We start from the raw sequence: 113,174 nt of genomic DNA, 5'->3' as shown, positions 1-113,174 counted from the left end.
GTGCCCGCATCGCTCTCGAGGTCGCCGGATTTCGGTACCTAATTACAGGAGACGGCCGAACGACCCGACGATGAGCGTCGCCGCCGAGCGAATCGACCGCCTCCACGCCCTCGCTCGAGCGGCCGCCGCCGACGGCGACGACGAGCGAGCGAGCGCCTACGTCAGGCTCGCTCGCCGAATCGCCGAACGCAATCGGCTCGAACTTCCGCGACAGTTCAAGCGATTCACCTGCGACGCCTGTGACGCCTACCTTCGCCCGGGGAAGAACGCCCGGGTTCGTCTGCGCGACGGCCACGTCGTCGTCACCTGCGACTGCGGGAGCCAGGCGCGCTATCCGTACGAGTGACGGGGGAGTCGAGGCGTTTTTCGAATCGCGAACATTGAAACCGCCCGCCCTCATAGAGCGGTCCATGAACGATCACGAGCAGGAACTCAAACGTCGCGCACACGACCTCGACGTCACTGTCTGGGTCGGGAAGAGCGGCGTCGACGCGGTGGTCGACGAACTCAACGACCAGCTTGCGAACGAGAACCTCGTCAAAGTCAAGTTCCTCCGGGCGGCTCGAGCGGGCAGTTCCACGGAGGAGAAGGCGGCCGACCTCGCCGAGCGGGTCAACGCCCAGTTGATCGACACGCGAGGACACACGGCAGTGATCCATCGATGATCGGCGGCGAGGTCGGGGCGAGAACGCTCCTACAGGACGGCCTCGGGCCAATCGGCCAGCAACTCGACCGGCTCTCCGGGGTCGACGAGACGCTCGCGGCGACCCTCGAGAGCGGCCTGGTCTTCCTGGTGACGCTGCTCCTCGTCTGGTTCGTCGGCCGGGCGGTCGTCGTTCCGCTGGTCGAGCGGGCGATGGATCGCCGCGGCCTCGACCGGCACGCCCAGAAGCCGTTGCTGGTGGTCACCAGGTTCGCGGTCCTCTTCCTCGGCGTCGCCATCGCGTTTGGCGCCGCCGACTACGGAAACTTCCTCGTGTCGATGGCCGGAATCGCCGCCGCGGGGGCGCTCGCAGTCGGTCTCGCGCTCCAGAACGTCATCTCGAACTTCGTCGCTGGGATCTTCATCTACACCGACAAACCGTTCCGCATCGGGGACTGGATCGAGTGGGAGGACGGCACCTATTCGGGCGTCGTCGAAGACATCAGCCTGCGCGTCACCCGGATTCGCACATTCGACAACGAACTGCTGACGGTGCCGAACAGCCTTCTCACCGAGGGCGTCCTGAAAAATCCCGTCGAGGCGGACAAACTCCGCCTGAAGTTCGTCTTCGGAATCGGCTACGGCGACGACATCCAGGAGGCGACGGACATCATCGTCGAGGAAGCCGAGAACCACCCCGACATCATGGACAACCCCGCCCCCTCGGTGCGACTCACCGAACTCGGGGACTCCGACGTCGGCCTCCAGTCGCGGTTCTGGATCGCGAACCCCTCGCGGGCCGACTTCGTCCGTACCCGTGCAGAGTACGTCACCAGCGTCAAGGAGCGATTCGACGAGGCGGGTATCGACATCCCCTACCCCATCCGAACGCTCGAGGGAGGCCTGCAGGTCAGTAATCCGGCGATACTCGAGACGGCCGACGACTGACTCGACGAGGTTTCGATCGCCTCGACTGCTTCGGCAGCTCTCCTGCTCGAGACTCGAGTTCCCCGTTGACTCTCGAGCTGTGCCCACGGTATGTGGCCGGGAGCGTCCCGCGAGTTCCTCGAGCGGGGCGCGACCCGGGGGAGGGCAGGCGGTCACCAGTTTGCTACCGCGAGTGAACGCAGTGAGCGAGCGGGCCGACGAGTGACCCGAATGTAGTGAGGGGAACGAGGAGTGCTTTTGGTCGAACTTTTGCCGAGTAACAGCGAGACGCAGAGTGATCGCTCTGCGTCTCGCTTCAACGCAGCACAAAAGGTCGTTATGAGTGTTGGACCCCGCGGTTGCCCGGCGTTCCGGCCGGGGGAATCCTGGTTGCCTCCTCCACCCCGCAACCCGTCGAGCGACAGGTGTCCGGCGGTCCACTGCTCGCTTCCGCGCCTGATGGGCTGTCGCCGGCTAACGACGATGAGTCGTCCCTGCGGACGGTCATGGTCGACCGCTGTCCCCGACGGACGAGGCTTCCACGTTGGCTCCCGGGGCCCCGGGCGGTCTGACCGGACGCCCGCGGGCTTCGGTCCCCACTGAAGGCCATACCGTGGGTTGTGAGCAGGGCCTAACTGCCCGACCTAGTCCACATCTGGATAGTCGACCGTGACTTAAGGCCCTTTCGTCTCTCGTTCTCGTTTTTTTGTTCTCATCCTCACCCTTACCCTCACCCGCACTGCCGTTCTGGTTCTTGCTCTCGTTCTTGCCTCCGCCATCGAGTCCGCGAGTACCCAGTCGCTCGAGTTGGTGGCGTTCTCGAATTCGAGATCTGGAATCTGGCATCGGGCGTCTGGCAACCGAAAACCGAACCTCCACTCAGACCGCCCTACGACCGATGTAACGGCCTATCGATCTCGACGAGGAACCTCCTCGAGCCGCCGACCTCGAGTGACCTCTCGGAGAGGCAACGTTTTAATGGTGGACTGAGATAGTCGACCAGACAATGGCTCCGGAGTTACCCGACAGACTCCTCGGGATCAGCATCGAGGACCCGAGCGAGCGACAGTCGACCGACGAGACGACGGCCAGGGAAGAAGAGCACGTCCGATTCATCTTCGTCCGACTGGGCGAGCACCGCCTGGCGATTCCCGTCGACGAAGTGAAGACGGTCACGGATCCGCCGGCAGACGCGGACCTCACGCGGGTGCCGCGGTCGCCGGCGGCCGTCGAGGGGCTGGTCGACCTCCGCGGGGAGATCACGGCGGTCGTCGACACTCGCGTCCATTTCCCCGTCGGGCCGGCGCCGGCCGCACAGCGACTCGTCGTGCTCGACCGACCCACCGACCAGCAGCCAGCGGCGCTTCGTGTCGACGAAGTGCTCGGCGTCCACAACGTCGCCGAGGACGACGTCCTGGAACCCGACGAGGTCGAGGACCCCGGGGTCGCCGGCGGCGCCATCGACCACCCGCTCGTCTGCGGGCTCGTCGAACGCGTGCGCCGCCCGCGCCAGGAGTCTCGAGCGCGGCGCGGGAACCGGTCGTCGCGGTTCTCGAGGAGTCGGTCGAAGCCGGGCTCGGGGTCGGCTTCGTCCGCCGCGGTGGGGGGAATTTCGCGCCGTCGTTCGGCGGCTGCGGAAACGGACGCTGGCGCGGATTCAGACGAATCCGTCGTAAGCGACGAGTTCGTCCTCGAGGACGAGGACGACGAGGCGTCCAGGACGCCGTCTCGAACGGAGGGGACGGTCGTGATCGAGGCGACCGGAATCCTCGACGTGCCGGCGCTTTTGTTAGCAGCCGGAACCGAAGCGTAAGAAACACGATACCGAACGGCCGGTAGACCTATTCGTATTCGCCCGAAAACCCGGAGGATTCGGCCGATGGCGTCGGTTATCACGTCTGATAATCGAGAGACAGCATTTATGGTAGTTGTATCTCTATCGGAATTTGGTGTACAATTAAATGTCGACAGGGGTGCTCATCGTAGACGACTCCCATTTTATGCGTAATCTACTGCGACAGATTCTCGAGCAGGATTACCATATCGTTGGAGAGGCGTCGAACGGCGCTGAGGCGGTAAAACTTTACAAGGAACAGAACCCCGACATCGTCATGATGGACATCGTGATGCCGAAGTGTAACGGCATCAAGGCGACCGCGGCGATCAAGAAACTCGATCCCCGGTCGCGGGTCATCATGTGTACGAGTGTCGGGCAACGAGAGAAGATGAAACTCGCCGTAAAGGCTGGTGCTGACGGCTACGTCACGAAGCCGTTCGAGGAACCAAGCGTACGGAAGGCACTGGCTGACGTCGTTGCGGCATGACGGGCGTACTCGTTGTCGACGACTCGCAGTTCATGCGAACAGTCGTCGGTAACGCGCTCGACAACGCCGGGTACGACGTACGGACCGCCGACACTGGCGAGGCGGCCATCGAAGCCGTCGCGTCGGACGATGCAATCGACGTGATCACGATGGACGTCGAAATGCCGGGCATGGGCGGCATCGAAGCCGTCGAGCGCATCATGACGCACGATCCCACGCCGATTCTCGTGCTCAGTGCACACACAGAGGCCGGGGCAGATGCGACCCTCGAAGCACTCGATTGCGGAGCGCTCGACGTCCTCCAGAAACCCGACGGTACGGGGACGCAGAACCTCGGTCACCTCACGGATGCCGTCGTCGCGAAGGTCGACGAGCTCTCGGCGGCCCCGGTGTCGGCGCTGGCGCTCGCGCGCGCGACGGCCGCGGTCACGGCGACCGAACGCCGGCAGGTGAACGCGACGCAGTCGGCGAGCGGCGTTCGCGCCAGTGCCGGGACCGGGACCGGGACCACCGAGGTCCTCGAATCTGGAAACGCGGGCACGCTAACTGCTCGTGGTCCGTCTACCCCGCCGACGATGGACGCGCCGGCCCCTGTCGACGGCACGTCCCTCGACCACCCGACCGTCGTGATCGGTGCGTCGACCGGCGGACCAAAGATCATCGAGCAACTGCTAGCGCACCTGCCGGCCGACCTCGAGGCAAAGGTGCTGATCGTCCAGCACATGCCGGCGGATTTCACCCGGCGACTCGCCACTCGGTTAGATGCGATCTGTGCCTACGACGTGTTCGAGGCGAGCGACGGCGACCGGATCGACGCCGGCGACGTCGCCATCGCCAGAGGCGGCCAGCATCTCCGGGTCGTGAACAACGTCAACGGATCGCTCCGCGTTCGCCTCGACGACGGCGAGCGCGTTCACGGGGTCCGCCCGGCGATCGACGTAACGATGGAGACCGCCGCACAGCGCGTGGTCGACCCGCTCTGTGGCGTCGTCCTGACCGGAATGGGCCGGGACGGTGCCGCGGGCATCGAGGCCATCGCCGACGCCGGCGGCCACACGATCGCCCAGGACGAGGCGACGAGCCCCGTCTTCGGTATCCCCCAGCAGGCGATACGGACGGGTCGCGTCGACGAGGTCGTTCCCGCGTCGGCGCTCGTCGATCGGATCGTCGGCGCATTCGTCACGGACGGTGAGACCGATGAGTGAGTACTGGACGGACTTCGCCCAGGAGAGCGACGAACAGATCACGGAACTGAACAACTCCCTGCTCACGCTCGAGCGAGACCCGGACGACGACGACGCGATGGAGGCCATCTTCCGGACCGCTCACACCCTCAAGGGGAACTGCGGCGCGATGGGTCTCGCCCGTGCGAGCGACCTCGCACACGCCATCGAGGAGGTCCTCGATGCCGTCCGACGGGACGACCTCGAGATTACGCCCGAGGTCATGGACGCCATCTTCGACGGCGTCGACGAACTCGAGGCGATGCTCGAGGAAGCACCCCCGAACGGCGAAATCGATCGCGATCCGGCGGCGGAGATCGAGACGCTCCGGAGCTTTCTGGACGGTTCGACGACGAGGACGAGCGAGGACGTTTCGACGCCGACGGATGCCGAAATCGACGACATCCTGGCCCGGTTCGATCCCCCGCAGGACGCCGACCACGACGCGTTTCTCGTTCGGCTCGCGATCACCGACGACCCACGGGTCAACAACGGCCAACTCGTCGTCGAGGCGCTCGTCGACGCGTTCGACCTCGTCGGAACTGCCCCTTCTCGCGAGGCGATCGAAAACGGCGAGTACGGCACGGCCTTCGACGCCGTATTCGGAAGCGCCGTTGGCAAGGACGCGATCAGTGCGGCCCTCGAGCCGGTCGTTGCGGTCGACGCGTTCGAGATCGTCGAAGTGACGGACCGGCTCGTGTCGAGCAGTGACACGCCCGGTCTCGGGGCCAACGCAGTCGACGCGGTCGACGAGTCGCTCACCGCAGACGACGTCGAGGGCCTTTCCTCGACCGACGCGCAGAACCTCTCGGTCGACGAACTGCTCGAGGAGTTCGACGAGTTCGACGATCTCGACGCGATGGTCGAGGAGGTCGAGGGCGAGGACCTCGATGCGTTCGACGAGATGGGCGATGCGGGGTCGTTCGACGACCTGCTCGGCGAATCGGCATCGGCGGACGCCCCACCGGAAGGCGACGCCGACGATTCGGAGGCGGAATCGGGCCCCACCGACAGGGCTATCGCCGCCGAGTCAGCGGATGCGGAGTCCGCGAGCGGTGGCGGTGTGGACGATCGCGAAGAGGTAGCCGACGCTGACGATGCTGACGACGCCGACGACGCCAGTGCGGTGTTCGCCGAACTCAAAAACGAGGTCGAGATGGTCGGCTTCGACGAACTCCAGGACGAACTCGAGGAACTCGAGTTCGACGAGTTCGACAGCGACGACGAGGTCGACATGGACGAATTGCTCGGCGACGACGTCGACGTCGACGACAATAGTTTCCTCGAGGTCGAAGACGAGTTCGGGGCCGAATTTGACGAAGAGTTCGACGACGTGGACCTCGGGAGCGACGCCGAGGAGACCAGTGATGAGGGCGTCGAACGGACGGACGCCGATAGCGAGGTGGCGGCCGCCAAGTCGTCCGACCTGGACGACGCTCCGGTGGAGCTGTCGTCGGATGTGGGTGTGGAATCGGATGCGGAAGCACAGTCAGATGAGGAGACGGAGACGGGAACGGAGACGGGTTCGACACCGGCTGGCGCCGACGACTCGATCGTCCCAACTGACGACGACTTCGAGGCGTTCGCGTTCGACGATGCGGACCTCGACCTGGACGCGGACGACAGCGCCGCAGAACAACCCGTCGAGGCGTCCGACACCGATTCGCTCGAGCCGCGAGCGACGGACGCCGAGGGAGCCGACGAACTCGAGGAGGCCGACGTTGCCGCCCTCGACGGCGTCGACTTCGGTGAAACGGACGACGGGACGGACGATTCCGAATCGAGTTTCGGCGACGATTCCGCAGTTGACGATTCTGGAACGGATCGGGATGTCGAGGGTGTTGCTCTCGAGGATGAGGATCTGGACCTCGAAGACGAGGAAATGAGCCTCGAAGATGATGCTCTGGGCTTGGAGGATGAGGATCTGGACCTCGAGAACGACCTGGGACTCGAGTCGATCGATCGAGACGAAGTCGAGGACGACTTCGCGGTCGACTTCGGATTCGATCCGGTCGACGATTCGGCACTCGAGGACGAACAGGACGTCTCGTTGGACGACTCGGCGCTCGAGGCCGACGTCGACGTCGATGAGGACCACGACCACGACCTGGACGGAGACCTCGAGACGCCGGACGATACCGCGTTCGTGGGCGACCAGCCGGCACCGACGGCGTTCGACGTCGACGCGGATGCGGACGACGCGTACGCGTTCGAGGACGACGGTGGACTCGAGGCGTCTGCGATGGACGCCGACGACCTCGAGGACTTCGACGATTTCGATACTCTCGATGACCTTGGCGACGCCGACGACCTTGGCGATCCCGACGATCTCGACGTCGAAGCCGTCGACTCCGCTCCGGGGGATGGCATCGCGGCCGGTGCGGACGCGTCGAGTACCGCTGCGTTCGGCGCTGCAGAGAACAGAGACGGTGGGGACGCGACCGCCGCGGAATCAAACCGCGTCTACGAGGACGTTCCGACGATGCCGATTCCGGACGTCGGCGTGCCCGAAACGGACGAGGAGGCGGATTCGGAATCGAACGCCGAGCAGGCGCAGTCGATCCGCGTCGACATCGATCAGGTCGACACGCTCCTCAACCTCGTCGAGGGACTCGTCACCGCCCGTGTTCGCCTCCGTCACACCATCGAGCAGGACGACGACCCGAAGACGCTGCGTCGAGAGCTCGACGACCTGGACGACATCACCGCCGAACTCCAGGACACGGTGATGGACGTCCGACTGGTCCCTCTCGAGACGGTCGCCAACCGATTGCCCCGGACGGTTCGGGACATCGCGCGCGACCAGGACAAGGCAGTCACTTTCGAGACCGAGGGCGAGTCGGTCGAACTCGACCGCAGTATCCTCGACCGGATCGGCGACCCGCTCATCCACCTGGTTCGGAACGCGGTCGATCACGGTATCGAGGCGCCGTCGGTCCGTGAGGAGGTCGGAAAACCCCGTGAGGGGACGGTCCGACTCACGGCCGAGCGGGCCCGCGACCGCGTGCAGATTCGGATTCACGACGACGGTCGCGGCCTCGACGCCGAGGAGTTGCGAGAGGCGGCCGTCGACGCCGACGTCCTCGCGGCCGACGAGGCCGCGGACCTGGACGACGACGAGGTCTACGACCTGGTGTTCCACCCCGGTCTCTCGACGGCGACGGAGGTGACGGACGTGAGCGGCCGTGGCGTCGGGATGGACGTCGTCAAGCGGACGATCGAGGACCTCGACGGCACCGTCTCGGTCGACAGCGACCCCGGCGAGGGGACGACGATCACGATGGAACTCCCCGTGACGGTCGCCATCGCCGACGTCCTGTTCTTCGAGATCGGCGGCGAGGAGTTCGGCGTCCCGATCAAGGCCGTCCAGGACATCGACGACGCGCGGACCGTCGAGACCGTCGATGGCAATCCGGTGATTCCCTCGAGCGACTCGCCCGTTCCCGTCGTGGAACTCGCGGAGCGACTCGAGACGCCGGAGTCGTCCGACCCCGACGACGGAATGGTGATCCGAATCCGGGACGACGTCCGGTCGGTCGCCCTTCACTGCGACGTCGTCCATGGACAACAGGAGGTCGTCATCAAGCCGTTCGAGGGGTTCATGGGTGGGCTTCCAGGTTTGAGCGGGGCGACGGTTCGTGGCCGGGGGGAAGTGGTTACGATCCTCGACGTCAATACACTATGAGCATGAGCATACACACCTACACCGAGAGTGACGGACGGTCGGGCGCGAACCCCCTCTCGAAAGAGACACCGGCTACGGACACGACGAACGAACTCGACAACGCACACGGAGGTACCTAATCTATGACGATGATGGTCGACATTCGGAAGCTGAGCTTTATCAACGAAATGGCGAAGGTCGGAACGAACGGCGTCGCCGACAACATGAGCAAACTAACTGGCGAAGACGCCCAGATGGAGGTCACGAAGACGAACTTCATCGACGTCGATGACATCCAGAGCCAGCTCGAGCCAGGCAAGCGCGTCGGCGTCCGGGTTCGGTTGCTCGACCCGCCCCACGGACACATCCTCATCCTCTTTCCCGAGGCGAGTGCGAAGAAGATCACCGCGATCATGCTTCGCGACGTCGTCGACGACATGTCGAACGTCTCCGGGAAGATGGCCCGAAGCGCCGTCGAGGAGATGGGCAACATGATGGCCAGCGGGTTCATCGACGGCTGGGCCGACGTGCTCGGGCGCGCGATCGACATCGCCGCCCCACAACTCGTCTACGCGCCGGCCGGCGACATCGTCGTTCGAACGGCCGGGCTCGGCGGGGACGACCTCGCGCTCTTCTTCGACTCCGATCTCTCGGTGCCGAGCTATCAGATCGAGGCGGAAATCTACGCCTTCCCGGAGCTCGAGGAGTTCGTCGAGATGGTCAACGGCATTGACGTGCACCCCGCATGAAACTCGACGTCAACGCTCTCGGCACGTTCTACCGGATGGCCCGAGAAGGCGCCGGGCTGGCGGCCGGTCGGCTGACGAAGATGACCGGCGTCGAGACGCAAGTCGGCGTCACGAAGCTCAACTTCATGCGCGGCGAGGAGATTCGCCACGACTTCGAGGACGGCACCGAGAAGGTCGGGATTCGCGTCAGACTCAGCGGCGGCCTCGACGGCCACTCGGTCGTCGTCTTCGATCGCAACAGCGCGCTCCGCATCGTCGAGATGCTGATCGCCGAGGCCGACGTCGAGGAGTTCGACGAGATGAGCGTGAGCGCCGCCACCGAGGTCGGGCAGGTGATGAACAGCGGGTTCATCGACGGCTGGGCCGACGTCCTCGAGACCGTGATCGACGTCTCGACGCCGCAGTTCATCGAGGGGGCGACCGCCGAGCCCTTCTTCGGCGACATCGACGAGGCTCCTGGCAAGGGTGACATGGCCCTGCTCTTCCAGAGTCACATCAACGCCGTCGGCACCGAACTCAGTTTCAGCCACTACCTGTTCCCCGCTCGCGACTCCATGGCGAGCCTGCTCGAGCGACTGCGCACCAGCGACGGGATCGAGTACGACAAGCTCGACGGCTTCGACCGGATGGCCGAGCAGGGCGCCGAGGAGGTGGCGAAGACGGCGACGACGCTCACCGGCATCGAGACGAGCGTCGAGATTCGACGCCTGAACTTCGTCTCGCTCGAGGCTATTCCCGCGTCCGTCCCGAACGAGCGCCTCGTCGGGGTTGCCTTCGAGTTCGACGGTACGCCGAGTGGGTACCTCCTGTTCCTGTTCGACGAGGAGTCCGCACACGAGATCGTCGACGCGATGGTGCCGATGGAGACCGACGACGAGGAGGGATTCGGCGAGATGGAACGAAGCGCCATCACGGAACTCGGGAACATCATGGCCAGTGGCTTCCTCGACGGCTGGGCGAACGTCCTCGACACGACGATCGATCACTCGCCGCCGGAGTTCATCCACGACATCGGCGCCGCCGCCGTCGACCCTGTCATCATCCAGCTGGGCGAGAACCAGGAGTTCGCGTTCGTCTTCGATACCCAGGTGATGGCCGACGGGCGCGAGTTCGACTGTGACATCTACGCCATCCCCGACGAGCGAGACCTGGAACGTGCACTGAACGACCTCGACGTCGACCGCATCGAGGAGACGCCGACGACGGCCGAATTCGGAGACGTAGAATGAAGACGTACGGAACCGAACCGGGGGTCCCCGAACCGGTGCAGGTCGGTATCTCTGAACTCGTCGTCAGCGAGGGCGAGGACACGCTGAAATCCTACGGACTGGGTTCGTGTCTCGCCGTCGCGCTGTACGATCCGGACTCCGACATCGGCGGTCTCGCGCACGTTATGCTCCCGGACGGTGACACCGCCGACAATAGCGACGTCAAGCCCGGTAAGTACGCTGACACGGCCATCCGAGCCCTCCTGCGGCGGATGGTCGAACGCGGTGCCAGCTACACCTCCGTCGAGGCCAAGATCGCCGGCGGGAGCGACATGTTCCAGTTCGAGAGCTTCGGCGACGGCGTCGGCCAGCGAAACGTCTACGCCGCGAAGATCGAACTCGAGAAACTCGGCGTCCCCTTGATCGCCGAAGATGTCGGCGGAAAACACGGTCGGACGGTTGAATTCACTCCCGGAACCGGTGCACTTATCGTTCGGACGGCCAACGGTGAGCACGGAGTGACCGAGTTGTGAGCACCGACCCGGCGTTCGAACGCCTCCTCGAGTACGTCGAGGCGGAGCTGGCTTTCGCGACGAGCCACTACAACACGAGTTACCTCGACCGGCGGGTCTCCTCGCGGATGCGCCGAACCGGCAGTGACAGCTACGAGGAGTACTTCGAATTGCTGCGGTCGGAGGCGGACGAGCAACGGGCGCTGCTCGACTCGCTGAGCATCAATGTCACCGGCTTCTTTCGTAACCCTGACGTCTGGGAGGGGATCCGCGACGTGCTCCGGACGCTGACCGAGCGCCACGAGAGCGTCCACATCTGGAGCGCCGCGTGTGCCGACGGCCGCGAACCGTACTCGCTGTCGATGCTCGCCCACGACGACGACCAGATCGACGAATCGTCGATCCACATCCTTGCGACCGACATCAGCGAGCCGGCCCTCGAGACCGCGCGCGAACGGACGTACACCGAATCCAGGACGGTCGACCTTGGCGACCAGCTCGAGTTTTTGAACGACTACCATCGGTACGTCGACCACGACCCGTCGAACGAGACCTACCGGGTGCGCGAGTCCGTCGCCCGGCCGATCACGTTCGATCGACACGACCTCATCAACGGCGAGGCGAAGTCAGGATTCGACCTCGTAATCTGCCGGAATCTGTTTATCTACATCGACAACGCGTACAAGCAGTCGATGCTCGAGACCATCGCCCGATCGCTTCGGGCCGACGGCTACCTCGTCATCGGCAAGGCAGAGACGATCCCGCCGACGCTCAAGTCCGCGTTCGCGATTACCGACGGCAGACTTCGGATCTACCAGCGAGAGGGCCCGGTGGGGATCTCGATGAACTCCGAGTCGACCAACTGACCTCTTCCGGTGTCGAGCTGGCTACCGAAGCAACGTCCGGACTGACGTGTTCGTCTCGACGAACGCCTCGACGTCGTCGATGACGAGGGAGGCCGATCTGGCGGTCGTTCTGGTATCGCTCCCAGACACACGGCCACCAGGCTCCTGTTCACTGAACAATTCCAAACACTACAATAGCTCTATCAATGGTCCGACCGCATCGCCGCGGTGTTCGAGCGTATCGCCACGGCACTGGAGCGGGGCCTCGAACGTGACGTTCCGCTAGTTCTCCCCGCCAAAGGTGAAGACGTCCGACGGGTCGTCATCGCCCTGGCCCTCGCCCGACGCAGTGTCGTCCGCTCGTTCGACGTCGTCAGTTTCGTCGGCGTCGACTCGCTGGTCTTCGAGGGACTCGGACGCATCGTCGACCGGTTCAGATGTCGATTCGTCCTCGAGCGATGGTTCCGATCCGGTCTCGGGAAGCGGTGTCGGGTCGTCAGTCCCCGCGACAGGGACCGCCGTCTCGGCGTCGACCACCTGGCCCGGTCCAATCTCGGTGTCGAACCGGTCGAGCGCCTCCGAGAGCTGTGCCGCCTGGTTCGCAAGGTCGCTCGCGCTGCGAGAGACCTCGGTCAGGGCCGTGGTCTGCTCTTCGGCCGCAGCAGCGACGTTCTCGCTCTCGGCGGTTGTCTCCTCGGAGATGGTCGCCGCCTCGTCGACCATCGAGACAACTTCCTGGGTCGACGCCGCCTGTTCTTCACTCGCCGCCGAAATCTCTTGGACGCCCACGTTGGTCTCGCCGGCGTAGTCGGCGATCTCGTCCAGCGCAGTGGCCGCCCGCTGTACCGAGTCGGTGTGTTCGGCCACCCGGTCGCTGGTCAACTGCACCTCGGTCGCCGTCTGCTCGGTCTGGTTCTGGATCGCCTCGAGTCGCTCCTCGATGTCTTCGGCCGCGGTCTTCGTCTCCTCGGCCAGTTCTTTGACCTCGCCAGCGACCACGGAGAATCCCTCGCCGGAGTCGCCCGAGCGAGCGGCCTCGATGTTGGCGTTCAGCGCCAGCATGTTGGTCTGCTCGGCGACCTCGGTGATGAACTCGATGAGTTCGTCGATCTGTTCCATCTCCGCCTCGAGTCGTTCGATCTCCTCGACTGCGGACTGGGACTCAGATTCGATCTCGGCCATCCCCTCGATAGCGTCCTGGGCGGCATCGCGCCCACGTTTGCCCGTCTGGGCGGTACGTTCGGCGATGTCGGCCACCTGGTTCGAGGAGGCCGCGATCTGTTCGATCGTCGTCGAGAGGCCGTTCATCTCGTGGTTGACCGACTGGAGGCTCTGGTTCTGGCGCTCGGCGCCGTCGGAAATCTCCTGGACGGATTCGGTGACCTGTTCGCTGGCGGAGCGAACTTCCTCGCTCGAGGCGGTGACCTGCTCGCTGGCGGTCGCGACGTCCGTCGCGAAGGCTTTGACGCCGGCGGTGGTCTCTTCGAGTTCGGCGACCATCGCGTTGAACTCGAGGGCGATGTCTTCCATCGCCTCGTTGTCTGTGTCGGCGTCCATCCGGGCAGTGAGGTCACCTTCGGCGGTCTCTTGCATGACCGCGCGGTACTCGTCGGCTTTCGCCTCGAGGTGGCGGTTGATCGCCTCGGTCTCCGCGCGGGCCTGTTCGGCTTCCTCGCGGGCATTCTGAGCGTTCTGGATCTGGTTTTTCAGCGAGTCGCGCATGTTGGCGAATCCGGCGTAGAGCCGACCGATGCTGTCGACGCGCTGGGTCTCGAACTCGACGTCGAGGTCGCCTTCTTCCATCCGCTCGGCTTTCGTCGTGAGTCGGTCGATCGAGCGCGAGGTGTTGCGCCCGATGACGCCGCCGATGAGCATCACGAACAGGATGCCACCGATGGAGGCGTAGATACCGTACTGCTGAACGTCCTGCACGAAGCCGAACGCCTCGGATTCGGGCGTGTGGACGACGACGAGGAACGGACTGCCCTCAGTGACACGAGCCGTCGCGCCGATGTACGGTTCGTTTCCGTAATCGCCGCCAACGGCGGACGCCAGTGCGTCGTTTGGCTCCTCGGTCGAGAAGTGCTCGCCCTCGGTTCCGACTGCACTGAAGTTGATATCTTTCGTCGAGTAGTCCTCGAAGTAGGCGTTTTCGCTCGGGTCCATGACGACCTGGGCGCCGTCGCCAGTCTCCCTGACGATGAACGAGATTCGACCCTCGTTTTCGGTGTGGATCATCTCCTCTGCGTACGCGCTCATCTCGAGCGACACTACCAGGAACTCGTTTTTCCCGTCAACGCTCGAAACGTAGCTCAACACCGGCGTCCCGTCGGTCGAAACGTGTGGCACGACCGCGACGTTGGTGTCGAAGTTCGAAACCGGCTCTCCGAATACCTGTCCGCCTGATTGCAGCGTATCGCGGTTGCTCTCGTAGTTGGGTTCGATTCTGCCCAGCTCTGCTGCCCAGGCAATCCCACCGTCCTCGGTCTTGTGCTCCTGGGCAATCTCTGCCGGTGCCTTTCCGTGAAGCGCATCAACCGTACTGTTCGTCACGTTGTCGTTTAGGTTGACGTAGTGGACGCTATGGCCGCCTGAGATGGAATTCCGGGCGGCGACCAGCCGTACCTGTTCGCCCGTTCCCACCGAGGACTCCAGTGACTGGTGTTCCTGTATGTTCAGTTGATTCCACTTGTCGACGTTCCGAGCCTCTTGCTGTGCCAACTCTGCGGAATCGTTCTGCACCTGCGACTGTACTTCACTCGCGATTTGATTCGTCCCTAGATACCCCATTGCACCCACAGACAGACCGATGACGAGAAGCACTATAGCGAACTTGAGTGCGTATCGGCGTCTGATGAATTTGGGAATGACTTTTCGGACCGGACCTAACATACGGTCATAGACAGCTATCACCCACAATAAATCCTCTCCCGTGATTATCACGACTGAGAACAGGTCTTCGACGAACAGTGTCGTTTAAGTTGTCAGCCCGGGATATCTACCCGAGTATTCCCCACTGAGCGCACATGCCTCCCCATTCTCTCGAGACGTTCGTTACCCGGACACGGCTCCTGTGTGAAGCCGCGCCGCCGGAGACACTGACCGAAACGACGCCGATCGTCGACATGCTGTTGAGCGCCCTCGGCTGGGACACCATCCAGGACTGCCGGCGGAACGTCTCGGTGGCGGGAACCACACTCGAGTACGTCTGTTCGATCGAGGCGACCCCCGCACTGTTCGTGGCCGTCGACTCGGCGAGCGCGTTTCCCTCGAGCGATCGCCTCTCAGCGCTCGGGACGTGCCTCGCCGAAACCGGGGTCGATCGAGCGATCTACACTAACGGCCGCGAGGCGGTGTTGCTCGCCGGAACGAACTCGATCGACACCCACCGCTGCGACCTTCGCCGCCGGGAGACGCTCGAGCCGCTGCTCGAGCACTACCAGCGACGGGCGCTCGAGCGGCGTCTTGGGCGCCACTCCAGAGCGCCCGTCGCTCGTCGGCTGGCCGTCGAGCGCACGGCGGTGCGAGAGACGCTCGTCGACGACCTCGAGGCGGTCACCGGGTCGGCCTACACCGACGAACTCGAGGCGGCCGTCGATCGACTGCTCGAACACCTGGTCGGTTCGTTCTCGGGGACCGCCACTGCGTCCGCGTCAGGGAACGCCGACGACGGGGTGCCGACGTTCGAAGGCGAGGGCAATAGCGAGGACGAGAGCAAGTCCGCCGAGGAGTCGACTCGAGAACGCGTTCAGTACCGCGACCGGTTCCTGGCCGCTTCCGACGAGCGAGGTGACTCGCAGTCGCGCTCTTCGTCGCACGGTGAGTCGACGGATTCGACCCACGATCGGCCGACCGATTCACCCTCCGATCAGCCGACCGACTCATCGGCTCGAGTCGACGCTGGCACCTCGAGTGACTCCGACGAGGCCTCCAGCGTCGTCGATGGTGACGATGATGGTGAAGACGGCGATAGTGACGCCAGCGACGGTGGCAGCGGGGACGGCGACGCCAGCGACAGTGAGGACGGCGAGTACGTCGCGCGATTCTTCGCCGACCACGGCTCGATCGGCGCTATCGGCCACGGTTCGTCGACGGGAGCGCTCGTCCACGCCGCCGAGTTCCTCCTCGAGCGGGGGCTCTCGGGCGTCCGCGTTCCGTGGCCCGAATCGGAACCAGAGACCCCTGACACCGACGGCACCCTTGACCGCCCGGTTCTCGTCGGCCAGGACGGTGCAACACGTCTCCCGCGGAGTCGGCAACTCTCGAACGGCTACCACCTCAATACCGCGGGTTCCCCGACCGACCACGCCGACCGAGTCGAAGCACTCGGCGCTCGAGCGGGGTATCGGGTGATGTTGACCGGCGACTGGGAGTGAGCAGTACTCGAGGTGGCGTGACGATCAGTACTCGAGGTCCGCGTAGACGACGTGAATCGTGACGCGGCCGTCACCGCCGCTGAACGTGCATTCTCCGTCGAACCCACGCTCCTCAAGCGTTCGTTCCCAAGCCATCTTATATTCGGAGTTGCCGACGTCGACCGTCACCTCGTCGACTCCGGTGTAGGTCCGTCGGGTCGTCTTCGACGTGTTCTCTGTGAGCCGAAGTTGGTTGATCTCGCTGCTCTGGAGGGTCCGTGGTTCGGCGTCGATGACGAGCAGGGAGATGACGGCGGTGTCGTCCCGACAGCGGAGCATGGGTTCCTCGAGGGCGACGTTCCCGGTGTGGTCGCCGCGGAAGATGGCGCTGCCCTCGTAGGCGATGGTGTCGGTGCCGCTGCCGGCTTCGTAGACGAGGCCACCGGTCGTCACGTCTGTCCGATTAATGACGTTGGTACTGTCGTTGACGAAAACCGTCAACTCCGTCCCCTTGTGCGCCGTCGACACCGATCCACCGCGAAGGTTGAGTTCGCCCGCTCGAGCCGTCACGCCGTCGTATCGGACCACGTCGTTGAAGTTGTCGCTCAGGGCGTCCATCGCCCGTTCGGCGTTGCGCAACTGCTCGCCCTCTTGGTAGCTCGTCAGCGATTGCATCCCGAAGACCGACACCATCGTCACCGAGCCGATGATGATGGTGAACACGAGGATGAACGCCAGGACCTCGGAGACGGCGCGGTCCTCGCAATCGTGAGTTATGGTACGATCGAACATCAGCGATCACGCTCGAGTGTGACTTTGTCGCCGTCGTGGACAATCCGGATGGTGCCACCCGATATCGAACTCCCATCGTCGACGGGGGCGGTCACTGGCACGTAGACGTCTACGTCCGCGCTCTGTGCGCTCAGTCGCATGCAGTTCGTCGCGTCTGTGAGTAACGGTTCCTCCGCACACGTTTCGTTATCCAGTAACGTGATCGTGTAGCGATTCGAGGCGACCATCGACGGGTGGTCGACGGTCAACTCGGTCGTCCCGTCCTCCGTTGCCAGCCGGTCGACCTTCGAGATTTCGCCCGCGAGTCGTTCGCCAATCGTCTCGAGCGATTGCTGGGCGCTGCGGTCGGTCTGGGACTCGAGAAGCGTCCCGGCGGAGATGAGGAGTCCGGCGACCAGCACGGTGGTGATGCCGAGGGTGAGGACGTGGGTGATGGCGATGGAGACGCCGCGGTCGTTCGACTCGGGTCCAATCACGAGTCGGACACCCCCAGTGGCATCGACACCTCGAGCGTTCGAGAATGCGTGAGGTCGTTCGTGGCGTACTCGAGGCCGACCTCGATAGCGACGACGGCGCTTTCTTCGTGCTCCGACCCCTCCAGCGAACTCTCGTCGTCTATAAGCACTTCAAGCTGAACGCCTTCCGTATTCTCGGACGTGACGACGAGTTCGCCGTCCATGGTCGGCGGGAGTTTGCTCGCCGAACACGTCGTCCGTTCTGCGCCGTGGACCGTTCCCGTGACGAAGTCGATCGTCGCCGGCTCTTCGTCGAATTCGATCGCACAGCGGTCGTCTCCCTGCTCGATCTCGAGGGTGCCGTCGTTCTCCGATATCGTGACCTCTGTGCTTTCGGACAGTTTGACGGTGACGTCGTCGTCGAGGTCGCCTCTCTCGAGCGTGAGCGCCACCCCGTAGATGTCGGCGTCCGACACGGTTCGCCCGGCAGAAAGATTCGCGATCGCGTACGTTCCACTCACTGGCGACGGATCGCTCGAGACGACCACCGGCCGATTCGTCGTCGCCTGGTTTTGATACTGGACCAGGAATGTATCGATGCCGTCGATGAACGGGCCGCTGTCGTCTTCGTCCGGATCGACGGCCACCTCGTCTCGCTGCTCGGCGATCGTCTGTACACCCTGGATCACCTCTACCGCCGTCCGCTCGGCGTCCGACACGGTCTGACCCGACGCACTCGAGGAGAGCGTCTGCGTGTAGAGGACGCCGTTGAACACGACGACGACGCCGAGGAGGATGAACGCGATGGTGACCGCGGAGATGAGGACGAGCTGGCCGCGGTCTAGGTCGCTCGTCTCGGGCGCCATTACCATACGATCACCCGGACTTCGACAACGTTGTAGAGGCCGCTGTCTTTCTCGAGGTCCGATATATAGCCGTCAGCCTCACCGATGTCACCGAGTGTCCCATCTTCGTCGGACGTGATCGGCTGATTCGCGTGCAAGACGACCGTGTAACTCGCCGTCACGGCCGTGCTCGAGGGCGGGCCCTGGTTGACGAGCATGATAGGGTTCTGATTCTGATCTTCGGCTTCGTCCCCGCGCTCTTGGTAGTGTACCTCGACGTTGTAACTCTGGCCGGCGTCGAGGTGCTGATTCAGGATCGCTCCCAGGGTCGACTCGTTGGCGAACGTTGCCGTCGAATAGACGCCCTGGACGCCACTCGACTGGTTGTGGAACTCTTCGAAGTCGTCCCCGTCGAGTTCGACGTTCCGGAGCATCCTCGAGAGGTCGTTCTCCTGCTGGGCGACGATCAGCGCGTCCTGGACTTGCTGCTGTTGCTGTGCCTGGGCCGTTCGGTCGACCGCTCCGCCCGAAGACGGGGTGATGACCACCGACTGCACTGCGAACAGCACCGCGATCAGCAAGATGAACGCCGCGATGAACCCCTCGAGCGTGTACGCCTGGCCGCGATCGGTCGTCCTCGAGTTTGGTGTATTCCGTATCATATTACCACACCCTCACGACGAGTCGACAGGCGGGGTCACAGTTGATGTCGTCTTCGTCATATCCTGCTGGAGGATTGGTCACCGACACGATTCGTGTCGCACTACCCGCCGACTGGCCCCGGTACTCGTCCCCGACCCCAAACTGGGAATCTCGAGTGGCGTTCACGATTGTCACGTTGATCCGGTCGATCCGAACCGATCCGGTGTTTCGGAGCCCCAGTTTCTCGAGGTCGTCGGAATCGGCGTCCTCGAGCGCCGCCAGATCGAGGTCGTTCGGTTCTCCGCTCGAGTACTCTGTGACAATCTCGCCGGCGATCCGGTCGGCCTGGGCCGACTCCGGCGCCGTCGACGCCGAAAACGGCGTAATCAGCGACGGGACGAACGAGAACACGAACGCGACCGCGAGCAGGAACACCCCGATGCCGACCGCGAAGTCCTGGGTGGTCTGGCCTCTCGAGTCGCGTGGAATCGAGACCGAGACGGTGCGGGGGCGTCGGCGCGTCATCTCAGGCCACCAGCGCCCAGGCGACCAGGGCGATCGTCGAGAGGATGATCACGTACTTCAACCCGCTCAGCAGGTCGGCGTCGCGGATGTAGCCGCTGATGAACCCCGAGAGGACGGCTTGTAAGGTTACCGCGTGGAAGAACAGCAGCGACAGCTGATCGATGTCGACGTTCTCGCTGAAGTTGGCGTCCGCGAGCTGGCTGTTCGCCCCGGCGTCGACGTCGCTGCCGCCCGTCTCGAGGCCCGCCATCGTCCCGATGAACTGGGTCTGGAGGATGGCGATCACCGCGAGTAGCGTCATGAACGTCATGATGATGATGACGACCTGCATCCGCGTCCGGGACTTTCGCTCCCGTTCGATGTCGTCGTGATTCTCGCTCGAGCGGGCGGCCGTTCGCAACACCGCCGAAATCTGGTTCGACGCCTCCTGGGACTTCGTGATAAGCTTGACCGTCCGGGCCAGCCGCGGAATGTGGTACTTGTTGTTGAACTCGACGAGCGCCTCCGAGAGGCTCATCCCGTAGTTGACCTTGGTGTGCATCAATTCGAGTTCGCGAGCCAGCCGCCCCGAGGTCGTTTCGGAGACGGACTTGAGCGACTCGAGGAGCGTGAGGCCGGTGTCGTTCGCGCTCGCGAGTTTGCGTAAGTCTTCCGAGAGCGTCTTGACGACGGCGTTTCGCGAGATGACGTTCCACTCCCGGAAGACCGAGAGCGGGACCATCGTGATGTAAAGCGGCGCGTAGAGGTAGATGAACGTACCCCAGACGGGCCGTGCTTTCATCCCTTCCCACGAGGTCGGTGCGCTCCCGTTGACCATCGCCGTCGTCACGACGACGAGGGCGGCCGGCACGGTCAGTGCGAGCGTGAACAGTGGGTTGTCCCGGAAGAAGAGGTGCGGTGCCTGCAGAACCTTGACGGTCTCGTGGGTACCCTCACGGTTCTTGATCCGGTCGAAGACGCGGTGGGCGCCGGTGTACTGTTCGACGAGGCCCAGGTTGAGGAGGCCGCGGTCCTGCTCGTGCTTAATCCGGCTGTCTCCACTCGATGTTCCGAGGTAGCCGTCGCCGGGCTCGTCGTGTTTGACCGTCGAAACGAGGACGATGAAGGCCACGCCCGTGAGCGGAATCAGTCCGTACACAGACATGAACAGCAGGTTGGGATTGACGGCCGCGTCCGGCACCATCTGCATGATCACCAGGATGATGATCAACAGGAGCGGAAACAACGAGAGCGTCATGTACATCTCGCCGAACAGCTCGAGCGTCTCGAGGGTGAGTTCCTGCTCCTGTTTGGCAGTTCGCATGTGCTTTTCTTTCTTGTCCTCGAGGAAGCTCTCCATGTCGCCGCCGCTGTTGACGATCGAGAGCATGTCGGTGAGGAACTGCGAGAGGTCGTCGCTCGGGGTCTCGATCGCCTGCTTTCGGATGGCCGTCCGGTAATCGACGTCGAAGTACTCGGTTTCCTGGACGATGCTCTGGAACTCTTTCGAGACCTCGCCGTAGGTGTCGTCGGCCTCGGCCATCGCCTCGAGGATCTCGAGCTGGTTCAGTCCGCCGACCGAGAGGGCGTACATGTAGGAGACCGCGTCCGTCAGGAGCATGTTGATCTCGCGCTTGCGCGTCGACGCGCGCGAGTACGGAATCGCGACGAGTGTCCCGAAGCCGAAGGCGAACCCGAGGCTCCCGAAGAACAGGCCCGTCGTGACGATCAGTGCCGGAATCCGCAGCGTTTCGATGATCGAGAGGACCGTCTCGCTGCTGACGGGGAATCCGATGATCGTATCGACCTGGATCACTCCGGTCGCGAACAGGCCGTACCCCAGCATCAGCCCCATGAGCCAGAGCACGAGGCCGGCGATGAACCCGATGCCGAGCGACCGCGAGAGGTACATCTCGACGGTGTCGGTCATCCGGGCCTGGGCGAGTTTCGTCTCGAGGTCGGAGACGAACTGGCTGTCCTCACTGAACAGCCAGTCGTAGAGCGGGTAGAACATCTCGCCGAGAAGGTCGGAACTGCTCGCGATGCCGCCCGGTCCGTCGCTCGACTGGAGGCTCATGCGTCGTCTGCCTCCGCGTCGTCGTCAGCCGCCTCGTCGTCTCCGTCCTCGGAGAATATCGAGCCCGACACGCTTCCGTCGATCCCGTCGCTGGCGTCGTCGTCATCGTCCGAGAATATCGAATCGCCACCGTCGTCACCGAAGATCGAGCCGTTCCCATCGTTCGAGTCGACGGTATCCGTTCCGGTACTCGAGTCGGCGGGGCCGTCACCCGCGCCAGCGCCGGTGGTCTGATTCTCGTCGTCGAAGATCGACCCGTCGTCCTCGTCGAAGATCGACCCCTGGGGGGCTTCCGCCGGAGTGTCGTCGCTCGAGCCGTCAGCATCGGAACCAGCGTCGTTGCTCGAGCTGTCGACGTCGTCGGCCACCGGGCCGGACCCGAATATCGAGTCCAGATCCCGGTCCGGGAACATCGCGTCGAATCCCGACGTGTCGGGACCCGGCTTGGAGTGCGTTTCCGTCCGTGTCTCCGTGCTCGGCCCCTCCTCGAGGCGTTCGAGCGTCGACCCCATGTCGGAGAACAGTCCCTCGAGGGTGCCGTCTCCCTCGTCGGCCGTCTCCGGGGGAGTCGCCGTCGAAGTGCTGCTCGTGACGGACGTATCGGCTGTAGCTGACGAATCGGCCGTGGTTGACGTCTCAGCCGTGGCGGATGTGTCAGTCGTAGTGGACGTATCGGTCGCAGCTGACGCATCGGCTTCGGCGGACGTCCCGGCCGCGGAGCTCGGTTTTCCTGACGTATCGTGATCGGCAGCCGCGGCCGTCCCTGAGTCTGCCTGCTGAGCCGTCACTTCCTCGCCGTCCTCGGGACCGGAGTCGGGTGCCGGCTGACTCGCCTCGCTCGCCGTCTCGTCGGACCCGGTCGCCGGCTGAACCTCGTCGGTAGATCGGCTGGACGTCGATTCGTCCGGCACAGCCGTCGATGTCTCCGCCGGCCCGGCCTCGAGTTCCGGCGCGGACGCCGAAGCCGTCGGCGCCTCGCTCGTCGAATCGGCGGGTGTCGACGACGCTTCCGCCGCCGTTCCGTCGCTCGCGTCGGCAGTGGCGAAGTCCCCGTCGTCGTTCAGCCACGCGGGGCCATCGCCCGAGTCGAAGGCGAACTCGGTCGAGCCGTCGCCGAGGTCCCACTCGTCGTCCGAGACGTCCTCGTCGACCTCGCCGCCGAAGTCGAAGTCGTCGACGTCGGCCCGGTCGACCTCGATCGGGTCCGCCTGTTCGACGTCGCCGAGCGCGCTCGCGAGGCCGCTCGGGACCTGTCCCCGGTACTCCTCGAAGAGCGACTCCTCGGCCCGCTCGAGGATGTCCGTCGAGAGGTTGTACGTCTCGGTAGTCGAGTCCGGCCGGGGCACCAGTTCCTCCTTCTCGGGGTCGACGTCGATCAGGACGCTCTCCATCTCCTGGAGATCCTCGAGGCTGTTCTCGAGCTGGCTGTTGGCGATCAGCGTCAGGATGGTCTCTTGGTCGTTGATGAACGCCTGGACGGTCGCCGCCACTTCCGAGTACGTGTTGAGGCCGTTCTTGATCAGGTACGCGAGGATGACTTGCCGCTTGAACAGCTCTGTCCGGAGCTTCTCGTCGTTCCAGCCGCGGTCGAACTTGATCTCCTCTAAGGTGTTCGAGTCCCCCATCTTGAGGTACTCGTCGGTCTCGGCCTGCCACTGGTAGACGTCTTGAACGTTGATCTCGTCGTGTTCGGCCTCGTAGTGGTTGATCTCGGTGAGCGATTTGTTCCGACGTACCTTCTGGCCCTGCACCCGGGTCTGGGTCTGAATCGAGACCAGGTCCAGCGCCGTGAACATCGTCTTCGAGACGTTGATCGGGTCCGTCGTGAACCGCTTGAGCACCTCGTCGACGGAGTCGGCGTGGAACGTCGTGTACGTCGTGTGCCCCGTGGACATGACCTGGAACAGGGTTCGCCCCTCCTCGCCCCGGATCTCGCCCATCACGAGGTAATCGGGGCGCTGGCGCAGTGCGGCGCGCAGCAGGTCGAACTCGTCGACGTCGCCCTGGTCGTCGTCGGCGAACGACGGGCGGGTGACGGAGGCGATCCAGTTTCGCTGTGGGAGTTCGACCTCGCGGGTGTCCTCGATGGAGACGATCTTCGTATTGCTCGGGATGAACAGCGAGACCGCGTTCAGGCTGGTCGTCTTCCCGGATGCCGTCCCACCGGCGAAGATCAGGCTCTTGTGGTTCTCGATGGCTAGCCATAGGTAGGCCATCTCGTCGAGACTGAACGTGTTCCAGTTGATGAGGTCGACCGGGGTGAACGGGACGTCCTTGAACTGCCGGATCGTGTAGTTAGTCCCGTGGTCGGAGACCTCCTTGCCGAGGGTCAACTGGGCGCGCGAGCCGTCGGGGAGGGTGGTGTCGACTTGGGGCAGTCGCTTGCTGATCCCCTTGCCCGAGCGCTGGGCGAGTTTGACGACGAAGTCGTCGAGTTCGCTCTCGCCGTGGTAGATGTTCGAGATGACCTGTTCGTACCCCGAGTGGTAGACGAACACCGGCGAGTTGTAGCCGTCACAGGAGATGTCCTCGACGTTGATGTCGTGTTTGATCGGGTCGATCCGCTCGTAGCCGAGGAAGTTTCGCTTCAGGAGGTAGAGCAGTTTCTCGACCTGGTACTCGGTCAGCGTGTCCGGGTCGTCCTCGAGAATCGCCGGCTCCGGCCTTGCCGCCGTGCCCTCGAGGTAGAGGTCGGCCGTCGTCGGCGTCTCGTCCTCGTCCTCGAGCAGCGTTCGCAGGGATTCGATGATCCCCTTCGTGGTCTTCCCGCTCGACTTCTCGAACAGGTCGTAGCGTTTCAGCAGCCGACGGGTTTCCTCCTCGATGACCTCGCGGCGGCCGTCCAGGTCGGCGGTGTGTTTGATCCCGTCGTCGGAGTACTTGATCGCCGTCCGCAACTTCCCGCCGAGGAAGTCCCGTAGCTCCTCTTCGATCGGATTCAGGTGGGGCTCGACGGCGTAGTACTTCTTCTCGTTTTCCTTCTCGGAGTGGAAGATGATGACGAACGCGTAGGGTTTGTTCACCCAGTAGCGCTCGACCTCGCGGTAGTGGCGCTTCTTGGCGAACGGAACCGCCTTCTCGAGGTCGTACCGGTTGACGACCGTCGTGTCGCCGATCTCCGTCGAGAAGAACTTGTCTTCGTCGAGGTCCTCGCTGACGTTGACCGTCCGCTCCTCGATGACGTCGTCGAGTTCCATTGCGGCCTGCCCGCCCTGGTGGAGCTTCCGACGGATGTCGTCCGGATCGAACCCGAGTGCCTCCTCCTCGTCGAACGACTCGATTTCGCCCGACCCGTCGCGGGGGCGACTGCCGTCCTCGTCGTAGTAGTACTCCCACTTGTAGTGCTCCCAGGTGTAGAAGTCCTTCAGAACCGGGGTGGTTTCGGGGTCGACGTAGGTGAGAAAGATGTCCTGGAGACGGTCCCCGTTCGGCTGAAATACCTCGCCGATCAGGTCCGGCAGTTCGTCCGGATCGTAGCCCAGATGGGCCTCCGGATCGAACTCGATGCGCTCCCAGTCGGCGCCGTAGGGCGCAGTCGACTCCGTCGAGCCGTCGGTATCGAGCCCGAGCTGATCGTCGGGGCCGCTCACCCCGTGGGGATAGAGAATCGAGATTTCGTCCTCGTAGCCGTACTCCGTCATGAAATCGGCCCACGTGTACGCTCCGACCCGAACGTCGGCGCCTCGAGTCGGCTCGTGTGTCGTCTGCGTATCCGACCCCGACGCCGATCCCGAGTCACCACCCTCAGTGACCGCACCCGGATCGGTTTGGTCGACATCCTCAGTAGCCATTGACTCCCTCCAATCTCTCATCCATCAAAAGTTTCATCCAGAAATTACCACTTCTGATAATCTCGGGTGACGCCGTCCATGCCACTGTCTCGCGCCCCGCCGATTGCCTCGATCTCACACTCATGTCAGCACCTCCACTGTATCTACCGCTCGTTTCGACCCCGTTTATTTTTGTCTTGTGGTTAACGTTAAAAGACCATCATTTGCGATCGACAGTCGACGATTCGTCAGAGAGTGGGACCTACGGGTTCCGTTCGTCCAGTCTCACGGATTGTGTTCGTCGAACACGTTCACCGGCTGAACAAACCGCTCATTTTATTATTCGATGCGGCCGTCTCTCAGCAGAACAGGCATATGGCACTTCGCCGTCTCCACGACGAACTCAGTCCGCTCGCGTGGTGGATACTCGTCCTCTCGACGATCGCCGTCGGGATCGCGCTCGTCGGAACGATCATCCTTGGCGCCGAGTTCGGGGCCATCTTCTAACACCCATGCAGCACACTCCCCTCATCCCCTCGAAAACGGCCCTCTACCACGCCGCTGGGCTCTTCCTCCGCGTCTACATCACTATCGTGATCGTGACCACCGTCTACAGCCTCCTCTGGTTGCTCGAGATTGCGGGCTACCTCGACGAACAGATCATCGGCGTCATCTGGATCTCGATCGCGGCGATGGGATCGGTGTTTCTCGTCCTCCTGATCCCGCTCTACTGGTCGAGCCGGTCGAAAAGCAGGTAGTCGAACGATCCTCGTACACGAGTGATATGCGTCATGGGCTGGATGGTCGGACTCGACCCGGTCGGGTGATCGAACTCACGTTCGACGCAATCGACGCGAAGCAGCGATCGGTACGCGTGCCACTTCCTCGAGGCGACTGTCGTCCCCGGCAGGTTCCTGGACGCGGTATCCGACGAGGCTGCCGTTCTCCCCGACCGATTTTCGAATTCCTGATAAAGGGGTTTGAATATGCGCGGCCGAGTATGATAGGCTATGGCTCGAAGGGGAGACGGGTCGAACAGAGTGGTCGCGATCTGCGTCGAGTGTGGATCCTCCCACGCGGCGATCGTCTGTGAGGGCGGACGAATTCGCCCGATCGGTACAGACGCGTGTTCCTGCGGCAGTCGCGACTTCGAGATAATGGAATGATGGGTGCCGCTCGAGAGTCCCTGCCATCGTCTGGTTCTCCTGGTTCGTGTCCTGACGCTGGAATCGACCGATCACGTCACTGCTCGATTTACAGCACTCGTTCGAAGGGCCTGGATTCCTGGCCGTTCACAGTTCTGTATATACTGCCCGGCCCCCTTCGACCCGAATTTCGTACACCGGCCACGTTCCGTCTTTCTCCCCGCCCATCCCCGGCGACCCGGACGGCATTCCCGGTAATGCGATTCCAGCGATATCGGGTTCGTCCTCGAACAGCGTGGCGATGGTTTCGGCTGGAACGTGACCTTCGACGAGGTAGTCGTCCAATTCGAGGGTGTGACAGCTTCGAAGGCCGGGTTCGATTCCGCGATCATCCTTGAAGGCCTCGAGGTCGTCGGAAACGACCGTCTCCAGGTCGGCCGTGAGTGAGTCGTCGAGATACTCCGCGTAGACGTCACAACAGTTACAATTCGGCCCTTTGTACATCGTCGCGGCGGTCACTGGAATCGCTTCGTCCGTCTCCCACTCGTCCGTTCCATCGCTCAGGCACCCTGTCAGCGCAATGGCGAGTGCACTCCCGCCGGCCAGCAAAGCCGCGCGTCTCGACATCTCTCTCATTCGTACTCCATTGGTCTCTCTCGAGAGCCATTTCTGTGTCGATACTTCCAGACGAACGAGAATTGTCCGGTTGTCGATGGTTGCGCCACCCGCAAACGAGTGGGCGAATCGGGTAACCGAAACCGAGCGGCGATCGGATCGCTACTCGAGATAACCTAGCGACTCGAGTCGCGCTTCGACTTCCTCCTGAGCCGCCCCTTCGTAGTCGTCCGTCTCGGTTTCGGCTTCGACGGAAGTGAGCACTTCCCGCATGACGAACGCTACGTACTCGTCGGCCGAGTCGAAGTCGCTTCTGGGGAGTCGAGCTTCGATCCTGGAGACGAGTCCCGACGGAAGGGTTATCGACTCGCGTTCGTCGCGCTCTAGCGCGGCATGTTCCGAACTCATTAGCGTGAGTTGGACCGCGAAGCGTATTATTATCGGGTGTATAAGCCATCATAGCGACTTCGTAGAATACCAAACGTTGATTGGGGAGACCATAGACCGTAGCGACAGTAATGGGAGATCAACGGAACGTCATACTCGTCACGGTCGACAGTCTTCGACTCGACTACTGTAGCTACGCAGACGAGCTGTCGGACACGATGCCGACGTTGAAGCGCCTCGCGGACGACGGTCTCGCGTTCGAGAACGCGATCGCTACGGGGCCTGCGACCCACGAGTCGGCGACGACGTTCATGACCGGCGAACACGCGGTCGAGCGACCGGGTAGCACCGAGATTACCAAATCACAGATGCGAGAGCACATCCGAGCGCATCTCCGATCACAGCGAACGCTCGCCGAACGGATGTCGGCGGCCGGCTACGAGACCGCGGGATTCACCGCAAACCCGTGGACCTCGCGCCACTTCGGGTTCGATGCCGGATTCGACTACTTCGAGGACTTCATGGACGAAGACCTCTCAAAGGGGCTCGTCGAGGGCGGACGGCCGGAAAACTCCGCTCGCTACGCGCTCGTCCAGGCGCTCAACTGGTGGCAGGGACAGGACATGTTCATGTCCTGGGAGAACTACTACGACGAGATAACCACGTGGCTCGAGAGTGCGGACGACCCGTACTTCGCGTGGGCGTTTCTGGTAGACCCACACCTCCCGTACATTCCGGGTGACGAGTATCGATCGCGCTCGCGACTGATGACGTACCTGGCGAACATGTGGATGTACGCCGGGCGGCCGGACTGGTTCGACGAGCGGTTCCGCTCGGCGCTTCTGGACGCGTACGAGGACACCGTGCGACACACCGACGCGTTCCTCTCGCAGCTCTTAGCCGATCTCGAGGAGATGGACGACGATCCGTTGCTCATCGTTCACGCGGACCACGGCGAACTCTTCGGCGAACACGGACGATACGGCCACGGCGGGTATCCCCACGAGGAACTCGCTCGCGTCCCGCTGGTCGTTGGGAACGGGCCGAACGACACCGTGACGGAACCGTTCTCTCTGCGGCGCCTTCCGGAACTCGTCTCGACGCTGGCAGCGGGTGGGGACTACGAAGCGCTGACGGAGCCGTGGGTGGTCACGCGGAACCGAAACCCGACGACCTGCATCCGCGGGAAGAACTGGAAGTTCGGCAGAAGACACGACGGCGAGGAACTCCTCCACACACTGCCGGGCGACGAAGACGAGCAACTGGACAACGAGGAACTGCGCGCAATCGGTTGCCAGCTGGTTGACGACTGGGAGGAAGCCAAACGCGAGCGCGAACGAATAATCCGCGGCGTCGACGAGTTGCCGATCGGCAGCAAAGTCTGAGCGGACTGGCTCATCAGGTGGTTCCGGGGAATCTAGCGACGACTCGAGGGCCAATCGCTAGTTACGGTCACAGACGAGACACAAGCGCTGTCCCCTGTAGAGACGTTGGTTGGGAATCGTGTGGTCTCTGGATGGGCCCTGACGGATTCGAACCATCGACCACTCGGTTATGAGCCGAGCGCTCTAACCAGACTGAGCTAAGGGCCCCTTTCAATCGGGGGAAAACGGGCAGGCTAATTAACGCTTGTTGTCCGGGGTCGCCTCGAGCTTCGAGTACCGTCTCCTCACTCCCCGTCGAAATCCGCGAGCGTCTGCGTACCCGTCCCGGCGCGATGTTTCGTTGCCAGTCCCGCGAGATGGGGCGCCTCGGGGACGATCAACTGCTCGCAGGCCGTTCGGCAGGCGTTCGTACTCCCCGGGAGACAGAACACGGGCGTGTCCGCGGCGATTCCCGCCGTCGCTCGAGAGGCCATCGCCCGTGTCCCGACCTCGTCCCACGAGAGCGACCGGAACAGCTCGCCGAATCCGGGCAGGTCGCGTTCGAAGAGCGACGAGGCCGCGTCCGGGGAGACGTCGTCGACGGTGACGCCCGTCCCGCCGGTCGTGAGCACGACGTCGATTTCGGGCTGGACAACCAGACTCCTGACGGCCGTCCGGATCGCCGCGTAGTCGTCGCGAACGAGCTCGCGGGTTCGGACCTCGTGACCCTCGGCCTCGAAGCACTCCTGGATGGTGTCGCCGCCGGGGTCGTCTGGATCCGGCTCGTCGCTCGCGGCTCTCGAGGACGAGACGGTGACGATTCCCACGTGTAGCGGATCGATGACGTCGTGTCCGTCGTCGTCGGTCGTTCGTCTGTCGGCGGGTGTCGACATGGACGTCACTCCGGTGGGCGGGGACTAATAGCCATTCCTCGAGAACGGTGTTGCGATAGCCGTTCGCGAAGCGCAATCGCGTCCTCGAATCACGGCGTAGGTGCTCCTCGAGTGCGAGTATGAGTGCGAGAGAAGGCGCCGAAGCCAGGACTCGAACCTGGGACCGCCTCGTTAACAGCGAGGTGCTCTACCAACTGAGCTACTTCGGCTTGGGGCATCTGCTGGTTGTCGGGTCGATTTGATAGGGCTTTCGCTTTTCCCCGGGTCGTGCCCCGAGTTCACGTCGCACACGGGTTTACTTCCCTCTTGTCCTCGCACTCGAACTCGTCCTCGTCTTCGTCCCCGCGCTCCGCTGTCGCACGCGCGCTCGCCGTCACTTTCCAGCGAAGGCGCGTCGTCCTTCGATACCCTTTCGGCCGTCGCTCGAGTACGTCCCTCGTATGAGCGACGACACGGGGGAGGGCGAACCCGAAAGCGGGGCCGACGGGGCGCCCGAGGACGCGGACGCGAGGACCGCTGCACTCGAGGCCATCACCGAGCGCGTCCTGGAACGAATCAGCCCCGACGACGTCGAACGAGCCACCATGCACGCGGCCGCCGAGGAACTCCTCGCTCGAGCGACCGCCGCGGCTACCGACCGCTGTCCGGACGCCGACGTCGTCCAGGTCGGCTCCACGGCGCGCGACACCTGGATCAGCGGCGACCGCGACATCGACGTCTTCGTCCGCTTTCCACCGTCGCTCGACCGCGAAACTCTCGAGACTTACGGCCTCGAGGTCGGCCACGAGACGCTCCCGGAGGGCCACGAGGAGTACGCCGAACACCCCTACGTTACGGGCGAGTACGACGGGTTCGACGTGGACGTCGTCCCCTGTTTTCGACTCGAGGCCGCCACCGACATTCGCTCGGCGGTCGACCGGACGCCCTTTCACAACCGGTATCTCGAGGCCCGACTCGACGGCGAGACCGCCGACGACGTTCGTCTCGCCAAGCAATTTCTGAAGGCGATTGGCGCGTACGGGTCGAACCTCCGGACGGAGGGATTCAGCGGCTACTTGACCGAGTTGCTCGTCGTCGAGTACGGCGGCTTTCGGCCCCTGCTCGAGGCGGCGGCCGACTGGCACCCGCCCGTCGAACTCGATCCCGAAGATCACGGGCGGGCGCGCGAGACGTCGTCGTCTCGGAATGGAGCGGACGGCGACTACCCGTTCGACGACCCGCTCGTCGTCATCGACCCGACCGATCCCGAACGCAACGTCGCCGCGGTGTGCTCGGCGGCGAACGTCGCCCGATTCCAGCACTACGCGCGCGAGGTGCTCGAGTCGCCCCGAATCGATCTGTTCGAACCGGACGAACCGGAGCCACTCGGGCCCGACGAACTCGCGGCCCACCTCGACCGACGCGAGACGACACCCATCGCGATCCGATTCGATGCCCCTGCTCTCGTCGACGATCAGCTCTACCCCCAACTCCAGAAGTCCCTCGACGGCGTCGTAAGCGGTCTCGACCGTCGCGAGTTCGACGTCCTCAGAGCCGAGACGTTCGCCGACGCGAGCGCCGTTCTCTTCGTCGAACTCGCCGTCGCCGAGCGCCCGGCCGTCGAGCGCCACGAGGGGCCGCCGGTTCACGTCAGGGGACACGCGGAGGGGTTTCACGACGCCTACGCAGACGACGAGACGGTGTACGGCCCGTTCATCGACGGTGACCGGTACGTCGTCGAACGCGGCCGGGATTTCACCGACGCCATTTCGTTCCTCGAGAGCGACCGACTGCTGGACGTCGGGCTCGGCGCTCACGTCGAGACGGCGCTCGAGGACGAGTACGAGGTGCTGGTCGGGTCCGACGTGAGCGCGTTGCTCGAGGAGTTCGGGGCAGCGTTACGGGCGTATTTCGAACCGACGCCGTGATCGAATCAGTGCCGTCTCAGTCGTCGTCGTTTCAACCGGCGCCGTCTCACTCGGCGTCGCCTGCGTCCTCGATAACGCCCTCGACGAGCGAGAACACGTTCGGTTCTTCTCGCCCCTGGATCTGTTCCGGGTAGACGCCGATCGCCACGAGGTGATCCTCGCTGGTCTGGATCGCTTCGGTGACGTGAATGAACACGTCGAGGTCGGCACCGTCGAAGTTCGCGCTCGCGCTGAACCGCGACATCCTCGTCTCCTGGTCGAGCACCGCCACCGTCTCGTCGGCGTCGTGGGTAACGTTACTGAACCCGTCGTAGTTGTTCTTGACGAGCGCCATGACCTCCTCCGTCGACATCTCCTCGACCGGGTTGAGTTCCTGCCCGAGGACATCGACCTGCGGCGTCGTTAGCACGTTGAAGACGGCCGCGCGAAGACTCCCGAGGGGCCCGAGGTCGACGCTCTTGTCGTACTCCGTCAGGTAGTTCGTCACGGTCACCGTTTCGCTGTAGAGGAGCAAGTCGACGTTCTCTTCGACGCCCAACGGTTCGGTCCTGATCTCTTGGTAGCCAGCCTCCTCGAGCACCGACTGGTCGACGCCGGCCGGCGCCGATTCGTGTTCAGCAAGTCCCAGTACACCCAGACACCCCGAGAGACTCGCGAGGCCGACGGCGCCGGTCCCCGCGAGAACGTCTCTGCGATTCATCGTGTGCTATCTGGCGAGTCAGTTCTAATGAGTGTGTTGGCTTCTATCCAGTCGTTCGATTGGCACGACCTGATTCTCATCGGTGAATCGATTCGCGGCGACGCTACTCGAGGCCGTGTGCCTCGCGTACCTCCTCGAGCACCGCGGCGACGTCGTCGCTCACCGGGTCGTCCGGGCCGAGCGGGTCGCGCCCATCGAACGTCTCGTGGACCAGCGCGACGCTGTCGGCGAGCACCTCCAGGCCGTAGCCTCCCTCCAGGACGAACGCGAGGGCCGCGTCGACGTCTTCGGTCAGCGTCCGGAGCCGATCGGTCATGAGTGCGTACGCTTCGGTCGACAGGCGTACGCGCGAAATGGGGTCGTGGCGGTGGGCGTCGAAGCCGGCGCTTGCGAGGACGAGTCCGGGGTCGTACTCCTCGAGCACCGGGGCGATGACGCCGTCGAGCGCCTCGAGGTAGTCGCCGTCGTGTGCGCCGGCGGGCATCGGGACGTTCATGGACGTCCCCTCGCCCGTGTCGGTCCCGGTCTCGTCGACGTCCCCCGTCCCGGGATACAGCCCCTTCTCGTGGAGCGAAACGAAGAACACGTCGTCGCGCTCGTAGAACAGGTCCTGGGTTCCGTTGCCGTGGTGGACGTCCCAGTCGATGATCGCGACGCGGTCGACGTCGTACTCGTCGATGGCATACTGGGCCGCGACTGCGACGTTGTTGACGAAACAGAACCCCATCGCGTCGTCGTAGACGGCGTGGTGACCCGGCGGCCGACCCAGCGAGAACGGCGTCTTCCGACCGTCGTCGCCCTCGAGGGCGCGTTCGGCCGCCCAGCACGCGAGGCCGGCGCTGGCCCGGACCGCGTCCCACGTCTCTTCGACGGCGCTCGTGTCCGGGTCCCAGCTACCGCCGCCGTCGGCACAGAACTCGCGAACGTCCTCGAGATACGATCGGTCGTGAATCGCAGCGATGGTGTCTATTGACAGCGGATCGACGTCGACGTACTCGACGCCGTGTTTTCGCTTCAGTCCCTCGCGAATCGCCCGGAGGCGGTCCGGCGTCTCCGGGTGGCGCGGGCCGGGGTCGTGTTCGAGGCAGGTGGAGCTGTACCCAAAGCGCATGTGATTACTGGAAGAGTGCGAAGTACGTCTCGATGTCGTCGGCCGTGATCGTCCGTCGGTCGGCGTGATGGGCGAGCGTCGCCGCCGCGCGGGCGACGTTGTCGGCGTAGTCCTCGAGAATGTCCGCGAGCGCGATGCGGGCGTCCATGGAGACGCGATAGTGTTCGTCGATGTCGATGCGCGCGATCCGATCGACCGGGGCGACCGGTAACTCGAGGTCGTCCTTGTCGACGACGGTTTCGACCTCGAAGTCCTCGGCCATCAGCGTCTTCCGGCCGTCCGCGGTCGCTCGCTCGGCCGCGTCGATCGCTAGCCGGGCACCGTGAGCCTGAATCTCCCTGGCCAGTTCCTCCGCCGCACCGGCGCTCACCCGAAGGTCCCCCGCGTTCCGTCGAATTATCGTGTCCACCGGAGCGAACGGGAGTTCGACGTTCATACACAGATAGCCGAAGTTGACCTTCTTAACGCTTTTCGTACAGGCTACGGGCGTGCCCGCTCAGAAGACCTCGTCGGCCTCGAGTCGCCCGTCGCTGACTTGGCCACGTGCCGTCACTTCTTCCCCGAGGCCGACGTCGGCGCTCGTCTCGACGCTCATCGTCGTCTCGCCGTCGTCGAGGACAACCGGATCGCCGGCCTGGACGACGACGCCGGTGAACTCGATCTGTTCGCCGTCTTCGGGGTCGTTGGGGTCGTTGGCGTCGTTGGTGTCGTCGGCGTTGGCGGTATCGGCAGCATCACCTGTCCCGTCTGTATCGCCACCTTCACCGTCTTTAGCCGCGTTCGCCCCGCCGGCATCGCCGTCCGCGAACGCTGAGAGCCCGGCCGACTCGCTCCCGCCGTCGCTCGAGTCGGCGCTGGCACCACCGCCACCGCCCTCGCCGAGCACCGTCACGGTCGAGCGCCACCCGGCGGAGGCCTCGAGGTCGTCCTGCCAGCCGTCTTTAATCTCGACGTCCGCCAGCGCGACCTCGTCGCCGGGACCGATGTCGACGTCGGCCTTCTCACTCCACATGGCGACGCGGATGTCGCCCGTCGCGTCCTGGACGCGGATGTTTCGAACCTGTCCCTCCGAGCCGTCGTCCCTGTCGAACGTGCGTTTCGGGTCCGCGGATCGAACGACGCCCGCGATGTCGACCGTGTCCCCGATCTCGAGGGATTCGATCGGCGTACTCTCGGGGACGTACTCGACGTCTGCCTCAACTTCCTCGACGGCGCCGCGGTTGCCGACGTGGAGTTCGAGCGAGCCGTCACGGTCGCGCACGTAGCCGTCGACGACCTCGACCGTGTCCCCGGGAGCGAACTCCTCGGCGAGGTCGGCTCGCTCGTCCCAGAGGGTGACCCGGACGCGTCCGGTCGAGTCGCCGAGGGTGAGGTTGGCCACCTTCCCCTCCGAGCCGTCGTCCCGGTCGAACGTTCGGACGGCGTCGGTGTCGAGGACGACGCCAACGAGATTCACGTCCGAGAGGCCGAGCGAGAGCGCCTCGACGGTGTAGGTGTCGGAGATTTGGACGTCGATCTCGGTGTCGTCGTCCGGTTCGACGTCGTCGACGCTCACTTCGACGCCGCTGAACCCCTCCTTCGGGCGGCCCTTGATCTTCAAAACCTGTCCCTCCTCGAGTTCGTCGACGGCCGCTTGGGCGTGTTCGTCCCAAAACGCGGCCCGGACGCTCCCGGTTTCGTCGGCGACTTCGACGTTGACGACGCGCCCGTCCTCGTCCTCGCCGTCGCGTTCGAACGTGCGGATGTCGCCGATTTTCACGACCTTCGCCGTGAACTTCGCTTCCTCCATCCCCGGTTCGATGTCCGCGACGCCGGTGACCTCGCTCTCGCCGAGTTCGTGTGCGATGAGCATCGCTGCCGTTTCCTCGTCGGCGAGCCCACCCATCTGCTCGACTTTGGCCTCGACGGCCTCCTGGAACTCCTCGAGGGAGACGTCGGCCTCGAGGTCTTCGTAGATACCCTCGATCTCGCTCATTCTATGCTCGTGCATGGGTAGCCCGCGCATAAGCATTGTCCATTTGCGGTCGTCGCCGGATTCGGTCGTTCATACCGGGATCTGCCGCGGGATCGTATTTAAACCGTCGGCCGCCGACGGTCGGTGTCGAGCGTGCGCTGGTGCTCGAGGTCGTGACCTAGAACGTGGTTCGGAATCCTGACTCGTGAGTGACTCGCGAGCGATTCGTGACGGACTCGAGGTAGTGACTCGAGAGCTGTGCGCTGCGGTCACGTCCCACAGAATCGACAGCGACACCGCCTCCCTTTCGAAAGGGCTTTAACCGACTCCGGGTAACCATGAGATGAGTCCTGGTAGGGTAGTGGACTATCCTCTTGGCTTGCGGAGCCAGGGACCGGAGTTCAAATCTCCGTCAGGACGCTCACTTCTGGCGAGCGCTTCGCGTTGCTCAGCGCTCGCTGCGGGTTCGGTCCTGACGTGCCTTTCGCTCGCGAAAGACTCCGTCAGGACGTTCTTTGGACGTACCTCTGGACGGAGGCTCAGTCAGGACGCTCTCGTGAACGTAGTCTCAGCGGAGGTTCCGTTAGAACGCTCTCGTGGACGTAACCCTCCGGTGGAAGACTCCGTCACTCCCTTCGAGTGTGCTCCAAAAAACGCAGGCCAACAGCGGCCCGACTACCGTTACCGGGTGTCTTTCACGCCGCCGGGGAAGTCGTTGTTCTGAAGCGAGACGTTACTCGAACCGTCGAGGATGAGCAGGGAGGCCTCGCCCTCGTAGGACTCGCTGTAACTGTCTTCGATCACCACGTCGTCGGAACCGTTGACGACGATGGGAATATCATCCGTCGTGAACTCGCCGTCGGTAATGTGGTAGTTGTCACCGCGGAGCTCGAGTCCCCCGCGGCCATCACCGGGCTGGTCGATCGACAGGTCGTGGAACCGGCAGTTGCTTCGCTCACAGTAGATCGTGTGCCGGATCGGCGACCTGGTCGCGTCGCCGGTCACGTTCACATTTCGCAGACTAACGATGCCGGCGTCCTCGCCGAGGATGCGGAACGCGTAGCCACTGGCGTCGATGTCCACGTCGACGTTTTCGACCGTCGTTCGCCCCGACTCGGGATCGATCCGGATTCCCGAGTTGTTACCGTCACCGATCGAAATCGAGGTATTCCTGATCGTCGCCTCGTCGACGTCGTCCAACACTCGTATCGCGGCCCCGTTCGGTTCGGGAATCCTGATGTCGGCACCGTCGATCTCGAAAGAGGCCCCACGATCGAGTCGAATCGCGTGCTGGCCCGCTGCTCGCACGGCATTGTCGTCCACGATGATGGTCGGGTAGTTTACCGTAGCTTTGTTCCCGGAGAGTCGAATCGACGCGGTGCCGCTGTTTCTGAACAGACCACCCTGGACGACGAGTTCGCCGTCGTCCGACGATTCGTAGAGGCCGTTGTCAGGGAACGCGCCGAGGGTACAGTCACTCAGCGTGAGCGACCCGTGATGATTCGGGTTGACGCTGATCCCGGTGGGTCCGCGCCACATGTTCCCGCTGTTGGGCGTGTCGTCGACGTGGGCCCCGCCAGCTTTCGCACGAAAACACTCGACGAATCCCGATCCCCCCGGATCGGTAATGTTGAACAGACCCGGACCCCACGTGCCGCTGTCGTGCAGGCCGTAAATACCGATTCTGCCGACGTAGAGGCCGTCCTCGACCTCCGCGTTGATTACGCGGATCCCCGTGTCCTTGGCGCTCTGATCCACGGTAAAGTTCTCGAAGTGCAGGTCCCGTCCAGGACGATCGGCAGTGCCGAGCCTGAACAGACGGTACTGCGGTCCATCGAAATTGTGGTAGTTCGCGGGTACCAGCGTCGCGTTGTCCCCGACGAACCCGGCATTCTCGAAGTTGGTGAACCGGACCTGCTCGTCCATGTAGTAACGCCCCTCGGGGAACTTCAGCAGCGTGTCGTCGTTGACGAGCCGCTGTATAACGGGTGTCACCGATTCGTTCCCGGTGTTATCCGCCCCCTCCTCCGTGACGTCGATAACCGTCCGATACTGGTCCTCGAGTGTATCGTCAGACGCGGACGTCACGCCCGAAAGAGCGAGCGCAGAACCGGCGCCGACGAGACAACCTTTCAGATACGATCTCCGACCGAATCGAGCCGACTGTGGTTCGTTGGAACTCACGGAAGGCCCTGAGAACAGTGACTATTTGGCTATAGGCTCTGTAACGTTTCACTCTCGAATTTCAGGAATAAAACAATAGAGTTGCAATTATTCGAACCAATAACGCTCCCCCAGAAACGACATTCACGCACGCGAGGGGGTCGATGGGTTACTCGCCAGCTAACTCCGTTCGGATCAGTGAATTCGTCGATCGACCGCTCGAACGGGCGCTAAGTATGTGAACTGGGTTAGTTAATCCGGATTGATCACAGTTCGTGGGTTTCTCTCGACGGAATCGTGCGCCCTCACTCGCCCCGAGCTAGAGGGAGCACGTATTTGTTCCTGGAATGAAAGGAACGACGTATGCCAGGCAGTCGCCAATTCGCACTCACGACGGTACTCGTCGGCGTCATTGCCCTCACGCACGCGGCGTTCACGTGGCCAACGCGCGCGACCGTCGCGTTCTTCGTCGGCGGCGCGCTGATCGCGTTCGTCGCGGAAGCACTCGTCATCGGCCTCGGGTGGCTCGAGCACCACGTCGGCCCGAAGGTCGTGGGCGTGCCGCTCTACGTACTGTTCGGCTGGACCGGCGTGATTTACGTCGCGCTTCGGCTCGCGTTTCTCGCGGTCGACGGCTGGAATGTCGTCGTCCTCGCGGCCGCGCTCGCGACCGGGTACGATCTGTTAGTCGATCATCAGGGCGTCGAGGAGGGATACTGGACCTACACCGACAGTCTCCCCGGACCCCGTCGCCGCGGAGTTCCGTGGTGGAATTTCCTGGGGTGGTTCGTCATCAGCGGACTGACGGCGGCAATCGCCGTCTCGTTGCTCGAGTTCGGCCTCCCTTTCGCCGACTAGCGAGTCAGGACTCGAGAACCTCGAGGACGCCCGCCGTATCGGCGGGCACCGGCTCCGGATCGCGGCCGGCCGCGGCGGCCGCGTCGGGGTCCTTGAGCAAGTGTCCGGTGGTGAGGCAGGCGACGCGTTCGTCCGCGGCGACGACGCCCTGTGCTCGGAGTTTTCGAAGGCCAGCGACCGACGCGGCCGAGGCGGGTTCGACGCCGATCCCTTCCTCGGCCAGGTCGCGCTGGGCTGCGGTAATCGCCTCGTCACTGACAGCGACAGCGGTCCCGCCGGTCTCCCTGATCCCGGGCAGGGCCTTCGGCGCGTTCACGGGATTGCCGATCCGGATCGCCGTCGCGCGCGTCTCGACTTCGTCCCAGCGGCGCACCGCGTCCGCGTCGTTCTCGATCGCTTCGACCATCGGCGCGGCCCCCTCGGCCTGCACGCCCGTCAGTTTTGGCACGTCCTCGACCGCGAGTTCGCCCGTCTGGACCAGTTCGCGGAAGACCTTGTACAGCGCCGCAGTGTTCCCCGCGTTGCCGACGGGGAGGACGATCCGGTCGGGCCAGGTCCCGTAGTCGGCCTGGAACCCTTCGAGGATTTCGAGGCCGATCGTCTTCTGGCCCTCGAGGCGGAACGGGTTCAGCGAGTTGAGGAGGTAGGTTTCGCCACGGCTTGCCAGTTCCTGGACGATGTCGAGACATCGATCGAAGTTGCCGTCGACCTCGAGAATGCGCGCCCCGTGGAGGCTGGCCTGGGCGACCTTGCCGGCGGCGACCTTGCCCGCGGGGAGGAGGACGAGCGTTTCCATGCCGCCGCGAGAACCGTACGCCGCGAGGGCAGCGCTGGTGTTGCCCGTGGAGGCGCAGGCGAGGCGGTCGACGCCGAGTTCACGGGCGACGGCGACGCCGACGGTCATTCCCCGATCTTTGAAGCTCCCGGTCGGGTTCATCCCCTCGTGTTTGATCCGAAGGGTCTCGACGCCTACGTCGGCCTCGAGCCGAGGAACTCGGTAGAGCGGCGTGTTCCCCTCCTGGATCGTGACGCCCGAGTCGAGCGGGAGCGATTCGGCGTACCGCCAGACCCCGGTTCCCGAGAAGTCGTCGAACGTGGGAAGGTCGTCGGAGCGAACCTCGAGCAACCCGTCGCAGGCGTCGCAGGTGTAGCGGATGGTCTCGAACGGCGCGAACGTCTCGCCGCAGGCGACGCACTCGAGCCAGGTACCGTCGGCCGCGGTTTCGGCTGGTGACTCCCAGTCGGCCGTGAGAGAGAGGGTGTGCGATGGATCGTGGCTATCAGTCATTATCCGGCGGGAGGGAGCCAACGGGGAAAAGTGGGCGGGTTGCTGCGGATGCTGCCGTCGAGAGCTATCGGGCCACCACGGTGCCGGTGGCCATCGCGACGTCGGTGGTCATCACGACGTCTGCGCTCACGAGAAGTCGTCGATGACCTCGTGAACGCTCGCGGTCCAGGTGTCGAGCGCCTCGTGGAGCGCTTCTTTCGCCTCGGGCAGGGGAACGGCGGTGTACTGGTAGACGTATCCACCGCCGTCGAGTAGCCGCCGGTCTCGCTGCGCGAGTCCGCGTTCGACGAGCGTCGACAGCGATCGATTCACCGTGCTTCGGTCGCGGTCGAGCACCGACGCCAGCTCCGCGATCGTGCTCCCGGGGTGCTCGAGGAGCGCCAGATAGGTCCGCGTCTCGTGGGTTTCGATTCCGAAGACGCAACTCATCACGGTTCGAAATTGCGGATCCGACTGCTCCATCAACTCCTCGAGTCGATGGCGTGGATCGTTCGACATGCGTTCACGTGCGGTCGGTGGCGCCAAAAACTCTCGCTCGCTCTGCAGGAGTATCGATCGTACTCAGTCTCCGTCGCTGCTGTCCGAGTCCGCCGATTCCGTGTCGCCGCTCGAGTCGGCTGAATCCGTAGCATTCGATTTCGCGTATCCCATCTTTCGAATGCAGGCTCGCATCTCCTCGAGCGTCTCGTGCCGGTGAAGGCGAGTCGGCGTATCGCAGTAGTACGTGCCGTCGACGACGCGGAGCGTGACGTCGTGGCTCTCGCCGAGTGCCCTGGTCGTGATCACGACTCGGCGTCCGTCTCGAAGCGCCTCGAGAATCGTTTCGGACGGGTGCTCGCCGGCCGCGATCCGCAACGGCGTCGTCATTCGTTCTCCGTTCGAGGACCACGGGAAAAACGGTTTCTCTCCGTTACCCCGTCTGTTCCCGTCGCCACGCACGCGCGGTCGTGTATGGATGAGTCCACACCGAGATAGACGTAGTTCCTCGAGGACTGTACGTCCTCTCGCATGGCATCAGGTACCACATCACAGACTGCCGTCGCAAATCGAACATCGATCCAGCCCTGGCAAGCCGGGGCCGTCGGCGGACTACTCGGCTCCGTCGTCTTCGGCGCGCTCATGGTGACCATGATCCCGAACCCCGTCCTCGAGGTTGCGATTCCGAATATGTACGGCATCGAGGCCACGCCCGCGAACCCTGCGGAACTCGCGGGCTGGGTGATCCACCTCTCACACGGCGCCGTTATCGGCGTCGTCTTCGCCGCGCTGGTTCACCGTGGACCGATCGCTACCTGGACGAACTCGAGTATCAAGACCGCGCTGGTTGGACTGCTGTACGGCGTCGTCGTGTGGGCCGCCCTGGCGGTCCTCGTCATGCCGGTCTGGCTCGACGCAGTCGGCTTCCCGGGCGCTCCGCCGCTTCCGAACGTCAGCGAACTCAGCCTCGTCGGTCACGCCGTTTACGGCCTCGTTCTCGGCACGGTCTACGCCCTGATCCAGCCCTGACCGGGACGGCGGCTTCCCCGCTGGGTTTTGTGCCGCTTCGATACACACAAACCCCCGGGGCCCGTCGCCTCAGCCACGATGAACGCGATTGTCACTGCTCCCGACGAGGACGGTATCGCCGACGCGCTCGAGGCCGTCGGCGCCGACGTAAAACGGCTCGAGGGGCCCCTGACCCGGCCGGTACTCGAGGAAGCAGGCATCGTCGACGCTGAATTGTACGTCCTGACTGACGTCGGCGAGTCGACGACGATCCCGATCGTCTGTGATCTCACCGACGACGTTCGGACGGTCGTCTACGACCGAAATACGGTTCCAGAGTTCGTACGCGGCCAGCTCGATCTCGCGGTCGACCCGGCCCTGATCGCACCCGACGTGCTCGCGAGCGAACTCGTCCGGGAGCCATCGCCGTGACCACTCGTCGCTAGTTCCCGCGGGATTGGCACATTTTGCCTGCAACTGGAATAAATTCGTTGCAATTGATCGTGTGGATTTGGAATATACCGCTAATGAACTTTCTAACCCCTGAATTCGGCAGATTAAATCCGGGTAAAGTGTGGTAGAATCCGACCGAATCGGGTGGACCGACACCGCCGTTGAAGTAACTACCACTCGTTGTCGTTGATGGAGGTCGACGGGCGAATCCCACCACAAGAGGCACCCCAAGCCTTAGTCGATCCCGTGACTTCCAGCAACCCACCACAGCACCCTTCCCCACCATTGCCGCGCCGCGTTCGCGGACGGAGGCCTGCACCTCCTCCGGCCGGTTCGTGGCTGTTGACGACGGGGGCTCTGCACCGGCCTCCTTCGTCCCTGCAATTTCCCACCCTCGAGATCGATCTCTAGTCGATGTCGTCTCGAAGTGCCCGCAGTATCGGTATTTCGTCGAGCCGTTCGTCAGCGAGCGCGTTCCAGTCGATACCCGCCGGTCTGTCTGCCGAGTCCGGGCGGAGAACGCGTTCCGGTGTGACGATCAGGTCCATTGGGACGTCGTGAGCATCCGCCTCGAGACCCGAGACCAGCTGTCGTTCGTGGACGGTCGTCGCGACGACTGTCTCGTCGTCGACCAGGCGGAGTTCGCGAAGGATCGCGTACTCGAGGTCGCTGTAGCCCTCGCCTTTGCCGATCCGCGTTCCCGTTCCGGCGACGGCGACGCTTCCGGAAACGATCAGGTCGATGTCGGGGACGGATTCGGGTCGAACCGCGGTGCCGTGGGTCGACGATCCGGAGACCGTCGTCGCCGCGTCGTAGTCCTGGAGCGTCTCTGGATCGAGTTCCAGGAAGCACCGCTCGTCTCGAAGGCGCGGGACCGCCATGTACACCGTCTTTCCGTCTCGAAGCGCTCGCCGCCGCACGGGTAGCTGTGGCGCGTCCGGATTGGCCTTGATTGTCTCTGCGGCCCGCCACTCCGGTTGGTCGGCCAGCACCGCCGCGGCCTCGCTCGCCCCCTCGAAATTCGGAATGCGGCCGTGGGGTGGGTAGGGAAACCGGGCCGTTCCGGAGGACTCGAGGTCGTCCCAGGTTCGTTCGCGGATCACGTCTTTCTCCATACGAGTCGTGTACGTCTCACCGTCCCTTTGGGGATGGTGATTTCGACCGATCGTCGCGTCGCTCGCCCAAAGATTTCGGATGCGGCCGATCGTTCCCAGATCACTACGGCCGCTCGTATGGACCTCTTACACATCTAACACCCGGACTTCCGGCAAGCATACACAGGTGGGAAACCCTTATGCGCGGCGGGCGGAAAGATTCGATGAACGGCATGACTGTTACGCTCAAGGACTTCTACGCGGACTGGTGTGGCCCCTGTAAGACCCAGGATCCGATCCTCGAGGAACTCGAGGACGACTGGGACGGCCGATTCGAAGTGGAGAAGGTCAACGTCGACGAGGAACAGGACGTCGCAAACGAGTATCAGGTTCGCTCGCTGCCGACGCTCATCATCGAGAACGACGACGGCGTGGTCGAACGCTTCGTCGGCGTTACCCAGCGCGAGGACATCGAAGACGCTCTCGAATCGGCCGGCGCGTAAGGACCGCGACCGAGCGCTGAGGCCCGGGCGACCGAAAATCGGTTCGTCGCTCGGACGGACGATTCTCTCCGCGTTTTTCGCCGTGACGAACGAGTACGTTCCGATCGACGAGCGGGACGTCGACGTCGCTGATGCGCTCGAGGTAAGCCTGGAGGGCGGTGATCGTATCGTCCTCCGTCTCAGGCCAAATCGGTTTTTCGTCCTCCGTCTCAAGATCGATTCATCGACGCGTACGCGTCGGTGAGGGTCCTGGTGTCGGCGGTCGAGGACCGCTCGTCGAGAATCAGTACCGTGACGCCATCGTTCATCGGCGCCTCGAGAAGCGGTGCCAGTGCTCCTCTGTACAGGTCAGTGGAATCGAACACCAACGTCGCGCATATCTTCGTTGTACCGGGCGACGTTGATTACGAGCGGCGTCACGCTCTCGACTTCGGGTGCGTTGGCGATGGGGCCGGCATCGAGCGCCCGGAGGCCGTCGATCTCCGTCGCCAGTCGCCGCACCGTCTCTTTCGCCGAGGCGTCGTCGCCGACGACGAGGGTGTCGACGTCCAGGTCGGCCTCGAGGTTCGACAGTTTCGCGGCGGCGAGGTTGTGGAACGCGCCGACGATCGGCACGTCGTCGGGGGCGCGCTGGGCGACGAGCGCCGTGACGCTCCCGGTTCCGGGCGGGTGATAGTGCAGGCCGTCCTCGTCGCCCTTCATGCCGACCGCGGGGCTAACCAGAATCGAGTCCGCGTCGAGTTTTTCGGCGACCGCCTCGACCGTGTCGCCGACGTGGTACGGCGGCACCGCGAGGACGACGACGTCCGCGCGGTCGGCCGCCATTTCGTTGGCGAAGCCCTTGACCGTCGGCTCCCCGCCGGGGCAGTCGGATTCGATCGCCTGGACGTAAGCGTCGGCGGCGTCTCGAGCCTTCTCCGGGTCGCGAGAACCGATCAGAATCTCGTGGTCGGTGTCCCGAGCAAAGCGCAGCGCCAGTCCTTCGCCGATGTCGCCGGTCCCACCGAGGAGTGCGATTCGCATACCCGATTCTGGGGTCGGCAGGGTGATTAAACGCTAGGTGTTCGGCCGGCGCTGCCGGTTTCGGCTCGGGTTCACTCGAGAGCGGAAAAGGACTGAAGGCGGTTTGGCCATCCTACGGCTCAGGGTGCGTCGTCGTCGCCCGGGTTCATCGCCGACCCGAGGCCGCCGTCGTAGGCGTCGCGGTTCTTGATTTCGCGAATCCGCTGCTCGATTCGTGTTTCCAGGGCTTCCCGAGGCGATGTGTGGCCCTCGAGGTCGACGTCCAGGTCCGCCTCCTGGAGTTGCGAATCGTCGAGGTCCGCTAGCTTTCGGTGCGCGTCTTCGAGGACCGCGAGCGCCTCGTCGGTCTCGAGATCGGTCGCGCGCTCGAGTGCTGATTCGATGGTCGAGACGGAACGGTCGGACATACCGGCGTTACGAGGGGACTCGGTATCAATTCCGGGTCTGGTGTCCGTCCCAACCTGACCGTTTCGAGCGGATCGAACGGCGTGGAATCGAAGGGCTGTGCCGGGAGTTGAAGGGAGTGCTGTCGATACTCGAAGCTCGAGCGCTCAGAAAATCGAACGCGAGGTGAGCGGGTGACGCCCACGTGGCGCGCTCAATTCAGCTCGGGAACGGCGGGAAGGCTAGTCGGTTTCCGTCTCGTTCATGCCGGTTTCGTTAGCGTCGTCTTCCTCGAGCGCCTCCTCGAGTTCGCTGGTGTCGCCGAGGGTAACCGTTTCGGCGGCGGAGTTCTCGACGGTTACCTCGCTTGCGGAGACGTATTCGACCGTTTCACTGGTTCCGGTGCCGTCCATATCCTGGTCGGTTTCGTTGTCGTCGGTTTCAGTCTCGTCACCGCTCTCGAGCGACTGGATGGTCATCGATTCGAAGGTCAACTCATCGATGTCGAACGTTTCGATAGTGAGATCCTCGATCTCCTGCGTGTTCTGCTCTCCCGCCTGGCCGGCATCCGTCTCGTTGTCGTCGGTTTCGTTGCCGACGTCAGTCTCGTTTGTATCCGTCTCTTCCTCGCCGCCGCCTAACAGCCCCTCGAAGAAGCCGCCGATTCGATCGATGATGCCTTCACCGCTCTCCTCGACGGTGAGTTCTTCGATAGTAAACTGTCCGACGTTCATTTGCTCGATGGTCGCGTTTTGAACGACCAGTTCGTCGGTATCCGGTTCGACGACCTGCTGGTCGTCGGTCCCGATGTCGCTCTCGTTGCCGTCATCTGTGAGGTTGTCGTCAGTCGTGTTGTCGTCGGTGAGGTTGTCGTCAGTCGCGTTGTCGGTGTCAACGCCATCACCGCCGGCTACTCCATCCTCCTCGAAACTGAGATCGGTCATCGAGACGTTCTCGAGCTGGAGTGATTCGATCTCGATATCCGAAATGGTTGTCTCCTGGGTGCCGGTGTCCATCTCCGTATCAGTGTCGTTAGTCCCCGATTCGTTCGTCTCGTTCCCGTCGAGCGCTTGCTCGAGTTCGTCCCCCGTGACGTTCAGGTTCTCGACATTGAGCTCCTCGATCGTCACGTTCTCGAAGGTGACGTTCTCGAGTTCGAGGGTTCCGACCTGTACGTTCTCGATCGATACGTTCACGTGTTCTGTTGTCGCGTCATCCGCACTCACGCCCGTCGTCGCACCCGCCAATGCAGGGCCGCCACCGAACGCGACGGCGACCAGTACTGCGACGAAGATGACGCCCAGAGTGTGTGTTCGTAAAACCATGACACCTGTCTGTCACTGACGGCCGGCGTAAAACGAGGAGACTGTTACGAGATTTCTTCGAGGGAAATCGGTGCTGTCCCATCGATCTATCCGATAATGATGTTTTAGCAGCAACGACGTATCCGAGTGCGCTCACCCGAAACAGTGAGGAGAGCGACGACGGATTGGCTCGCTGTTTAGACGGGCCGACTTCGTCCTGACGATCCGGAACGGAACGTTTACCGGCGCGCTCGCCAACACTCGGTCGATGCGCGAGTGCTTCGAAATCCGGACGACGGACGCCGGCGGCCGCCTCGGCGAGTTGACGGTCCCGCGGGCCAACACCACGGTCGAGACGCCGGCGTTGCTCCCCGTCATCAACCCCCACCTGGACACCATCGAGCCGGGCCGCCTGGGCGAGGACTTCGGCGCGGAGATTCTGATCACCAACGCCTACATCATCCACAACAGCCAGGACGTCCGCGAGCAGGCGCTCGAGGACGGCCTCCACGACCTCCTGGATTTCGACGGTGCGATCATGACCGACTCCGGCTCCTTCCAGCTGTCCGAATACGGCGACATCTCCGTCACGACCGAGGAAATCCTCGAGTTCCAGCACGCGATCGGCTCTGACATCGGGACGCCCGTGGACATCCCGACCCCGCCGGACGTCTCCCGCGAGCGTGCCGAGACGGAACTCGAGACCACCCAGGAGCGCCTCGAGGCCGCCGAAGCCGTCGACACCGGCGATATGCTCGTCAACGCACCCGTCCAGGGCTCGACCTATCCCGACCTGCGCGAGCGGGCGGGCCGACACGCCGACGAAACCGACCTCGACGTGTTTCCCGTGGGCGCGGTCGTCCCGCTGATGAACGACTATCGATACGACGACATGGTCGATGTCGTGGCCGCCGCGAAGCGAGGACTGGGTGCCGACGCGCCGGTCCACCTCTTCGGAGCGGGCCACCCCATGATGTTCGCCCTCGCGACCGCCATCGGCTGCGACCTCTTCGACTCCGCCGCCTACGCACTCTACGCCCGCGACGACCGCTACCTCACCGTCTGGGGGACGCGCCACCTCGACGACCTGACGCACCTGCCCTGTCCCTGCCCCATCTGTACGAGCCACGACCCCGACAGCCTGTCCGCACTGGACGACGACGCCCGCGAGACCGCCCTCGCTGAACACAACCTCCACGTCAGCTTCGCCGAAATCCGCCGGATCAAGGACGCGATCCGCGCGGGTCGCCTCCTCGAGCTGGTCGAACAGCGCGCTCGTTCACATCCGACGATGCTCGACGGCTACCGCGCCCTGCTCGACCACGCCGAGCAACTCGAGCGGACCGACCCCATCTCGAAGGGGACGTTCTTCTACACCTCCCACGAGAGCGCCCGCCGCCCGGAAGTCCTGCGCCACCACCGCCGGCTCGAGCGCCTCGACGTGCCGGACTCCGTCTTCCTCACCGAGGGCGACGCCTCGAGCGAGGACCGGTACGACGCCTCCTGGCGCGTCCTGCCCCCCTTCGGTCCCTTCCCGCGGGCACTCTCGCGAACCTACCCGCTCGCGGCCGAGGTGCCCGACCGCCGGGATCGGGCGGCCCTCGAGGCGGCGGCCGCGGGGATCGCCCGACTAGCCGATGCCAACCCCGACAGCGCGTTCACGCTGGGCCACCGCCACTGGCCGGCGAGCGTCCTCGAGTCGGTGCCCGGGAACGTGCAGTGTCTCGACCTGACGACCGATCGTCCGCCGCGCTGATCCCGTCGGCGACGAGACGAGCCGTCGGAATACCGTTCGAGGAAAGAACAACACACATAAATCACTGCACCCAAATCCCACGCATATGGACTACAGCCAGATGGGGCTCATCATCGGGCTCACCCTGACCCTCGGGGCGACCGTGCTTCACCTCGCCCGCGGGACCCCGTGGCGCCCGACCGAGGACATCTCCCAGGACGTCCTCGAACACCGTGCGAAGAGCGTCCCCGAAACGGACTTCCCGGAGCCGATGAACCGGTCTATCGGCGGCGGTGGCGCCGTCGCAGCCGTCGGCGGCGAAGCAGGCGCCGAACTCGAGGGAGGTGAGGGCGAGAGCGAAGCCGCATCCGGACCCGGGGACATTCCCGAGGACGAAATCGAATACTACGAGGTCGAGTGGGTCAAGGAAGGCGAGACGATCGAAGTCGCGAACAACGAACCGCTACTCGACCAGGGCGAAGACCAGGGCTGGGACCTGCCCTACGCCTGCCGCGAGGGCAGTTGCGTCTCCTGTTCGGCCAAGATTTCGGGTGACGCGAACGAACTCATCGAACACGACAACCAGCAGATGCTCGACGAGAACGAGATGGGTGAGGGATACGTCCTCACGTGCGTCGGCTACCCGCGCGGGGAGTTCTCGATCGAGACGAACGAAGCCCCGTAGTTGGTTCGACTCCCGCTTCCCGACTCGCTTTGCGGTCGCTATTCTTTCACTCGTCGCGTGGCTTCGATGCCCTACTCGAGCGGGTCGAGTCGACTCGAGCTTTGATATAGAAACTATAGTCTGCTACGAACACTTCCGCTGTCTCAACCTGCTTCCTGGACGTATCGATGAGGAAACGCACACTCGCAGCCGAAATTACTATTCGTCTACCAAAACAGAAGACTGACCGTCTCAGGCGCGAGCACGAGCGCGATCGGGCGCGTCGGCCTTGTTGTTGGCGTACGCGTTGTACGCCGAGAGGAGGGCCACGAGCGCGCCGGAAATGGCGGTACCGGTCGCGAGTTGATCACTTCCCATCTCGATGAACGAGGGCGCGATCAACAGCCACAGGCCGAGCAGGACAGTCAGCGACGCGGCGCCGACGCTCGCCAGTCGATCCCTCGAGAGCCGGTAGAAGTTGTACCCGGCGAGCAGGAAAATCGCCGTGCCGACGAGCGTGTCGTTCCACGCCGCTGCGTCCGTGGCCTCGAAGATGAAGGGCGACGCGACGACGTATAGGCCGATCAGTGCGACTAGAGCACTCAGCCATTGCATGACGTCCGTGTTTATGGTATTTCGCGCGGCTTCGCGACGACCGGCCGGTTCGGTGTCTGTTGGTGTATCGCTCATGATGAACTCCGTCCGGACCTGTTGCCCAGTCGAGGATAACGGCGGTGCTTGCACCCGTCGGGAGGACGAAAACCGGGGCTGTAACCCTGAGTTACCACGGTTGTACACGTGGCAGGCAACCCGAACGACGGCCAACGTTTCTCCGCTTTACCGCGCGTTCATCGTCAGATTGGTGGACCAGCACGCGTCGCTCCACGACGAACTTACTTCGATACGTTTGGCTCGCTGTGTGTCTTCGAATCGGGCTCCGAAGCGACGACCTCGCCGTCCTCGGGTAGTTCCGCGAGGGAGGAGAACTCGCGACCGAAGCGGATTCTGCGTGTCCGGTCGCCAACTCGTGAACGGAACGACAAGGTGGAAAGCCGTACACGTGGCGACGCGGGGAGCGTATCGCCCCGCTCTGATTCACTCCTCGAGTTCGCCTTCGCCGTCGCCGCTCGAACTCTCGACGACGGCCTCGAACGCCTCGAGAATGACCTGTTTGGTGACCGCGCCACGGGTCGTCCAGTGGTGGGCGTAGTCGAGCATGTCGTCGTAGATGTCGGGCTTGCAGCCTGCGGCCTTCGGGTGGCCGCCACCGTTGACCCGTCCCGCAACCTCGTGACAGCGGTCGAATTCGTCGGTGCCGCGGATCGAGGCCGACCCGGCGGGTTTGACGACGACGGAGGCGTCGGCGCCTTCCTCGCGCATGGCCTCGGCGACCTCGTTCTGCGAACAGCGGCCGTAGGTGACGCCGACGGTGTAGCCGCCGACGTCGTGGAACTTCGCACGGCCGACTGCCTGCTCGATCAGGGCCTCCTTCTCGACGCGGCGCTCGGTGATGAACTCGTGCACCCACGCGGGGAAGTCGACGCCGTACTCCCTGACGACCTCGACGTACTCCGCGGGGTTCGTCCAGTAGGCGTAGTCGGCCAGGTCGTCGCTTCGCGGGTCCTCGCGGAGCCAGAGGTCGTGGTCGCGGGTGACCGCCGCGAGGGTTTCGTACTTGTCGTCGAAGTCGTAGGCGAGCGACCGGAGGGTCACGTCGGCGGTACACTCCTCCTCGGAGTCACCGACGACGAGGTCGACGCCGGCGTCCCTGACCGCCGCGGCGACGGCGTCGTCCCACTGGTGGTGGTCGAACCACGAGATGTCGCCGGAGACCTCGAGCAGCGCCGCGAGTTCGTCCTCGACGTACTCGTAGCGATCAGGGCAGAGGTCACAGACGTAGCAGTCGATTCCCGGTTCGGCGTAGGCGGCGACGCGCTCGAGGGCCTCCTCGACGTTGTGGGGGCTCGCGGGGAGCAAGGCGACGCGGTGAGGGGTCGGTTCGAGTTCATCGAGGGGGTCGGCATCGGGGTCGTCTTCACCAACCCCGTCACCTTCTTCCTCGTCCTGGTCGTCCGTCGGCGGCTCCGGAACCACCTGCACGTCGTCGTACGCCTCGCGAATCATGGCCACGCAGGCCAGTCCGTCGGCGTCCGGGTCCGCGACGACGGCGACTTCGGCGCCCTCGAGGGCGGCCCGCGCTTTCTGCTCCTCGAGGCCGTCCTCAACGTCGTCGGGCAGGAAGAAGCCGGTGCCCGGGAGTACGGATTTGCGACCCAGTGGGAGATCGGAACTCGAGATGAGATCGGCGTCCATACCCCTGCTGAGGGGGCGAGAGGGAAGTAACCGCCGGATGTCGCTCGAGTCCGTTCATGTCGTCGCCTGACTGCTCCCGGCAGCCGTCTCCTCGCCTTCCGCGTCGGGGAGCTGTCTGACCGTCAGGACCGGAATCGGTGACGTGCGGACGACGCGCTCGGCGACGCTCCCCAGCAGCAGGCGGTTCTCGCCGTGGCGACCGCGCGTGCCGGTGACGATCAGATCGGCGTCTTGCTCGCGCGCGTACGCGACAATTTCGGGGGCCGGACGCCCTTCTCGGACCGCGGTCGTGATTCCGGGACCAGCCTCGTCGCGAACGCTCGAGAGCGCACCTTCGGCGTGGGTCTCGAGGGCGGTTCGGAGCTCCTCGCGGAGCTGTTCGGGCGAGGCGTCGACTTCGCTGGCGTCGACGACCGAGAGGGCGTGTACGTCGGCGCCGAACCGGGCGGCGAGGTCGATGCCGACCTCGACGGCGCGCTCGACGCTCTCGGACCCGTCCGTCGCGACGACGACCGTGTCGAACATGGTCGTACGTTTCCCCTCCGAGCCTATAAACGCATTCGAACGGCGCGGGTCTCGTTCGGTCGGAATCGATCGGTCGGAACCGACGCCTCGAGTAGACGGCGCGTCTCGATATCTGAGTGACGGACCGCGTGTCTCGACACCGCGGTCGACGGACGATTGCCCGAGCGTAGAGACGGTTGGTTTTTTGCCATCGGCACGCCCACTAACCGTATGGACGTCAGCGATCCGCTCACCGTCGACACCGTGCTCGCCCCGGTCGACGGCAGCGAGGACTCCGCCACCGCCGTCGAGTACGCCGTCGCCATCGCCGACCGATACGACGCCACCGTCCACGTCCTGTTCGTCCTCGGACGGGAGGTCGTTCACGGCATGGATTCGGGCGTCGTCTCCGAGACCGACGTCGCCGAGAACACCCAGGGCTTCCTCGAGGAGGTCGCGGGCGTGACCGACGCCTACGACGTCTCGTTCTCGATGTCGACGGCTCACGGCTTCTCGTCGTCGGTCAAGACGCGCCATCCCGGAAGCGTCGTCCTCGACGCCGCAGAGTCCGTCGACGCCGACTTCATCGTGCTCCCGCGCGAGTCGGTGACCGACGCGCCGACGGAGGTCCTCGAGAAGGCCGCCGAGTACGTCCTCTCGTACGCGAGTCAGCCGGTGCTGTCGGTCTGACTACGGTCGCGGAAGCCGACCACGCGATAGCACGCCGAGGAACTACAGCGATGACGCTCGAACGTTAGCCCATGCCCATTCCCGGCTACGATCCGCAGGACATCGTCGAACGGACACTCGAGCGGACCGCTCCCGGAACGACCGCTCGCCTCGAACTGGTCGCCTCCTCGGTCCCCGACGCCGTCGATATCGTCGAGGCTGAGTCCGACGTCGAGGCCCCGCCCGGCGCCCTGGGCGATCCGGTCGAACTGTACGCCGTCGACGAAGTCGAGGGACTCGTGGCCTGCCGCGTCGAACTCCCGTACGACCCCTCGGAACTACCGCCGGGGGCCAGTCCGACCGACGTCGCGGTCGCCGTCGAGACGGACGACGGCTACGAGTTCCTCGAGTCTGACACCGACCTCGAGGAGACGACGGTGGCGGCGACGGTGACCGACGCGCCGCCGGGCTCCGTGATCGTTCCAGTGACGACCCACGACAGGGAGATGCCGGTGGACGATTCGCCTCGAGAGTGAGCGCCCAGGACGCCGCGGTTGCTGGTATCGTCTCCCTAGTGCCGCCCCGTCGATCAGCCGATCAAGCCGATTAGCCGATCAGATTCCGAAGAGCGCCTCGACGATGGCGATGGTCAGGTACGCCTCGACGAACGCCGCCAGCACCAGCAAGAGCCAGCCGAAGCACGCCAGCAGGCCGGTTCGATAGAGGTACCGCTTCGTGAGAAACGAGTCGCGGTTCCCGCGAAGGCGCTGGCCGAATCGGTGGACGAGCCGGAAGCCGATGCCGGCGGCGATGAAGAGCGCCGTGAGTTCGAACACGCCGTGGGGAACGAGCAGGGCGACGAACTCGCCGTAACCGATCAGGCCGCCGATGCCGGCGCCAAGGTTTCCGATGAGGACGCCGTTGAAAACCATGATGAGGAGCGTGAACGCCCCGAGCGAGACGGCGCCGAGAATGGCGAGCACGAAGGGGCCCGAGTTGTTGACGACGAACAGTCCGGCCGTCAGTTCGATCGATGAGCTTTCGGTCCCCGGTTCGCCACCGGGCTCGAGTTCCTCGTCCCCGACGAGTTCCTCCCCGAGGGCCTCGAGCACGAACTCGAGCAGGTCGACCCCGAGCGCGTAGAGGAGTACCCCCAGGAGGATCCCAATGGCGAAGGTCGCGGCAGCGAAGCCGACGTACGGTCGGTGCTCGCGCCACCCGGCCTCGAGGGCCGCGAGCACCCGGCGCCTGCTCAGTCGATCGATGGCGGCGAACGCGGCGAACCCGACCGCCAGGAGCGACGCCCCGGCTGCGGGGCGAATCGACGATTCCGTGACCAGGAGATACAGTGCTGTCAGGAGCGACAGACCCGCCAGTGCGAGCACGAGCACGAGTGGCCCGTCCCTCGAGTCCGTCGCCGCTCGCGAACGTGTCGCCATACGCCACGTTCGGTCAGCAAAGCGATAAATCCGCCGACTGTAACGGGCGCGGTGGAGGTCGTTGCAGGCCCCGAACGTGGCGAATCCTCGCAATCGCGTCCGACATCGTGGTGTCTCCGGCGGTCCGACCGATAGCGGAGACTGTGGCGGTGGCTACCACGCTTGCATCGATTCCCGGTCGATTGTACCGAATACCGGTGACAACCGCCGTTCGTTGCGATTTTCAGGGTGTGGAGCACACAGGTTTTATCTCACCCCTCTCGTAGTGTCTCGTCGTCTATGTCGGCGTCCATCTCAACGATCCGATCGGGAATTGATGGCCTCGATACGCTTCTCAACGGCGGACTCGTTCGTGGCCGCATGTACCTCGTGCAGGGAAGGCCCGGGACGGGAAAGACGCTCCTCGGTATGCACTTTCTCGAGACGGGACTCGAGGAGGGAGAGACCGTCCTGTGTATCCACGGCGAGGAATCCCAGGAAGAAATCGTCTCGAACGGACTGGCCGTCGGAATCGACGTCAGAGACGCCGAGTTCCTCGATCTGGGTCCCGAATCTGACTTCTTCACCCAGGACGAGGCCTACGACCTGGTCCACCCGAGCGACCTCGAGCAAGAGCAGTACACCCGCGACATTCACGACGCGATCAAGGAGATCGATCCGACGCGGGTCGTCCTCGACCCGATCACCCAGCTCCGGTACGTCGAGTCGAGCGGCCACCAGTTCCGCAAGCGAATGCTCGCGTTCATGCGATTCCTCAAGCAGCGCGATATCACGGTCGTCGCGACGGCGCCCTCGGCCTACGACGAGAAGTCCGATGCCGAGGTACGCTCGCTGAGCGACGGAATCATCGAACTGACGCGCGGACCCGACGGCCGACGGATCAATCCCGCGAAGCACCGTGCGCTCGGGCAGATGGAGGGCGAACACGGGCTCGAGATCAGACAACACGGAATTGAGGTCTACCCGGACGTCGTTCCCGTGCACGAAGAGACGACGTTCGACCCGATCGCGCTTCGGTCGGGAATCGACGAGCTCGACGACCTGCTCGAGGGCGGATTCGAGCAACAGACGGTCACGTTCGTCAGCGGCCCCTCTGGCGTCGGGAAGACGACCATCGGGACGCAGTTCATGGCCCAGGCGATTGAGGAGGGGTTGACCTGTGCGGCCTACCTCTTCGAGGAGAGCATTGAAACCTACTGCCACCGCACGGAGTCGATCGGGTTCCCCATCAGCGACATGCGCGAATCGGGCGACCTCTCGGTCAACCAGGTCGAACCGCTGACGCTCTCGAGTGAGGAATTCGCCCACCGGATCATCGAACAGACCGAAACCCAGGGAACCGACGTCGTGTTCATCGACGGCATCGACGGCTACACGATTTCGGTCCGTGGCGAGGAGTCGGCGCTGATCCGCAAGCTTCACGGACTGACCCGCTACCTCAAAAACGAGGGCGTGACGGTCATCTTCACGAACGAAATCTCCGAGATCACCGGCATCTCGACGGCGACGAGCCCGAACATCAGCTACCTGGCTGACAACCTCATGTTCATGAGCTACGTCGAGATGGACGGTCGACTGCGGAAGGTCATCGGCGTCTTGAAGAAACGAACTGGCGGGTTCGAGCACAGTCTCCGGGAGTTCGAGATCACCGACGACGGTCTCCGGGTCGGCGACCCGCTCTCCGGACTCCACGGCGTCCTCCAGGGGAACCCACGCATGAGCGATGTCCGCGACCTCGCGCAGGATGAGTGACCGACGCTCGAGTCGATCGACACCCCTCCACCAGCTGGTACACCCGACCAATGAGTAACTTGAACCGCGTCGAGCGACGACGGTCCGAAAGCCGCGTCCAGCTCCTGATCTCCCAGGAACGAAACCGGGCGGCCGTCCGTCACCTGCTCGAGGATCGTTACGAGGTGCTCACCGACGAGTCGGTGGTCGAGGCCGACGCGTACCTGGTCGACGACTTCTCGTTTCCCGACTACCACGCGGCCCTCGAAGAGCGCGTCGAGGCGAGCAATCCGGCGTTCTGCCCGGTCGTCCTCGTCCGGCGGGAACGGACGAACCCCCGGATCGTTCTCCCCGACCCGGAGGAGAACGACGATTCGCTCCTGGTCGACGAGATCGTCACCGCGCCGATCGAGTGCGAGCCGCTGGTTCGACAGCTCAACTCGCTGCTCGCCCGGCGCCAGCAGTCGCTCGAGTTGATGCACTCCGTCACCCGCCTCGAGGAGTCCAATCGCGCGCTCGAGCAGTTCGCCTACGCGGCCAGTCACGACCTCCAGGAACCGCTGCGGATGGTCTCGAGTTACCTCCAGCTGATCGAACGGCGCTACGGCGACGACCTCGACGAGGACGGCGAGGAGTTCCTCGAGTACGCCGTCGACGGGGCCGAACGCATGCATCGGATGATCAAGGCGCTCCTCGAGTACTCGCGGGTCGACACCGAGTCGGGGTCGTTCGAACCGGTGGACCTCGAGACGGTCGTCGAGAACGTGCGTTCGGATCTGCGGATGAAGATCGGAGAGTCCCAGGCGGAGGTTTCGGTCGACCCACTTCCGATGGTTCGTGGCGACGCCGAGCAACTCCGACAGCTCTTTCAGAACCTGTTGAGCAACGCCCTGGAGTACACTGACGAGGAGTCGCCGACCATCCGTATCGCCGCCGAAGCGGACGGGGAGCGGTGCCAGGTGAGCGTGACGGACGACGGACTCGGCATCAGCCCGGAGAACCAGGACCGGATCTTCGACGTGTTCGAGCGACTGCACACCCGCGACGAGCATCCGGGGACGGGGATCGGACTGGCGTTGTGTAAGCGCATCGTCGACCGCCACGACGGGCGAATCTGGGTCGAGTCCGAACCCGGGGAGGGGTCGACGTTTACGTTCACGCTCCCGCTGGCCGACGAATCGGCGGAGAGCGAGGCGGCGTCGAAATCGGAGACGGCAGATTAACACCGATCCCGCCGAAACGTCACGCAATGACCACGCTGGCGATCGTCGGCGGGGACTGCCTCCGCCCCGATGGAACCGTCGAACGTGCGGACGTACTGATCGATAAATCGACCGGCGAGATCCTCGAGATCGGCGAGGATTTCTCGGCCGACGAGACGCTCGAGGCGACCGACTGTCTGGTGACGCCCGGCTTCGTGAACGGCCACACCCACGTCGCGATGACGCTCCTTCGGGGGTACGCCGACGACAAGCCCCTCGACGCCTGGCTCAGCGAGGACATCTGGCCCGCCGAGGCCGCCCTCTCCGCCGAGGACGTCCGGGCCGGCACCGAGCTAGGGTTGCTCGAGTTCATCAAGGGCGGCGTCACCGGCTTCGCCGACATGTACTTCGAGGTGTCCGAGATCGCCGCCGCGGTCGAGGAGGCCGGCCTCCGGGCGCGACTCGGCCACGGCATCGTCACCGTCGGCAAGGACGAGGCCGACGCGCGAGCAGACGCCCAGGAGAGCCTCGATGTCGCCCGGGAGTTCGACGGCGCGGCCGACGGCCGCATCTCGACGGCGTTCATGCCCCACTCGTTGACGACCGTCTCACAGGAGATCCTCGAGGAGTTCGTCCCGAAGGCCCGTGCCGACGGTATCCCGGTCCACTACCACGCGAACGAGACCACCGACGAGGTCCATCCCGTCGTCGAGGCCCAGGGCGTTCGCCCGCTCGAGTACGCGGACGACGTCGGCATGCTCGAACCCGATGACTTCGTCGCCCACGGCGTCCACCTGAACGAGCGCGAAATCGAGTTGCTCGCCGAGACCGGAACCGGCGTGATCCACTGCCCGGCCTCGAACATGAAACTCGCCAGCGGCATGGCGCCGATCCAGGAACTCCTCGACGCGGGGGCCACGGTCGGCCTCGGCACGGACGGCGCCGCCTCGAACAACGACCTCTCGATGCTGGACGAGGCCCGCGACGCCGCGATGCTCGGCAAACTCGCCGCGAACGACGCCAGCGCGGTCCCCGCCGAGGCAGTCGTCGAGATGCTCACCCGGGGGAGCGCCGACGCCATCGGTCTCGAGAGCGGCCGCCTCGAAGTCGGCGGCGTGGCCGACCTCGCCGTAATCGACCTCGAGGCGCCCCACCTGACGCCCCGCCACGACCTCGTGAGCCACCTGACGTACGCGGCCGCCGCGAGCGACGTCCGCCACACGATCTGTGACGGGCAGGTGCTGATGCGCGACCGGGTCGTCCAGACGCTCGACGAGGCCGCCGTTCGACGACGAGCGACCGAGCACGCCGCGGCCGTCCTGGAGCGGGTGGCCTGACGAGGTCGTTCGCACTGTTCAGCGAAACGAACGGTCGGTCCCGGACGTACCGCAGTCGTGAACGTACGTTGAACACTCAGCTTATTCTATAAACGCTATAAACGGTTCTCGAGGCGCCAAAACGAACGTCAACGAACCCGAACTGCTGACGGGGTTTATCAGTGATCTCGAGGGTGTTCCAACCGGGATGAGACGCCACACACTCACCGCAGCGGTACTGGCTGCGGCGATGATCCTCTCGGTGCTGGCCCCGCTCGGTGCAGCGGCCATGGCCAGCGGGGACTCGCCGCTCACGATCGACGTCGACCAGACCGACGACGTCGTCGTGACGATCGAACGAAACGGAACGGCAGCCGACAACGCCACGCTCGAGGTCACCCCGAGCGACGAGAACGACTCCTACGCGGGTAACGGAACGTACACAGCCGACGAGAACGGGACCGTCGCGTTGCCGACCCCCGAGGAGAACGTCTCCGTCGATCTCACGGCGTCCGCCGACAACGTGACGGCCACCAAGAGCGTGACGCTCGAGGCGGCCGACGACGAAGACGAGGCGGCCGACTCCTTCGGTGCCCTCGTCTCGCAGTTCGTCGAGGAGAACCGTAACGACACGGACGGTCCGTTCGGAATCGCCGTCGCGAACTTCGTCGTCCAGAACAACCCCGGGAACGCCCCGGATCACGCCGGCCCGCCAAGCGACGACGAGCGCGGCCCGCCAGCCCACGCGGGTCCTGACGGTGATGCGAACGACGATGGGGAAGACGATGGTGACGCTGACGACGAAGACGATGACGACCGTCGTGGCTCGCCGGACAGAGACGATGACGACAAGCGCGGCCCACCAGCCCACGCGGGTCCTGACAGCGATGCGGACGACGGTGGGGAAGAAGTTGACGAGGCTGACGAAGCTGACGATGACGACGAAGACGACGACGGCGCAGACGGTGACGACGAAGACGAGGACGGCGACGACAGCTAACCCCGATCTACCACGATCGAACCCGAACCTGAATCGAGCCCGAATCAGAACCCGAACCCGGACTGACTCCCCCCCAACCGGCTTCGGGTCGACGCGCTGCTGGGGGAGCGTACCGGACGCGGTCGCTGTCAGAGGCACCCACTACGCTCCTCGCCGGACACCCTGCTCTGAACTCCCCGCGAATTGCGACCTCCTCAAGCCGTCCACTCCACACCTAAACCGACAGGTTTCTTCGGACTCGTCACTGCTCGAGGTCCGATTACGCCTTCGAGACGCGGACTCCCTCACAGCCCGACCCGCCTTCGGTAGGGTTTTGAGCGCCCTCCGTCTCTATCGGACCATGACCGACTATCCACCGATCAGCGACCAGCTATCGGCCGCCGCCGAGGACCCCGACTCGGACGTCCAGGACCTCGAGTCCGTACGCGAGGAGGGCCGACGCAAGATGGACTGGGCCGCCCAGCACATGCCGATCCTCACCGCCCTCCGGAAGGAGTTCGAGGCCGACCGGCCCTTCGAGGGCGAGCGAATCGCGATGGCGATGCACGTCGAGGCCAAGACGGCGAACCTCGTCGAGTTGCTGGCCGATGGCGGCGCCGAAATCGCCATCACCGGCTGTAACCCGCTGTCGACCCACGACGACGTGAGCGCGGCGCTCGACACCCACGAGCACATTACGAGCTACGCGAAACGTGGCGTCGACAGCGAGGAGTACTACGACGCGATCCACGCGACCCTCGACCTCGAGCCGACGATCACCGTCGACGACGGGATGGACCTCGTCGCGGCGGTCCACGAAGACTACCCCGAACTCATCGACGGCATCGTCGGCGGTGCTGAGGAGACGACCACGGGCGTTCACCGCCTGCGCGCGATGGACGAAGACGGCGCCCTCGAGTATCCCGTCTTCGCAGTCAACGACACGCCGATGAAGCGGCTGTTCGACAACGTCCACGGCACCGGCGAGTCCTCCCTCGCGTCCATCGCGATGACCACGAACCTCTCCTGGGCCGGCAAGAACGTCGTCGTCGCCGGCTACGGCTACTGTGGGAAGGGCGTCGCGAAGAAGGCCGCCGGCCAGAACGCAAACGTGATCGTCACCGAGGTCGAGCCCCGCCGGGCGCTCGAGGCCCACATGGAGGGCTACGACGTGATGCCGATGGCCGAGGCCGCCGAAATCGGCGACGTCTTCCTCACGACGACGGGCAACCGCGACGTCGTCGTCGAGGAGCACTTCGAGTCCATGAAAGACGGCGTCCTGCTGGCCAACGCGGGCCACTTCGACATCGAGGTCGACCTCGAGGGGCTCGCCGACCTCGCCGTCGACACGTACGAGGCTCGCGACGGCGTGCAGGCCTACGAACTCGCGGACGGCCGCCGCCTGAACGTGATCGCGGAGGGCCGACTGGTCAACCTCGCGGCGCCCATCGCGCTCGGCCACCCGGTCGAGGTCATGGACCAGAGCTTCGGCATCCAGGCCGTCTGCGTCCGCGAGATGGTCGAGAACGGCGAGGCGTACGGCCCCGGCGTCCACGACGTGCCGGACGAACTCGACAAGGAGATCGCCGAGATCAAGCTCGCTGCCGAGGACGTCGAATTCGACGACCTGACGGACGTCCAGCGCGAGTACATGGGCTCGTGGGATCACGGGACGTAGGTTCGTCCATCGAATTTCCCGTACTGCCGGTCGAACCCATCCTCAAGCGCGGGCAGACAGATGGTTTTAAGCGAATCGCTCGCCGAGTTGGCGTCATGAGCACTGCAACGAAGGTCGTCGTCACCACGATCGCCGCCTCGGCCCTACTGGCGCTGCTGTTCGTCGCCCAGTCGATCGCCGCCGCGTGAACGTGATGTTCGAGGAGCGCACGCTCTCACCGGCCGTCGACGCCGTTCGCGAGGAACACGCCCCCGAGGCGCTCGTCCTGGACACGGGCCGGGACTTCGAGACGTTCCCGCCGGCCCAGGCGGAAGACCTCGGCTTGCTGGTCCAATCCCTCGAGCCGTCGACCTACCCCGCCGAGTGGCTCCCCGAGGACGCCCCGCGACTCCTCGCTCGGTATGCCGGACGGGACTTCACTATCGGGATGCCCGGCGACGGGAGCATCGTCTGGACTCGCCAGACCAGGCCGCCGGTCGTGCTGGTCAAGAGTCGCGTCCAGGGCACTCCGGAACCGTTTCTGGACTTTTTACTCGCGGAGGCGCTCGTCGAACTCGGCCTCGAGGTGCCCGAGCACTTCCTGGGGTTCTTCGAGGAGGCGTATCGAGACCTCGACGCGGCCGTCCCGCTCGAACCGAACGCCACCTACCAGATCGCCGCCGCGCTGTACGACGGCTGGACGGGGCTACAGACCCGCGAGGTCTTCCAGTCCTGGACGGACATCCTCCCCGAACTGGCGGCGGCGTGGGCGGACGCGGGGACGAGACTCGAGGGTCGGGTCTCCGAACTCCCGGGGGCCGTCGCCCGCGGCGAGACGGACCTCGCCGACGCCACGGAACTCGCGTGTGCGGCCATCAAACACGGTCTCGAGTTGCCGGCCCCGTTCGCGGCCCTCGATACGAGTGCCTACCGCGACCACGGCCCGTCTTACGCGGTCCGGTGGGCCGAGAAGACGTTCGCGGCGCTCGAGGATGTGTAAGCTCTCGAAGCGTGAGTAATTGAGTCGTAAGCCTCGAGTGCAGACTCGCGCCTACGAAGCCGCGTTCAGAACTCCGCCGTGACGGTCCCGTCCTCGTCGAGGTCGACGATACCGGCGAACAGCCCTCGGAACTGATCGACGACGTCGGCGTCGTGGACCTCTTCGGAGAGGTGAAACAGGCCGACGGCGTCGTGTTCTTCGAGCAACCCCACCAGTCGTTCGACGGTCTCGAGGGCGGCGTCTTCGCCGGCGTAGTAGGCGAGTTCAGTGACCGAGTCGAAACTCAACCGTACCTTTCCGTCGTTTTCCTCGAGGAAGCGCTCGACCTGACGGACGATGCCGTCGACGTCGTCAGGGGCGGCGACGTAGTGGACGTCGTCGCTCGAGCGCCGGGAGTACCCCCGCTCGATGCTCAGCGTGTCCAGGATGACGGCGCGGGACTCGTCGACGTCGTAGTACTCGAGTTTCTGGGTGACCTCGCGGGCGGTGGTTCGCGTCGAGACGACGAGGAACGAATCGGTGTCGGTCTTCAGGAAGTCGGTGTCGATGCGGTCAGTTTCGCCGGTGCTCGGGTGCAGGAGGAGAATCCCCGTCCCCCCCGGTACGGTCTCCGGCGTCCCCTCGATTTCGAGCGCGTACTCCATACTGGCGTGAACAAGTTCCGGGATTGACTTAAGGATGCGGATGTCCGTTGGCGTTCGGTTTCCGACTCCCGTCCGACCGAGCGCAACGGGAACGCGAGCCCTCTCTCGCTCGCGTGTCCGACGTACTTGGTACTCTCGACTCGGTACGCTTCGTCGGACGAAATGGGACAGAACGGAGGGCTTCAGTGGACGGCAGACACTCACCCGATGCCCACGGGTTCGGCTGTACGACCTCCCTCCACTCCCATCTTTTTAGGCCGTCCTAAAAAATGTGTCGGTCGCGCCTCGAGCGCGTCTCGAAACGGAAATTCCTTTCCTCGCTCGTGCTCGACGTAGACCATGAGCGTTCGCGAGGAGTTCGACGAGTGGGCGGCTGACGGCCGGGACAAGGGTATGGAGACGCGCCACTGGCACACGGCGAAACACGCGCTCGCGCGGATGCCGGTCGAAGCGGGCGAGACGGTCCTCGACCTGGGATGTGGCAGCGGCTACGCCGGACGCGCCCTCCAGGAGACGAACGATGCCGGGGCCGTCTACGGCCTGGATGGAGCGCCCGAGATGGCCCGCAACGCCGCAAGCTACACCGACGATTCGCGCGTCGGCTACGTCGTCGGCGACTTCGGGTCCCTCCCGTTCGCCGACGACAGCGTCGACCACGTCTGGACGATGGAGGCCTTCTACTACGCCGCCGACCCTCACGAGGCGCTTGAGGAAGTCGCCCGCGTGCTTCGCCCGGGTGGGACCTTCTACTGCGCCGTCAACTACTACGAGGAGAACGTCCACTCACACGGCTGGCAGGACAACATCTCGGTGGAGATGACCCGCTGGAGTCGCGACCAGTACCGGAAGGCCTTCCGGGAGGCGGGGCTGTACGTCGCCGAACAGGACTCGATTCCCGACCGTGAGACCGAGATCCCGGACGAGAGCGCCTTCCCCACCGACGACTGGGAGACGCGCGAGGACATGGTCGAACGGTACCGGGAGTACGGGACGCTCCTGACGGTGGGCGTCGCGCCCTGACGCTAACGAACCCTTCTCAGCACGCTTTCTCCCGCCGCTAAGTACGCATTCTCTTGCCACTCAGTACGCCTTCTCTCCCGCCGGAATCGCCACCTCGAGCCAGTTCTTCTCGGGCGGGAGCGGACAGTCGAACGTCTCGCTGAACGCACAGAACGGCGAGTACGCGAGGTTGAAGTCGACGACGAGGGCCTGTCCGTCCTCGAGGTCGCCGTCGACCGCGAGTTCCATGTACCGGCCGCCGCGGTAACTCTGCTGTCCCGTCGTCTTGTCCCGGAACGGGACGAACAGTTCGTCGGTACTCCCGTCCTGACTGTAGGCCGTGAGTTCGTACCTTCCCCCCGCGAGGTCCGGATCCGCGCGCTCGAGGTCGAACGCAAGGATGGCGACCCGGAGGTAGCGCACTTCGCGTCCCGCGGTCGTTTCCATCGCGACGGGGTCTGCCTCGGGGTCGTCCTCGAAGTCGACTGTCGCCGTCACCCGGTACTCGAGGTCCGGGTCGAAGTACGCGAGGCCGTCGAAGTCCTCGCGGTCCTCGGGTGGAACCGGCGACTGGGGGTGATCGCCGAAGAATCGGTCCTTCTCGGCACGTTTTTCCTCGAGCGCTCGACGGTACTCCTCGCGGTCGACGTCGGTAGTGGCTCCGCGGCCGCTCGCGGAGCCAGGGTCAGGGTCGTCGGTCGTCATAGCCGCCGATTGGCCCGCCGGACAGGTATGCCTTCCGTACTCAGGGGCTTCCCGGCCCGCCGTCGACGTCGGGGAGTCGAGACGGATCCTCCCTTGCAGCACGAAACGCGACCAGGAACTCGTAGCCGAACCAGCCGACGACGGTGAGGGCAGTGAGGCCGACGATCGCCAGCTGCTCGAGTCCCTGGGCGGCTCCCACGAACAGGAACCCGAAGACGACGGTCAGGAAGACCACGATCCGTAGCCGGGTGAGGGGCGATCGGTCGTCGTCGGTGCGCGCGAGGTACAGTTGCGGCGCGGCGACGCCGAGGCCGACAATCACCAGGAAGCCAAAGAGCGGACTCGACCAGCGAGGCAATCCGAGCGCGTCCGTCACGAGGTCCAGTCCGAGGATGACGACGGCGACGAGCGCCATCGACCCCAGCAGGACGCGACTCTCTCGAGAGATCATACGCGGGGATTCGTCCGCCAGCGAGTAGCCGTTTTGGTTCGTGGTCGAACGGGTGGGGCGTCCGCGGACGCTTTGGATTCCTGAAAGCGAACCCGGTTCCGGAACGATTACTCGGCTGGTCCCCGGAGGTGGAGGCATGCTGTCGATCGTCGGTCGCTTCCTCTCACTCTTTCGCGTCGACCGGCGCGTGCTGGCGCTCGCGTTCGCCCGGATGGCCGACGGCGTCGGCAACTCGTTTCTGATCATCGTCATCCCGCTGTACGTCGGCAGCGACCTGATCGCCGGAAACGCGTTCGGTCTCGAGGAGGCCGTCGTCATCGGCACGATCCTCTCGCTGTACGGCTTTCTCAACAGCAGCGCCCAGCCGTTCACCGGGCGGTACTCCGACCGAACGGGCAAGCGAAAGGCGTTCATCCTGGTCGGCCTCGCCGGGTTGGCCGTGACCAACCTGGCGTACGTCTTCGCCGACACCTACGCGCACCTGTTCCTGATTCGCGGCCTGCAGGGCGTGAGCGTCGCCTTCATCGTCCCGACGTCGATCGCGCTCGTGAACGAACTCGCGACCACGCGGGATCGAGGCGGCAACATGGGCGTCTACAACACCTTTCGGCTGATCGGTTTCGGTGCCGGTCCGGTCGCCGCCGGGGTGGTCGTCAGCGCGGGGCCATATGCGCTGTCGGTCCCCGGGACGAACGGCCTCGGAGTCGCCGTCAACGGGTTCGACGCGGCCTTTTACGTCGCGACGGTCACCGCGGCGGTGAGCTACCTGCTGGTCACTGTCCTGGTCTCCGATCCCGAGTCGACGGTGGCGGACGCGGGGTCGGACCTCTCCATCGCTATTCTCGACCGATCGGGTCGTCACCTCCTCGACCCGATCTTCACCCTCGGCGTCGCGACGCTCTTTCTCGCGGGCTCGATCGCCCTGTTCGCGACGCTCCAGCCCCAGATCAACGCTCGCCTCGAGCAGGGATCGACCTGGTTCGGGCTCCAGTTCGCCGGCTTCGTGATCGCGCAGATCCTCCTCCAGACGCCGATCGGCCGGGCCAGCGACCGGGTCGGGCGACGGCCGTTCATCGTCGCCGGGATGGTCCTGTTGATCCCGACGACGATCGTGCAGGGGTACGCGTTCACCCCCGAGACGATGTTCCTCGCCCGCCTGGCCCAGGGCGTCGCCGGTGCGATGGTGTTCGCCCCTTCGCTCGCGCTAGCAGGTGACCTCGCGGGCGCGGGCGAGTCCGGGACGAAACTGTCGGTGCTGACGATGGCCTTCGGGTTCGGCATCGCCCTCGGCCCCTTCGCCTCCGGGACGCTCGTCGGCTACGGCTTTCGGGTGCCGTTTCTCTTCGGCGGCGCGATCGCCGCGGTCGGCGCAGTACTCGTCATAACGCAGGTCGAGGAGACGCTCGAGATCGACCGTGTCGACGAGCAGGGCGAACGCGACGAACCGGCCGACAGGTAGCACTGACCCGCTTCAGTACTTGAGGCGTACACATATCCAGCCGTGGGATTGTACCACCCGGATCGCAAATGATGGGTGATGGATCCTCTCCCAACCGTACTCGAGGTTGCGATCTACGCCATCTTGATCGCGACCGGGCTCGCGGGGCTCTCTCTCCACGTCCACTTTAGACGACTCGGCGAGCATCGGTAATCGGCTTCGAGCCGGAGATAGACCCCGCCTGCAGGCGGTCGGTAGCTCCCGATAGGTGCCGGCTGACTCTGGACCGATAGCTCCCGATAGGTGCCGACAGCCGCGGCTCGAGCGGCGATCATCGCACGCTTCGCTACCTTTTTCCCGCCGCTGTGGGTACGACACGCCATGCGAACCGTGCGAGCGCCCGCGACGAGCGCGAATCTCGGCAGTGGCTACGACGTATTCGGCCTCGCACTCGAGACGCCCGCGGACGTGGTTCGAGTCGAGCGCGCCGAGGAGACCTCGATTTCGGTGACGGGCGTCGGCAGCACATACATCCCGGAAGATCCGAAGTCGAACACCGTCGGGGCGGTCGCGGAGGCGCTCGGGGTGACCGCACACATCCACATCGACAAGGGCGTCCGCCCATCGTCGGGGCTCGGCTCCTCGGCCGCGAGCGCCGCCGGTGCCGCCCTCGCGTTGAACGCCCTTTACGACCTCGGACACAGTCGAACGGAGCTCGTCTCGGCGGCCGCCGAGGGCGAGGCGCTCGTCTCCGGGGAGGCTCACGCCGACAACGTCGCGCCGTCGCTGCTGGGCGGGTTCACCGTCGTCACCGACGACGGCATTACGCAGGTCGACGCGTCGCTGTCGCTGGTCGCCTGTCTCCCCGAAATGGTGGTTTCGACGCGCGACGCCCGCGAGGTCGTCCCCTCGTCGACGTCGCGAGCGGCCGTCACCGAAACCGTGGGCAACGCAGCGACGCTCGCGGTGGGAATGACGCGAAACGATCCCGACCTCGTCGGACGAGGGATGGACGACCCCGTGGTCACACCCGCTCGAGCGGCCCTGATCGACGGCTACGACGACGTCAGGGCAGCGGCTCTCGACGCCGGTGCGACGGGCGTGACGGTCAGCGGCGCCGGCCCGTCCTTGCTGGCGGTCTGTCGGGCCAGCGACCAGCGGGCAGTGGCCGACGCGATGCTCGAGACGTTCGACGCCGCGGGCGTCGAGAGTCGGGCCTACCAGACCCGAATCGGTCAAGGCGCGACGCTGTACGATTGACGCGAGGTTCGGTGAATTGCTGACTGGCGCGAAGTCTGACGACCTGCCGACTGACGCGAGGTCCGACGATCCGCCCACTGGCGTAATCTGACGATCGATACCCATACACGCCCAGCACCTCGAGTGTCGAGTATCCGCATGCGCCAGTTCGTCCTCATCGCCCACAACGTCCCCACCGACGCCGACTTCTCGCTCGCCGACCTCGCCGGCGGCGCCGGCCGACTCGACGCCCTCTGCCGGTCGATCACCGCCGCGTTCGTCACCTCCCACGGCATCCGAACCGACGTCCAGGTCCACCTCGTCGTCCAGGACACCTACACGATCACCTTCGACGGGCGCGACCTCCGGAACCTCAACCCCGACGAGCGAAGCACCGCCGCGCTGGTCCGAACGGCCCTCGAGCACCGCGAGGAGGCCATCGGCGCACTGCCCGCCGAACCGAGCCCCGGCGTCGAACTGTATCGACGTGGGTTCGCCGGGACGCTCGAGACAGTTGGTGGGGACGGGCCGGTGATTCAACTCCACGAGGACGGTGATCCCATCGTCGACGCCGATCCACAATCGCTCGCCGACCCCACATTCGTCCTCTCGGATCACCACGACTTCACCGAGGAGGAGGTCGACCTGCTCGCCGAGGCGGCCGACCGACGGCTTCGACTCGGACCGACGCTGCTTCACGCCGACCAGGCGATCACCGTCGCGCACCACTACCTCGACACCGAGGGCTACGAGCGAGTTTGATCCGGCACGCGGCCGTCGCGAACGCCCCATTCGCACGAACCGCACCGAAGCGCAAAGGCCAAACCCCCACCGTCCCATTCACTCATCGAACCCGAAATGTCCGAACGGAAGCGTCTCGTCGTCGTCTGCGGGCTCCCCGGAACCGGAAAAACGACCGTCGCGTCGGACCTCACGAAGCGACTCGAGGCCGACCTCGTCCGCACCGACGTCGTGCGCAAGGATCGGTTCCCCGACCCGGAGTACACCGAGACGGAGACGCAGGCGACCTACGAGGCGACGCTCGCTCGCGCGTCCAGGGCGCTCGAGCGCGACGACGTCGCGGTCGTCGACGGGACCTTTCGCCGTGAACCCCTTCGCGAGCGAGCGCGGGCGGTCGCCGAGGACGCAGACGCCCGATTCGAACTCGTTCGCGTCGAGTGTGACACGTCCGTTGTCCGTACGCGTATCGCGGAACGCGAGGGTGACGAGAGCGATGCCGACTTCGCCGTCTACGAACTCCTCGAGTCGGAGTTCGAGCCGCCAGCGGAGCCTCACTACCGGGTGGACAACTCGGGCTCGCTGGGGGAGACCCGTCGCCAACTGGCCGCGATCTGTGAGACGCTCGAGGCGCGCGTTTCCTGAACCGGACCCATTCGCAAACGTTAAACTGTCGGCGGGCCTCAACTCGAGTGCGGGCCGGTGGGGTAGCTTGGTATCCTTCGGCCTTCGGGTGGCCGTAACCTCAGTTCGAATCTGAGCCGGCCCATACTACTCCCGCACCTCACACCGCCGAGCGACGCGCACGCGCCGCGAGGTAATCGAAGTGTGGGAGTCGATGATGAGGCGAAGGTTCGAATCAGGGAGCGGCTTCGCCGCGACCGTGGTTCGAATCTGAGCCGGCCTCCCGTTCCACGTTCGGCCGTAGATCTTATCACTGTCGATCGGTATCGCTGAACGCAGCTGAACGGTGGTGAGATTCGACTCGAGTACGTGAGCTTCGACCTGGACGGCGAACGAAGCGGACGGCCCGGGTACATCGAGCAGGCTGCTCGAGCGATGAACCGACCGCGTTCGCCAATCACTCGAGAGTCGACCGCTCGCCGCTAACCGTCGTCGTTCCGTCCTCCCGGTTCGGTTCTCGCCGCCGGTGGCCGGCCTGGACGAGGTTGGGTCGCGTCGACGCAGGTGACTGCTGTCGGTCTCCTGTCGGGCGAATTACCCTGAGCAATACTTTTATGCTTGCCTGGTATCGATACGCACCAGAGAGGGTTGTGAAAGAATGTCACGCAAGGAATCAGTCGGGACCGATCGCCGAACCTTTCTGGCGATCACTGGATCGGGCGCACTGACGACGGTCGGCCTGGCGGGTTGTATCGGGACCGAGGGCGACGGGAACGGTGGCAACGGAGGCAACGGCGGAAACGGAGGGAACGGCAGCAACGACAGCAATGGCGGCAACGGCGAGTCGCCCGACACCGTCATGGTGGGACAGCCGGCGTCGTTGACCGGCGCGTGGGACTTCCTGCAGCCAGCGGCCTCCGACGCGACGGACCTGGCGGTACAGCAGATCAACGACGCTGGTGGGCCGCTTGACGCGGAGTTCGAGGTCAACCGCCAGGACACCACGGTCGACCCGCAACAGGCTCGTCAAGTGCTCCGGCAGTTCATCGACAGCGACGGCGTGGCCGCTATCAACGGCCTGTACTCGAGCGAGATCGAACCGCTCTGGGAGTTCATCCAGGAACAGCAGGTTCCGATAATCACGCCGTGGCCAGGGTCGACGTACCTCGACACCAGAGGCGGGGACAAGGGAACCGACGAGACGGACGACGACGAGTGGCTCTGGCGAACCGTCATCGGTGACACCGTCCACACCTCAGGCGCCGCCCAGGCGATGATCGAGGAGGCCGGTGTCGAACGAATGGGTATCCTCAGCGCCACGAGCGCCGGCGAGGAGGGCTGGACACGGCAGTTCACCAGCTGGTACGAGGAACTCGGCGGCGAAATCGTCGAGGTCATCTCGGCGGACGCAGGGCAGTCGTCGTATCAGAGCCAACTGAACGAACTGTTCAGCAACGACTTCGACGCGTGGGCGCTGTCGTTCGCCCTGGAGGACGCAATCACGATCCTCCGCAACTGGGAGGACGGCGGCTACGGCGGCCAGTTGCTGATGGAAGACGGCCTCCGGGACGATTCCCTCATCGACGAAGTCGGCGAACAGGCGGAAGGCGCCTGGATCGCCGCCGGGAGTACGGAAGGCCCGAACTACGATCAGTTCCTCTCGAGTTACGAGGAGGTGAGCGACGAGGGGCTTCATCCCTGGGGAGTCGCGGCCTACGACGCGACGAACATTCTCGCGCTGGCAATTCACCACGCCGGCGAGACGTCTCACGAGGCTATTCAGCAGAGCATCGGCGCGGTATCTCGCCCCGACGGAACGACCGTAACGACGTTCGCCGAGGGCAAGGAAGCGCTCGACAACGGCGACGAAATCAACTACGAGGGCGCCGTCACGGACTGCGATTTCACCGAACACGGGAACGTCTGGGGTGACGTGGTCGTCGAACGGGTGACGCCCGACGGCTTCGAGACGGAGTTCACTATCAGCGGCGACGACCTGCAGGACGAGATCGACGAGTACTGACGAGTCGTAGAACTATCTATGGAAATTCCACTCGCACAGGAGATCATCTTCGGTCTGGTTATCGGTTCGTACATCGCACTCGGCGCGATCGGATTTACGCTGGTGTACGGCCTCGTCAACATGATTAACTTCGCTCACGGCGAGTTCATCACGGTCGGTGCGTTCGTCGGCTATCTCGCGGTCGTATTCGGCGGTCTCTCGATCCCGGTGGCCGTCGTCGTCGCCCTGGTGATCACGGCAATCGTCGGCTGGGTCATCGCCCGCGTCACGTTTGAACCCATGAACGAGGCGGGGGCGGTTCCGCTGCTGTTGATGTCCATCGGTCTGGGTCTGGTCTTGCGGAATGGGTTCCGGGTGATTGCGGGGGCGGATCGTCGGAGCCTGCCGCGAGACGTCACGACGTACCGCTTCGACGACTGGGGTTTCTTCGTCACGAGTCAGCAGCTGTTCATCATCGGCGTGACGCTCGTCGCCGTCGTCGTCCTCCACGTCTTTCTCAGCCGGACGATGCTCGGGATCGCGATGCGCGCGACCTCGGACAACGAGGACCTCGCGCTCGTCTCCGGGATCGACACCCGTCGAATCAGAAACGCAGTTTGGCTCGCCGCGTCCGGCCTCGCAGGCGTCGCGGGCGTCATGCTCGCCGTCTCGCAGTCGGCCAATCCCACCGTGGGCTTCGGCCAGCTCCTGTTGATCATCACCGCCGCCATCCTCGGCGGCGCGGGCAGTCCCTACGGGGCCATCGTCGGATCGTACCTGCTGGGCATCGGCATCACCGTCTCCGTCGCGTTTCTCCCGTCCGGGCTGTCGGAACTCAACGCGACCATGGCGTTCGTCGTCCTCATCGTCGTCCTGCTCGTCCGTCCCGGCGGCCTCGTCAACGCGGAGGTGCGGACGTCGTGAGCGCCCCGACGTCCCGGCTCGAGAACCTGCCGTTCGACGCGGTCCACGCCGGACTCGCGTTGCTGGTGCTTTCGGTAGTGTTCTTGGTGAGTCCGCTCTTCGTCCAGCCGCCGGGCGGCTCGTTCGTCTTCTTCGAGGTCGGCGTTCTCTTCTTCCTGTACGCGATGATCCTGGTCGGGTTGAACCTCCAGTTTGGCCACGCCGGACTGGTCAACTTCGGCCCGGTCGCCTTCTTCGCGGTCGGTGGCTACGCCGCAGCGATCCTGACCGCAAACGATCCGTACCAGGCCGTCGGGCTCGGATTCCCGTGGCCGGTCGGGGTGGTCGCCGCCGTCCTCGCCGCGGCCGCGCTCGGCGTCTTGATCGGCGTCTCAACGCTCAGGCTTCGCGACGACTTCCTCGCCATCGTCACGCTGGCCGTCGCCGAAATCGTCCACGGGTTGATCATCGCGTTCCGCGACGTGACCGGCGGAACGGTCGGCCTCACCAGCGTTCCGCGACCGATCGCCGGGACCACCGACGTCGGCGGTGGTGCAGCGCTCGTGTCGACGATTCTCGTCTTCGCGGCGCTCGCGTTGTTCTTCTACGGCGTCTTCCGTCGGCTGTCGTCCTCGCCGTACGGGCGGGTCCTCCGCGCGATTCGCGCCGACGATCAGGTGACGGAGACGCTCGGCAAGCGCGTGTTCCGGTACAAGATCGCCGTGTTCGTCTACGGCGCCGCCATCGCGGGACTGGCGGGTGCGCTGCTGGTCTTCTACAACGGCGCCGCCGCGGAGGGCTTTTTCACCATCGACGTGACCGTCATCGTCTGGGTCGGGATGCTCATCGGCGGGGCGGGCAACGACCGCGGCGTCATCGGCGGACTCGCGATCATCATGGGCTTTCAGCTGGTCACCCGTTTCTTCAACGACGCGATTCCGTTCATTACCCAGGACCAGTTCGCCTCGATCCGGCTGATGTTCGTCGGGCTCCTGTTGATGCTCATCATCAGATACCGCCCGGAGGGGCTCTGGGGAGACGCCGACAGGCTGGGGGTGGAGTCGTGACGTTGCTCAGCGTCGAGGACCTTCGCCGGTCGTTCGGCAACCTCGTCGCCGTCGACGGCGTCACCTTCGAGGTCGAGGCGGGCGAAATCGTCGGCATGATCGGCCCGAACGGCGCCGGGAAGACGACCACGTTCAACTGCCTCTCGAGCGTCATCGAGAGCGACGCCGGGACCGTCACGTTCGACGGGGAGGACGTCACGACGCTTCCGCCCCACGCCCTCGCGCGACGGGGGCTCGTCCGGACTTTCCAGCGGACTCGCGAACTGGAGACGTTGACCGTCGAGGAGAACGTGCTCCTCCCGGCACCCGACCATCCCGGCGAGCGAGCCTGGCACGCCGTCGGACGAACGGGAGCGAGCGAACGGCGCGAAGCCGAGGCCCGGCAACGGGCGCTCGAACTCCTCGAGGTGTTCGACCTCGAGACGATGGTCCACGAGTACGCCGGTAACCTCTCCGGGGGCCAGCGCAAACTCCTCGAACTCGCGCGGTCGCTCATGCTCGACCCGAAGATGCTGCTGCTCGACGAGCCGTTCGCCGGCGTCAATCCGTCGCTGACGAACGAAATCGTGGCGCACATCGAGGCGCTCAACGAGGACGGTCTCACGCTGCTCATCATCGAGCACGAACTGGAGACGTTGACCGAACTGGTCGACCGCCTGGTCGTCCTGGCGGACGGACGGGTCCTCGCAACCGGGACGCCGGCGGAGATTATGGAACACGAGGAGGTCATCGAAGCATACCTGGGTGGGTGAAGACAGGACAATGAGCACATTCTACGAGCACGTCTCCGAACGGAGACCCGAACGCGAACCGCGACGGGGTGGCCGATGAGTTTACTCGAACTCACCGACCTGGACGCGGGCTACGACGAGCTACAGGTACTGTACGGGGTGGATCTCCACGTCGACGACGGCGAGTACGTAGCGATCGTCGGCCCCAACGGCGCGGGGAAATCCACCGCGATGAAGGCCGTCGTGGGACTGGCGACGCACATGAGCGGCGAGATTCGCTTCGACGGCGAGAACGTTGCCGGACTGGAGCCACAGGCGATCATCGACCGCGGCGTCGGCTACGTTCCCCAGACCGAGAACGTCTTCCCGTCGCTGACGGTCGAGGAAAATCTCCGCATCGGCGCGTACCTGCTGGGCGACCTCCCGGACGACCGACTGGCGGCGGCCCTCGAGCAGTTCCCGATCCTCGAGGAGCGTCTCGACCTGCGGGCGGGGAACCTATCGGGCGGTCAGCAACAGATGCTCGCGATGGCGCGAGCGCTGATCCCCGACCCGCCCTTGCTGTTGCTCGACGAGCCGTCCGCGGGGCTCGCTCCGGACCTGGTCGACGAGATGTTCGATCACATCGACGCGATCAACGACCGCGGCGTGACGATCCTCATCGTCGAACAGAACGCGACGACCGCACTGCGTCGCTGTGATCGCGGCTACGTCCTCGCCCAGGGTGAAAATCGGTATGTCGACGAGGGCGAGGTGCTGTTGAACGATCCCGAGGTCCGGCGGCAGTTCCTCGGTGGGTAGCAGCGAGTCGCTCGAGACGGTGTCGTTCGAATCGGTGTTTCTCGGTTCGGAGATACTCGAGTCGGTTGCTTGAGACGGTGTCGTTCGGCCTGGTGTCACTCGAGCACCGATTCCTGGAGACAGTCACTCTAATCTCTCGCTCGTCGGGCGTAACGCAATGACCGCGGTTCGACGAAACGAGACGAACTACAGCGAAACCTCGGTCCCGGCGTCGCTCTCCAGCGCCCGCTGGTAGACGGTCGTCCCCGCAACCGCGTCCAGCGTCGCTGAACCGACGCTGTCGACGACGACCACCTCGTCCGGTGATCGACGCTCGTAGCCGTCGGCGACCAGTTCGCCGAGGGCGACGAGGTCCTCGGCGCCGATGCTGGTGGCGAGGACGTCACCTGTCTCGGCGACCTCGGACGGGACGTCGGCGAACACCGTGCCAGCATCCTCGAGAACGGCTGGCTCGACTTCCTGCATTTCGGCGGTGAACGCGCCGACGGCGACGACGAGCGCCCCCGGATCGAGCGCGTCGGCCGGGAACACCGGCGCGGTGGCGGTCGTCGCGGTCACGACCACGTCGGCCCCGTCGACAGCGGCCGCCGGGGTGTCGACCGCTCGAGCTGGAATCCCTTCGCCGGTCAGGTCGGCGGCACAGGCGTCCCGGGACGAACTCGGGGAGTAGATGCGCGCGTCCTCGAGCGTGGCGATCGTCTCGATGGCCCGGGTCTGCCAGCGAGCCTGCGCGCCCGCGCCGATGACGCCGAGCGTGATCGCGTCGGGGGCGAGTTCGCGGACCGCGAGCGCGCCGATACAGCCCGTTCGGGCGTTCGTGATGGTCGTCCCGCCCATGAACGCCTCCGGAACGCCGGTCCGGGCATCCGTGAGGACGATCTGTGCATGAATCGTCGGCAGCCCACATTCTGCGTTCCCCTCGTGGACGCCGACGAGTTTCGTCGCGTACTGGTCGTCGCCGTGGACGTAGGCGGGCATCGCGATCCCGGTTCCCAGCGGCTCGTCCCCCTCAAGCCCCGAGCCGACGGGGAAGTGCGGTCGGTCGGGTCGTTCGACGTCACCCGCGGCCTGTTTGACGAGTGCGTCTCCGACCGTGTCGACGAGGCCGGCGAGGTCGAGTGTCTCCTCGACCGCCGCCTCGGAGAGTACGAGTACCATGAGCGGGCATTGCCCCCTTCGGACTTAGTTTTTCGTCACGGGCCGTCCGCGTTGACGGGTGCCTCGAGTCGGCGAACGATTATGCTCCCCGGGGCCGATGGAGTGTCATGAACGTAGTCGTCGTCGGTGGGGGCATCGTCGGACTCTCGTCGGCACACTATCTGGCCGAGCGTGGCGCGTCCGTGACGCTCTACGAGCGCGGATCGCTCGGCGCCGGGAGTACCGCCCGTGCGGCCGGCGGGATCCGGTCGCAGTTCTCGACGGCGGTCAACGTCGAACTCTCGCTCGCCAGCAAACGCGTCTGGAACGCGTTCGAGGAGACCTTCGGCGTCGACATCGGGCTTCGAAAGAACGGCTACCTGTTTCTCGCCCGCACCGAGTCCACCGCCGACGGGTTCCGCGAAAACGTTCGCATGCAACGGCGTCTCGGGGCCGAAAGCGAGTACCTGTCGCCGACGGAGGCGACCGACCACTGTCCCGGCCTGGACCCCGAGCCGTTCGTCGGCGCGACGTTCAATCCCGACGACGGCGTGGCGGATCCGAACCTCGCCGTACAGGGGTACGCGGCGGCGGCCCGGGAACTAGGCGTCGAGATACGAACGGGGACGGCCGTCACGGACGTTCGCCTGGAGGACGGCCGCGTTGTGGGCGTCGACGTGCAGGGACCCGACGGCCACGAACGTCACGAGACAGACTACGTGGTCAACGCCGCCGGGGCGTGGGCAGGCGCGCTCGCCGAACTGGCTGACGTCGAGTTACCCATTTCGCCGCGACGGCGACAGGTCGCGGTCGTCGATCCGACGCCGCCGATGCCGGAATCGATCCCGTTGACCATCGACCTCGAGACGGGGTCGTACTTTCGCCCCGAACGCGAGGGAGTCGCCCTCGTCGGGGGCCACTTTGCCGAGGACGACGACCCGGAGATGGACCCCGGTCACTTCGACCAGGGGATGGACCTCGAGTGGGCGGCCCGCGCCGTCGAGTACGCGGCCGACTACGCCGAGTACTTCGGCCCGGAAACCCGCATCAGACGGGGCTGGGCGGGACTGTACGCGGTGACGCCGGATCACCACCCGATCCTCGAGGAAACGATTTCCGGTTTCGTGACCGCTGCTGGCTTCTCGGGACACGGATTCCAGCACGCCCCGGCAACGGGGCAGATCGTCGCGGAGATCATGCTCGACGGCGAGGCGACCCTCGTCGACGTGTCGGCGCTCGACAGCGGTCGGTTCGACCGTGGTGAGACGCTCGCCGAACGAAACGTCGCCTGAGGTCGCTGGACTCGGCTTCCTTCGCTGGGCGAGAACAGTGGGATGCGCTATGCGGGCGGACCGTTCTCGAGTTCCGCAACTGGATAGCGAGGCGCCCGAACGCTCGAACGATCCTCAAGACTGGATCTTCTTGACGATGTCTTTCGCCTGCTCTCTCGCCTTCCCCTCGCCGACCGACTTTTTGATGAGGACACTTTGAACCTCCCAGTCGTCGTTGCCTTCCGTGTTTCCGGTTCTGCCCTCCGCGCCCTCCGAGAGCGACTCCGCCGGGTTCTGCGCCCAGTCGGGCGTGCGAATCTCGTCGAACTCGTCGGGGTCTCGAAAGCGGACGTGGATGTAGTCGTCCTCGGTCTCGACGGTCTCGATGTCGGGTACGTCTGCCATACGAGAGTGGACACTGCGGAGGGGAAAAAACGGCCAGCCAGCAGGTTCACGCTCGCCGGCCCACCCCTCGAGCGAGTGGCCGGACTCGAGGTGGGGGAGGGAGTCCATCGGTAGTCCTGGCGGGGACGCCCTCGCGTCCCGCGCCGGATCAGGTGACGTCGCGGGAGTCGTCGAACCGATTCGTGAACACCCGGGCAAGCCCGTCGAAGTACCCGGTCCCCCAGAGACCGACGAGGACGGCACCGACGGCGTTGAACAGGAGGTCGAGCGCGATGTCGCTCGTCCCGTACTGGGCCAGGACGGCTTCGCCGCCGACGAGGCTGGCGAGGCCACCCGACCCGAACTCGAGGATCTCCCAGGCAACGCCGAAGGCGAGGACGAAGATCACGAGAAACACGAACCGAAACTCGGTGGGGAAGTCCACGCCGCTTTCCGTGCGCTCGAGGGCGTCGACGACCGCGTACCCCAGACCGGCGACGAGCGTCGCCGAGAGGGTGTGTGTGAGCTGGTCGAACCACCCGAACGTCGTGTACAGCCTGATCGCGCCGACCGTGTGGAGGAACGCGGCAGCGGCGATCCAGAGCGCGAGCCCCGCTCCCATCTCGTGGCCGGACGTTCGGCGGACGAGGGTCGGGGCGAAGGTGAGCGCGAGCGGGAGCGCGGCGTTGACGAACAGCGCCGGATCGACGGTGACGACCGCGTAACCGACCAGAAGCGCGAGCGCGCCCTGGAGCAGCCTCACTCCCCGCCAGCACCGTCGTTCGGAGAGTCCGAGGACGGTATCGCTGTCGCTCGTGTCCGACTCGCTCGAGGAGCGGTGATCCCGTCCCTCGTCGTGGTCCGCTCGTTCCTGCGTCAGATCACCGTCTGCGTCGTCGCGCTGGAAGAAGTAGAGGACGAAGAGCGCGCCTGCGAGTCCCCCGAAGGCGGTCGCGTAGACGATGTCCCACATGAGGGGGACCACCCCCGTAAGGTGGGACGTACCGAGCAGTGCGTCGCTGGTCCATTGGAGAATAACCCAGCACCCGGCGACGGCCATCGTCGCGAGGACGACGAACGAGACGGCGAACCGCGACGTCATTTCGACCGAGGTGTACGTATCGAGTTCCACGGCGATGAGCAGCGCAATGGTGGCGACCGTGAGAAATCCCGCGATAGGAATCGACGCGACCAGACGCACCACCAGCGGTACTGCCGCGAGCGCCAGCACTTCCCACGGAAGCATCACGAACGGGTCCCATCGACGCAGGGTCGGAACGAGCGCGAGCGAAACGGCCGTCGCCCCGAGTGCCGCCCAGACGAACGCTCCCGCTCGAGCGCTCACGATTGCCGTGACGACGATCGCGGCGACGATCGACCAGGCGAGCGCAGCGTTCGCTCGCTCGCTCTCGACGATAGCCGCGAGCACGTTCATGGGCAATATACGTGCTCAACCTCCCTAAACCGACCACCTGATTGTGCCCGTGAACGTGCTGTCGAACCGCCTCTACTCGAGCATCGATACGAGAAGTGCAGCGTCCCTGGCACCTTGCGCCGGAGTCACGTGTCGGACTCGCGGGCACCGATGGCCTGGGCGACGTGACTGAGCGTGACCAGCCCAAGTCCCCCAACGAGGTTCCCGGCCGTCGAAACGATCGTTATCACGGCCAGGGTGCCAGCGCCGATGTCCGCCCCGAACCGCATTCCGAAGAGCACGTGCAGGACGGTGACGACGACGTGATCGAACGGTCCGAGGGCCAGCAGGACCCCGACGATGTAGGCGACGGCGATGCGGCCTCCGTCGCTATCGACGGACACGAGGAGGTGAGAAAGCAACGCCACGAGAACGCCGCCCGCTATGGCGTCTGCGAACATTCCCGCGCTCTCCCGGTGAGCGAGTTCTTCGGCGGTCGTACTCATCGCCGCTCCCGACCCGGGGGGAAGCGCGACGTCGACTGACATGACGAGGACGAAGAGCGTGCCACCGACGAGATTGAACACGAGGGTGAGCGACCACAGGCGAAGCAGCGGACCGATGAGCCACGAATTTGATCGTTCGACGGCCGCCGCGATCGGGTCGAAGAAGTTCTCGCTGAACAGTTCCGCGCGACCGACGACCAGCATCACGACGCCCACGCCGAACGCGAGTGCGCCTGCGACTCTCGCCACCTCGCCAAATTGTGGCTCGACCGTCGCGTGTACGATGCCGAGCGCTACGATACCGAAGACGATCGTGAATCCGGCGATGAACCCCGTCGCGGCGAGTTCGAGCAACGGCTGCTCGAGACGTCGCCTCCCTTCCTCGGCCGCCCGATGAAAGATCTCCGATGGGTCCGGAACGTCGGACATATTTCGATAACCGTTCGATTCTGTGCGGGAAAAAAGGAGGGCTTGCCCGCCCAACGGGAGAATCACGCGATACTCGTCTCGAGTCAGCCGTTCCGTTCGGTGGCGGAAGGCGATCCCGATCGTCCAGCGTCTACTACGGAGGTACCCCCTCTGGACCCGCCGATCTTTAGACCCTCTGGATCTGCGGGTCTTTAGCCCCCTCTACGGCTCGAGGACGATCCGGCGATCCGCATCGACGGTGACGAGCCAGCCGCCGTATTCGAAGGAGAGCGCCCAGGATCGGCGTTCGGGGCCGGACCGCGGTTGGGCCACGAGTCCGTTCAGTGCGTCGGGATCGATCGCGTCGAAGAGCGGCGGGAGCGAGAGCGGGTCGCAGCCATCGGCAGCGGCGACGGCGTCGATGATCGCCTGTGCCGGCGTTTCCTCCGTCGGATCGAATGTATAGGCGAGCGGCGCATCCTCTATGGTCGATCTCCGACGATCCGGACCGACGGCGGACTCCGACGTCTCGACGGCTCCTGTCGTCGCCGACTCCGCTTCCAGACCCCCTCGATCGCTCGCGTCGGACTTCACGTTCGCGTCCTCGGTTCCTGTCCGTATCATCAGCACTACACAGACGACGCCATCGGAAGAAGAGCCGTTTTGACGACGAAACGAGCTTATATCAGGGGTGATATCGTTGCGGCGGCGACGACAGTCATGGCTTCGATAACAGTTCCGGCTGCGACGACAGTCACAGCGACGGCAAGTACGACGATGGTCGCCCGGGCGGTCCCTCAAGACGAGTCGCTGCCACCGGTCTCGTCACGCCGGTTGGTTCGGTTCGGGCTTCGAGGCGTCGTCTTCCGGATGCGTGGGATGGGTCCCGTTGAGCGCGGTCAGGACGAGTTCCCGGTAGGCGCGACGGAAGCGCTCGGAGAGTGCCTGGTGGGAGATGCCGAGTTCGTCGGCGAGTTCCTCCATCGACGTCTCGCGCGGGATGGTGAAGTAGCCCTGCTCGAACGCCGTGAGCAGCGTTTCGTACTGTTTCTCGGTGAGGCGGTCCGTCGTCGACGGGGCCTCCCGGAGCTCGGTCAGTCGCTTGAGCGTCGAACTCGCTTCGCTGTCCTCGAGTCGATCGTAGAGTCGACTCGCGTCGTCGTGGTCGATGAACCGGACGCGGAGGTGCCAGCGTCCCTCGCTCGCGGACGCCGACAGGACCGTGCCGCGCTCCTCGAGGATGAGTTCGAACACGTCGATCGCGTCGTCGCCCATGGTCACGTCGTAGAGGAGTTGTCCGTCGGCCTTGTCGGCCGCGATCAACGCTATGTCGTCGACCGTCGGGTCGTCCTCGAGGGCTGCCTCGAGTTCCGAGCGGTCGGCGCCCTCGAACCAGAGGCCGCGATCCGCGGCCGCGATGACCTGCTCGACCGAACAGGTCAACTCCGGCAGGGTGTCGAAGGTCTCGCCGAGGGCGACCGTCGACGCGTCGATCTCGAAGTCAGCGATTGTCGTCATGGGTACCTATCGGGTACTGCTACGAAAGGGATAACGACCATTCCAAAACATTTAGCTTCGAATTTCCTGACTGTAAGAAATACAACCATTAGTAAAATGATTGATGTTGCGGTCAGTGGAAAACGCGACGGCACATTCTGAATGGTGTATCAATTCGACCGACAGTATTCGACGCTGATCGAAGGTGAGGGGCACGGTCGACGGCGGTCGAGTCCGGCGCCCAACGCTCTATCCTTCCATCGTCCCCGTCGCTGTACGGAGCGCTTTCCGTGCGGTATCGTCACCCTACACGCGCCGCGCGCGAGTAAACCGGATCACGGGCGCCACAACCGACTGGACGCTTTATCCGGTCGGCACGCACGATTGCGACCGCATGACCAGTACACGACGCACGACACTCGAGTCGCTCGATCGCGCGGGCCACTCGAGCCAGGTCGCGGGTTCCGAGGGTGAGCATGTCTTTGCGGTGAACGAGCACGAAGACGATTCGGACTCACCGACGACGGGCGTTCGCGTCGCCCACCTCGCGCCCGGCGCACCGGCCGTCGACGTCGCCGTCGACGGAGAGTCGATCGTTTCGGGGATCGCTTCCGAGCGGACGACGCCGTACTTCGTCGTCGAACCCGGCACTCACGACGTCACGATCACGGCGACCGGCGACGAGGAGACCGTCCTCTACGACGAGTCCATCGCGCTCGAGCCGGCGTTCTACACGATCGCCGTCCTGGACGCGCCGGAGGAGACGGTCCGGGTCGAGTTGCTATCCGACGCCGGATCGGCGCTGCTTCGGCTCGTTCACGCCGCCCCCGACGCACCGGCGGTCGACGTCCGCGACGCCGAGAGCGGACAGGCGGTGTTCGGCGGCGTGGCCTTCGGCCGGGGGACGAACTACGTCGCCCTCCCGGCGGGATCGTACTCTCTCGAGGTGGTGCCCGCAGCGGCCGGTAACGGGGCGAGCGACGCGTCTGTGGCCGGGGGCGAACCGACGGGGGACGAATCGGAGCCCTCGGACGAGTCGGAGACGACAAACGATGAGGAGCCGTCAACTGACGAGGAGCCGTCAACCGACGAGGATACGTCAGCCGCCGATGGCGATGATCGCACTGACCAAGGTCAGGACGCCGTCGCCACCGTCACCGTCGGACTCGAGGCGAACACCGCCTACACGGCGTTCGCGGAGGGATTCCTCGAGCCCAGTACCGATACCGACCGACCCGATCGCGCGTTCGCGGTGCAGTTGACCGAGGACGGGCCGGCGGCGCTCGAGGAGCCGGACGCAGAACCGGAACCGGAACCGGGTGAGCGCGCGCCGGGTGACGACGACGATTCCGACGGAGGTGACGATGCCGACGAAGCCGGGATGGACGAACCCGACGGAAGTAGTACCAACGGAGACGAACCCAACGGGACCAACAGTACCGACGGAACCAACAGTACCAGCGAATCTGACACCTGAACCCACACTATCGAGAGAAGAAGCCAGCCGACGTGACGCCACTCGGTCAGGGAGGCGCACGTCGCGCATCCCTGCCCGTCGGCCGTGTCCACCGTCCGGCGCCGACGCCTAGACGTCGACGTATCGCTGTACCCACTTCTGGCGCCGCTCGAGGACGCGCCGTCCCTTGGGGGTGAGCGCGTAGTAGTTCGTCCGCCGGTCGAGCTGTCCCTTCTCGACCAGTTCGCGTTCGACGAGCGTATCGAGGTTCGGATAGAGCCGGCCGTGCGTCACCGGCTGATCGATGTACTCGTTGATGTCGTCGAGAATCTGCTGTCCCGACGGACGGTCCATTCCGGCGATGACGTACAACAAGTCGCGTTGGAAGCCTGTTAGTTGATCCATGGATCACCCTCTGAAAACGAACCTTCACCGATCTGTGGCTTTGTTATAGAGCGGGTACGTCGGTGGAACGGACAGCGTAGCAACGGCGTAGCGACGGCGTAGCGGCGAGGGCGAGACGACCCGTTCGACTGACTTCGACTCGAGCCGGGATGGAACCGGACGTTTTTGCCCAAGACGCCCATACTGGCGGGTATGCCGGCAGATCCCCTCTCCTGGGAGACCGTCGAATCCGACGTAGCCTACTCCTGTCCGGGCTTCGACGTCGTTACTCAGACCGTACGGCTCCCCGACGGCAGCGAAACCGATTTCGATTACCTCTCCGAACCCGCGAGCGTCTGCATCCTTCCCCTGACCGACGACGGCGAGGTCGTCTGCATCGAGGAGTGGCGCCAGGCCGTCTCCCGGGTCAGCCGCGGGCTGCCCGTCGGGACCACCGAACCCGACGACGACGACCTCGAGGCCGCGGCCCACCGCGAACTCGCCGAGGAAACCGGCTACCGGGCCGAGACGCTCGAGGCGCTGGTCACCGTCGAGCCTGCGAATGGCCTCGCCGACTCAGTGATGCACTTCTTCGTCGCTCGGGGCTGTGAGCTGGCGAGCGAGCAACAACTGGATCACGACGAGAGCATTCGCGCGTCGCCGACGGACTACGAGGCGTTTCTCGAGTCCATGCGAGAGGGGACGATTCGTGACGGGCGGGCCGTGCTCGCGGTAGCCTACTACGAACTGTTGTCGCAGCCGAAACGGTCGTCCGATTGACGACAGGCGGTCCCTGTAGCCGGACCAGGCAGGCGGTTCCTGCAATCGATGGTCGACCGAACGAACGCCAGAGGCAGGTGGGCTTTTGGCCCGCCGCACACAACCGTTCGTTATGCGCATCGTCACCACCCTTCCGTCGGCGACCGAGATCGTCTGTGCCCTGGGTCTCGAGCCCGTCGGCGTCTCCCACGAGTGCAACTTTCCGCCCGCCGTTCGCGACCTTCCATCGGTGACGACCTCGCGGATCGACGCCGACGCCTCGAGCGGCGCGATCGACGAACAGGTGCTCGAGGCCGCCGCGGGCGACGGCGTCTACGACGTGGCTGTCGACACGCTCGACTCGCTCGATCCCGACCTCGTCGTCACCCAGGGGATGTGCGACGTGTGTGCGGTCGACGAAGTCGTCGTCGAACGCGCCCTTGAGGAGATCGCGGCCGACCCCGAGGTGGTGACGACGGATCCACACTCGGTCGCGGACGTGCTCGCGGATGTCGAACGCGTGGGCGAGGCGGCGGGCGTCCCGAAACGCGCTCGAGACGCGGTCGCCGCTCTCGAGGAGCGCATCGACGCCGTCCGGACTCGAACGGCCGACCTCACGCCAGACGAACGTCCGCGCGTCGCCATCTTCGACTGGACCGACCCCGTCATGGTCGCCGGCCACTGGACGGCCGAACTCGTCGAGTGGGCCGGCGGTCGGTACGGGCTCGCCGATGAGGGCGAGCGCTCGCGCCCGCGAGAGTGGGACGAGATACGCGCGTACGACCCCAAAATCGCCATCGTCGCCCCCTGCGGCTTCGACCTCGAGCAGACGGCGGCCAACCTCGCGGACCTCACGGACAGAGAGGGGTGGGACGAGCTGACCGCCGTCCGCGAGGGGCGCGTCTGGGCGCTCGACGGGAACCAGTACCTCAACCGGCCCGGCCCGCGGCTGGTGGATACGCTCGAGGCCCTCGGACCCATCGTCAAGCCCGACCGATTTCCGGATCCGCCGGACGAATCCGTCGCCGTCCCGCTCGAGGTTCTGGATCGAGAGCTCGAGGTCGACGCGTGAGCGCCGGAGGTGACGGAAACGGCGATAGAGACGGCGACGGCGAAACCGGTCGCGGAGGGTCGGGCGATGATTCGCTCATGGCGCCAACGCTCGTCCTCCCCGACCCGATCGAACGGGCGATCCTCGAGGCCGCTCGAGCTAGCGCTCCCCGGGAGTGCTGCGGCATTCTCGGCGGCGAGTTCGCCCCCGGCGCGAGTCGCGTTCGGTCGCACTACCCGGCCCGGAACGTCGCCGACGAGCCGCGAACCCGCTATCGAATCGACCCCGAAGAACAGCTCTCAATCTTCGAACGACTCGAGTCCCGCGACGAGGAGATCGTTGGCTTCTACCACTCTCACCCGCGCGGACCGCCGGGACCCAGCGCGACCGACGCCGAGGCAGCCGCCTGGCCCGATCGGTCGTACGTGATCGTCAGTCTCGAGGGCAGTGGTGGTGACGACAATGCGGTCGTCAGGTCCTGGCGGTGGCGAGACGCGAGTGGCGAGGGTGGGCAGTTCGAGCGCGAGCGACTCGAGCGACCCTGACGCCGGGAAGCCTGCGTTACTCCTCGAGGTCGTCGACCAGTTCGTTCGCGACGCCGACGTACGTCTCCGGGCGCAGGGCCAGGAGCTCTTCGCGAACGTCCTCGCTCACCTCGAGGTCGACGAACAGGTCGTGGAAGTCCTCGAGGGTGACCTCTCGACCGCGGGTGAGCGCCTTCACCTGCTCGTAGGCGTCGTCCCGGCCTTCGCGCCGGAGAATCGTCTGGACGGCCTCGCCGATGATCGCGGGGGTCTCTCGGAGGGCTTCGCGCATGACCGCTTCGTTGGGGACGACCTTCTCGAGGCCGGCCTGCGTCTTGCCGTACCCGATCAGGCAGTGAGCAAACGCCGCCCCCACGTTGCGCTTGACCGTCGAGTCCGAGAGGTCCCGCTGGAGCCGGGAGGTGGTGACGTAGTCGGCGAGGAACGTGAGGTCGGCGTTTGCCTTCGAGAGGTTCCCCTCGCTGTTCTCGAAGTCGATGGGGTTGACCTTGTGCGGCATCGTCGACGAGCCAGTTTCGCCCTCGACGGCCTCCTGACCGAGGTAGCGGTCGGAGACGTACAGCCAGACGTCGAGGTCGAGGTCGAGCAGGACGTTGTTGACGCCGCGGAACGCGTCGAAGACGACGGCGAGGTCGTCGCACGGGTTCACCTGCGTGGAGAGTGGCGTGAACTCGAGGCCCAGTCCGGCGACGAACTCGCGGGCGAAGCCCCGCCAGTCGACGTCGGGGTAGGCGGCGACGTGGGCCGCGTAGGTGCCGGAGGCCCCGCCGAGCTTTCCGGAGAGCGCGTCGGTTGCCGTGCTCACACGGGCCGTCTGCCGACCTAGCCGAGCCGCGTACACCGCGAGTTCCTTCCCGAACGTCGTCGGCGTCGCGGGTTGGCCGTGCGTCCGCGCGAGCATCGGCAAGTCGCGGTGCTCCTGGGCCATCTCGGTCAACGTATCGCGGAGATCGTACAGCGCGGGCAAGAGGACGTCCTCGACGGCCCCTCGGACCAGCAGCCGGTGGGCGAGGTTATTCACGTCCTCGCTGGTCAGTCCGAAATGAATCCACGGCGACGCCTCGCTGTCGTCTGGCAGGTGGTGGCGGACGAAGTACTCGATGGCCTTCACGTCGTGGTTGGTCGCGTCGAATCCGGCGTAGCCGTCGGTCTCGAGCGTCTTTATCAACTTGGCGTCCTCCTCGTCGAAGGTCTCGTAGAGTCCGCGAAGGTGGTCTCGCTCGTCGGACGTGAGTTCGAGTGGCGTCGCCTCGAGGTCGGCCAGTGCGAGCAGGTACTCGACTTCGACGCGGACGCGGGCGCGCATGAGCGCGGCCTCGCTCGCGTACGGCGCCAGGGGTCTCGTCCGGGAGCCATAGCGGCCGTCGAGCGGCGAGACGGCGTAGAGTGCGTGAGTGTCGGTCATGTGCGTGGCTCCACGAGCGGCGTGCAAAAGCGTGTCGGAACGAGTCCCACGGCCGTGCATATCGTATGGGTCACCACGCGCTTTCCGGATGACTTTACGGCACGTTTGTGCATACTTCTCGTCTCGAGACCGCAATCACTTTGCCGTTCGCGGGCGCCCCATCACGTATGACACGACTCGCCGGACTCGCCGGGAACCGCGGGCGGAACCTACTGAACGTCGCTGATCGCGCGCCGGGCGGCACCGAACTCGCTGTCGTTCTGACGAACGACGCCGACGCGCCAGTGCTCGAGGCCGCCGCCGAACGCGGCATACCGACGGAGGTCGTCCCGCTCGAGGACGGGATGAGCCGACGAGACCACGAAGAGGCCGTCAACGCCGCGCTCGAGGACTATGACTACGACCTGGTCTGTCTCGACGGCTATATGCGCATCCTCTCGGATACGTTCCTTGAGGCCCAGCCGACGACGCTCAACGTTCACCCGTCTCTGCTCCCGGCGTTTCCCGGCATGGACGCTTGGGGCGACGCTCTCGATGCCGGCGTCGCTGTCACGGGCTGTACGGTTCACGTCGTCACCGACGCCACGAACGAGGACGGCGAGGTCATCGAGAGCGAGGTCGACATGGGTCCGATCATCACCCAGGAACCGGTGCCAGTCTACGAGGATGACACCCGCGAGATGCTCAAAGACCGCGTGCTCTACGAGAGCGAGTTCCGCGCGTACCCGCGGGTGGTCAAGTGGTTCGCCGAGGGAGCGGTGGACGTGAATTTGGACGATAGAGAGGTCACCGTCGACGTCGACGCTGCCGACGAAGATGGCGGGCTCCCGGCTCGACGACTCTCCTCGAGCGACCGACTCGACACCCTGCGATACGGCGAGAACCCCCACCAGAACGCGGCCGTCTACGCCGACTACACCTGCGAGGAGGCCTCCGTCGTCCACGCCGAGCAGCTGAACGAGGGAGCGAAGGCACTCAGTTACAACAACTACAACGACGCCGACGGCGCCCTGAACCTGATCACGGAGTTCGACGAGCCGGCAGCCGCGGTCATCAAACACACGAACCCGGCCGGTTGCGCCACCGCTGACACCGTCGCCGAGGCCTACGACCGCGCGCTCTCGACAGACCCGATGAGCGCCTTCGGCGGCATCGTCGCCCTCAACCGGGAGTGCGACGCCGACACCGCCGCGGCGATCACCGACTCGTTCAAGGAAGTCGTCGTCGCCCCCGGCTACGCCGACGATGCCCTCGAGATCCTGTGCGAAAAGAAGAACCTGCGCGTACTCGACGTCGACGACCTGGACGGCACTAGCGAACGGTTCACCGAGAAACCCCTCGTCGGCGGCCGCCTCGTCCAGGAGCGCGACGACCAGCGCCTTTCGACTACGGACCTCGAGGTCGTCACCGACCGCGAGCCGACCGACGAGCAACTCGAGACGATGGTCTTCGCCTGGCAGACGCTCAAGCACGTGAAGTCGAACGGCATCCTCTTCGCGAAGGGCACGGAGACGGTCGGCGTAGGAATGGGCCAGGTCTCTCGCGTCGACGCGGTTCGACTCGCGGCGATGAAGGCCGAGGAACACGCCGAGGGCAAGTCCGCCAAGGGTGCAGTGATGGCTTCGGACGCATTCTTCCCGTTCCCGGATGGGCTCGAGGAGGCGGCAAAGGCGGGAATCGAGGCGGTAATCCAGCCCGGCGGTTCGGTCAACGACGAGGACGTGATCGAGGCGGCGAACGAACTCGGCATGAGCATGGTGTTCACGGGGCAGCGGTCGTTTCGACACGACTGAGCCGCGAGTGAGCACAGCGAACGAGCACCGTCCAAGCGAGTCTGCTCTCGAGTCATCTCGATAGTGCAACGATGTATTTGCGTGGTTGGTAACACTACTCAAACGTATGTGCCCGAGAACGGTACGAAACGGACGCATGCGCTCTATCGCGCTATCGACAACAGTTCTGAACACTGGCAGGTTGGCCACATCCCTTAATATCGTCGCCGTCAGTTCAGAGACAGATACGGGTATGCACGAGAAACTCCCCTGGCTGTTACGATGGTTTGGCGTCCTGTTACTCGCCGTTCAGGCCGGGGAGGTGCTGACGCACCGGGTTCTCGGTGCGAACGTCCTCGTCAACGGCGCCTTTGCGATGGGCGCGGCCTCGACCGTTATCGCCGCAACCGGAATCATCTATGGCGGGTACTGGCTGGAACAGGCTCAGGTGTCGTCCCGTCGGTATCCCCGCATCGCCTGGTGGTGGATCGGCGGGCTCGTCACGTTCACCTTGCTCAACGTCGGATTCATGGCCGTCATGCCGACCGGATCGTGGGGCATCGTGGTGGGCTGGACGCGGTGGGCGGTCGCCTTCGGCGCCGGCGTCGGACTGCTGCTCGGCATCCTCGGGGTCGGGCCATCGATCAGGCAATCGCCGCCGAGGGAGCGATGGTCCGATCCGAACAGCTCGAGGAGCAACGGACGATGCTCGACTACCTGAACAGCGTGCTCAGACACGAGGTTCTCAACTCTGCGAACATCATCGACGGATACGCGTCACAGATCCTGAAAGCGGATTCGGAACTGGATCCAGCGCACAGGGAGTACGCCGCGATCATCCACAAGGAGGCCAACGAGATGAGTACGATCATCGACGACGTTCGCGTGCTCCTGGAGACGGCTTCCGGGACACACGAGCAGTATCCGGTGGACCTCGCCCAGGTCCTGACCGACGAAGTGACCAAACTCACGAACCGATACGGCGACGTCGAGGTTCAGACGGACATCCCGGACGAACTCGTCGTCCAGGCCGACGAGTTGTTGCCTCGCGTCTTCGGAAACGTGCTCTCGAACGCGGTCACGCACAACGACGCCGACACTCCGACCGTAAGCGTCATCGCCGAACGGATGGACGACACCGCCCGCGTTCGGATCGAAGACAACGGACCCGGGATTCGGGCGGACGCGATCGACTCACTCTTCGAGCGCAAAAAAGGACGAGGGACCACCCACGGGCTGGGGCTGTACCTGGTCGACGAACTGGTCAGTACCTACGACGGCACCGTCGAAGTTACGGAGACGGGACCCGACGGAAGCCAGTTCACGATCGAGCTCCCGTTCGCGCAATCGTCGGACGACAAGACGGTGCCTGAAGCGATCGCAGCATAAGTGAATTCTGCGAAATCAATTGTGGACGCTTCGAGACGTCCGTTGGCGGCCGAGCGTCCCTCGAGGTCCGATTCGATTGTGACCGAGCCGACGTCGACGTAAGGTGCGTGCAGGTATTCCGCCTGGCCGCCGTCGAACTCGCCGAGCACGTGCGAGAACCCGAAGCGGCCCGTAGGGTAGGGGGAAGGGAGGTGGCCTCTCTCCTCACGTGCCATCTCGGCGTTGGATTCGAGTCGTCACAGAGGTCTTGCTCGGAGAACCAGCACGAGCCACAGGTGATGGGGGAACGGAACGACGCGGTCGGGCACCTCGAGAGAAACCAACGGGATGATTATTTCCTGCCACGTCTTCGCTGAACGCCTCGAGATCAGCCAATACACTCATGTGGTGCGCTTTCCCTGTATGTCGTGTGAGTTGGCAATACACGCCAGTCGTACTCCCAATTCTCTTTGCAACGATAGTTACGTTTATAATCGTTGTTTACACCCTGTTTCGCGTGCGAACCCGGGGAGCGGACTCGTCGGTCGTCCTTTTTTTCGGCCTCTCGCTCGGTGCGTTCCTGTGGACGGGCTTTTCGGCGCTCAAATTGCTTCATACCGACCCGGACGTGAAACTGCTGTTCTACCAGCTCCTCCACGTCGGCGTGGCGCTCGTCTCGCCATTACTGTTCCTGTTCGCCCTCGCCTGCACCGACCGCCACCGGTGGCTTCGATGGGACGTCGTCGCCGGCGTCATAGCTATTCCGACGCTGTTCGTCGTACTGCTCTTCGTCGGGCCCGACGACGCCGTCATCGCTGGCGTAAACGTCATGGAAGGGGACTTGACCCTGGTTCGTGTCGAGGACGGGCCTGTATTCTACGTGTTCAGCCTGTACACCCTCGCGTTGACGGTCGCCGCGATCGTCGTCATCGGCCTGGAGGCCAGGCGCGTCGGTCCGTCGTACTACCAGCAGGCGGGCCTGCTCACCGTCGGCGCCGCGAGTCCGCTCGTGTTCGCGGTCCTGTCGAAATCTGCCGTCCCGCCGTTCGGATCCGACACGATAAACCTGGTCCCGGTATCGGGGGCGATCGCCGCCACCGCGTTCGCGATCGCCATCTTCAGCTACCGCCTCTTTTCACTCCCCCCGCTCGCCTACGCGACGGTCATCAAATACTCGCCCGACGGCACGTTCGTCCTCGACGCCGACGGTCAAATCGTGCACGTGAACGAGCGGGGACGAACGCTGCTCGAGCACCTCGGGGGCGACTTCGGGTCGCCCCTCGCGTCGCTGCTTCCCTCGTTCGACCTCGAAACGCTCACGGGTGAGGACGAGCCGATTCCGATCGACGTCGACGGTGAGGTCCGATACGTCAGACCGCTCGCCGAACCGCTCGAGCGCGGAAATCGACGGGTCGGATGGGTCGTCGTCTTGCGCGACGTGACGGAAAGCCAACACTCCAGGCGCCAACTCGAGACGCAGTACGAGCAGATGGACGCGTTTGCGGCGACCGTGTCCCACGACCTCCGGAACCCGCTGGCGGTCGCCCAGGGCTACCTCGAACTCGCTCGCGAAGACGCAGACAGCGAGGCGCTCGAGAACGTCGCGATTGCACACTCACGAATGGAGAGCATCGTGACCGACATCCTCGCATTGGCCCGGCGAGGCGACCGAGTCGGCGAGCGAGCGGAAATTTCCCTGGGAAGTGTGCTGGACACTGCCTGGAGCGCCGTCGACACGAAACAGGCGACCCTCGCCGTCGAGACCGATCGGACTATCTATGCCGACCCGACGACGGTCCAGCACGTGTTCGAGAACCTCCTGCGGAACGCCATCGAACACGGCGGCCCGGAAGTCGAAATAACCGTCGGTGACTTCGACGGTGGCATCTTCGTCGAAGATACGGGCACCGGAATCCCTGACACCGAGCGCGAGGCGATTTTCGATCCAGGGTACACGACTTCGCCCGACGGAACGGGGTACGGCCTCGAGCTCGTCCGAACGATCGTCGACGCCCACGGGTGGACGCTCGCGCTCGCCGACGGATCGACTGAGGGTGCACGATTCGAAATCACGGGGCTGTCCGCCGAGCGGGAATGCTGATCTTGATCTGCCGAAGGCCCCGAACTCGAGAGCCCGAAGTTCAGGAGTCGGACTCGTCGATTCCCTGTCGTTCGTAGAACTCCTCGGGCGTGTCGTCGATTCGCTCGAACGTCGCATCGAAGTAGTGCTCGTGGTGGCGAACCACCTGTTCGACGACCCACGCGCTGAACGTCTCGTCGAAACGCCACTGGCCCTCGAGTTCGGGAATGTCGAACCGCTCGTCCGTCGAGAAGGCGGCGTAGACGTGGAAGAACCCGAGGATCACGTCCGCGAAATCGCGCGCCTTCTCGGCACTGTCATCCCGTCGGTTCTCGAGTTCGGCCTGCCCATCGTCGGTGAGCTCGAAGTACTTTCGGTCGGGTTCGTCCTCGCGTTCGATGCGCTCGGCCCACCCCTTCTCCTCGAACTTGTAGAGGATCGGGTACACCGACCCGTAGGACGGCTCCCAGTGGCCACCGCTGATCTCACGGATTTCCTTGAGAATTTCGTAGCCGTATCGGGGTTTCTCCTCGAGCAACTCGAGGACGAGGTACGCGATGATGCCTTTCGGCGGCCCACTTTTCCGCATTATGCTCCTGATTTAAATCGGCGGGCATAAATGGTTTCGGTCGGCGGAAGGTGACGTTCAGGCGCCGTCTGCGACCGCCGGGTCCGTCGATTCCGGTGACTCGCCATCGAGGCCCTGGATGTAGCGAATCCGGTCGGGAATCGGCGGGTGGGTGTAGTGGAACGTTGCGTACCACGGGTGTGGGAACGGGTTCGAGAGGTTCTCGCTGGTCAGCCGACAGAGCCCGTCGATCAGCGGTTGGCCGCTTCCCATGACCTCGATCGCGAACGCGTCGGCCTCTCGCTCGTGGGCCAGAGACAGTTTGTTCTCGAGTGGTCGGGTGAGCTTCGCCAGCGGCTGGATCCAGAGCGCGCCGACGGCGAGGCCGACGTAGGCGGTCTCCGGGAGGCCGAACATCGCGTACAGCCACGAGGTCTGGAGGAGCGCCCAGAGCGCGACGAACATTGCGCCCACGCGGAGGGTGCCGACGCCGAACTGCTTCCAGATGTGCGCGCGCTTCCAGTGGGCGAGTTCGTGAGCGAGGACGGCCTCGACCTGCTCGAGGGTCATCTGATCGACCAGCGTATCGAAGAGGACGACCCGTTTGGTCCGTCCGAAGCCGACGAAGTAGGCGTTCGAGTGTGAGGAGCGCTTGCTCGCGTCCATGAGGTAGATGCCGTCGCAGGTGAAGCCCGCGCGTTCGAAGACGCGCTCGACGGCCTCCCGGAGGTCGCCGGTCTCGATCGGCTCAAAGTCGTTGAACAGCGGGGCGATCACGCGCGGGTAGACGACGAGCATCGCGAGCGAGAAGGCGACGTAGAGGGCGACGGCGGCGAGGGGCCAGTAGGTCGGAACCACGTCGACGAACCAGAGGACGCCGGCGGCGAGCGCGGCGGTGATGACGACACCGACGAGCGTCCCGAGGACGAGATCCTTGACGAACAGGGCTGGCGTCTGTTCGTTGAAGTCAAACCGCTCCTCGATCACGAACGTGGCGTAGGCGTCGAAAGGGAGCGATAACAACTGGAGGGCGACGAGGACGCCGGCGAAGAAGCCGACGCCGGTGACGACCGGGCCGTACCCCAGTCCCTCGAGTGCGTCCACGACGGCGCCGAGCGCCCCGGAGTAGAGCGCGGCGAGGACGAGCGCGAGGGTGACCCAGGTCTGAACCTGTGAGAGCCGGGTTGTCGCCTGCTGGTAGGCGGCCACGCGGTCGAGGTCGTCGAAGTCCAGACGCGAGGTGACCCACTCTTGCTCGCGCTCGAGCGCCCGTTCGCCGTAGCGGACGTTCAGGAACGAGAGCGCACTGAAGAACGCGGTCGTCCCGACGACCAGGACGAGAAACGCGAGGTGATAGCCGAGCATACCCGACTCCTGTCACGCGGGTGAGTTAACGCTGTTGGTGAGGTCGGGTTCGAAATTGCTGGCCCCGGGCTCGAACCAGGTGGCACCAGGCTCGAACCTGGTCGCGACGGTCGCACTCGACCTCGAACTCGAGTTCGATTCGGCGGTACAGTTGACCACCGGTTCGACGGCGCGGTGACCGTTTATCTGCCGAAAAATCGATGGCATCGGCCACCAGTCAGTATCGACTCGACGGCGTCAGTCCGTGCCGGATCCGTCGGGGCCGCCCATCGGATCGACCCCAACCTCGAGCGACGACCCAAAGTACTTCGAGAGGACCTCGGTGACGTCGTCGGCCTTGAAGGACTCGAGGTCGTCCCCGACCGCCGATTTCAGGGCCTCGAGGTAGGGTTCGTCCGCGTAGAACGCCCGGAACTCGACGGCCTCGACTGGCAGCCCGAGTTTCTCGGAGATCAACGCTCCAGCGTGGCGCTCGTCGCCGAGTTCGCCGCGCCAGAGGAGGTCGCGAAACAGCCGCCACCCCTGGTTGCCGGGTTCGGCCGCCTCGAGCAGACAGCGTCGCTCGACGACGGGTGAATCGACTGTCAGCCCGGGGTCGACGGGCGTGAGTCTGGCTTCGACCAGGAACGCGTAATGGGCCTCCATCCGTGCCTGTCAGGCGTCGTGTTCGGACTCGATCAACTCCGCCATCTCGAGGTCGTTCTCCGTGATCCCGCCGGCGTCGTGGGTCGTGAGCCGAATCTCGACTTCGTCGTACCGAATCGTTATTTCGGGGTGGTGAAACTGTGATTCGGCGATTTCGCCGACCATCTGGGCGAAGTTCACGCCGCGCAGGTAGTCGTCGAACTCGTAGACGCGAACGATTTCGTCGCCGTCGCGGTCCCACGCTGCCGGGAGTCGGTCCGAGATCTCGTCGTCGGAAAGTACGTCCGCCATAATCACTCGAACGCAAGCCAGTGAAATAACGATTGTGCCGACGGCCGCCTCAATCGTCGTCGAGCGCGCCGATCGAGGCGTCCCGGTCGGTGGACGCTTCACTCGTGACCGCCGCCGTCCTCGCACCGGCCGTGACGACCCCGTCGTCGCCGAAGTCCGGATCGAACAACTGCAGGGCTGTGTTGATCGTCGCCCAGTCGTCCTCGGCGGCGGCCTCCCGCAGGCTCTTCGTCGGCGGGGCGAGCAGCTGGCCGACCAGCGCGTCGGCCATCGCCTCGATGATCTCGCGCTGATCGTCGGTGAGTCCATCGTCCGTCGCCTCGAGTCGCGAGAGTGCCGTCTCAAGTTCGCGTCGTTTCAGTCGTTCGGCGGACTCGTACATCGCCGCGATCACCTCGTCGGCGCGGGCGCGCTTGTATTGTGCACAGAGGTGATCGAACTCCGCGTCGACGATCGCTTCCACGTCGCGAGCGGCGTCCAGGCGCTGCTCGCGGGTTTCGGCGGTGAGTTCCTCGATGTCGTCCAGATCGTAGAGCGTCACGGTCTCGAGGGAACCGGCGGCAGGGCGGACGTCGCGGGGCTGGCCGAGGTCGACGACGACCTGCTCGCGCGCGCCGAGGTGGGTCGGCTCCAGGACCGGGTCGGCGCTGCCGGTCGCCGCGACGACGACTTCCGCGTCGGCCGCGACCGCTTCGAGCGCCTCGAGGGAAACGGCCGTCCCCTCGACTGGAAGGTCGTCGACCAGGTGTTCGGCGTGGGGAACGGTTCTGTTGGCGACGACGACCTCGTCAACGCCCGAATCGGCGAGACTGCGGGCGGCGAGTTGCCCCATCTCGCCGGCGCCGACGACGAGGGCGGTTTTGCCCTCGAGGTCGAGGTCTGTCGCGGCGAGTCGAGTCGCGGCCGAGCCCAGGGAGACGACGCCCTCGTTGATCGCCGTTTCGGTGCGCGCGCGTTCTCCGACCCGTATCGCTTTCGTGACGGCCCGTTCGAGCAACTCGCCGATGCCGCCGCCGGAACGGGCGTCCTCGTAGGCGGTCCGAACTTGCCCGATGATCTGGTCCTCGCCGACGACGACCGACTCGAGGCCGGCGGCGACCCGGAGGAGGTGTCTGAGACTCGACTCGTGGTCGCTCGCGATGACCGCATCCGCGTCGACGCCCTCGAAGAACGCCTCGAGGGTTGCCCGCCCGTCGGCTGAGTCGGCGGTGACGACGTAGCCCTCGACCCGGTTACACGTCGAGAGGACGTACGCCTCTTCGACGTCCGGGGCGGACACCAGGGTGCTCACGGCCAGTCGCTGGCTCTCCGGGCTGGCCGCGGCGATGTCGTCGATGCCGCCGCTCTCGTGGGTCACCCGCATCCCGGAAACGACGCCCGCGCGGATCACCGCGACTCACCACCCAGTCGTTCCTCAGCTAGCACGTCGTCGATCACTTGCCGGTGGTTGGTGGTACCCGTACGTAAAGCTGTCCAAACCGACGACGTATTGACGACGTCTGTGACGACCTGCCGCCGTCGCTCGGGATCGACCTCGCGGGCCTTGAGTTCCGCTCGCAGTTCCGCGAGCAACGTCGCCATCTCGCCGGCGCCTGCCAGCGCGTCTTCGAGTTCCTGCCTGAGGTACTTGCTCAGCGCGGGTGCGGTTCCCCCGGTTCCGATGGCGACGGTCACGGGCGGGTCCTCGACGGTCGCGGGTACGACGACGCTCCCCGGGTCGCGCGATCCGGCCCTGTCGGCCCGGTTGACCAGCACGCCGCGGTCTCGAGCGGCGTCGACGACGGCGTCGTTGACCGTCTCGTCGTCGGTTGCGGCAACGACGAGCGCGGGGTCGTGGCGCTCGAGCCACCCCGGTACGTCCACGGGGTCGGGAGCCGCTCGAATCCGTTCGGCGTCGCCGAAGTCCGCGTCGCCGAAGTCGGGACTGACGACGTACACCTGCGCCTCGCGAGCGAACCGCCGGGCCTTGCGCGCGCCGACGGGGCCGCCGCCGACGACGAGGACGGTTGCGTCCGTGAAGTCGTGAAACAGTGGGATCATCGGTAGCGTCTCGAGGGGGTTATCGCGGCTCCGCCTCAGGTTGTGTCTGCGTGTTCGTGTCTGTCTGTGTGTCTGTGTCCGTCTGCGTGTCCGTGTCCATCTCTGCTCCCGTCTCCACCTCGGTGTTCGCGTCCGCCCGCTCCGCGAGCCTGATCCCGGTCTTCTTCAGGATCTGCGTCGAGAACAGGGTGTCCCAGTCGTCGTCCGTGACGTCCCAGTACTCGGCCATCGTCTCTCGGACCTGTTCGACGCGTCGGTCGCTCTCGGCTTCGCTCCGACCGTGGGTCATCGCGAAGACGTTGTACGGCCAGACACCCTCGTGGCGCGGGCGCTCGTAGCAGTGGGTGACGAACGGCAGGGCGGCCACCTCGGGACCGACCTCGGAAACTACCTCGTCGGGGACGTCCCAGACCGTCATCCCGTTTTCCGTGTATCCGAGCGCGTAGTGGTTCGGGATCACGCCGATCCGTCGAATCTTCCCTTCCCGGTCGAATCGGGCGAGCGTCTCGAGCGTCCACTCGAGGTCCTTCCCGATGGCCTCGGCCACGTCGGCGTAGGGTGTCTCGGTGATCGGGAACCCGTCCTGGACCGCGAGCACGAGGTCGCGTTCGGCGGGGGTGAGCGAGTCGCGGTCGGTCGGCTCGACGGCGGGGCCGAGGTCGGTCAGGTCGAGGCCGCCGTCTCCGAGGGGGCCGTCGACGTAGAATTTCGCCTCGACGCGGAACTCCTGCAGTTTGGGCAGGTTGTACGTCTCCTGGCCAGTCTCGGCTTCGATGTCCTCGAGCACTCGCTCGACCTCGGCCTCGTCTGCTACCGACACGACGAACCAAACGTTCAGGTGCGGATGCTCGCGTTCGTAGTTGTGCGCCACCTCGAGATGGTCGTTGACCGCCTGGACGACCTCGTCGAACCGGTCTTCGGGGGCGGACATTGCGACCAGGGTCGCCGCGCCGCCGATCTCCTGGGCGTTCACGAGGGGGCCGAACCGGGAGAGTACGCCCCGTTCGTCGAGGTCGCGAACGGTCTCGAGGAGTTCGCTCGCGGTAATCTCGACCCCGGCCTTGCGCATGGCGGTCGCCGCCGGCTCAAAGGGCGATTCGACGACCGGAAAGCCACCCTGGAAGGCGTTGACGACCGCCCGTTCGCGCTCGGTGAGGTCGACGTCCGTGTTCATACACGGGTGTCGGGACGGACGGGACATAAGGGCCTCGGGACGGTTGGAAGCCTTTCCCCGCTTCGTACCGGCGAGCCAGTCCTTGGAGGTGAATCGAGTCTACTAAAAGACGTTACTGCCGGGGCTCGCCCACGGTCACGTACGGACTCGAGCGAGTGGCGCGGGTACGCCGACGCCACGGTCACCGACTCTCGAGCGGGTTCGCGAGCGCTGACTGCGGGCACTCACGGCGTGACTCACTCGCCTTCGACGCCGGTCACGTCGTAGCCCAACTCCTCGATATCCTCGAGGATCGCTTCGTGGTCGGCGCTCGCCTCGTAGTAAATCACGATGTCGAACGTCCCCTGGCGCAGTAGCTGCTGGCATTCCCAGACGAACTCCTCGTCCTCGAGGGTCAGCCCCTGGTGCTGGTTCGAGGAGAAGTTCGGGTCGTCGTTGCCCGAGTAGACGAAGCAGTCTTTCGGGTCGTGACCCGCGTGTTCGGCGATGACGTCACCGACGTCGATCGTCGCCTGCATCATCTGGACGTCCTCGTCGGAGCCGTACTCAGTGTGGACGACCGCCCCGTTGAGCTGGATGTCCCCTGGCTCGAGCAACGCCTTCGTCCGCTGGTAGAGGTCCTCGTCGATCGCGTTTGCCATGTCTCGAGGGTTCGTGCGCCGACGGATAGCCGTCACGGTTCTGATTGATACCTTTCCCGCTTCCGACCTCGTGTGACTGCGAGACCGAACCTCGCTTCCCGAATGAGTTGTTTGCGGACGAAACACACACAAGAACCATAACGATAGCTATTCTTGGTACCGACGATGAGGAGTTGGCTTCGTCGGCGAATCAACTGGGGCTACGAGCGGCTGCTTTCTAGTGAAGTCTCCGGCGCGCCGACGCACGTCGCCGTGATCCAGGACGGAAACCGCCGCTACGCCCGGCAACACGGCGACGACGCCCCCGACGGACACCGAGCCGGCGCCGACACGACCGAGCGGGTCCTCGAGTGGTGTCAGGAAATCGGCGTCGAGGAACTCACCCTCTACGCATTCTCGACGGAAAACTTCTCTCGACCCGAGCACGAACGCGAGGCGCTGTTCGACCTGCTCTGTGAGAAACTCCGGGAGTTCGCTGACGCCGATCGCGTCCACGACAACGGCGTCTGCATTCGCGCCATCGGCGACATCGAACGCCTGCCGCCCCGGGTTCGCGAGACCATCGACTACGCGGAATCGCAGACGGCCGACTACGACCGGTTCGTCCTCAACGTCGCGCTGGCCTACGGCGGTCGGACCCACCTGCTCGAGGCCGCCCGGAGCGTCGCTCGAGACGTCGAGGCGGGGTCGCTCTCGCCGGCGGACATCGACGTCGAGACGATCGACGAGCGCCTGTACGGGCAGTCGGTTCGCGACGTGGATCTGATCATCCGAACCGGCGGCGACGAACGAACCTCGAACTTCCTGCCCTGGCACGCCAACGGAAACGAGGCCGCAGTCTACTTCTGTGCGCCGTACTGGCCGGAGTTCTCCAAAGCCGACTTCCTGCGCGGGATCAGGACCTACGAACACCGCGAGGCGTCCTGGCGACGGACGCGCGCCCGACGGGCACTGGCGCTGCTGGGTGCCGTGAGCGAACCCGAACTCGCCGACGCGCGGGCGATCCTCTCGCGGTTTCGCGATTCCTTGCCGACGGCCGAACAGTCGGCAGTCGATGAACTCGAGAACCTGAGTACCGACGCTGACGGACGAGTCGAAACGGTCGACTCGAACGGACGAGTGGCGGATTGATCTGCTCCGCTACCGGGCGAGAATTGTGTAACCGCAAGCTGGCGTACTGTTTGGCGACCTGCGTACAGTTGCAACTCGAGTAGCTGGAGCGCCACCGCGACGAGCGACGATAAAAGATGCTTACGACTGGTCGGTTCGGCCGAAGACGCCGTCGTTGAACTTCTCTGCCGTCATCAGGGTGTATCCCAGGAGCGCGACGGCGAACAGGATGGCAATCGAGAGCGGCGAGAAGGCCGTGACCTCGAGGATGGCACCGAGGAACACCATCGCCGAGACGCCGGTGAAGCCCACGAAGCGGCCCGACGCGAAGTCGGGGCTCGCGCTGGCGTCCGGCCCTTGGTCGTCGCCGTCCCGCTCGGCGTCGATGTATCGGTCCATCTCGTCAGCGAGGGGTTTCCGCTCGACGATGCCACGACTCTGGTTGTAGTCGATGATCCCGGCCTTGTCCAGCTTGGGCAGGTGGGACTGGTAGAGCGGGATGTACACGCGCTGGCGCTCCTGTGAGGACAGTTGCTCGACTGTCGTGTCGTTCTCCCAGGCGGCTACCTGTTCTGCGATGTCAGGCATGCGTACGGAGTCGTCCTTCCCCTGCAAATATTGCAGGACGAAGCGACGACGCTCGTTTTGCAGCAGGTGGAAGATTTCGTCCTTCGAAAGGGTGGGTTCTTCCTCCGTGTCCGCGTCTTCGGACGCGGATCCGCTGATGGGGGACTCGTCGACAGCTGGTGTGTCGTGCGTCGTGGATGCGGTTCGTGATTGACTCATCATCAGGTACGATAGCGGAGAGGGTAATAAAGCGATAAACCCCATCCAGTAAATTTCGAACAGTTGCAGTGGCCTCTACGATTGTTTTGGCTGTTCGGAAACTGTTGCAAGAGCCAAAACCCACAGCAGTGACGGCAATACCTGGAAATCGTAAACGGTTCTTACTGAGGCGTAAACGTTGCTTGCAATTTCCGTTTTTCGCGTCATTTCACGCTCTTTCAGGAGTTTGCCGTGCAATTCCCTGGGATGGCCGAAAGGTATATTAATGACTTCCGGACCGGGCGCTATTTATCAGTATCTCTATGGGTGAGACGCGTTCGGATGCCCGTCGTCTCGATCGCGTCGTAACGGACATCCTGTTCGGCAGAGGGCACGTTCCCCCACGAATACTGTGAGTCTGTCTCTACCACACATTCAGGCTGAACCACACTCGAGGTGACCCTCCCATGGCGTTGCACAGCGACAGTGGACCGCACTCGAGGCGACGCTACTCGAGATGCGAGCGGCGAATTTTGAGCCATCACGTCGTCGCCGGAGCACTCGCTCGTGACCTGGGGCCTGGCGTCGAAAACGAGTCCCTGTTCAGGAGAGGCGCAGTCCGTCGATCTCGAATCGCGCGCCTGTCTCGCTGTCGACCGAATCGATCTCCCACCCGTGTGCCTCGACGATCTGCTTGACGATCGGGAGACCGAGACCGGTCCCGTTGCCTCCGGTCGTGAACCCCCGGTCGAAAATCGTCTCGCGGTCGCCGGGTTCGATGCCGGGACCGTCGTCCTCGACGAACACGCCCGACCGCTCGTTCTCGAGCACCCCGACTCGCACCGTCACGTCGTCCGTCGCGTGCTCGATGGCGTTTCGAAACAGGTTCTCGAACACTCGCTCGAGCCGATCGACGTCCGCCTCGGCGGTTCCGGACAGCGACTCCGTCCGGAGGGTCGCCTTGGGTGCGGCCACCTGGGACCAGGCGTCGTCGACGACCGCCTCGAGCGAGACCCGTTCGGTGACGTCGAGCGTCTCGCCCTCTCTGGCGAGCGAGAGCAGTTCGTCGATCATCTCACTCATCCGCTCGAGCGAGTCGTCGATCTGCTCGAAATCCTCCGGTTGGTGGCTCTCTCGTGCGATGGAGAGGTACATCTGGGCGATGCCGAGTGGGTTTCGAAGTTCGTGAGCGAGGATGCTCGCGAACTCGTCGAGGCGCTCGAGTTCGCGTTTCTGTCGGCGTTGCTCGGTCACGTCGCGAAAGGTTCCGATGATCTCCTCGAGTTCGTCCGCGGTGTCGATCCTGGAGGTGTTGACCTCCGCAATTCGACGGCGACCGTCGACGGTTCGGTACGCAACTTCGCGTTCCTCGTCCCCTGCCTCGTCCACCGGACGGAGTCGTTCGAGAACGTCGTCCGAAAACGCGTCCAGATCCTGCAACCGCTCGCCGACGACCTGGGTGGGCTCGAGGCCCGTCTTCGCACAAAACGCCCGATTGACCTCGCGAACGAGGCCGTCGGCTCGAAAGACGAACGCCGGATCCGGTGCCGTGTGAAAGAGCGTCTGGAATCGCTCGTGGCTCTGGCGCTTTTGCTCGGTGAGCGCGACCGACTCCCGTCGTTTGGCGAGGAGGTCGTCGATCTGTTCGCGCAACTTGGCTTTCCTGACCGGGACCGTCACGACGGCGTCGATACAGTGACGGTCCAACGCAGACGGCGTGGGGGATCGATCCGTGATCAGCAGGTACGGCAAGAACGTCGGCCGAACGGCTTCCTTCCGGGACGTACACCAGTCCTCGAGCCGTCTAAACGCCCTTTCGTCGACGATACAGAGGTCGAAGGATACGTCGACCGTCTCCACGACATCGGGGACGACGATGTCGTATTTCGGCGTCAACCAGTCGACGAGCAACTGCCGGTTCTGATCGTGATCGACGGGTATCAGGACTCGCGTTCGGGGCGTGATAGCCGACTCGTCGTCGCTCACTGCCTGTCTCTCACCGGTCGACGATGGAGTCATTCGCCTGGATGGAGGGTCGAATCGGGGTGGATGGATCGTTCGTCGGTTCGCGTCGGAATCCCGCTGAGAATGCCCTGGAGGTTCCTGAGCGGTTCGCCGACCTTGATGCCGTGGCTCGAGATTTCGAACTCGCGCATCGTCCGCTCGAAGTCGCTCGTACGCTTTTTCAACACGCCGATGACTTTCTTCATTTCACCATCGACCTCGATGTATCGCAGGAAGATGATGTTATCGGAGAGGTAGCTGATGTCGACGTCGGTCGCTTCGAACTGGCTCGTCACCGTCCCGACCTCCTCGACGAGGATCACGGTTACCCCTCTGGACTTCAGGTATCGACCCAGCGAGTGGAGTTTCCGAATGAGTCGTTCTCGCTCGCCGCGCAGCGAGAGTCGGTACCCGTTGATGCCGTCGATCATCACGATCTTTGTGTCGTTTTCCTCGACCTCGCGTCGTACTTTGTGTGCAAACTCCTCGGCGGAGAGGTTGAGCGGTTCGACTTCCTCGACGGCGAGCGTCCCGTGTTCGACCATGTTCGTGACCGGGATGTTGACGTTCTCGGCCCGCGCGAAGAACGTCTTCCTGGTCTCCTCGAACATGTAGATGACCGACCGCTCACCGCGTCCAGCGGCCTCTTTCATGAACTGGGCGCCGGTCGTCGTCTTGCCGACGCCGGTCGGCCCGCTGATGACGGTGATCGTCCCCCGGTCTATACCACCCATCAACAGTTCGTCGAACGCCGGGACGCCGGACTGGACCGTTCCCAACCCGGCGTCGTCGGCCTGCTCCGGAATCGTGAGGCGGGGAAACACGTCGACGCCGTCGTCTCGAATTCGAAGCGAGTGTGGGCCACGCCTGGCGTCCGACCCGCGAAGTTTCGGGACGGAGACCGTCCGCCCGTGCTCGGCGTTGTCGAGGTGAAAGGTGCCGTCGCTCAGGAACTGGAGGTCGTCGTCGGCGGCTCCCTCCATGTGCTGGGACGTGAACATCACGGTGGTATCCATGTTCTGCAAAAACCGCATGAAGGAGATGACCTGCTGGCGGAACTGGTACTCGTCGGGGACGAGGTGACGAAGTCGCGTGATCGGATCGATGAACACGCGACTGGGCTCGATCTCTTCGATCCGGGCGGTCACTTCGGCGGCAAACGACTCCTGGTCCACCTCGTCGGGGGAGAAAATGCTGTAGTTCTGTGACTCGCGGAACAGATCCGAACTCGGGCTCATGTCCAGAAATTCGACTGCGGACAGTTCGAGGCCGACGGACTCGGCGTTTCGTGTGATGTCCGCCGTGGACTCCTCGAGGTTGATACAGAGGACGTCCTCGCCGTTTTCGGCCCCCGCGAGCAGGAAGTGCAGGCCGACCATTGTCTTCCCCGTTCCGGGGTTTCCTCGTATCAGGTAGCTTCTGTTCGGGATCAATCCGCCGTCGATAATCGTGTCGAGACCGGTGATTCCGGTCGAGATTCGATCTGCTGGTGGCATGGATACGCTCGTTTCGTCGTGGTGAGTGGGGTTTCGTTTCTGTGTCGATCAATCCTCGAGCGGTCTCATGGGAACTGACTCGTTCGGCGTTCGGCGGTCGAATCGTCATCGAGTACGCAGGCTGTGAACACGGTATCGCAGCCCTGCACCAGCCGATCCGATGGCCGACGAACGACGAACGAATCAGTGGTTGCGGAACTCCGCACGGAGATCTTCGTCGTCCAGTTCCGTTGCGGTGGCCGAAAGGTCCGTTCGCAGGGAATCGACCTGATCGGCGAGTTCCTGGTACTCCTCGTTCGAGGAGAGGTCCTCTTCGTTCTTTTTCGCCTCGAGCGACGCCTTTTTCGAGGCGAGCGAGAGGAACTGTTGCATCTGTTCGTCGTACGTCGACCGGTCTAGCAGTTTCGAAACCGTTTCCCGGAGTTCGCTCGGCTCCGAAACCGGCTTTTCGAGGTACATGTCGAACCCCATGTCGATGATGTCGAAGTCCGGCTCGACGGCCGAGACGATGGCAACCCGACAATCCAGGCCGCGCTCTCGGATCGTCGCCAGGAGTTCGTCGCCGGACACGTCGGGCATGCGTCTGTCGAGAAGGACGACGTCGACCCCCTCGTCGAGGTTCTCGAGCGCATCTGGGCCGCTGTTTGCGGTCCTGACCTCGTACGTCCCTTCGAGCCACCGTGCGTACGCACTGGTGATTGCGGGCTCATCGTCGACGATGAGCACCGTCCCCCCATTCGAGTCGTCTGCAGTGTTTGTTGATGTCGCCATGTATTATACAGGAGATATGTTGTCGCTCGTGTCGTATTTGACGCTCTTTGGTATCTGCTTACGTAGCTTAATAATTTTGGCTATCCCAACCAGTCCCGTTCCGTCCCATCCAGCGTTACCGGCGCGTACAGGCAATCTCGGGCGCGGCTGTGCAACCGTCAGACCGACAGCAGACGACCTATTCGCCTTTCAGCGGCGTCGTTCGTTCGCTCGACGTGCCGGATGGAGAGACGGCCGCGTCGGGTTCGTAGCCGGCGAGGAAAACGAGATTCCCGCGGCCAACCTGCACGCGCGTGATCAGTCCTTCTTCTTCCATGCTCGAGAGTTTGCGGCTGACGGAGGAACTCGACCACCTGGTCTCCTCGACGAGGTCCGACTGTCGCATTCGGCCGCCGGACTGGGCGATCAACTGCTGGATCTGCTCCTGATCCGTCAGTAGTGGATCGTCCGATGCGGGCGCCGCCGACGGTTCGACCGATTCGCTCGTCCCGTTCGATCCGTTCTGGGACGGTGCTGGCGGCTCGGTTTCGGCGTCACGGGGTGGCTGGTCCGTCTCCGTCTCGAGCGACCCGTTAGTCGCAGGGCCGGTTTCGCCTCCGTCGAGCGTCCGGTCGTGTGGTTGCTTCCGGGCGCTGTCGCCTCCATCGCTTCCGTCGCCTCCGTCGCCGGACCAGAGCGAGCTAACCCACGTCTTGAACTCGGTGAGCGGCGAGTGGTCGTTCCCGTCCCTGTCTCGTCGTGGTTCGGTGTGGCGTTCGACGTCGGGTGTACGCTCGCGCGTCGACTGGTCCAGTTCCGATTCCGACTCCGACTTCGCCACCGTCGAGCCGTGATCGTGGTCGTGAGGGACGTCCGCGCGTGACTTGCTCCCGACGAGTGTCCACTCGTCCTCGCCGGTTTCGGTCTGGCTGACCTCGGCGACGACGTCGAAGAGCACCGAGAGCGTGTTGATCGTTTCCTCGTCGTGGATCGTGGGATCCATCTGGTAGTACCCGATCGCTCCAGCAGCCTGCACGCGGTGGATGAGAATGTGCAGATACCGAAATGCCGTGTCGAAATCGATGTACTCGAGCAGGATCGTCAACGTCTGGACGGAGATGACCGACTGCCTGCCCTCGTCTTGCCAGCGTTTCAGTTCGTCGCCGAGGTGGGTGACGACGTCGATGGGGTCCTGTGGGCTCGCACGGACCGTGTTTATCGTTCCCGGTCGCTGCTGGTCGGTACTGATCTCCTCGCCAGGTTCCGATCCGTTGTGGATGAAGGTGATTTCGTTCGGTGGACCGTTACTGGCCGCTTCCCAGTCCGTCAACCACATGCTCGGTGGCTGCGTGTACGTCACGACAGCCATGTTCGTCCTGGATGGGTTGGTCGTCGAAAGCAGCTCCGTAAACGCTTTCGTCCCATGGGGGGTGAGCGGTGAGAGAACGAGAACGTTCGTCCCCTCCCGAATGTGCTCTCGTTTGAATTCCTCTAATTTCATGCGCGTATTAGGTACCGTTTATCATCTGTTTAACATCTGGATCGGGACCAGGTGCCGTATGCCCCTCGTCGTTGCCTCTGACCGACCATCGGTTATCGGTTCCGTTGGTTTCGTCGATGGCCATCGCGATCGGTCGTGATCGTCTGCTTCTCCCACGGTACACGGCCGTCGCTGGATTACGTCGCCCATCGTTCGGTGGACGACTCGACCGAAACACGGTACCGTTACGTTTTCTTGCCATTTGTCCAGACAGCACGCGTCTTGTCGTGATTGTGCTCTTATATCCGTTCTCCGCTCGTCAAGGATTGGTTGCACCGCCAACCTGATTCGGATACACGCTTCCCCGGCCCACTCACGGCGTCCTACGGGGGTGCTCGATATTCGTGAGGGGGCCTTCCGATAGACTTGCTATCTCTGTTTCAATTCTGGGAACTGAGGGGGCTTTGTCCTTGTCCCAAAATGTTTCGGTATATCCGAGAGTGACACCGCTCCATCCCGGAACGAGGTATTCGCGCCACCGTCCCGCCCGTTCCCGTGGAGACGATCGCGTGTCGCCCCTCGAGAACACCGTCCGGCCCCGTCGCGGACACGGATCGACCCGTGCTGGCCGATCACCGCCCGAACCGCCTCGAGCGATTACAGAACTCCCGGACCGCCCGGAGAAAATCCCGCTTTCGAACGTTACGCCAGTTGACGTCGGTGAAGTACAGTTCGGAGTAGACCGACTGCCAGATCATGAAGTCCGAGAGCCGCTCGGCACCGGTCTTGATCACGAGGTCGGGTTCGTCCGGGAAGATCAGGTGTGCTTCGACGTCGTCGTCGTCGATCATCGCCGGCTCGAGGTCTCCCGCTTCGACGTGCTCTGCGAGCGTCCGGACCGCACTCGTAAATTCGTGTTTTCCGCCGAGTCCGATTCCGATCTGGATGGGCGTATCCGCCGATTGTCGGTCGTCCGGTCCCCGGACGGCCACCGCTCGAGGAGCGTCGATTTCCTCGAGTTCGCGTCGCAACGTCGGCACGGCCGCCGGGTCGAGCACGCTCACGTAGACGGTGACGCGCTCGGCGTACTCGAAGGCCCAGGTGAAGAACTCCGCGAGCGTCTCGTAGGCACCGCGCTCGAGGAGGTCTCGTTCGGTGATCACGAGCGCGACATGAGCCGGCGGCTCCCCCTCGTGGTGACGGATCCGTGCGGCGAGATACCGTTCGTACAGGCCCACGACGTCTCGTATTCCCGGCCGGCAGATACCGATTACGGTGTGGACCCGTACAGTGCGCGGGTTAGCAGTAGGGCTATAGCAGGGAAATAGGAGGACAGAAGTGGGACGATAGGTAGCGAGAGTGGGACGATTTTCGAATCGGCCAACCGATCGATCTGGGCCGCCTGAGCACTCGAGCGACCGAATGCGTCGCCTCGACACGCCCGGGGCAGTTGACGAACCTTCAAGTACCCCCCACAGAAAGGAATCGACACCGTGACGACACCGGTTCGACGGGCAGGAGCCTTCGCCGCACTCTGTACGCTCTCGCTGGCCGTTCCGATTTTCGGCCCGGAGCTGTCGGCCCCGATCGCCCTCGTCCTCGCGCTGGTGGCCGTCGCCGTCACCGACGGCCCCGTCTTCGATCTCTTCGCGTTTCCGGACGACTACGCCGAGGGACACCTGTTCGGGCTCCTCACGTTCGTTCTCGCCGCGACGACGCTCGGTCTGCTCGCCGTCAACTGGTCGCTCCCGCTCTCGATTTTCGTCGGCGTCGTCTTCCTCGTAGGATACGGCAGCCTGGCGGAGACGTTCGTCCGAACGCGAACCGACGCCGACATCCTCCAGACGATCGCGTTCGGAGCTGTCGGCTCGGTCGCCGCCATCGCCGGACAGCTCGGCGCTCGGCTGGCCACCGATGCCCCACTCGAGAGCGCGTTCCCGGTGGTCGTGTTTCTGGCCGTGAGCGGCACGTTCCTCGCGGCGTTGCTCCGTGACGTGCTCATCAGCTACGACGACCCGATCGTCCTGCTCACCGTCGGCCTCTCGCTGTGGCTCCTGTACGAACTCGAGCCGAGCGTCGACGTCGCCGGGATCGTCATCGCAATCGCGATCACGATCGCAATCGGCTACGTCTCGTACGCACTGGGTGCGGCCTCTATCGCCGGAATGCTCACCGGTATCTTGCTCGCGCTCTTGACCATCGTTCTCGGCGACTACGGCTGGTTCGCCGTCCTCATCACGTTCTTCGGCGTGGGAAGCCTCTCGACGCGGTTTCGATACGAGCAAAAGACCGACCGTGGCGTCGCCGAGGAAAACGACGGCGCACGCGGGAGTTCGAACGTGATCGGCAACACCGCGGCCGCGCTCGTCGCCGTCGTCGGGTTCGCTGCCAGCGAGGCCGGCCTGCTCACCGTTGATCCCGACCTCTTTCTGTTCGCGTTCGCCGGATCGATCGCGACCGCGCTCAGCGACACGCTCTCGAGTGAAATTGGGAGCGTCTTCGATTCCCCGCGACTGATCACGACGTTCGAGCGCGTCGAACCGGGAACCGACGGTGGCGTCACCTGGCAGGGCGAACTCGCCGGCGTCGTCGGTGCGGCCGCGGTTGCAGGCGTGAGCTACGTGGCGTATCCCGGCGTCGGACTCACGGGGGCGCTCGTCATCGGCGTCGCCGGCTTCCTGGGGATGACCGCCGACAGCATTCTGGGGGCGACCCTCGAGGGTGACCTCCTCGGCAACCAGAGCGTGAACTTCCTCGCGACAGTCTCGGGTGCGCTCGCTGGTGCGGTGCTTTACGCCGTCGTCTGATCCGTTTGCCGCCGTCGTCCAAACTACTTCTCGACCTCGAGCAACGCCACCCGCTCGCACACGAGGTCCTCGAGGCTCGCCGTCGTCGCCACCCGCTCGACGTCGCTGATTTCGAAGAACGAACGCACGGTGTCCAGGTCCCGATCTACGTTTACGTCTTCGCCTACGTCTGTGTCTACGTCCACGTCTACGACCTCCTCCACCGTCTCGAGCGCCGACACGGACTCGAGACCAAATCTATCCTCGAGGTCGGTGCGGGCCGCACGTTCGTCGCCTTGCCCGTCGATCAGCACGATCACGTCTGATTCCCCCTCGTCGACGCCCATCTCGAGAGCGCGATCGATCTGGCGGCGTCCGGCGGCGTACAGCAAAATCTCGACGGCCCGGTCGCGAGCGACGTTCTCGCCGCGCTCGGTGGCCCGATCCGCGAGGGCGACGGCTCGCTCGAGGTGGCGTCGACCCGCGACGTACCGGGCGTCGAACGCCTGGATCGTCACGTCGTGTGTCTCGCCGATTTCGCCGAGGTCCGCGATGAACGAGTCGAGGTCGTCCACGCGGAGTCGGCCCTCGAGGAGTTCCATCAGAAATCACCCAGCGAGGCCTGCGTTTCGTCGTCATCGTCTTCTGCATTGCTGCCGGCGGACTCGATGGCCTCGCTGGTGCCACCGCCACTGCCGCCACTTCGGAGCGACCCGTCCGGCGCTCGCGGCTCGACGCCGTCCATCGATGGATCCTCGCGACCGGCGTTCTCGAGTATCGTCTCTGCGGTCTTCTCCCCTCTGAGTGCGCCGAGCACGATGCCCTTGTCCGCCGCCCGGAGATCCGCGGGCGTCTCGAGCCCCGCGGCGTACAGCTGTCGCGCCCGTTTGCGACCGACGCCGCGGATCCCGACCAACTCGAGCAGGTCCTCGCGGACGCCGTGTTCGACGCGGGCGCGGGCCTCCCGTACCGCGACCGTCCACTCGCTGCCGATTTCGCCGGCCAGCGATTCGGCCGCGCCCAGGAGCCACTCGGCCGTGTCGACCTTCCCGCGAAGGTCACCGGGTCCGATCTTGTACCGGTCGGTGAGCCGATCCTCGTCGTCCTCTTCGGCCCAGTCCTCGAGCAGCTTTCCGGTCTTGAGGGCGGCGAGCCAGTCCTCGAAGCGGGCGTCCTCGTACTCGCTCGGGGCGTCGCCGAGCAACTCGGCCTCGCGTTCGTAGAACAGTTCGCCGAACTTCTCGTCCTCGCCCGACCGGAGGTAGAGTTCGTACATGTCCGGTGTGCGGGCGATCAACTGGTACAGGCCGAGGGGCGTGGGTCGTTCGTCGGCGGACTCGAGCCCGTGGACGATTTCGGCGGCGCTCATCGGGTCGAGGTAGAGCCGCGAGACGGTGTGGCCGAGGCTCGTCGCCCGGAGCGTGACCGCCTCGTCGCTCGAGTCCGGCTCGGCGAGATCGGCCGCGGAGACGAACGCGCCCTCGTCGACGGGTTCTGTTTCGCTCCCGTTCCCGTTCCCGCCCTCTCGTTCGATGAAGTCGTTCCGCTCGAGATAGCCCAATACGTCGTCGGTGACGGTCTCGAGGCGGCCGGCCTCGCCCGACTGGCTGGCGTAAAGCGTATCCGAGAGAAACGAGAGTAGCCCCTCGCGCGTGGTGGCGAACCCGGAGGCGACCGTGGCCAGCACGTGTGTTCGGAGGGCGGGTTCGGCGGCGAGCTTCGAGCGGACGTCCTCGGGCTCGGCCCAGACGTAGCCCTCGAAGAGGTCGTCCATCTCGTCGTGGTTCTTCGCGAGCAGGACGGCTTCGCCGTAGGGATCCAGTCCTGGACGACCGGCCCGTCCCATCATCTGGTGGACCTCGAGGACGTTCAGGGGCGCCATTCCACCGGCGGTGGCGTCGAAGCGCCGCCAGTCGCGAACGACGACGCGGCGAGCGGGCGTGTTGACGCCGGCGGCGAGGGTCGGGGTCGCCGAAATCACTTTCAGCAGGCGGTCGCGGAAGGCGTCCTCGACCAGCGTCCGGTGCTCGCTCGCCAGGCCGGCGTGGTGAAACGCCGACCCCTGCTCGACGCAGGTCGCGAGGTCGTCGCTCGTCTCGGTGTCGCTCACGTCCCGAACTTCGGTCGCCAGATCGGCGAGTCGTCCTCGCTCTTCGGGCGTGAGTTGCGGGCCGCTGGTCCGCGCTAACCGGCGGGCCGCCGCCTCCGCGTTCCGCCGCGAGTTGACGAACACGAGCGAGGAGCCGCCCTCCTCGAGGATGTCCCTGACGAGGGCTTCCTCTTGCTTCTCCGAGCCCTCGACGGGCACCTCGCGGGTCGTCCCGTCGTCGAAGTGGAGGGCGTTGCCGTAATGAACCCCCATTTGGAGATCGATCGGTCGCCAGTCGCTGTCGACCAGTTCGGCGCCGAGCCAGCCCGCGATCTCGTCGGCGTTGCCGACCGTCGCCGAGAGCGCGACCACCTGCAGGGCCGGGTTGAGTTGCCGCAGTTTGGCCAGCGTCACTTCGAGCGTCGGCCCCCGATTGCGGTCGTCGATCAGGTGTACCTCGTCGCTCACGACGCAGGTCAGCTCCGAGAGCCAGTCGGCGCCGTTGCGGACGAGCGAGTCGACCTTCTCGCTCGTGGCGACGATCAGGTCCTTCGTGGCGAGCCAGTCGCTCGTGGACTCGTAGTTGCCCGTGGTGACGCCCGTCGTCACGCCGAACCGTTCGAACGCATCGAACTCGGCCTTCTTCTCGCTCGCGAGCGCCCGGAGCGGGACGATGTACAGCGCCTTCCCGCCGCGTTCGATCGCCGATAGCATCGAGAGGGCGGCGATCATCGTCTTCCCGCTTGCGGTCGGCACCGCGGCGACGAGACTGTCGCCCTCGAGGATGCCCGCCTCGACGGCGGCGGCCTGGGGCGGGTACAATTCCTCGATCCCCTCCTCGCGAAAGTGTTCGCGGGCGCCGGGGGGCAGTCCCGAGAGGTCCTCGACGTTCATTGCCGTCCGTTGGGCCGTGCTCGGGTTTAAAGTGTCGTCTCTGGGCCGAGGGAAGCGACGTCGGCGAACGCGTGTGCGCTCGAGCGCCGCCAGGACGCGACGTCGAACGCCGCCGGCGCGCACCGTCGAAAGTCGATACGTCCATACGGCAGGCCGCCCAGAAATCAGCCATGCACGCAGACGCCGTCGTCCTCGACATCGACGGAGTGATCGTCGACGTCGCCGACTCCTACCGGCGGGCCATCGTCGAATCCATCGATCACGTCTACGGTCGGACCATCGAGAAAGCCGACATTCAGCTGTTCAAAGACGCGGGCGGCTTCAACAACGACTGGGAACTCACCTATGCCGCTGCGCTCTACCTGCTGGCCACCGGCGAGGGCTTCCAGCGGTCGATCGAGGAGTTCACCGACGCCATCGCCGACGCGGGCGGCGGTCTCGAGGCCACCGAATCCGTCGTCCGCGAGGAGTGCGGCGCTCGAGCCACCGAGCGAATCAAGCAACGATGGGATCGCGAGCGGCTTCGGGACGTCTTTCAACAGCTCTACCTCGGAAGCGACCTCTACCGCGGACTCGAGGGCGGCGAACCGGATCCGGACCTTGAGACCCGCGGGTTCATCCACGACGAGCCGCTGTTGCTCGCCGAGGAGACCCGCGAGCACCTCACCGAGCGCTACGACGTGGGAATCGTCACCGGCAGGCCGGCCGCCGAAGCCGAGATCGCCCTCGAGCGGGCGGGGCTCGACGTCCCGGCCGAGCACCGGTTCACGATGGACGACTGGGAGGAGGGCAAACCGCACCCGCGGGCCCTGACGACCCTCACCGACCGCTTCCAGGCGGACTCGGTCGTTTTCGTGGGCGATACGCTCGACGATATTCGAACCGCGACGAACGCCGACGAGGCTGATTCGGACTCCAGCCGCGAGTACCACGGTGTCGGCGTCCTCACCGGCGGACTGACCGGCGAGGAGGGCCGCCGGAAGTACGACGCTGAAGGGGCCGCCGCGGTCCTCGAGTCGGTCGACCAGTTGCCGGACCTGCTCGAGTAATCGTCTTTTCGACTGAGTCGTCTCACTATAGCGCACGACCGTTTTTTCTCCCTCGACGACGAGTAGCGAGGCGAGACGATGGTCGAGCCCCCACCCTTCCACGACGACGAGACGCTCCCCGGCGAACCGACCTCCCCGTGGCTCACGACGACCCCCGATGCGACCTACCCGGCGCTCGAGGGTAACGCGACGGCCGACGTCTGTATCGTCGGTGCCGGAATCACCGGCCTCTCGACGGCGTACGAACTCCGAGAGCGCGGGCATTCGGTGATCGTCCTCGAGCGCGACCGGATCGCGTCCGGCGTGACGGGCAAGTCGACGGCGAAGGTCACGAGCCAGCACGGCCTGTGCTACGATCACTTGCGTCGGGAGTTCGGACGGGAGACGGCGCGGACGTACGCCGGGGTCAACGAGGCGGCTATCGATACTGTCGAGTCGCGAGTCGAAGAACTCGACATCGACTGTGGGTTCGAGCGCCAGCCGTCCTACTGCTACGGCGACGACCCCGACGAGTTCCGACGGGAGGCCGATGCCGCTCGGCAAGTGGGCCTCCCCGCGTCCTTCGTCAAATCGGTGCCGCCGTTCGAGCGCGCCGCTGCGGCCGTCAAGTTCGACGACCAGGCCTGGTTTCACCCGCGGAAGTACCTGCTCGGCCTCGCCAGCGCACTCGAGACAGAGGACGGGGTTCGAATCCACGAACGAACGCGCGTGACCGACGTTTCTCCGGGGAACCAGCCACGCGTCGAGACCGAAGGGGGAACCGTGCGAGCAAAGCAGGTCGTCCTCGCCACCGGCTTCCCTCTCCTCGATCGGGTCGGCTTCTTCACCCGGCTGTACCCGAAACGGTCGTACGTCCTGGGCGTTCGGCTCGAG

Annotated in this window: 108 protein-coding genes, 4 tRNA genes, 1 other RNA gene and 1 pseudogene (1 of these 114 cut by a window edge); 56 read left to right on the top strand and 58 right to left on the bottom strand. The window is 64.7% G+C overall.

All coding sequences use genetic code 11. The annotated features are described in order from the left end of the window. The first annotated feature begins 70 nt into the window (after positions 1–70). The 3 genes from NGM29_RS01980 to NGM29_RS01970 all read left to right on the top strand — a co-directional run bounded on the left by NGM29_RS01980 (position 71) and on the right by NGM29_RS01970 (position 1,591). The gene (locus NGM29_RS01980; RefSeq protein WP_254158586.1) at positions 71–346 is read left to right on the top strand and encodes a ribonuclease P protein component 4; all 276 of its coding nucleotides are present in this window, start codon (positions 71–73) and stop codon (positions 344–346) included. A 64-nt stretch (positions 347–410) separates the two neighbouring features. After that, complete coding sequence (locus tag NGM29_RS01975; protein WP_254158585.1) at positions 411–665, top strand: YhbY family RNA-binding protein; 255 nt, start codon at positions 411–413, stop codon at positions 663–665. Beyond that, entirely contained in the window at positions 662–1,591 is a 930-nt protein-coding gene (locus tag NGM29_RS01970; protein ID WP_254158584.1) for a mechanosensitive ion channel family protein, read from the top strand. Before NGM29_RS01975 ends, NGM29_RS01970 begins: the two co-directional genes overlap by 4 nt. A 323-nt stretch (positions 1,592–1,914) precedes the next feature. Here NGM29_RS01970 and ffs read toward each other — a convergent pair. Then, positions 1,915–2,224, bottom strand: an RNA gene (gene ffs / locus NGM29_RS01965) — signal recognition particle sRNA. 352 nt (positions 2,225–2,576) lie between these two features. Here ffs and NGM29_RS01960 point away from each other — a divergent pair. The 9 genes from NGM29_RS01960 (at position 2,577) to NGM29_RS01925 (ending at position 12,116) form a co-directional block, all read left to right on the top strand. After that, a complete protein-coding gene (locus tag NGM29_RS01960; protein ID WP_254158583.1) occupies positions 2,577–3,383 on the top strand; it encodes a chemotaxis protein CheW in 807 nt (268 codons plus the stop codon). A gap of 148 nt (positions 3,384–3,531) precedes the next feature. Next, a complete protein-coding gene (gene cheY, locus NGM29_RS01955; RefSeq protein ID WP_253430991.1) occupies positions 3,532–3,894 on the top strand; it encodes a chemotaxis protein CheY in 363 nt (120 codons plus the stop codon). Then, complete coding sequence (gene cheB / locus NGM29_RS01950; protein WP_254158582.1) at positions 3,891–5,099, top strand: chemotaxis-specific protein-glutamate methyltransferase CheB; 1,209 nt, start codon at positions 3,891–3,893, stop codon at positions 5,097–5,099. The genes cheY and cheB overlap by 4 nt, the downstream gene beginning before the upstream one ends. Then, a complete protein-coding gene (locus NGM29_RS01945) occupies positions 5,092–8,802 on the top strand; it encodes a chemotaxis protein CheA (RefSeq protein ID WP_254158581.1) in 3,711 nt (1,236 codons plus the stop codon). Before cheB ends, NGM29_RS01945 begins: the two co-directional genes overlap by 8 nt. Then, a complete protein-coding gene (locus tag NGM29_RS21115) occupies positions 8,799–8,921 on the top strand; it encodes a hypothetical protein (RefSeq protein WP_256548180.1) in 123 nt (40 codons plus the stop codon). Before NGM29_RS01945 ends, NGM29_RS21115 begins: the two co-directional genes overlap by 4 nt. Before the next feature lie 3 nt (positions 8,922–8,924). After that, positions 8,925–9,530 carry a chemotaxis protein CheC gene (locus tag NGM29_RS01940; protein WP_253430985.1) on the top strand — a complete coding sequence of 202 codons (606 nt, stop codon included), beginning with the start codon at positions 8,925–8,927 and terminating at the stop codon, positions 9,528–9,530. Further along, positions 9,527–10,759, top strand: coding sequence for a chemotaxis protein CheC (locus NGM29_RS01935; protein ID WP_254158580.1), 1,233 nt, complete (start codon positions 9,527–9,529; stop codon positions 10,757–10,759). Before NGM29_RS01940 ends, NGM29_RS01935 begins: the two co-directional genes overlap by 4 nt. Beyond that, a complete protein-coding gene (locus tag NGM29_RS01930) occupies positions 10,756–11,271 on the top strand; it encodes a chemotaxis protein CheD (protein ID WP_254158579.1) in 516 nt (171 codons plus the stop codon). Before NGM29_RS01935 ends, NGM29_RS01930 begins: the two co-directional genes overlap by 4 nt. Continuing rightward, positions 11,268–12,116 carry a CheR family methyltransferase gene (locus NGM29_RS01925; RefSeq protein WP_254158578.1) on the top strand — a complete coding sequence of 283 codons (849 nt, stop codon included), beginning with the start codon at positions 11,268–11,270 and terminating at the stop codon, positions 12,114–12,116. The genes NGM29_RS01930 and NGM29_RS01925 overlap by 4 nt, the downstream gene beginning before the upstream one ends. A 261-nt stretch (positions 12,117–12,377) precedes the next feature. Here NGM29_RS01925 and NGM29_RS01920 read toward each other — a convergent pair whose 3' ends face one another. Continuing rightward, positions 12,378–14,837, bottom strand: coding sequence for a methyl-accepting chemotaxis protein (locus tag NGM29_RS01920; protein ID WP_254158577.1), 2,460 nt, complete (start codon positions 14,835–14,837; stop codon positions 12,378–12,380). A 284-nt stretch (positions 14,838–15,121) separates the two neighbouring features. Between NGM29_RS01920 and NGM29_RS01915 the strand changes: the two genes are divergently transcribed. Next, positions 15,122–16,471, top strand: a complete 1,350-nt coding sequence (locus NGM29_RS01915; protein ID WP_254158576.1) for an MSCRAMM family adhesin SdrC — start codon at positions 15,122–15,124, stop codon at positions 16,469–16,471. A 24-nt stretch (positions 16,472–16,495) separates the two neighbouring features. Here NGM29_RS01915 and NGM29_RS01910 read toward each other — a convergent pair whose 3' ends face one another. From NGM29_RS01910 to NGM29_RS01880, 7 genes are read right to left on the bottom strand one after another with little or no spacing between them, the layout of a single operon-like run. After that, positions 16,496–17,242, bottom strand: a complete 747-nt coding sequence (locus NGM29_RS01910; RefSeq protein WP_254158575.1) for a DUF7289 family protein — start codon at positions 17,240–17,242, stop codon at positions 16,496–16,498. Continuing rightward, on the bottom strand, positions 17,242–17,718 hold the full coding sequence (locus NGM29_RS01905; RefSeq protein ID WP_254158574.1) for a DUF7266 family protein: 477 nt from the start codon (positions 17,716–17,718) through the stop codon (positions 17,242–17,244). The genes NGM29_RS01910 and NGM29_RS01905 overlap by 1 nt, the downstream gene beginning before the upstream one ends. Next, entirely contained in the window at positions 17,715–18,563 is an 849-nt protein-coding gene (locus NGM29_RS01900) for a DUF7261 family protein (protein ID WP_254158573.1), read from the bottom strand. The genes NGM29_RS01905 and NGM29_RS01900 overlap by 4 nt, the downstream gene beginning before the upstream one ends. Then, positions 18,563–19,204 (bottom strand): DUF7288 family protein, encoded by a 642-nt coding sequence (locus tag NGM29_RS01895; protein WP_254158572.1) that lies wholly within the window; start codon positions 19,202–19,204, stop codon positions 18,563–18,565. The genes NGM29_RS01900 and NGM29_RS01895 overlap by 1 nt, the downstream gene beginning before the upstream one ends. A gap of 1 nt (position 19,205) precedes the next feature. Next, positions 19,206–19,709, bottom strand: coding sequence for a DUF7287 family protein (locus tag NGM29_RS01890; RefSeq protein WP_254158571.1), 504 nt, complete (start codon positions 19,707–19,709; stop codon positions 19,206–19,208). A 1-nt stretch (position 19,710) separates the two neighbouring features. Then, a complete protein-coding gene (locus tag NGM29_RS01885; RefSeq protein WP_254158570.1) occupies positions 19,711–21,765 on the bottom strand; it encodes a type II secretion system F family protein in 2,055 nt (684 codons plus the stop codon). After that, positions 21,762–25,556 (bottom strand): ATPase, T2SS/T4P/T4SS family, encoded by a 3,795-nt coding sequence (locus NGM29_RS01880; protein WP_254158569.1) that lies wholly within the window; start codon positions 25,554–25,556, stop codon positions 21,762–21,764. Before NGM29_RS01880 ends, NGM29_RS01885 begins: the two co-directional genes overlap by 4 nt. Positions 25,557–25,910: 354 nt before the next feature. On the opposite strand from NGM29_RS01880, the gene NGM29_RS21110 reads away from it, so the two are divergent. Further along, on the top strand, positions 25,911–26,042 hold the full coding sequence (locus tag NGM29_RS21110; RefSeq protein ID WP_256548179.1) for a hypothetical protein: 132 nt from the start codon (positions 25,911–25,913) through the stop codon (positions 26,040–26,042). Positions 26,043–26,047: 5 nt separating this feature from the next. Then, entirely contained in the window at positions 26,048–26,293 is a 246-nt protein-coding gene (locus NGM29_RS01875) for a hypothetical protein (protein WP_254158568.1), read from the top strand. A gap of 534 nt (positions 26,294–26,827) precedes the next feature. On the opposite strand, the gene NGM29_RS01870 is transcribed toward NGM29_RS01875, so the two are convergent. Next, a complete protein-coding gene (locus tag NGM29_RS01870; protein ID WP_254158567.1) occupies positions 26,828–27,307 on the bottom strand; it encodes a DUF411 domain-containing protein in 480 nt (159 codons plus the stop codon). 150 nt (positions 27,308–27,457) lie between these two features. Then, positions 27,458–27,703: a hypothetical protein gene (locus NGM29_RS01865; protein ID WP_254158566.1), complete on the bottom strand. Its 246-nt coding sequence runs from the start codon at positions 27,701–27,703 to the stop codon at positions 27,458–27,460. A 110-nt stretch (positions 27,704–27,813) separates the two neighbouring features. Here NGM29_RS01865 and NGM29_RS01860 point away from each other — a divergent pair, with 110 nt between their 5' ends. Continuing rightward, positions 27,814–29,067: a sulfatase gene (locus tag NGM29_RS01860; RefSeq protein WP_254158565.1), complete on the top strand. Its 1,254-nt coding sequence runs from the start codon at positions 27,814–27,816 to the stop codon at positions 29,065–29,067. A gap of 132 nt (positions 29,068–29,199) precedes the next feature. Here NGM29_RS01860 and NGM29_RS01855 read toward each other — a convergent pair. The 3 genes from NGM29_RS01855 to NGM29_RS01845 all read right to left on the bottom strand — a co-directional run bounded on the left by NGM29_RS01855 (position 29,200) and on the right by NGM29_RS01845 (position 30,148). Next, positions 29,200–29,274 (bottom strand) — tRNA-Ile (locus NGM29_RS01855). A gap of 77 nt (positions 29,275–29,351) precedes the next feature. After that, positions 29,352–29,939 (bottom strand): MogA/MoaB family molybdenum cofactor biosynthesis protein, encoded by a 588-nt coding sequence (locus NGM29_RS01850; protein ID WP_254158564.1) that lies wholly within the window; start codon positions 29,937–29,939, stop codon positions 29,352–29,354. 136 nt (positions 29,940–30,075) lie between these two features. Then, a tRNA-Asn gene (locus tag NGM29_RS01845) sits at positions 30,076–30,148 on the bottom strand. A gap of 231 nt (positions 30,149–30,379) precedes the next feature. On the opposite strand from NGM29_RS01845, the gene cca reads away from it, so the two are divergent. After that, complete coding sequence (gene cca / locus NGM29_RS01840) at positions 30,380–31,846, top strand: CCA tRNA nucleotidyltransferase (protein WP_254158563.1); 1,467 nt, start codon at positions 30,380–30,382, stop codon at positions 31,844–31,846. Positions 31,847–31,892: 46 nt separating this feature from the next. On the opposite strand, the gene NGM29_RS01835 is transcribed toward cca, so the two are convergent. The 4 genes from NGM29_RS01835 to NGM29_RS01820 all read right to left on the bottom strand — a co-directional run bounded on the left by NGM29_RS01835 (position 31,893) and on the right by NGM29_RS01820 (position 35,632). Next, positions 31,893–32,546: a DUF6517 family protein gene (locus NGM29_RS01835; RefSeq protein WP_254158562.1), complete on the bottom strand. Its 654-nt coding sequence runs from the start codon at positions 32,544–32,546 to the stop codon at positions 31,893–31,895. Between the two features lie 103 nt (positions 32,547–32,649). After that, on the bottom strand, positions 32,650–33,657 hold the full coding sequence (locus tag NGM29_RS01830; protein WP_254158561.1) for a histone deacetylase family protein: 1,008 nt from the start codon (positions 33,655–33,657) through the stop codon (positions 32,650–32,652). Positions 33,658–33,661: 4 nt separating this feature from the next. Next, complete coding sequence (locus tag NGM29_RS01825) at positions 33,662–34,093, bottom strand: histone (RefSeq protein WP_254158560.1); 432 nt, start codon at positions 34,091–34,093, stop codon at positions 33,662–33,664. Between the two features lie 60 nt (positions 34,094–34,153). Then, the gene (locus NGM29_RS01820) at positions 34,154–35,632 is read right to left on the bottom strand and encodes a single-stranded DNA binding protein (RefSeq protein ID WP_254158559.1); all 1,479 of its coding nucleotides are present in this window, start codon (positions 35,630–35,632) and stop codon (positions 34,154–34,156) included. A 326-nt stretch (positions 35,633–35,958) separates the two neighbouring features. Between NGM29_RS01820 and NGM29_RS01815 the strand changes: the two genes are divergently transcribed. Beyond that, positions 35,959–36,031 (top strand) — tRNA-Arg (locus NGM29_RS01815). A gap of 261 nt (positions 36,032–36,292) precedes the next feature. Here NGM29_RS01815 and NGM29_RS01810 read toward each other — a convergent pair. Next, on the bottom strand, positions 36,293–37,699 hold the full coding sequence (locus NGM29_RS01810; RefSeq protein WP_254158558.1) for a hypothetical protein: 1,407 nt from the start codon (positions 37,697–37,699) through the stop codon (positions 36,293–36,295). A 438-nt stretch (positions 37,700–38,137) separates the two neighbouring features. Between NGM29_RS01810 and NGM29_RS01805 the strand changes: the two genes are divergently transcribed. Then, a complete protein-coding gene (locus NGM29_RS01805; RefSeq protein WP_254158557.1) occupies positions 38,138–38,632 on the top strand; it encodes a carotenoid biosynthesis protein in 495 nt (164 codons plus the stop codon). A 4-nt stretch (positions 38,633–38,636) separates the two neighbouring features. Here the strand turns inward: NGM29_RS01805 and thrC are convergent, their stop codons facing one another. From thrC to NGM29_RS01790, 3 genes are all read right to left on the bottom strand, one after another. Beyond that, the gene (thrC, locus tag NGM29_RS01800; protein WP_254158556.1) at positions 38,637–39,920 is read right to left on the bottom strand and encodes a threonine synthase; all 1,284 of its coding nucleotides are present in this window, start codon (positions 39,918–39,920) and stop codon (positions 38,637–38,639) included. Between the two features lie 126 nt (positions 39,921–40,046). After that, the gene (locus NGM29_RS01795) at positions 40,047–40,418 is read right to left on the bottom strand and encodes a helix-turn-helix domain-containing protein (protein ID WP_254158555.1); all 372 of its coding nucleotides are present in this window, start codon (positions 40,416–40,418) and stop codon (positions 40,047–40,049) included. 63 nt (positions 40,419–40,481) lie between these two features. Then, entirely contained in the window at positions 40,482–40,787 is a 306-nt protein-coding gene (locus tag NGM29_RS01790; RefSeq protein ID WP_254158554.1) for a DUF8001 family protein, read from the bottom strand. A 141-nt stretch (positions 40,788–40,928) separates the two neighbouring features. On the opposite strand from NGM29_RS01790, the gene NGM29_RS01785 reads away from it, so the two are divergent. After that, positions 40,929–41,426 carry a DUF6789 family protein gene (locus NGM29_RS01785; RefSeq protein WP_254158553.1) on the top strand — a complete coding sequence of 166 codons (498 nt, stop codon included), beginning with the start codon at positions 40,929–40,931 and terminating at the stop codon, positions 41,424–41,426. 78 nt (positions 41,427–41,504) lie between these two features. Continuing rightward, a complete protein-coding gene (locus NGM29_RS01780) occupies positions 41,505–41,837 on the top strand; it encodes a DUF7126 family protein (protein WP_254158552.1) in 333 nt (110 codons plus the stop codon). A gap of 428 nt (positions 41,838–42,265) precedes the next feature. Here NGM29_RS01780 and NGM29_RS01775 read toward each other — a convergent pair whose 3' ends face one another. Next, the gene (locus NGM29_RS01775; protein WP_254158551.1) at positions 42,266–42,973 is read right to left on the bottom strand and encodes a 5-formyltetrahydrofolate cyclo-ligase; all 708 of its coding nucleotides are present in this window, start codon (positions 42,971–42,973) and stop codon (positions 42,266–42,268) included. A gap of 212 nt (positions 42,974–43,185) precedes the next feature. Between NGM29_RS01775 and NGM29_RS01770 the strand changes: the two genes are divergently transcribed. Continuing rightward, positions 43,186–43,455: a thioredoxin family protein gene (locus tag NGM29_RS01770; protein WP_253430898.1), complete on the top strand. Its 270-nt coding sequence runs from the start codon at positions 43,186–43,188 to the stop codon at positions 43,453–43,455. A 348-nt stretch (positions 43,456–43,803) separates the two neighbouring features. On the opposite strand, the gene npdG is transcribed toward NGM29_RS01770, so the two are convergent. The 3 genes from npdG to NGM29_RS01755 form a co-directional block, all read right to left on the bottom strand. Beyond that, a complete protein-coding gene (npdG, locus tag NGM29_RS01765; RefSeq protein WP_254158550.1) occupies positions 43,804–44,478 on the bottom strand; it encodes an NADPH-dependent F420 reductase in 675 nt (224 codons plus the stop codon). A gap of 119 nt (positions 44,479–44,597) precedes the next feature. Continuing rightward, positions 44,598–44,885 carry a hypothetical protein gene (locus NGM29_RS01760; RefSeq protein WP_254158549.1) on the bottom strand — a complete coding sequence of 96 codons (288 nt, stop codon included), beginning with the start codon at positions 44,883–44,885 and terminating at the stop codon, positions 44,598–44,600. A 219-nt stretch (positions 44,886–45,104) separates the two neighbouring features. Next, the gene (locus tag NGM29_RS01755) at positions 45,105–46,187 is read right to left on the bottom strand and encodes a hypothetical protein (RefSeq protein WP_254158548.1); all 1,083 of its coding nucleotides are present in this window, start codon (positions 46,185–46,187) and stop codon (positions 45,105–45,107) included. A 247-nt stretch (positions 46,188–46,434) separates the two neighbouring features. Here NGM29_RS01755 and tgtA point away from each other — a divergent pair, with 247 nt between their 5' ends. Next, complete coding sequence (tgtA, locus tag NGM29_RS01750; protein ID WP_254158547.1) at positions 46,435–47,922, top strand: tRNA guanosine(15) transglycosylase TgtA; 1,488 nt, start codon at positions 46,435–46,437, stop codon at positions 47,920–47,922. Between the two features lie 85 nt (positions 47,923–48,007). Further along, on the top strand, positions 48,008–48,586 hold the full coding sequence (locus NGM29_RS01745) for a 2Fe-2S iron-sulfur cluster-binding protein (RefSeq protein ID WP_254158546.1): 579 nt from the start codon (positions 48,008–48,010) through the stop codon (positions 48,584–48,586). Positions 48,587–48,817: 231 nt separating this feature from the next. Here NGM29_RS01745 and NGM29_RS01740 read toward each other — a convergent pair whose 3' ends face one another. The 3 genes from NGM29_RS01740 to NGM29_RS01730 form a co-directional block, all read right to left on the bottom strand. Next, complete coding sequence (locus NGM29_RS01740) at positions 48,818–49,255, bottom strand: SPW repeat protein (protein WP_254158545.1); 438 nt, start codon at positions 49,253–49,255, stop codon at positions 48,818–48,820. A gap of 405 nt (positions 49,256–49,660) precedes the next feature. Beyond that, complete coding sequence (locus NGM29_RS01735; protein WP_254158544.1) at positions 49,661–50,878, bottom strand: DHH family phosphoesterase; 1,218 nt, start codon at positions 50,876–50,878, stop codon at positions 49,661–49,663. A gap of 54 nt (positions 50,879–50,932) precedes the next feature. Beyond that, positions 50,933–51,403 carry a universal stress protein gene (locus tag NGM29_RS01730; RefSeq protein WP_254158543.1) on the bottom strand — a complete coding sequence of 157 codons (471 nt, stop codon included), beginning with the start codon at positions 51,401–51,403 and terminating at the stop codon, positions 50,933–50,935. 210 nt (positions 51,404–51,613) lie between these two features. Here NGM29_RS01730 and NGM29_RS01725 point away from each other — a divergent pair, with 210 nt between their 5' ends. Next, the gene (locus NGM29_RS01725; protein WP_254158542.1) at positions 51,614–52,072 is read left to right on the top strand and encodes a universal stress protein; all 459 of its coding nucleotides are present in this window, start codon (positions 51,614–51,616) and stop codon (positions 52,070–52,072) included. Positions 52,073–52,143: 71 nt separating this feature from the next. Further along, positions 52,144–52,587 carry a hypothetical protein gene (locus tag NGM29_RS01720; protein ID WP_254158541.1) on the top strand — a complete coding sequence of 148 codons (444 nt, stop codon included), beginning with the start codon at positions 52,144–52,146 and terminating at the stop codon, positions 52,585–52,587. A 78-nt stretch (positions 52,588–52,665) separates the two neighbouring features. On the opposite strand, the gene NGM29_RS01715 is transcribed toward NGM29_RS01720, so the two are convergent. Then, complete coding sequence (locus NGM29_RS01715) at positions 52,666–53,490, bottom strand: stage II sporulation protein M (RefSeq protein WP_254158540.1); 825 nt, start codon at positions 53,488–53,490, stop codon at positions 52,666–52,668. Positions 53,491–53,769: 279 nt separating this feature from the next. On the opposite strand from NGM29_RS01715, the gene NGM29_RS01710 reads away from it, so the two are divergent. The 6 genes from NGM29_RS01710 (at position 53,770) to NGM29_RS01685 (ending at position 61,375) form a co-directional block, all read left to right on the top strand. Further along, complete coding sequence (locus tag NGM29_RS01710; RefSeq protein WP_254158539.1) at positions 53,770–55,242, top strand: ATPase domain-containing protein; 1,473 nt, start codon at positions 53,770–53,772, stop codon at positions 55,240–55,242. Between the two features lie 50 nt (positions 55,243–55,292). Continuing rightward, a complete protein-coding gene (locus NGM29_RS01705; RefSeq protein WP_254158538.1) occupies positions 55,293–56,444 on the top strand; it encodes a sensor histidine kinase in 1,152 nt (383 codons plus the stop codon). A 26-nt stretch (positions 56,445–56,470) separates the two neighbouring features. Next, on the top strand, positions 56,471–57,760 hold the full coding sequence (locus tag NGM29_RS01700; RefSeq protein ID WP_254158537.1) for an amidohydrolase: 1,290 nt from the start codon (positions 56,471–56,473) through the stop codon (positions 57,758–57,760). A 187-nt stretch (positions 57,761–57,947) separates the two neighbouring features. Continuing rightward, on the top strand, positions 57,948–58,739 hold the full coding sequence (locus NGM29_RS01695) for a hypothetical protein (protein ID WP_254158536.1): 792 nt from the start codon (positions 57,948–57,950) through the stop codon (positions 58,737–58,739). 340 nt (positions 58,740–59,079) lie between these two features. Then, a complete protein-coding gene (locus NGM29_RS01690; RefSeq protein WP_254158535.1) occupies positions 59,080–60,396 on the top strand; it encodes an adenosylhomocysteinase in 1,317 nt (438 codons plus the stop codon). Between the two features lie 193 nt (positions 60,397–60,589). Continuing rightward, entirely contained in the window at positions 60,590–61,375 is a 786-nt protein-coding gene (locus NGM29_RS01685; protein ID WP_254158534.1) for a DUF7089 family protein, read from the top strand. Positions 61,376–61,440: 65 nt separating this feature from the next. Here NGM29_RS01685 and NGM29_RS01680 read toward each other — a convergent pair whose 3' ends face one another. Continuing rightward, entirely contained in the window at positions 61,441–62,019 is a 579-nt protein-coding gene (locus NGM29_RS01680; RefSeq protein ID WP_253430849.1) for a DUF7090 family protein, read from the bottom strand. 339 nt (positions 62,020–62,358) lie between these two features. Between NGM29_RS01680 and NGM29_RS01675 the strand changes: the two genes are divergently transcribed. Beyond that, on the top strand, positions 62,359–63,039 hold the full coding sequence (locus NGM29_RS01675) for a class I SAM-dependent methyltransferase (protein ID WP_254158533.1): 681 nt from the start codon (positions 62,359–62,361) through the stop codon (positions 63,037–63,039). Positions 63,040–63,099: 60 nt separating this feature from the next. Here the strand turns inward: NGM29_RS01675 and NGM29_RS01670 are convergent, their stop codons facing one another. Together NGM29_RS01670 and NGM29_RS01665 are read right to left on the bottom strand one after the other, a co-directional pair. Next, positions 63,100–63,723 carry a DUF1684 domain-containing protein gene (locus NGM29_RS01670; protein ID WP_254158532.1) on the bottom strand — a complete coding sequence of 208 codons (624 nt, stop codon included), beginning with the start codon at positions 63,721–63,723 and terminating at the stop codon, positions 63,100–63,102. A gap of 40 nt (positions 63,724–63,763) precedes the next feature. Beyond that, positions 63,764–64,174, bottom strand: coding sequence for a hypothetical protein (locus NGM29_RS01665; protein WP_254158531.1), 411 nt, complete (start codon positions 64,172–64,174; stop codon positions 63,764–63,766). A 136-nt stretch (positions 64,175–64,310) separates the two neighbouring features. Between NGM29_RS01665 and NGM29_RS01660 the strand changes: the two genes are divergently transcribed. The 10 genes from NGM29_RS01660 (at position 64,311) to NGM29_RS01615 (ending at position 73,717) form a co-directional block, all read left to right on the top strand. Next, complete coding sequence (locus tag NGM29_RS01660; protein WP_254158530.1) at positions 64,311–65,633, top strand: MFS transporter; 1,323 nt, start codon at positions 64,311–64,313, stop codon at positions 65,631–65,633. A 360-nt stretch (positions 65,634–65,993) separates the two neighbouring features. Next, entirely contained in the window at positions 65,994–66,872 is an 879-nt protein-coding gene (locus NGM29_RS01655; protein ID WP_254158529.1) for a homoserine kinase, read from the top strand. 138 nt (positions 66,873–67,010) lie between these two features. Continuing rightward, on the top strand, positions 67,011–67,613 hold the full coding sequence (gene trmY, locus NGM29_RS01650) for a tRNA (pseudouridine(54)-N(1))-methyltransferase TrmY (protein ID WP_254158528.1): 603 nt from the start codon (positions 67,011–67,013) through the stop codon (positions 67,611–67,613). A gap of 96 nt (positions 67,614–67,709) precedes the next feature. Continuing rightward, complete coding sequence (locus NGM29_RS01645) at positions 67,710–68,234, top strand: P-loop nucleotide/nucleoside kinase family protein (RefSeq protein WP_254158527.1); 525 nt, start codon at positions 67,710–67,712, stop codon at positions 68,232–68,234. Between the two features lie 51 nt (positions 68,235–68,285). Next, positions 68,286–68,358: transfer RNA gene (locus tag NGM29_RS01640), tRNA-Pro, on the top strand. A gap of 513 nt (positions 68,359–68,871) precedes the next feature. Then, positions 68,872–70,236 (top strand): ABC transporter substrate-binding protein, encoded by a 1,365-nt coding sequence (locus NGM29_RS01635; RefSeq protein ID WP_254158526.1) that lies wholly within the window; start codon positions 68,872–68,874, stop codon positions 70,234–70,236. Positions 70,237–70,254: 18 nt separating this feature from the next. Continuing rightward, positions 70,255–71,139 (top strand): branched-chain amino acid ABC transporter permease, encoded by an 885-nt coding sequence (locus NGM29_RS01630; RefSeq protein ID WP_254158525.1) that lies wholly within the window; start codon positions 70,255–70,257, stop codon positions 71,137–71,139. Next, a complete protein-coding gene (locus NGM29_RS01625; protein ID WP_254158524.1) occupies positions 71,136–72,185 on the top strand; it encodes a branched-chain amino acid ABC transporter permease in 1,050 nt (349 codons plus the stop codon). The genes NGM29_RS01630 and NGM29_RS01625 overlap by 4 nt, the downstream gene beginning before the upstream one ends. After that, positions 72,182–72,937 carry an ABC transporter ATP-binding protein gene (locus NGM29_RS01620; protein ID WP_254158523.1) on the top strand — a complete coding sequence of 252 codons (756 nt, stop codon included), beginning with the start codon at positions 72,182–72,184 and terminating at the stop codon, positions 72,935–72,937. The genes NGM29_RS01625 and NGM29_RS01620 overlap by 4 nt, the downstream gene beginning before the upstream one ends. A gap of 75 nt (positions 72,938–73,012) precedes the next feature. Continuing rightward, complete coding sequence (locus tag NGM29_RS01615; protein ID WP_254158522.1) at positions 73,013–73,717, top strand: ABC transporter ATP-binding protein; 705 nt, start codon at positions 73,013–73,015, stop codon at positions 73,715–73,717. A gap of 186 nt (positions 73,718–73,903) precedes the next feature. Here NGM29_RS01615 and NGM29_RS01610 read toward each other — a convergent pair whose 3' ends face one another. Beyond that, complete coding sequence (locus NGM29_RS01610) at positions 73,904–74,875, bottom strand: ornithine cyclodeaminase family protein (protein ID WP_254158521.1); 972 nt, start codon at positions 74,873–74,875, stop codon at positions 73,904–73,906. A gap of 107 nt (positions 74,876–74,982) precedes the next feature. Here NGM29_RS01610 and NGM29_RS01605 point away from each other — a divergent pair, with 107 nt between their 5' ends. Then, the gene (locus NGM29_RS01605; RefSeq protein WP_254158520.1) at positions 74,983–76,146 is read left to right on the top strand and encodes an NAD(P)/FAD-dependent oxidoreductase; all 1,164 of its coding nucleotides are present in this window, start codon (positions 74,983–74,985) and stop codon (positions 76,144–76,146) included. Between the two features lie 114 nt (positions 76,147–76,260). On the opposite strand, the gene NGM29_RS01600 is transcribed toward NGM29_RS01605, so the two are convergent. The 5 genes from NGM29_RS01600 to NGM29_RS01580 all read right to left on the bottom strand — a co-directional run bounded on the left by NGM29_RS01600 (position 76,261) and on the right by NGM29_RS01580 (position 80,355). Next, positions 76,261–76,530 carry a hypothetical protein gene (locus NGM29_RS01600; RefSeq protein WP_254158519.1) on the bottom strand — a complete coding sequence of 90 codons (270 nt, stop codon included), beginning with the start codon at positions 76,528–76,530 and terminating at the stop codon, positions 76,261–76,263. 148 nt (positions 76,531–76,678) lie between these two features. Further along, a complete protein-coding gene (locus tag NGM29_RS01595; protein WP_254158518.1) occupies positions 76,679–77,944 on the bottom strand; it encodes a DUF2238 domain-containing protein in 1,266 nt (421 codons plus the stop codon). Positions 77,945–78,069: 125 nt separating this feature from the next. Further along, a complete protein-coding gene (locus NGM29_RS01590; protein WP_254158517.1) occupies positions 78,070–78,858 on the bottom strand; it encodes a formate/nitrite transporter family protein in 789 nt (262 codons plus the stop codon). Between the two features lie 201 nt (positions 78,859–79,059). Continuing rightward, positions 79,060–79,461, bottom strand: coding sequence for a HalOD1 output domain-containing protein (locus tag NGM29_RS01585; RefSeq protein WP_254158516.1), 402 nt, complete (start codon positions 79,459–79,461; stop codon positions 79,060–79,062). A gap of 201 nt (positions 79,462–79,662) precedes the next feature. Continuing rightward, entirely contained in the window at positions 79,663–80,355 is a 693-nt protein-coding gene (locus NGM29_RS01580; RefSeq protein ID WP_254158515.1) for a helix-turn-helix domain-containing protein, read from the bottom strand. A 373-nt stretch (positions 80,356–80,728) separates the two neighbouring features. Here NGM29_RS01580 and NGM29_RS01575 point away from each other — a divergent pair, with 373 nt between their 5' ends. After that, entirely contained in the window at positions 80,729–81,811 is a 1,083-nt protein-coding gene (locus NGM29_RS01575) for a DUF4397 domain-containing protein (RefSeq protein ID WP_254158514.1), read from the top strand. A 108-nt stretch (positions 81,812–81,919) separates the two neighbouring features. On the opposite strand, the gene NGM29_RS01570 is transcribed toward NGM29_RS01575, so the two are convergent. Continuing rightward, complete coding sequence (locus NGM29_RS01570; RefSeq protein WP_253430794.1) at positions 81,920–82,195, bottom strand: PadR family transcriptional regulator; 276 nt, start codon at positions 82,193–82,195, stop codon at positions 81,920–81,922. A 192-nt stretch (positions 82,196–82,387) separates the two neighbouring features. Here NGM29_RS01570 and NGM29_RS01565 point away from each other — a divergent pair, with 192 nt between their 5' ends. The 3 genes from NGM29_RS01565 to NGM29_RS01555 all read left to right on the top strand — a co-directional run bounded on the left by NGM29_RS01565 (position 82,388) and on the right by NGM29_RS01555 (position 84,529). Then, positions 82,388–82,954, top strand: coding sequence for an NUDIX hydrolase (locus tag NGM29_RS01565; RefSeq protein ID WP_254158513.1), 567 nt, complete (start codon positions 82,388–82,390; stop codon positions 82,952–82,954). A 112-nt stretch (positions 82,955–83,066) separates the two neighbouring features. Next, positions 83,067–84,005 (top strand): cobalamin-binding protein, encoded by a 939-nt coding sequence (locus NGM29_RS01560; protein ID WP_254158512.1) that lies wholly within the window; start codon positions 83,067–83,069, stop codon positions 84,003–84,005. 77 nt (positions 84,006–84,082) lie between these two features. Beyond that, positions 84,083–84,529 (top strand): desampylase, encoded by a 447-nt coding sequence (locus NGM29_RS01555; protein WP_254160667.1) that lies wholly within the window; start codon positions 84,083–84,085, stop codon positions 84,527–84,529. 16 nt (positions 84,530–84,545) lie between these two features. On the opposite strand, the gene purB is transcribed toward NGM29_RS01555, so the two are convergent. Continuing rightward, positions 84,546–85,934, bottom strand: a complete 1,389-nt coding sequence (gene purB / locus NGM29_RS01550) for an adenylosuccinate lyase (protein ID WP_254158511.1) — start codon at positions 85,932–85,934, stop codon at positions 84,546–84,548. A gap of 167 nt (positions 85,935–86,101) precedes the next feature. Between purB and purH the strand changes: the two genes are divergently transcribed. The 3 genes from purH (at position 86,102) to NGM29_RS01535 (ending at position 89,095) form a co-directional block, all read left to right on the top strand. Further along, positions 86,102–87,727 carry a bifunctional phosphoribosylaminoimidazolecarboxamide formyltransferase/IMP cyclohydrolase gene (gene purH, locus NGM29_RS01545; RefSeq protein ID WP_254158510.1) on the top strand — a complete coding sequence of 542 codons (1,626 nt, stop codon included), beginning with the start codon at positions 86,102–86,104 and terminating at the stop codon, positions 87,725–87,727. Positions 87,728–87,959: 232 nt separating this feature from the next. After that, positions 87,960–88,427 (top strand): hypothetical protein, encoded by a 468-nt coding sequence (locus NGM29_RS01540; RefSeq protein ID WP_254158509.1) that lies wholly within the window; start codon positions 87,960–87,962, stop codon positions 88,425–88,427. Continuing rightward, positions 88,376–89,095, top strand: a complete 720-nt coding sequence (locus NGM29_RS01535) for a sensor histidine kinase (protein ID WP_254158508.1) — start codon at positions 88,376–88,378, stop codon at positions 89,093–89,095. Before NGM29_RS01540 ends, NGM29_RS01535 begins: the two co-directional genes overlap by 52 nt. A gap of 62 nt (positions 89,096–89,157) precedes the next feature. Here the strand turns inward: NGM29_RS01535 and NGM29_RS01530 are convergent. Next, positions 89,158–89,375 (bottom strand): annotated as a pseudogene (locus NGM29_RS01530) (glutathione-dependent formaldehyde dehydrogenase); the annotation flags it as partial. 102 nt (positions 89,376–89,477) lie between these two features. Here NGM29_RS01530 and NGM29_RS01525 point away from each other — a divergent pair. After that, positions 89,478–91,175: a sensor histidine kinase gene (locus tag NGM29_RS01525; RefSeq protein WP_256548178.1), complete on the top strand. Its 1,698-nt coding sequence runs from the start codon at positions 89,478–89,480 to the stop codon at positions 91,173–91,175. Between the two features lie 40 nt (positions 91,176–91,215). Here NGM29_RS01525 and NGM29_RS01520 read toward each other — a convergent pair whose 3' ends face one another. The 8 genes from NGM29_RS01520 to NGM29_RS01485 form a co-directional block, all read right to left on the bottom strand. Continuing rightward, complete coding sequence (locus NGM29_RS01520; protein ID WP_254158506.1) at positions 91,216–91,743, bottom strand: PadR family transcriptional regulator; 528 nt, start codon at positions 91,741–91,743, stop codon at positions 91,216–91,218. Positions 91,744–91,800: 57 nt separating this feature from the next. Beyond that, positions 91,801–93,087, bottom strand: coding sequence for a M48 family metallopeptidase (locus tag NGM29_RS01515; protein ID WP_254158505.1), 1,287 nt, complete (start codon positions 93,085–93,087; stop codon positions 91,801–91,803). Between the two features lie 237 nt (positions 93,088–93,324). Next, on the bottom strand, positions 93,325–93,732 hold the full coding sequence (lwrS, locus tag NGM29_RS01510; RefSeq protein ID WP_254158504.1) for an LWR-salt protein: 408 nt from the start codon (positions 93,730–93,732) through the stop codon (positions 93,325–93,327). A 9-nt stretch (positions 93,733–93,741) separates the two neighbouring features. Next, positions 93,742–94,023: a 4a-hydroxytetrahydrobiopterin dehydratase gene (locus NGM29_RS01505; RefSeq protein ID WP_254158503.1), complete on the bottom strand. Its 282-nt coding sequence runs from the start codon at positions 94,021–94,023 to the stop codon at positions 93,742–93,744. A 49-nt stretch (positions 94,024–94,072) separates the two neighbouring features. Further along, a complete protein-coding gene (gene hemA / locus NGM29_RS01500) occupies positions 94,073–95,413 on the bottom strand; it encodes a glutamyl-tRNA reductase (protein ID WP_254158502.1) in 1,341 nt (446 codons plus the stop codon). Further along, the gene (locus tag NGM29_RS01495; protein WP_254158501.1) at positions 95,410–96,063 is read right to left on the bottom strand and encodes a precorrin-2 dehydrogenase/sirohydrochlorin ferrochelatase family protein; all 654 of its coding nucleotides are present in this window, start codon (positions 96,061–96,063) and stop codon (positions 95,410–95,412) included. Before NGM29_RS01495 ends, hemA begins: the two co-directional genes overlap by 4 nt. 19 nt (positions 96,064–96,082) lie before the next feature. Beyond that, entirely contained in the window at positions 96,083–97,237 is a 1,155-nt protein-coding gene (gene ahbB / locus NGM29_RS01490) for a siroheme decarboxylase subunit beta (RefSeq protein WP_254158500.1), read from the bottom strand. Positions 97,238–97,473: 236 nt separating this feature from the next. Next, entirely contained in the window at positions 97,474–97,878 is a 405-nt protein-coding gene (locus NGM29_RS01485; RefSeq protein ID WP_254158499.1) for a DUF5778 family protein, read from the bottom strand. A gap of 165 nt (positions 97,879–98,043) precedes the next feature. Between NGM29_RS01485 and uppS the strand changes: the two genes are divergently transcribed. Further along, positions 98,044–99,009, top strand: a complete 966-nt coding sequence (uppS, locus tag NGM29_RS01480; RefSeq protein WP_254158498.1) for a polyprenyl diphosphate synthase — start codon at positions 98,044–98,046, stop codon at positions 99,007–99,009. Positions 99,010–99,129: 120 nt separating this feature from the next. Here uppS and NGM29_RS01475 read toward each other — a convergent pair whose 3' ends face one another. The 6 genes from NGM29_RS01475 to NGM29_RS01450 form a co-directional block, all read right to left on the bottom strand. Continuing rightward, entirely contained in the window at positions 99,130–99,774 is a 645-nt protein-coding gene (locus NGM29_RS01475; RefSeq protein WP_254158497.1) for a DUF7344 domain-containing protein, read from the bottom strand. Positions 99,775–100,356: 582 nt separating this feature from the next. Further along, positions 100,357–101,739 (bottom strand): ATP-binding protein, encoded by a 1,383-nt coding sequence (locus NGM29_RS01470; RefSeq protein ID WP_254158496.1) that lies wholly within the window; start codon positions 101,737–101,739, stop codon positions 100,357–100,359. Positions 101,740–101,768: 29 nt separating this feature from the next. Beyond that, the gene (locus NGM29_RS01465; RefSeq protein WP_254158495.1) at positions 101,769–103,253 is read right to left on the bottom strand and encodes an ATPase domain-containing protein; all 1,485 of its coding nucleotides are present in this window, start codon (positions 103,251–103,253) and stop codon (positions 101,769–101,771) included. A 183-nt stretch (positions 103,254–103,436) separates the two neighbouring features. Continuing rightward, positions 103,437–104,024 carry a response regulator transcription factor gene (locus NGM29_RS01460; protein ID WP_254158494.1) on the bottom strand — a complete coding sequence of 196 codons (588 nt, stop codon included), beginning with the start codon at positions 104,022–104,024 and terminating at the stop codon, positions 103,437–103,439. Between the two features lie 178 nt (positions 104,025–104,202). After that, a complete protein-coding gene (locus NGM29_RS01455; protein WP_254158493.1) occupies positions 104,203–105,504 on the bottom strand; it encodes a helix-turn-helix transcriptional regulator in 1,302 nt (433 codons plus the stop codon). 611 nt (positions 105,505–106,115) lie between these two features. Next, the gene (locus tag NGM29_RS01450) at positions 106,116–106,721 is read right to left on the bottom strand and encodes an undecaprenyl diphosphate synthase family protein (RefSeq protein ID WP_254158492.1); all 606 of its coding nucleotides are present in this window, start codon (positions 106,719–106,721) and stop codon (positions 106,116–106,118) included. A 255-nt stretch (positions 106,722–106,976) separates the two neighbouring features. Here NGM29_RS01450 and NGM29_RS01445 point away from each other — a divergent pair, with 255 nt between their 5' ends. Further along, the gene (locus NGM29_RS01445) at positions 106,977–108,290 is read left to right on the top strand and encodes a DUF92 domain-containing protein (protein WP_254158491.1); all 1,314 of its coding nucleotides are present in this window, start codon (positions 106,977–106,979) and stop codon (positions 108,288–108,290) included. Positions 108,291–108,313: 23 nt separating this feature from the next. Here NGM29_RS01445 and cgi121 read toward each other — a convergent pair whose 3' ends face one another. Together cgi121 and NGM29_RS01435 are read right to left on the bottom strand one after the other, a co-directional pair. Next, positions 108,314–108,871: a KEOPS complex subunit Cgi121 gene (gene cgi121, locus NGM29_RS01440; protein WP_254158490.1), complete on the bottom strand. Its 558-nt coding sequence runs from the start codon at positions 108,869–108,871 to the stop codon at positions 108,314–108,316. Further along, positions 108,871–111,252 (bottom strand): ATP-dependent DNA helicase, encoded by a 2,382-nt coding sequence (locus tag NGM29_RS01435; RefSeq protein WP_254158489.1) that lies wholly within the window; start codon positions 111,250–111,252, stop codon positions 108,871–108,873. The genes cgi121 and NGM29_RS01435 overlap by 1 nt, the downstream gene beginning before the upstream one ends. A 170-nt stretch (positions 111,253–111,422) precedes the next feature. On the opposite strand from NGM29_RS01435, the gene NGM29_RS01430 reads away from it, so the two are divergent. Beyond that, positions 111,423–112,301, top strand: a complete 879-nt coding sequence (locus tag NGM29_RS01430) for a TIGR01548 family HAD-type hydrolase (protein WP_254158488.1) — start codon at positions 111,423–111,425, stop codon at positions 112,299–112,301. Positions 112,302–112,379: 78 nt separating this feature from the next. Further along, positions 112,380–113,174, top strand: partial view of an FAD-dependent oxidoreductase gene (locus tag NGM29_RS01425; protein ID WP_254158487.1) — the 5' portion only. The gene runs 756 nt beyond the window's last position; 795 of the gene's 1,551 nt are visible here — the first part of the coding sequence; its start codon is at positions 112,380–112,382; its stop codon lies off the right edge, out of view.

This window comes from Natronosalvus rutilus, from assembly GCF_024204665.1.
GTDB classification, from domain to species: domain Archaea; phylum Halobacteriota; class Halobacteria; order Halobacteriales; family Natrialbaceae; genus Natronosalvus; species Natronosalvus rutilus.
The sequence above is the reverse complement of the archived record's forward strand: the minus strand, read 5'-3'. Positions and strand labels throughout refer to the sequence as shown.

Coding starts and splice junctions, on each gene's coding strand:
- NGM29_RS01980 (WP_254158586.1), top strand. CDS start 71: ATGAGCGTCGCCGCCGAGCGAATCGACCGCCTCCACGCCCTCGCTCGA.
- NGM29_RS01975 (WP_254158585.1), top strand. CDS start 411: ATGAACGATCACGAGCAGGAACTCAAACGTCGCGCACACGACCTCGAC.
- NGM29_RS01970 (WP_254158584.1), top strand. CDS start 662: ATGATCGGCGGCGAGGTCGGGGCGAGAACGCTCCTACAGGACGGCCTC.
- NGM29_RS01960 (WP_254158583.1), top strand. CDS start 2,577: ATGGCTCCGGAGTTACCCGACAGACTCCTCGGGATCAGCATCGAGGAC.
- cheY (WP_253430991.1), top strand. CDS start 3,532: ATGTCGACAGGGGTGCTCATCGTAGACGACTCCCATTTTATGCGTAAT.
- cheB (WP_254158582.1), top strand. CDS start 3,891: ATGACGGGCGTACTCGTTGTCGACGACTCGCAGTTCATGCGAACAGTC.
- NGM29_RS01945 (WP_254158581.1), top strand. CDS start 5,092: ATGAGTGAGTACTGGACGGACTTCGCCCAGGAGAGCGACGAACAGATC.
- NGM29_RS21115 (WP_256548180.1), top strand. CDS start 8,799: ATGAGCATGAGCATACACACCTACACCGAGAGTGACGGACGGTCGGGC.
- NGM29_RS01940 (WP_253430985.1), top strand. CDS start 8,925: ATGACGATGATGGTCGACATTCGGAAGCTGAGCTTTATCAACGAAATG.
- NGM29_RS01935 (WP_254158580.1), top strand. CDS start 9,527: ATGAAACTCGACGTCAACGCTCTCGGCACGTTCTACCGGATGGCCCGA.
- NGM29_RS01930 (WP_254158579.1), top strand. CDS start 10,756: ATGAAGACGTACGGAACCGAACCGGGGGTCCCCGAACCGGTGCAGGTC.
- NGM29_RS01915 (WP_254158576.1), top strand. CDS start 15,122: ATGCCTCCCCATTCTCTCGAGACGTTCGTTACCCGGACACGGCTCCTG.
- NGM29_RS01910 (WP_254158575.1), bottom strand. CDS start 17,242: ATGTTCGATCGTACCATAACTCACGATTGCGAGGACCGCGCCGTCTCC.
- NGM29_RS01900 (WP_254158573.1), bottom strand. CDS start 18,563: ATGGCGCCCGAGACGAGCGACCTAGACCGCGGCCAGCTCGTCCTCATC.
- NGM29_RS01895 (WP_254158572.1), bottom strand. CDS start 19,204: ATGATACGGAATACACCAAACTCGAGGACGACCGATCGCGGCCAGGCG.
- NGM29_RS01890 (WP_254158571.1), bottom strand. CDS start 19,709: ATGACGCGCCGACGCCCCCGCACCGTCTCGGTCTCGATTCCACGCGAC.
- NGM29_RS01885 (WP_254158570.1), bottom strand. CDS start 21,765: ATGAGCCTCCAGTCGAGCGACGGACCGGGCGGCATCGCGAGCAGTTCC.
- NGM29_RS01880 (WP_254158569.1), bottom strand. CDS start 25,556: ATGGCTACTGAGGATGTCGACCAAACCGATCCGGGTGCGGTCACTGAG.
- NGM29_RS21110 (WP_256548179.1), top strand. CDS start 25,911: ATGGCACTTCGCCGTCTCCACGACGAACTCAGTCCGCTCGCGTGGTGG.
- NGM29_RS01875 (WP_254158568.1), top strand. CDS start 26,048: ATGCAGCACACTCCCCTCATCCCCTCGAAAACGGCCCTCTACCACGCC.
- NGM29_RS01870 (WP_254158567.1), bottom strand. CDS start 27,307: ATGTCGAGACGCGCGGCTTTGCTGGCCGGCGGGAGTGCACTCGCCATT.
- NGM29_RS01865 (WP_254158566.1), bottom strand. CDS start 27,703: ATGAGTTCGGAACATGCCGCGCTAGAGCGCGACGAACGCGAGTCGATA.
- NGM29_RS01860 (WP_254158565.1), top strand. CDS start 27,814: ATGGGAGATCAACGGAACGTCATACTCGTCACGGTCGACAGTCTTCGA.
- NGM29_RS01850 (WP_254158564.1), bottom strand. CDS start 29,939: ATGTCGACACCCGCCGACAGACGAACGACCGACGACGACGGACACGAC.
- cca (WP_254158563.1), top strand. CDS start 30,380: ATGAGCGACGACACGGGGGAGGGCGAACCCGAAAGCGGGGCCGACGGG.
- NGM29_RS01835 (WP_254158562.1), bottom strand. CDS start 32,546: ATGAATCGCAGAGACGTTCTCGCGGGGACCGGCGCCGTCGGCCTCGCG.
- NGM29_RS01830 (WP_254158561.1), bottom strand. CDS start 33,657: ATGCGCTTTGGGTACAGCTCCACCTGCCTCGAACACGACCCCGGCCCG.
- NGM29_RS01825 (WP_254158560.1), bottom strand. CDS start 34,093: ATGAACGTCGAACTCCCGTTCGCTCCGGTGGACACGATAATTCGACGG.
- NGM29_RS01820 (WP_254158559.1), bottom strand. CDS start 35,632: ATGAGCGAGATCGAGGGTATCTACGAAGACCTCGAGGCCGACGTCTCC.
- NGM29_RS01805 (WP_254158557.1), top strand. CDS start 38,138: ATGCCAGGCAGTCGCCAATTCGCACTCACGACGGTACTCGTCGGCGTC.
- thrC (WP_254158556.1), bottom strand. CDS start 39,920: ATGACTGATAGCCACGATCCATCGCACACCCTCTCTCTCACGGCCGAC.
- NGM29_RS01795 (WP_254158555.1), bottom strand. CDS start 40,418: ATGTCGAACGATCCACGCCATCGACTCGAGGAGTTGATGGAGCAGTCG.
- NGM29_RS01790 (WP_254158554.1), bottom strand. CDS start 40,787: ATGACGACGCCGTTGCGGATCGCGGCCGGCGAGCACCCGTCCGAAACG.
- NGM29_RS01785 (WP_254158553.1), top strand. CDS start 40,929: ATGGCATCAGGTACCACATCACAGACTGCCGTCGCAAATCGAACATCG.
- NGM29_RS01780 (WP_254158552.1), top strand. CDS start 41,505: ATGAACGCGATTGTCACTGCTCCCGACGAGGACGGTATCGCCGACGCG.
- NGM29_RS01775 (WP_254158551.1), bottom strand. CDS start 42,973: ATGGAGAAAGACGTGATCCGCGAACGAACCTGGGACGACCTCGAGTCC.
- NGM29_RS01770 (WP_253430898.1), top strand. CDS start 43,186: ATGACTGTTACGCTCAAGGACTTCTACGCGGACTGGTGTGGCCCCTGT.
- npdG (WP_254158550.1), bottom strand. CDS start 44,478: ATGCGAATCGCACTCCTCGGTGGGACCGGCGACATCGGCGAAGGACTG.
- NGM29_RS01760 (WP_254158549.1), bottom strand. CDS start 44,885: ATGTCCGACCGTTCCGTCTCGACCATCGAATCAGCACTCGAGCGCGCG.
- NGM29_RS01755 (WP_254158548.1), bottom strand. CDS start 46,187: ATGGTTTTACGAACACACACTCTGGGCGTCATCTTCGTCGCAGTACTG.
- tgtA (WP_254158547.1), top strand. CDS start 46,435: ATGCGCGAGTGCTTCGAAATCCGGACGACGGACGCCGGCGGCCGCCTC.
- NGM29_RS01745 (WP_254158546.1), top strand. CDS start 48,008: ATGGACTACAGCCAGATGGGGCTCATCATCGGGCTCACCCTGACCCTC.
- NGM29_RS01740 (WP_254158545.1), bottom strand. CDS start 49,255: ATGAGCGATACACCAACAGACACCGAACCGGCCGGTCGTCGCGAAGCC.
- NGM29_RS01735 (WP_254158544.1), bottom strand. CDS start 50,878: ATGGACGCCGATCTCATCTCGAGTTCCGATCTCCCACTGGGTCGCAAA.
- NGM29_RS01730 (WP_254158543.1), bottom strand. CDS start 51,403: ATGTTCGACACGGTCGTCGTCGCGACGGACGGGTCCGAGAGCGTCGAG.
- NGM29_RS01725 (WP_254158542.1), top strand. CDS start 51,614: ATGGACGTCAGCGATCCGCTCACCGTCGACACCGTGCTCGCCCCGGTC.
- NGM29_RS01720 (WP_254158541.1), top strand. CDS start 52,144: ATGCCCATTCCCGGCTACGATCCGCAGGACATCGTCGAACGGACACTC.
- NGM29_RS01715 (WP_254158540.1), bottom strand. CDS start 53,490: ATGGCGACACGTTCGCGAGCGGCGACGGACTCGAGGGACGGGCCACTC.
- NGM29_RS01710 (WP_254158539.1), top strand. CDS start 53,770: ATGTCGGCGTCCATCTCAACGATCCGATCGGGAATTGATGGCCTCGAT.
- NGM29_RS01705 (WP_254158538.1), top strand. CDS start 55,293: ATGAGTAACTTGAACCGCGTCGAGCGACGACGGTCCGAAAGCCGCGTC.
- NGM29_RS01700 (WP_254158537.1), top strand. CDS start 56,471: ATGACCACGCTGGCGATCGTCGGCGGGGACTGCCTCCGCCCCGATGGA.
- NGM29_RS01695 (WP_254158536.1), top strand. CDS start 57,948: ATGAGACGCCACACACTCACCGCAGCGGTACTGGCTGCGGCGATGATC.
- NGM29_RS01690 (WP_254158535.1), top strand. CDS start 59,080: ATGACCGACTATCCACCGATCAGCGACCAGCTATCGGCCGCCGCCGAG.
- NGM29_RS01685 (WP_254158534.1), top strand. CDS start 60,590: ATGTTCGAGGAGCGCACGCTCTCACCGGCCGTCGACGCCGTTCGCGAG.
- NGM29_RS01680 (WP_253430849.1), bottom strand. CDS start 62,019: ATGGAGTACGCGCTCGAAATCGAGGGGACGCCGGAGACCGTACCGGGG.
- NGM29_RS01675 (WP_254158533.1), top strand. CDS start 62,359: ATGAGCGTTCGCGAGGAGTTCGACGAGTGGGCGGCTGACGGCCGGGAC.
- NGM29_RS01670 (WP_254158532.1), bottom strand. CDS start 63,723: ATGACGACCGACGACCCTGACCCTGGCTCCGCGAGCGGCCGCGGAGCC.
- NGM29_RS01665 (WP_254158531.1), bottom strand. CDS start 64,174: ATGATCTCTCGAGAGAGTCGCGTCCTGCTGGGGTCGATGGCGCTCGTC.
- NGM29_RS01660 (WP_254158530.1), top strand. CDS start 64,311: ATGCTGTCGATCGTCGGTCGCTTCCTCTCACTCTTTCGCGTCGACCGG.
- NGM29_RS01655 (WP_254158529.1), top strand. CDS start 65,994: ATGCGAACCGTGCGAGCGCCCGCGACGAGCGCGAATCTCGGCAGTGGC.
- trmY (WP_254158528.1), top strand. CDS start 67,011: ATGCGCCAGTTCGTCCTCATCGCCCACAACGTCCCCACCGACGCCGAC.
- NGM29_RS01645 (WP_254158527.1), top strand. CDS start 67,710: ATGTCCGAACGGAAGCGTCTCGTCGTCGTCTGCGGGCTCCCCGGAACC.
- NGM29_RS01635 (WP_254158526.1), top strand. CDS start 68,872: ATGTCACGCAAGGAATCAGTCGGGACCGATCGCCGAACCTTTCTGGCG.
- NGM29_RS01630 (WP_254158525.1), top strand. CDS start 70,255: ATGGAAATTCCACTCGCACAGGAGATCATCTTCGGTCTGGTTATCGGT.
- NGM29_RS01615 (WP_254158522.1), top strand. CDS start 73,013: ATGAGTTTACTCGAACTCACCGACCTGGACGCGGGCTACGACGAGCTA.
- NGM29_RS01610 (WP_254158521.1), bottom strand. CDS start 74,875: ATGGTACTCGTACTCTCCGAGGCGGCGGTCGAGGAGACACTCGACCTC.
- NGM29_RS01605 (WP_254158520.1), top strand. CDS start 74,983: ATGAACGTAGTCGTCGTCGGTGGGGGCATCGTCGGACTCTCGTCGGCA.
- NGM29_RS01600 (WP_254158519.1), bottom strand. CDS start 76,530: ATGGCAGACGTACCCGACATCGAGACCGTCGAGACCGAGGACGACTAC.
- NGM29_RS01595 (WP_254158518.1), bottom strand. CDS start 77,944: ATGAACGTGCTCGCGGCTATCGTCGAGAGCGAGCGAGCGAACGCTGCG.
- NGM29_RS01590 (WP_254158517.1), bottom strand. CDS start 78,858: ATGTCCGACGTTCCGGACCCATCGGAGATCTTTCATCGGGCGGCCGAG.
- NGM29_RS01585 (WP_254158516.1), bottom strand. CDS start 79,461: ATGATACGGACAGGAACCGAGGACGCGAACGTGAAGTCCGACGCGAGC.
- NGM29_RS01580 (WP_254158515.1), bottom strand. CDS start 80,355: ATGACGACAATCGCTGACTTCGAGATCGACGCGTCGACGGTCGCCCTC.
- NGM29_RS01575 (WP_254158514.1), top strand. CDS start 80,729: ATGACCAGTACACGACGCACGACACTCGAGTCGCTCGATCGCGCGGGC.
- NGM29_RS01570 (WP_253430794.1), bottom strand. CDS start 82,195: ATGGATCAACTAACAGGCTTCCAACGCGACTTGTTGTACGTCATCGCC.
- NGM29_RS01565 (WP_254158513.1), top strand. CDS start 82,388: ATGCCGGCAGATCCCCTCTCCTGGGAGACCGTCGAATCCGACGTAGCC.
- NGM29_RS01560 (WP_254158512.1), top strand. CDS start 83,067: ATGCGCATCGTCACCACCCTTCCGTCGGCGACCGAGATCGTCTGTGCC.
- NGM29_RS01555 (WP_254160667.1), top strand. CDS start 84,083: ATGGCGCCAACGCTCGTCCTCCCCGACCCGATCGAACGGGCGATCCTC.
- purB (WP_254158511.1), bottom strand. CDS start 85,934: ATGACCGACACTCACGCACTCTACGCCGTCTCGCCGCTCGACGGCCGC.
- purH (WP_254158510.1), top strand. CDS start 86,102: ATGACACGACTCGCCGGACTCGCCGGGAACCGCGGGCGGAACCTACTG.
- NGM29_RS01540 (WP_254158509.1), top strand. CDS start 87,960: ATGCACGAGAAACTCCCCTGGCTGTTACGATGGTTTGGCGTCCTGTTA.
- NGM29_RS01535 (WP_254158508.1), top strand. CDS start 88,376: ATGGTCCGATCCGAACAGCTCGAGGAGCAACGGACGATGCTCGACTAC.
- NGM29_RS01525 (WP_256548178.1), top strand. CDS start 89,478: ATGTGGTGCGCTTTCCCTGTATGTCGTGTGAGTTGGCAATACACGCCA.
- NGM29_RS01520 (WP_254158506.1), bottom strand. CDS start 91,743: ATGCGGAAAAGTGGGCCGCCGAAAGGCATCATCGCGTACCTCGTCCTC.
- NGM29_RS01515 (WP_254158505.1), bottom strand. CDS start 93,087: ATGCTCGGCTATCACCTCGCGTTTCTCGTCCTGGTCGTCGGGACGACC.
- lwrS (WP_254158504.1), bottom strand. CDS start 93,732: ATGGAGGCCCATTACGCGTTCCTGGTCGAAGCCAGACTCACGCCCGTC.
- NGM29_RS01505 (WP_254158503.1), bottom strand. CDS start 94,023: ATGGCGGACGTACTTTCCGACGACGAGATCTCGGACCGACTCCCGGCA.
- NGM29_RS01495 (WP_254158501.1), bottom strand. CDS start 96,063: ATGATCCCACTGTTTCACGACTTCACGGACGCAACCGTCCTCGTCGTC.
- ahbB (WP_254158500.1), bottom strand. CDS start 97,237: ATGAACACGGACGTCGACCTCACCGAGCGCGAACGGGCGGTCGTCAAC.
- NGM29_RS01485 (WP_254158499.1), bottom strand. CDS start 97,878: ATGGCAAACGCGATCGACGAGGACCTCTACCAGCGGACGAAGGCGTTG.
- uppS (WP_254158498.1), top strand. CDS start 98,044: ATGAGGAGTTGGCTTCGTCGGCGAATCAACTGGGGCTACGAGCGGCTG.
- NGM29_RS01475 (WP_254158497.1), bottom strand. CDS start 99,774: ATGAGTCAATCACGAACCGCATCCACGACGCACGACACACCAGCTGTC.
- NGM29_RS01465 (WP_254158495.1), bottom strand. CDS start 103,253: ATGCCACCAGCAGATCGAATCTCGACCGGAATCACCGGTCTCGACACG.
- NGM29_RS01460 (WP_254158494.1), bottom strand. CDS start 104,024: ATGGCGACATCAACAAACACTGCAGACGACTCGAATGGGGGGACGGTG.
- NGM29_RS01455 (WP_254158493.1), bottom strand. CDS start 105,504: ATGAAATTAGAGGAATTCAAACGAGAGCACATTCGGGAGGGGACGAAC.
- cgi121 (WP_254158490.1), bottom strand. CDS start 108,871: ATGGAACTCCTCGAGGGCCGACTCCGCGTGGACGACCTCGACTCGTTC.
- NGM29_RS01435 (WP_254158489.1), bottom strand. CDS start 111,252: ATGAACGTCGAGGACCTCTCGGGACTGCCCCCCGGCGCCCGCGAACAC.
- NGM29_RS01430 (WP_254158488.1), top strand. CDS start 111,423: ATGCACGCAGACGCCGTCGTCCTCGACATCGACGGAGTGATCGTCGAC.